This is a genomic window from Flagellimonas eckloniae (genome assembly GCF_001413955.1).
Taxonomy (GTDB): Bacteria; Bacteroidota; Bacteroidia; order Flavobacteriales; family Flavobacteriaceae; genus Flagellimonas; species Flagellimonas eckloniae.
Genome location: NZ_LCTZ01000002.1, coordinates 346,029 through 461,371, shown reverse-complemented (window position 1 = coordinate 461,371; position 115,343 = coordinate 346,029). Strand labels below are relative to the sequence as shown.

108 protein-coding genes (2 of these 108 cut by a window edge) are annotated in these 115,343 nt (G+C 37.5%); 71 read left to right on the top strand and 37 right to left on the bottom strand.

The window, feature by feature from the left end; genetic code table 11:
* The 4 genes from AAY42_RS01965 to AAY42_RS01950 all read right to left on the bottom strand — a co-directional run.
* Window positions 1–167, bottom strand: partial view of a transporter family protein gene (locus AAY42_RS01965; protein WP_055392330.1) — the beginning only. It extends 823 nt beyond the left edge of the window; only the first 167 of its 990 coding nucleotides appear in the window; it begins with the start codon at window positions 165–167; its stop codon lies beyond the left edge, outside the window.
* Window positions 154–1,203 (bottom strand): cytochrome-c peroxidase, encoded by a 1,050-nt coding sequence (locus AAY42_RS01960; protein WP_055392329.1) that lies wholly within the window; start codon window positions 1,201–1,203, stop codon window positions 154–156. The genes AAY42_RS01965 and AAY42_RS01960 overlap by 14 nt, the downstream gene beginning before the upstream one ends.
* A 54-nt stretch (window positions 1,204–1,257) precedes the next feature.
* Window positions 1,258–2,052 (bottom strand): MbnP family protein, encoded by a 795-nt coding sequence (locus AAY42_RS01955; protein ID WP_055392328.1) that lies wholly within the window; start codon window positions 2,050–2,052, stop codon window positions 1,258–1,260.
* 85 nt (window positions 2,053–2,137) lie between these two features.
* A complete protein-coding gene (locus AAY42_RS01950; RefSeq protein ID WP_139063613.1) occupies window positions 2,138–2,545 on the bottom strand; it encodes a hypothetical protein in 408 nt (135 codons plus the stop codon).
* Between the two features lie 162 nt (window positions 2,546–2,707).
* Here AAY42_RS01950 and AAY42_RS01945 point away from each other — a divergent pair, with 162 nt between their 5' ends.
* From AAY42_RS01945 to AAY42_RS01890, 13 genes are all read left to right on the top strand, one after another.
* Entirely contained in the window at window positions 2,708–3,037 is a 330-nt protein-coding gene (locus AAY42_RS01945) for an ArsR/SmtB family transcription factor (RefSeq protein ID WP_055392326.1), read from the top strand.
* Window positions 3,030–3,482 (top strand): SRPBCC domain-containing protein, encoded by a 453-nt coding sequence (locus AAY42_RS01940; protein WP_055392325.1) that lies wholly within the window; start codon window positions 3,030–3,032, stop codon window positions 3,480–3,482. Before AAY42_RS01945 ends, AAY42_RS01940 begins: the two co-directional genes overlap by 8 nt.
* A 50-nt stretch (window positions 3,483–3,532) precedes the next feature.
* Window positions 3,533–3,754, top strand: a complete 222-nt coding sequence (locus AAY42_RS17885) for a DUF6567 family protein (RefSeq protein ID WP_082433297.1) — start codon at window positions 3,533–3,535, stop codon at window positions 3,752–3,754.
* 213 nt (window positions 3,755–3,967) lie between these two features.
* Window positions 3,968–5,482 (top strand): NADP-dependent isocitrate dehydrogenase, encoded by a 1,515-nt coding sequence (locus AAY42_RS01935; protein WP_055392324.1) that lies wholly within the window; start codon window positions 3,968–3,970, stop codon window positions 5,480–5,482.
* Between the two features lie 330 nt (window positions 5,483–5,812).
* The gene (locus AAY42_RS01930; protein ID WP_055392323.1) at window positions 5,813–6,664 is read left to right on the top strand and encodes an ABC transporter ATP-binding protein; all 852 of its coding nucleotides are present in this window, start codon (window positions 5,813–5,815) and stop codon (window positions 6,662–6,664) included.
* Window positions 6,651–7,400 (top strand): hypothetical protein, encoded by a 750-nt coding sequence (locus tag AAY42_RS01925; RefSeq protein ID WP_055392322.1) that lies wholly within the window; start codon window positions 6,651–6,653, stop codon window positions 7,398–7,400. Before AAY42_RS01930 ends, AAY42_RS01925 begins: the two co-directional genes overlap by 14 nt.
* A 2-nt stretch (window positions 7,401–7,402) precedes the next feature.
* Window positions 7,403–7,771: a GntR family transcriptional regulator gene (locus tag AAY42_RS01920; protein WP_055392321.1), complete on the top strand. Its 369-nt coding sequence runs from the start codon at window positions 7,403–7,405 to the stop codon at window positions 7,769–7,771.
* Window positions 7,758–8,315: a GIN domain-containing protein gene (locus tag AAY42_RS01915; RefSeq protein ID WP_055392320.1), complete on the top strand. Its 558-nt coding sequence runs from the start codon at window positions 7,758–7,760 to the stop codon at window positions 8,313–8,315. Before AAY42_RS01920 ends, AAY42_RS01915 begins: the two co-directional genes overlap by 14 nt.
* Window positions 8,316–8,383: 68 nt before the next feature.
* A complete protein-coding gene (locus AAY42_RS01910) occupies window positions 8,384–8,833 on the top strand; it encodes a hypothetical protein (RefSeq protein WP_139063612.1) in 450 nt (149 codons plus the stop codon).
* A gap of 44 nt (window positions 8,834–8,877) precedes the next feature.
* Entirely contained in the window at window positions 8,878–9,126 is a 249-nt protein-coding gene (locus AAY42_RS01905; RefSeq protein WP_139063610.1) for a hypothetical protein, read from the top strand.
* 21 nt (window positions 9,127–9,147) lie between these two features.
* Complete coding sequence (locus tag AAY42_RS01900) at window positions 9,148–9,828, top strand: DUF4386 domain-containing protein (protein ID WP_055392317.1); 681 nt, start codon at window positions 9,148–9,150, stop codon at window positions 9,826–9,828.
* Window positions 9,829–9,873: 45 nt separating this feature from the next.
* On the top strand, window positions 9,874–10,707 hold the full coding sequence (locus AAY42_RS01895) for a DUF2306 domain-containing protein (protein WP_055392316.1): 834 nt from the start codon (window positions 9,874–9,876) through the stop codon (window positions 10,705–10,707).
* Window positions 10,708–10,860: 153 nt separating this feature from the next.
* The gene (locus AAY42_RS01890; RefSeq protein WP_055392315.1) at window positions 10,861–11,691 is read left to right on the top strand and encodes a hypothetical protein; all 831 of its coding nucleotides are present in this window, start codon (window positions 10,861–10,863) and stop codon (window positions 11,689–11,691) included.
* Between the two features lie 8 nt (window positions 11,692–11,699).
* Here the strand turns inward: AAY42_RS01890 and carB are convergent, their stop codons facing one another.
* Window positions 11,700–14,552 (bottom strand): carbamoyl-phosphate synthase large subunit, encoded by a 2,853-nt coding sequence (gene carB / locus AAY42_RS01885; RefSeq protein ID WP_055392314.1) that lies wholly within the window; start codon window positions 14,550–14,552, stop codon window positions 11,700–11,702.
* A 102-nt stretch (window positions 14,553–14,654) separates the two neighbouring features.
* Window positions 14,655–14,813 (bottom strand): 50S ribosomal protein L34, encoded by a 159-nt coding sequence (gene rpmH, locus AAY42_RS17880; RefSeq protein WP_082433296.1) that lies wholly within the window; start codon window positions 14,811–14,813, stop codon window positions 14,655–14,657.
* A gap of 156 nt (window positions 14,814–14,969) precedes the next feature.
* Between rpmH and AAY42_RS01880 the strand changes: the two genes are divergently transcribed.
* Both AAY42_RS01880 and AAY42_RS01875 read left to right on the top strand, forming a co-directional pair.
* Window positions 14,970–15,485, top strand: a complete 516-nt coding sequence (locus AAY42_RS01880; protein WP_055392313.1) for a hypothetical protein — start codon at window positions 14,970–14,972, stop codon at window positions 15,483–15,485.
* Window positions 15,486–15,711: 226 nt separating this feature from the next.
* A complete protein-coding gene (locus AAY42_RS01875) occupies window positions 15,712–16,947 on the top strand; it encodes a DUF1028 domain-containing protein (protein WP_055392312.1) in 1,236 nt (411 codons plus the stop codon).
* A 142-nt stretch (window positions 16,948–17,089) separates the two neighbouring features.
* Here the strand turns inward: AAY42_RS01875 and AAY42_RS01870 are convergent, their stop codons facing one another.
* Both AAY42_RS01870 and AAY42_RS01865 read right to left on the bottom strand, forming a co-directional pair.
* Entirely contained in the window at window positions 17,090–18,046 is a 957-nt protein-coding gene (locus AAY42_RS01870; protein WP_055392311.1) for a lytic transglycosylase domain-containing protein, read from the bottom strand.
* Window positions 18,047–18,077: 31 nt separating this feature from the next.
* The gene (locus AAY42_RS01865) at window positions 18,078–18,755 is read right to left on the bottom strand and encodes an alpha/beta hydrolase family protein (RefSeq protein WP_055392310.1); all 678 of its coding nucleotides are present in this window, start codon (window positions 18,753–18,755) and stop codon (window positions 18,078–18,080) included.
* A gap of 158 nt (window positions 18,756–18,913) precedes the next feature.
* On the opposite strand from AAY42_RS01865, the gene AAY42_RS01860 reads away from it, so the two are divergent.
* The gene (locus AAY42_RS01860) at window positions 18,914–19,207 is read left to right on the top strand and encodes a GNAT family N-acetyltransferase (RefSeq protein WP_055392309.1); all 294 of its coding nucleotides are present in this window, start codon (window positions 18,914–18,916) and stop codon (window positions 19,205–19,207) included.
* Window positions 19,208–19,254: 47 nt separating this feature from the next.
* On the opposite strand, the gene mtaB is transcribed toward AAY42_RS01860, so the two are convergent.
* The 4 genes from mtaB to AAY42_RS01840 form a co-directional block, all read right to left on the bottom strand.
* The gene (gene mtaB / locus AAY42_RS01855) at window positions 19,255–20,583 is read right to left on the bottom strand and encodes a tRNA (N(6)-L-threonylcarbamoyladenosine(37)-C(2))-methylthiotransferase MtaB (RefSeq protein WP_055392308.1); all 1,329 of its coding nucleotides are present in this window, start codon (window positions 20,581–20,583) and stop codon (window positions 19,255–19,257) included.
* 85 nt (window positions 20,584–20,668) lie between these two features.
* Window positions 20,669–21,454: an SDR family NAD(P)-dependent oxidoreductase gene (locus AAY42_RS01850; RefSeq protein ID WP_055392307.1), complete on the bottom strand. Its 786-nt coding sequence runs from the start codon at window positions 21,452–21,454 to the stop codon at window positions 20,669–20,671.
* Between the two features lie 11 nt (window positions 21,455–21,465).
* Window positions 21,466–21,927 carry an SRPBCC family protein gene (locus tag AAY42_RS01845; protein WP_055392306.1) on the bottom strand — a complete coding sequence of 154 codons (462 nt, stop codon included), beginning with the start codon at window positions 21,925–21,927 and terminating at the stop codon, window positions 21,466–21,468.
* Window positions 21,928–21,942: 15 nt separating this feature from the next.
* Window positions 21,943–22,239: a DUF1330 domain-containing protein gene (locus AAY42_RS01840; RefSeq protein WP_055392305.1), complete on the bottom strand. Its 297-nt coding sequence runs from the start codon at window positions 22,237–22,239 to the stop codon at window positions 21,943–21,945.
* A gap of 101 nt (window positions 22,240–22,340) precedes the next feature.
* Here AAY42_RS01840 and AAY42_RS01835 point away from each other — a divergent pair, with 101 nt between their 5' ends.
* A complete protein-coding gene (locus AAY42_RS01835; protein ID WP_055392304.1) occupies window positions 22,341–22,766 on the top strand; it encodes a winged helix-turn-helix transcriptional regulator in 426 nt (141 codons plus the stop codon).
* Between the two features lie 24 nt (window positions 22,767–22,790).
* On the opposite strand, the gene AAY42_RS01830 is transcribed toward AAY42_RS01835, so the two are convergent.
* Both AAY42_RS01830 and AAY42_RS01825 read right to left on the bottom strand, forming a co-directional pair.
* Window positions 22,791–23,966 carry a GlmU family protein gene (locus tag AAY42_RS01830; protein ID WP_055392303.1) on the bottom strand — a complete coding sequence of 392 codons (1,176 nt, stop codon included), beginning with the start codon at window positions 23,964–23,966 and terminating at the stop codon, window positions 22,791–22,793.
* An 81-nt stretch (window positions 23,967–24,047) separates the two neighbouring features.
* On the bottom strand, window positions 24,048–24,317 hold the full coding sequence (locus AAY42_RS01825; RefSeq protein WP_055392302.1) for a type B 50S ribosomal protein L31: 270 nt from the start codon (window positions 24,315–24,317) through the stop codon (window positions 24,048–24,050).
* Between the two features lie 164 nt (window positions 24,318–24,481).
* Between AAY42_RS01825 and AAY42_RS01820 the strand changes: the two genes are divergently transcribed.
* From AAY42_RS01820 to AAY42_RS01785, 8 genes are all read left to right on the top strand, one after another.
* A complete protein-coding gene (locus tag AAY42_RS01820; protein ID WP_055392301.1) occupies window positions 24,482–25,003 on the top strand; it encodes a DUF4199 domain-containing protein in 522 nt (173 codons plus the stop codon).
* A gap of 42 nt (window positions 25,004–25,045) precedes the next feature.
* Entirely contained in the window at window positions 25,046–25,993 is a 948-nt protein-coding gene (locus AAY42_RS01815; RefSeq protein WP_055392300.1) for a glycosyltransferase family 2 protein, read from the top strand.
* Window positions 25,994–26,050: 57 nt separating this feature from the next.
* Window positions 26,051–27,757 carry a phospho-sugar mutase gene (locus AAY42_RS01810; RefSeq protein ID WP_055392299.1) on the top strand — a complete coding sequence of 569 codons (1,707 nt, stop codon included), beginning with the start codon at window positions 26,051–26,053 and terminating at the stop codon, window positions 27,755–27,757.
* Window positions 27,758–27,761: 4 nt separating this feature from the next.
* A complete protein-coding gene (locus tag AAY42_RS01805) occupies window positions 27,762–29,588 on the top strand; it encodes an ABC transporter ATP-binding protein (protein ID WP_055392298.1) in 1,827 nt (608 codons plus the stop codon).
* 49 nt (window positions 29,589–29,637) lie between these two features.
* Complete coding sequence (locus AAY42_RS01800) at window positions 29,638–30,180, top strand: RNA polymerase sigma factor (RefSeq protein WP_055392297.1); 543 nt, start codon at window positions 29,638–29,640, stop codon at window positions 30,178–30,180.
* Between the two features lie 33 nt (window positions 30,181–30,213).
* Window positions 30,214–30,729: a hypothetical protein gene (locus AAY42_RS01795; RefSeq protein WP_055392296.1), complete on the top strand. Its 516-nt coding sequence runs from the start codon at window positions 30,214–30,216 to the stop codon at window positions 30,727–30,729.
* Window positions 30,722–31,162: a hypothetical protein gene (locus AAY42_RS01790; protein WP_055392295.1), complete on the top strand. Its 441-nt coding sequence runs from the start codon at window positions 30,722–30,724 to the stop codon at window positions 31,160–31,162. Before AAY42_RS01795 ends, AAY42_RS01790 begins: the two co-directional genes overlap by 8 nt.
* Before the next feature lie 112 nt (window positions 31,163–31,274).
* Window positions 31,275–31,625 (top strand): DUF6515 family protein, encoded by a 351-nt coding sequence (locus tag AAY42_RS01785; protein WP_055392294.1) that lies wholly within the window; start codon window positions 31,275–31,277, stop codon window positions 31,623–31,625.
* A 53-nt stretch (window positions 31,626–31,678) separates the two neighbouring features.
* On the opposite strand, the gene AAY42_RS01780 is transcribed toward AAY42_RS01785, so the two are convergent.
* Window positions 31,679–32,710, bottom strand: a complete 1,032-nt coding sequence (locus AAY42_RS01780; RefSeq protein WP_055392293.1) for a WD40/YVTN/BNR-like repeat-containing protein — start codon at window positions 32,708–32,710, stop codon at window positions 31,679–31,681.
* Window positions 32,711–32,781: 71 nt separating this feature from the next.
* On the opposite strand from AAY42_RS01780, the gene AAY42_RS01775 reads away from it, so the two are divergent.
* The 11 genes from AAY42_RS01775 to AAY42_RS01725 all read left to right on the top strand — a co-directional run bounded on the left by AAY42_RS01775 (window position 32,782) and on the right by AAY42_RS01725 (window position 48,780).
* Window positions 32,782–33,993 (top strand): RsmB/NOP family class I SAM-dependent RNA methyltransferase, encoded by a 1,212-nt coding sequence (locus AAY42_RS01775; RefSeq protein WP_055392292.1) that lies wholly within the window; start codon window positions 32,782–32,784, stop codon window positions 33,991–33,993.
* A 69-nt stretch (window positions 33,994–34,062) separates the two neighbouring features.
* Complete coding sequence (locus AAY42_RS01770) at window positions 34,063–34,971, top strand: helix-turn-helix domain-containing protein (RefSeq protein ID WP_055392291.1); 909 nt, start codon at window positions 34,063–34,065, stop codon at window positions 34,969–34,971.
* 90 nt (window positions 34,972–35,061) lie between these two features.
* Entirely contained in the window at window positions 35,062–35,823 is a 762-nt protein-coding gene (locus AAY42_RS01765) for an SDR family NAD(P)-dependent oxidoreductase (RefSeq protein ID WP_055392290.1), read from the top strand.
* A gap of 199 nt (window positions 35,824–36,022) precedes the next feature.
* Window positions 36,023–39,688 carry a phosphoribosylformylglycinamidine synthase gene (gene purL, locus AAY42_RS01760; RefSeq protein WP_055392289.1) on the top strand — a complete coding sequence of 1,222 codons (3,666 nt, stop codon included), beginning with the start codon at window positions 36,023–36,025 and terminating at the stop codon, window positions 39,686–39,688.
* A 5-nt stretch (window positions 39,689–39,693) separates the two neighbouring features.
* On the top strand, window positions 39,694–40,434 hold the full coding sequence (locus tag AAY42_RS01755; protein WP_055392288.1) for a hypothetical protein: 741 nt from the start codon (window positions 39,694–39,696) through the stop codon (window positions 40,432–40,434).
* A complete protein-coding gene (locus AAY42_RS01750; protein ID WP_055392287.1) occupies window positions 40,431–40,886 on the top strand; it encodes a GNAT family N-acetyltransferase in 456 nt (151 codons plus the stop codon). Before AAY42_RS01755 ends, AAY42_RS01750 begins: the two co-directional genes overlap by 4 nt.
* 91 nt (window positions 40,887–40,977) lie before the next feature.
* A complete protein-coding gene (locus AAY42_RS01745; RefSeq protein WP_055392286.1) occupies window positions 40,978–42,747 on the top strand; it encodes an AMP-dependent synthetase/ligase in 1,770 nt (589 codons plus the stop codon).
* 140 nt (window positions 42,748–42,887) lie between these two features.
* Window positions 42,888–43,337 (top strand): MarR family winged helix-turn-helix transcriptional regulator, encoded by a 450-nt coding sequence (locus AAY42_RS01740; RefSeq protein ID WP_055392285.1) that lies wholly within the window; start codon window positions 42,888–42,890, stop codon window positions 43,335–43,337.
* 12 nt (window positions 43,338–43,349) lie between these two features.
* Window positions 43,350–45,755, top strand: coding sequence for a 3-hydroxyacyl-CoA dehydrogenase/enoyl-CoA hydratase family protein (locus tag AAY42_RS01735; RefSeq protein WP_055392284.1), 2,406 nt, complete (start codon window positions 43,350–43,352; stop codon window positions 45,753–45,755).
* Window position 45,756: 1 nt separating this feature from the next.
* Entirely contained in the window at window positions 45,757–46,947 is a 1,191-nt protein-coding gene (locus AAY42_RS01730) for an acetyl-CoA C-acyltransferase (protein WP_055392283.1), read from the top strand.
* A gap of 21 nt (window positions 46,948–46,968) precedes the next feature.
* Window positions 46,969–48,780 (top strand): acyl-CoA dehydrogenase family protein, encoded by a 1,812-nt coding sequence (locus tag AAY42_RS01725; RefSeq protein ID WP_055392282.1) that lies wholly within the window; start codon window positions 46,969–46,971, stop codon window positions 48,778–48,780.
* Between the two features lie 75 nt (window positions 48,781–48,855).
* On the opposite strand, the gene AAY42_RS01720 is transcribed toward AAY42_RS01725, so the two are convergent.
* Together AAY42_RS01720 and AAY42_RS01715 are read right to left on the bottom strand one after the other, a co-directional pair.
* Window positions 48,856–50,109, bottom strand: a complete 1,254-nt coding sequence (locus AAY42_RS01720) for a hypothetical protein (RefSeq protein WP_055392281.1) — start codon at window positions 50,107–50,109, stop codon at window positions 48,856–48,858.
* Between the two features lie 39 nt (window positions 50,110–50,148).
* Window positions 50,149–51,948 (bottom strand): glycoside hydrolase family 15 protein, encoded by a 1,800-nt coding sequence (locus tag AAY42_RS01715; RefSeq protein ID WP_055392280.1) that lies wholly within the window; start codon window positions 51,946–51,948, stop codon window positions 50,149–50,151.
* Between the two features lie 100 nt (window positions 51,949–52,048).
* On the opposite strand from AAY42_RS01715, the gene AAY42_RS01710 reads away from it, so the two are divergent.
* From AAY42_RS01710 to AAY42_RS01695, 4 genes are read left to right on the top strand one after another with little or no spacing between them, the layout of a single operon-like run.
* Complete coding sequence (locus tag AAY42_RS01710) at window positions 52,049–54,259, top strand: bifunctional alpha,alpha-trehalose-phosphate synthase (UDP-forming)/trehalose-phosphatase (protein ID WP_055392279.1); 2,211 nt, start codon at window positions 52,049–52,051, stop codon at window positions 54,257–54,259.
* Window positions 54,256–55,443, top strand: coding sequence for a nuclear transport factor 2 family protein (locus AAY42_RS17875; protein ID WP_082433295.1), 1,188 nt, complete (start codon window positions 54,256–54,258; stop codon window positions 55,441–55,443). Before AAY42_RS01710 ends, AAY42_RS17875 begins: the two co-directional genes overlap by 4 nt.
* A 23-nt stretch (window positions 55,444–55,466) precedes the next feature.
* The gene (locus tag AAY42_RS01700; RefSeq protein WP_055392278.1) at window positions 55,467–56,807 is read left to right on the top strand and encodes a M28 family peptidase; all 1,341 of its coding nucleotides are present in this window, start codon (window positions 55,467–55,469) and stop codon (window positions 56,805–56,807) included.
* A gap of 37 nt (window positions 56,808–56,844) precedes the next feature.
* A complete protein-coding gene (locus tag AAY42_RS01695; RefSeq protein ID WP_055392277.1) occupies window positions 56,845–58,464 on the top strand; it encodes a M1 family metallopeptidase in 1,620 nt (539 codons plus the stop codon).
* Window positions 58,465–58,466: 2 nt separating this feature from the next.
* Here AAY42_RS01695 and AAY42_RS01690 read toward each other — a convergent pair whose 3' ends face one another.
* Complete coding sequence (locus tag AAY42_RS01690) at window positions 58,467–61,481, bottom strand: ThuA domain-containing protein (RefSeq protein WP_082433536.1); 3,015 nt, start codon at window positions 61,479–61,481, stop codon at window positions 58,467–58,469.
* Window positions 61,482–61,607: 126 nt separating this feature from the next.
* On the opposite strand from AAY42_RS01690, the gene AAY42_RS01685 reads away from it, so the two are divergent.
* The 9 genes from AAY42_RS01685 (at window position 61,608) to AAY42_RS01645 (ending at window position 74,186) form a co-directional block, all read left to right on the top strand.
* Window positions 61,608–62,189 carry a YdeI/OmpD-associated family protein gene (locus tag AAY42_RS01685; protein ID WP_055392275.1) on the top strand — a complete coding sequence of 194 codons (582 nt, stop codon included), beginning with the start codon at window positions 61,608–61,610 and terminating at the stop codon, window positions 62,187–62,189.
* Between the two features lie 75 nt (window positions 62,190–62,264).
* Window positions 62,265–65,555 (top strand): amidohydrolase family protein, encoded by a 3,291-nt coding sequence (locus tag AAY42_RS01680; protein ID WP_055392274.1) that lies wholly within the window; start codon window positions 62,265–62,267, stop codon window positions 65,553–65,555.
* Between the two features lie 32 nt (window positions 65,556–65,587).
* Window positions 65,588–68,812, top strand: coding sequence for a WD40/YVTN/BNR-like repeat-containing protein (locus tag AAY42_RS01675; protein ID WP_055392273.1), 3,225 nt, complete (start codon window positions 65,588–65,590; stop codon window positions 68,810–68,812).
* Window positions 68,812–69,540: a DUF2490 domain-containing protein gene (locus AAY42_RS01670; protein WP_055392272.1), complete on the top strand. Its 729-nt coding sequence runs from the start codon at window positions 68,812–68,814 to the stop codon at window positions 69,538–69,540. Before AAY42_RS01675 ends, AAY42_RS01670 begins: the two co-directional genes overlap by 1 nt.
* Window positions 69,541–69,593: 53 nt before the next feature.
* A complete protein-coding gene (locus tag AAY42_RS01665) occupies window positions 69,594–70,082 on the top strand; it encodes a YdeI/OmpD-associated family protein (RefSeq protein WP_055392271.1) in 489 nt (162 codons plus the stop codon).
* Window positions 70,083–70,137: 55 nt separating this feature from the next.
* Window positions 70,138–70,953 (top strand): hypothetical protein, encoded by an 816-nt coding sequence (locus tag AAY42_RS01660; protein ID WP_055392270.1) that lies wholly within the window; start codon window positions 70,138–70,140, stop codon window positions 70,951–70,953.
* A gap of 115 nt (window positions 70,954–71,068) precedes the next feature.
* Window positions 71,069–72,376, top strand: a complete 1,308-nt coding sequence (locus tag AAY42_RS01655; protein WP_055392269.1) for an MFS transporter — start codon at window positions 71,069–71,071, stop codon at window positions 72,374–72,376.
* 146 nt (window positions 72,377–72,522) lie between these two features.
* Window positions 72,523–73,800, top strand: coding sequence for an RNA polymerase sigma factor (locus AAY42_RS01650; protein ID WP_055392268.1), 1,278 nt, complete (start codon window positions 72,523–72,525; stop codon window positions 73,798–73,800).
* 29 nt (window positions 73,801–73,829) lie between these two features.
* Window positions 73,830–74,186, top strand: coding sequence for a YciI family protein (locus tag AAY42_RS01645; RefSeq protein ID WP_055392267.1), 357 nt, complete (start codon window positions 73,830–73,832; stop codon window positions 74,184–74,186).
* Between the two features lie 73 nt (window positions 74,187–74,259).
* On the opposite strand, the gene AAY42_RS01640 is transcribed toward AAY42_RS01645, so the two are convergent.
* Window positions 74,260–74,910, bottom strand: a complete 651-nt coding sequence (locus AAY42_RS01640; RefSeq protein ID WP_082433294.1) for an OmpW/AlkL family protein — start codon at window positions 74,908–74,910, stop codon at window positions 74,260–74,262.
* 137 nt (window positions 74,911–75,047) lie between these two features.
* Between AAY42_RS01640 and AAY42_RS01635 the strand changes: the two genes are divergently transcribed.
* Both AAY42_RS01635 and AAY42_RS01630 read left to right on the top strand, forming a co-directional pair.
* On the top strand, window positions 75,048–75,593 hold the full coding sequence (locus tag AAY42_RS01635) for a mechanosensitive ion channel family protein (protein WP_055392266.1): 546 nt from the start codon (window positions 75,048–75,050) through the stop codon (window positions 75,591–75,593).
* A gap of 125 nt (window positions 75,594–75,718) precedes the next feature.
* Window positions 75,719–76,909: an LETM1-related biofilm-associated protein gene (locus AAY42_RS01630; RefSeq protein WP_055392265.1), complete on the top strand. Its 1,191-nt coding sequence runs from the start codon at window positions 75,719–75,721 to the stop codon at window positions 76,907–76,909.
* Between the two features lie 90 nt (window positions 76,910–76,999).
* Here AAY42_RS01630 and AAY42_RS01625 read toward each other — a convergent pair whose 3' ends face one another.
* The 7 genes from AAY42_RS01625 to AAY42_RS01595 all read right to left on the bottom strand — a co-directional run bounded on the left by AAY42_RS01625 (window position 77,000) and on the right by AAY42_RS01595 (window position 81,122).
* Complete coding sequence (locus AAY42_RS01625) at window positions 77,000–77,755, bottom strand: LytR/AlgR family response regulator transcription factor (protein ID WP_055392264.1); 756 nt, start codon at window positions 77,753–77,755, stop codon at window positions 77,000–77,002.
* Window positions 77,756–77,771: 16 nt separating this feature from the next.
* Window positions 77,772–78,107 (bottom strand): 2TM domain-containing protein, encoded by a 336-nt coding sequence (locus tag AAY42_RS01620; protein ID WP_055392263.1) that lies wholly within the window; start codon window positions 78,105–78,107, stop codon window positions 77,772–77,774.
* 1 nt (window position 78,108) lies between these two features.
* A complete protein-coding gene (locus AAY42_RS01615; protein WP_245625575.1) occupies window positions 78,109–78,426 on the bottom strand; it encodes a 2TM domain-containing protein in 318 nt (105 codons plus the stop codon).
* The gene (locus AAY42_RS01610; protein ID WP_055392261.1) at window positions 78,417–78,719 is read right to left on the bottom strand and encodes a 2TM domain-containing protein; all 303 of its coding nucleotides are present in this window, start codon (window positions 78,717–78,719) and stop codon (window positions 78,417–78,419) included. The genes AAY42_RS01615 and AAY42_RS01610 overlap by 10 nt, the downstream gene beginning before the upstream one ends.
* Before the next feature lie 40 nt (window positions 78,720–78,759).
* Window positions 78,760–79,038 carry a 2TM domain-containing protein gene (locus tag AAY42_RS01605; RefSeq protein WP_055392260.1) on the bottom strand — a complete coding sequence of 93 codons (279 nt, stop codon included), beginning with the start codon at window positions 79,036–79,038 and terminating at the stop codon, window positions 78,760–78,762.
* A 135-nt stretch (window positions 79,039–79,173) separates the two neighbouring features.
* Window positions 79,174–80,496: a 2TM domain-containing protein gene (locus AAY42_RS01600; protein WP_055392259.1), complete on the bottom strand. Its 1,323-nt coding sequence runs from the start codon at window positions 80,494–80,496 to the stop codon at window positions 79,174–79,176.
* A gap of 2 nt (window positions 80,497–80,498) precedes the next feature.
* Window positions 80,499–81,122 (bottom strand): tetratricopeptide repeat protein, encoded by a 624-nt coding sequence (locus AAY42_RS01595; protein ID WP_055392258.1) that lies wholly within the window; start codon window positions 81,120–81,122, stop codon window positions 80,499–80,501.
* A 332-nt stretch (window positions 81,123–81,454) separates the two neighbouring features.
* Here AAY42_RS01595 and AAY42_RS01590 point away from each other — a divergent pair, with 332 nt between their 5' ends.
* From AAY42_RS01590 to AAY42_RS01555, 8 genes are all read left to right on the top strand, one after another.
* Window positions 81,455–83,854, top strand: a complete 2,400-nt coding sequence (locus tag AAY42_RS01590) for a TonB-dependent receptor (RefSeq protein WP_055392257.1) — start codon at window positions 81,455–81,457, stop codon at window positions 83,852–83,854.
* Between the two features lie 4 nt (window positions 83,855–83,858).
* Window positions 83,859–84,701 carry a DUF4249 domain-containing protein gene (locus AAY42_RS01585; RefSeq protein WP_055392256.1) on the top strand — a complete coding sequence of 281 codons (843 nt, stop codon included), beginning with the start codon at window positions 83,859–83,861 and terminating at the stop codon, window positions 84,699–84,701.
* Window positions 84,702–84,988: 287 nt separating this feature from the next.
* Window positions 84,989–86,305 carry a DUF418 domain-containing protein gene (locus AAY42_RS01580; RefSeq protein WP_055392255.1) on the top strand — a complete coding sequence of 439 codons (1,317 nt, stop codon included), beginning with the start codon at window positions 84,989–84,991 and terminating at the stop codon, window positions 86,303–86,305.
* A complete protein-coding gene (locus AAY42_RS01575) occupies window positions 86,302–87,321 on the top strand; it encodes a hypothetical protein (protein ID WP_055392254.1) in 1,020 nt (339 codons plus the stop codon). The genes AAY42_RS01580 and AAY42_RS01575 overlap by 4 nt, the downstream gene beginning before the upstream one ends.
* 11 nt (window positions 87,322–87,332) lie before the next feature.
* Window positions 87,333–88,373: a hypothetical protein gene (locus AAY42_RS01570; RefSeq protein WP_139063608.1), complete on the top strand. Its 1,041-nt coding sequence runs from the start codon at window positions 87,333–87,335 to the stop codon at window positions 88,371–88,373.
* A gap of 2 nt (window positions 88,374–88,375) precedes the next feature.
* A complete protein-coding gene (locus AAY42_RS01565) occupies window positions 88,376–89,791 on the top strand; it encodes an MBOAT family O-acyltransferase (protein WP_055392252.1) in 1,416 nt (471 codons plus the stop codon).
* 219 nt (window positions 89,792–90,010) lie between these two features.
* Complete coding sequence (locus AAY42_RS01560) at window positions 90,011–91,009, top strand: DUF3500 domain-containing protein (protein ID WP_055392251.1); 999 nt, start codon at window positions 90,011–90,013, stop codon at window positions 91,007–91,009.
* A gap of 46 nt (window positions 91,010–91,055) precedes the next feature.
* Window positions 91,056–91,667 (top strand): FMN-binding negative transcriptional regulator, encoded by a 612-nt coding sequence (locus AAY42_RS01555; RefSeq protein ID WP_055392250.1) that lies wholly within the window; start codon window positions 91,056–91,058, stop codon window positions 91,665–91,667.
* 4 nt (window positions 91,668–91,671) lie between these two features.
* On the opposite strand, the gene AAY42_RS01550 is transcribed toward AAY42_RS01555, so the two are convergent.
* The gene (locus AAY42_RS01550) at window positions 91,672–93,438 is read right to left on the bottom strand and encodes a PorP/SprF family type IX secretion system membrane protein (protein WP_055392249.1); all 1,767 of its coding nucleotides are present in this window, start codon (window positions 93,436–93,438) and stop codon (window positions 91,672–91,674) included.
* A gap of 310 nt (window positions 93,439–93,748) precedes the next feature.
* Between AAY42_RS01550 and AAY42_RS01545 the strand changes: the two genes are divergently transcribed.
* Entirely contained in the window at window positions 93,749–94,219 is a 471-nt protein-coding gene (locus AAY42_RS01545; RefSeq protein WP_055392248.1) for a GNAT family N-acetyltransferase, read from the top strand.
* Window positions 94,220–94,225: 6 nt separating this feature from the next.
* Here AAY42_RS01545 and AAY42_RS01540 read toward each other — a convergent pair whose 3' ends face one another.
* A complete protein-coding gene (locus AAY42_RS01540) occupies window positions 94,226–96,388 on the bottom strand; it encodes a TonB-dependent receptor (RefSeq protein WP_055392247.1) in 2,163 nt (720 codons plus the stop codon).
* 210 nt (window positions 96,389–96,598) lie between these two features.
* Between AAY42_RS01540 and AAY42_RS01535 the strand changes: the two genes are divergently transcribed.
* Together AAY42_RS01535 and AAY42_RS01530 are read left to right on the top strand one after the other, a co-directional pair.
* A complete protein-coding gene (locus tag AAY42_RS01535) occupies window positions 96,599–97,018 on the top strand; it encodes a DUF2141 domain-containing protein (protein WP_055392246.1) in 420 nt (139 codons plus the stop codon).
* A 151-nt stretch (window positions 97,019–97,169) separates the two neighbouring features.
* Window positions 97,170–98,111 (top strand): hydrogen peroxide-inducible genes activator, encoded by a 942-nt coding sequence (locus tag AAY42_RS01530; RefSeq protein WP_055392245.1) that lies wholly within the window; start codon window positions 97,170–97,172, stop codon window positions 98,109–98,111.
* 41 nt (window positions 98,112–98,152) lie between these two features.
* Here AAY42_RS01530 and AAY42_RS01525 read toward each other — a convergent pair whose 3' ends face one another.
* Window positions 98,153–98,404 (bottom strand): hypothetical protein, encoded by a 252-nt coding sequence (locus tag AAY42_RS01525; RefSeq protein WP_417935074.1) that lies wholly within the window; start codon window positions 98,402–98,404, stop codon window positions 98,153–98,155.
* A gap of 65 nt (window positions 98,405–98,469) precedes the next feature.
* Between AAY42_RS01525 and AAY42_RS01520 the strand changes: the two genes are divergently transcribed.
* Window positions 98,470–99,756, top strand: a complete 1,287-nt coding sequence (locus AAY42_RS01520) for a D-alanyl-D-alanine carboxypeptidase (RefSeq protein WP_055392244.1) — start codon at window positions 98,470–98,472, stop codon at window positions 99,754–99,756.
* Here AAY42_RS01520 and AAY42_RS01515 read toward each other — a convergent pair.
* The 5 genes from AAY42_RS01515 to AAY42_RS01495 all read right to left on the bottom strand — a co-directional run bounded on the left by AAY42_RS01515 (window position 99,753) and on the right by AAY42_RS01495 (window position 102,975).
* On the bottom strand, window positions 99,753–100,337 hold the full coding sequence (locus tag AAY42_RS01515; protein ID WP_055392243.1) for an NUDIX domain-containing protein: 585 nt from the start codon (window positions 100,335–100,337) through the stop codon (window positions 99,753–99,755). The genes AAY42_RS01520 and AAY42_RS01515 overlap by 4 nt on opposite strands.
* Before the next feature lie 8 nt (window positions 100,338–100,345).
* Complete coding sequence (locus AAY42_RS01510) at window positions 100,346–100,999, bottom strand: DUF2461 domain-containing protein (RefSeq protein ID WP_055392242.1); 654 nt, start codon at window positions 100,997–100,999, stop codon at window positions 100,346–100,348.
* Window positions 101,000–101,145: 146 nt separating this feature from the next.
* Entirely contained in the window at window positions 101,146–101,943 is a 798-nt protein-coding gene (locus tag AAY42_RS01505; protein ID WP_055392241.1) for a TIGR00266 family protein, read from the bottom strand.
* A 174-nt stretch (window positions 101,944–102,117) separates the two neighbouring features.
* Entirely contained in the window at window positions 102,118–102,447 is a 330-nt protein-coding gene (locus AAY42_RS01500; RefSeq protein ID WP_055392240.1) for a YegP family protein, read from the bottom strand.
* A 72-nt stretch (window positions 102,448–102,519) separates the two neighbouring features.
* The gene (locus tag AAY42_RS01495; protein WP_055392239.1) at window positions 102,520–102,975 is read right to left on the bottom strand and encodes a DUF4442 domain-containing protein; all 456 of its coding nucleotides are present in this window, start codon (window positions 102,973–102,975) and stop codon (window positions 102,520–102,522) included.
* A 170-nt stretch (window positions 102,976–103,145) separates the two neighbouring features.
* Between AAY42_RS01495 and AAY42_RS01490 the strand changes: the two genes are divergently transcribed.
* The 7 genes from AAY42_RS01490 to AAY42_RS01460 all read left to right on the top strand — a co-directional run bounded on the left by AAY42_RS01490 (window position 103,146) and on the right by AAY42_RS01460 (window position 109,399).
* Entirely contained in the window at window positions 103,146–103,628 is a 483-nt protein-coding gene (locus AAY42_RS01490) for a DUF4870 domain-containing protein (RefSeq protein ID WP_055397670.1), read from the top strand.
* Window positions 103,628–104,137: a YybH family protein gene (locus AAY42_RS01485; protein WP_055392238.1), complete on the top strand. Its 510-nt coding sequence runs from the start codon at window positions 103,628–103,630 to the stop codon at window positions 104,135–104,137. The genes AAY42_RS01490 and AAY42_RS01485 overlap by 1 nt, the downstream gene beginning before the upstream one ends.
* Window positions 104,138–104,313: 176 nt before the next feature.
* Entirely contained in the window at window positions 104,314–104,643 is a 330-nt protein-coding gene (locus tag AAY42_RS01480) for a PadR family transcriptional regulator (RefSeq protein ID WP_055392237.1), read from the top strand.
* Window positions 104,644–104,651: 8 nt separating this feature from the next.
* A complete protein-coding gene (locus AAY42_RS01475; RefSeq protein ID WP_055392236.1) occupies window positions 104,652–106,394 on the top strand; it encodes a PspC domain-containing protein in 1,743 nt (580 codons plus the stop codon).
* Between the two features lie 85 nt (window positions 106,395–106,479).
* Window positions 106,480–107,202, top strand: a complete 723-nt coding sequence (locus AAY42_RS01470; RefSeq protein ID WP_055392235.1) for a head GIN domain-containing protein — start codon at window positions 106,480–106,482, stop codon at window positions 107,200–107,202.
* A 134-nt stretch (window positions 107,203–107,336) separates the two neighbouring features.
* A complete protein-coding gene (locus tag AAY42_RS01465) occupies window positions 107,337–108,347 on the top strand; it encodes a dipeptide epimerase (protein ID WP_055392234.1) in 1,011 nt (336 codons plus the stop codon).
* Complete coding sequence (locus AAY42_RS01460) at window positions 108,347–109,399, top strand: aminotransferase class I/II-fold pyridoxal phosphate-dependent enzyme (protein WP_055392233.1); 1,053 nt, start codon at window positions 108,347–108,349, stop codon at window positions 109,397–109,399. The genes AAY42_RS01465 and AAY42_RS01460 overlap by 1 nt, the downstream gene beginning before the upstream one ends.
* Before the next feature lie 12 nt (window positions 109,400–109,411).
* Here the strand turns inward: AAY42_RS01460 and AAY42_RS01455 are convergent, their stop codons facing one another.
* Entirely contained in the window at window positions 109,412–110,899 is a 1,488-nt protein-coding gene (locus AAY42_RS01455) for a SusD/RagB family nutrient-binding outer membrane lipoprotein (RefSeq protein ID WP_055392232.1), read from the bottom strand.
* A 12-nt stretch (window positions 110,900–110,911) separates the two neighbouring features.
* Window positions 110,912–114,067, bottom strand: a complete 3,156-nt coding sequence (locus tag AAY42_RS01450) for a SusC/RagA family TonB-linked outer membrane protein (RefSeq protein ID WP_055397668.1) — start codon at window positions 114,065–114,067, stop codon at window positions 110,912–110,914.
* A gap of 367 nt (window positions 114,068–114,434) precedes the next feature.
* On the opposite strand from AAY42_RS01450, the gene AAY42_RS01445 reads away from it, so the two are divergent.
* Entirely contained in the window at window positions 114,435–114,881 is a 447-nt protein-coding gene (locus AAY42_RS01445; RefSeq protein ID WP_055392231.1) for a hypothetical protein, read from the top strand.
* A 69-nt stretch (window positions 114,882–114,950) separates the two neighbouring features.
* Here AAY42_RS01445 and trxB read toward each other — a convergent pair whose 3' ends face one another.
* Window positions 114,951–115,343 carry the 3' portion of a thioredoxin-disulfide reductase gene (gene trxB, locus AAY42_RS01440; RefSeq protein ID WP_055392230.1) on the bottom strand. Its footprint extends 582 nt past the window's final position, so 393 of the gene's 975 nt are visible here — the last part of the coding sequence; its start codon lies off the right edge, out of view; it ends in the stop codon at window positions 114,951–114,953.

Sequence of the window (115,343 nt, the reverse complement as noted above, 5' to 3'; positions counted from 1 at the left end):
GTTCCAAACCCAAAATTTCCATTATTAGTAGCACATCCGCATAAATCACAGTAGGGTTTTATGCTTTTTTCATGCCATGTATCACAATGGTTTATGACTTTTGCAAAAGCTATCTGAGCAAAAAGAATCAGTAAAAGTGAAAATATGTATTGTTTAAAATTCTGCAAAACGTGTATCGTTTAAAAATTCATCATCTGTAAGCGTTTTTAAAAAGGCTATCAATTGTCCTTTTTCTTCATCGGTAAGTGAAATGCCAAAACTTGAGTCACTTCGTAGTAAACTTTCATCAACATTTCCATTGTCAACCATACCATCGTTATAAAAATCCAGAACCGCTTCCAAGGAAGCAAAACGACCATCGTGCATATATGGAAAGCTTTTTTCCACATTTCGTAAACTTGGCACTTTAAATTTGTAGAGGTCATCTGGGTTTTCTAAAACATTAAATCTGCCTTTATCATCCAATTTTGGGTTTATGGGCAAACCTGTGTTCCGATAGCTCTGGTCCGTAAATAAATCTGTTGCATGGCATGATGCACACTTGGCTTTAAAGATACTTTGCCCTTCAAGTTCAGTGTCCGTGAATTCTATGCCTTCTTCTTTTCTTACATATTTATCATACTTTGAATTTGAGGAAACCATCATGAGCATGAATTGTGAAAGTGCTTTGAGTATATTTTCACTGTTAATCTCGCCATCATCAAACGCTAGTGGAAATTGTTCTTGATAGTAACTATCCGCTTTAAGTTTATCAACTATGCTGGATAGCGTCTCCCCCATTTCCAAATCACTGGTAATGGGAATGATTGGTTGTAAATCCAAATGTGATGCAGCACCGTCCCACATAAACTCAGAAAAATATGCCAAGTTTTGTATAGGCTGCGAGTTCCTAAACCCAATTCCACCATTTACACCATGACTCAACGTATGACCGTGATGGGTAAAAGCAAATGCTTGCTCATGGCAAAATGCACAGGGTATACTGTTATTTGCTGAAAGCTTGCCATCATAGAACAATTTTTTACCTAATTCAAAACCCTGCTCGGTAACAGGATTATTGCTGAGAGTGTATTTAATCTCCGGAAAATTTTCCGGATGTTTCACTGTTAGGTTTATAGGTACATATTCATTTTCAGGACTGTCATTGTTACAACTCCAGAAAAAAATAGTGCACACAAAAACCAATACGATTTTTTTGTCCATTGAATAAAAAGAATGTTGTGCCGCAGTAAATACTGCGGCACAAGGTTTATGTATCTAATTATTGTGCACGTGATGAACCTCGAACATTCCCATAACATTATCGGCAATAATCGGAGTAGTAGTCTCATCCGTATGAACTTGACTATAACCTTCTGAAAAGGTAACTGATGTTTGCCCATCAAAAACCAATGAGATATCTGCTTTGATATGTACTTCTGGTTCAGCCATTTCCCTTACCAATACCGTATTGGGTAAATCCAAGCTTACTTCACGGTAATTGTCAAGACTGGTCCCTACACTACCCATATGTATATTGAGTGCCTCATCGGTTACTGAATTATCTGAATAGACCCCGTCTAATCGTATAAAGCGAAAACCTGTGGCCCATGACCATAACATTTCTTCATCCTGTGCCGTTTGCAAAAAATCGCCTTGGCCTTCTGCACCTAGCCCATAACGTTCTTGATCTATGCCAACACCAAAGGATATTTTGGTATAATCTGCCGCAGGAATGCCTTCTAAGGTAATCCAGATTTCTCCAGCATTGTTTGCATCGGCTTCGTTCACAATAAAGACATTATCATCTGTTGGATACATGAAAGTTGTACCGTCTGCATCAGTTAATTCAATATTGCTGATAATATATTTTAGTGTTTCCAGTTGATAGGACTCATTAGCAGATTTGCTATAGTTTACACCAAAAATGAAATCTTGGTCTTCAACTCCATTATCAAATTTTATGACTAGGTTCCCAAATTGTCCATCAAGCGACTCCATATCGTCGTCATTAGAACAAGACATAATAGTATTGCATAGCAGTATCGCTATGAAAAATTTAAATAATTTCATTAGAATATTTATATATGCGAGTAAGGGCCAGCTCTAGCCCAAAGCTTCGCGTTATTATTATTTTTATAGATTTTTAAATTGTTATTTAGCAGTAAGCCAAATATTTGGAGAACTCGGAAGAAATTATTGGAGGTCTATCCTTTTCACTATCAAAAAGTAATTGATAGTGGTTGAAATAGTAGTGGTTTTTATCAGTTGATAAAGATTCTTTTTTTCTGAAGACGAAATCTTGAATCACAACAAAAAATACGGGAGTGATGCTTTGTTCAATAACAACTCCTTTTTCCTTTGATTCCTTTTGTTGTGATTGCTTCTTTAATTGCTTGGCCAAGTAACACTTACCATCACATTGCAATTTAGGCCGCTCTTTATTGATACAGAGAACTTCCTTTATATAATCATTGTTCACACAATAGTCTATCCATACAGAAGCAATCATCATTGGTTGTGCGTGGAAACATATTAGAAGTAATATGGCTATTGTGCGATTCAATTGTTGAATTTTCACAAAGGTAGAAGGTCGCGGAATCAATACCAACTAAATCTAAAATAGAAAGGCGTTATTTTTTAGCAGAAAAAACTGCGTTATAACATCAAAATATTTGCGTAACCGAATGATTACATTATATTTGTAACCATTCAGTTACACAATAAAATGCGAAGAGATGTTTTTCAGGCCATTGCCGATCCCGTACGAAGGGATATCATTCAGCTTCTATCAAAAGAAGCACTTACAGTAAACACTGTTGCTGAAAAATTTGATGTTAGCCGACCAGCCATTTCGAAGCATTTAAAAATTCTGGAAGAATGTGGTATAGTCACCTTTAATCAAAAAGGAAGGGAACGCTACTGTATTATTCAACCCAAAAACCTTATCCCAGCTTTTTTATGGATTGATCAATATAAAAATCTATGGGAAGAAAAGCTGGATTCTTTTGAAAATTACCTAACCCAATTACAGAACAAAAACAAAAAAAATGAGTGAAGTAAACAACCCTAAAAACAGAACATTAACCCTTGAACGTACTTTTGATGCTCCCATTGCATTGGTTTGGGAAGCCTGGACACAATCAGAGCATATTGCGCAATGGTGGGGGCCAAAAGGAATGGAGACCAAAGTTTTGGAACATGATTTTAAAGTTGGTGGAAATTGGAAGTACTCCATGCGGATGCCAGATGGCAATGAATTTATTTCTGAAGGCCGCTATATTGAGATTGTGGAGCATGAAAAAATTATTTCAACGGCGGACTTTAAACCCATGACTGAAGGTGTTGAAATACAGGCGATTTTTAAGGCAGATGGCGAAAAAACCCATTTTACCTTTAATTGCGTTCATGAAACTGAGGAATATTGCAAACAACAAGAACAAATGGGCTTCTACAACGGCTGGGGTTCTGTTTTTGAACGATTAAATGAGTTTTTATCCTAAATACTTAAACCTTAGTTACTGGTTTTAGTCTTAAGTGAAAACTTAATATCATGAAATCACATATTGTTTTACTTTTTAGTATCGCGCTTTTAAGCCTTTCATCCTGTGCTACACGCACCAGGGTTGTGACAACCAACAATTCAAATGTTACCGTTGTCAAGACGAGACCTGCCAACTACAAAATATTGAGGGTCAAGGGGAAGCGTTACTACTTTTGGAACGGAAATCACTATAGAAAAACTAGACGTGGCTATGTTGTTGTTAGAATTTAGTCCAATTTCCCATAAGCAGTAGTTGAAGATGATTGGTGTTTTCATCAATATCAATAGTTTTCTTTTTTTAGTATAGAAAACTTGGACTAATTGTTCAAGCTTCTATGCTTTTTTATTTATCATAAAAAAAATTAATATTTATCATATTAAATATAAATAAAACTTTATGAGTTCAATTTCAGACCTTTGATAAACTTAAAAATTTCAAAGCGTATGGAAAGTATCCCTGTTTTAGAATCAGAAAAGAATTCGGTTTTAACCAAGACAACCAAAATTGCCGTAGCCCATGGTGATGGTATAGGCCCGGAGATTATGAAGGCCACTTTAAATATCATGAAAGCGGCTGGTGCCAAGATAGAAACTGAATCCATGGAAATTGGAGAGCAGGTGTATTTGTCAGGTAATAGTTCAGGCATTACCGAAGCAGCTTGGGATGCTATTTCACGAAACAAGGTTATTTTAAAAGCTCCTATAACTACCCCCCAAGGTAAAGGTTATAAAAGCCTCAATGTTACCCTAAGAAAATCATTGGGCCTATTTGCCAACGTAAGACCTGTCAATGCCTTGCATCCTTTTGTAAAGACCAACTTTCCTACTATGGATATTGTGGTCATTAGAGAGAATGAAGAAGACCTATATGCCGGTATTGAACACAGACAAACAGAAGATGTTGTACAATGCCTTAAACTAATTACCAGGCCAGGCTGTGAGAAAATTGTGCGTTACGCTTTTGAGTATGCCAGGGCTTACAATAGAAAAAAAGTAACCTGCATGGTAAAGGATAACATCATGAAATTAACTGATGGCCTATTTCATACCGTTTTTAAAGAGATCGCTTTGGAGTACCCCGAAATTGAGAGCAACTCACAAATTATTGATATAGGTTCCGCAAAAATTGCTGCTTCACCAGAAGATTTCGATGTAATTGTCACCTCAAATCTGTATGGGGACATTATTTCTGATATTGTTGCTGAAATTGGAGGCTCTGTTGGTATGGCGGGTTCTGCCAACATTGGAAGGAATATTGCAATGTTCGAGGCAATTCATGGATCAGCACCCGATATTTCAGGGCAAAGAATTGCTAATCCTTCAGGATTATTAAATGCGGCAGTTATGATGTTGGCCCATATCGGTCAAGCAGAAGTGGCCGACAACATCAAGAATGCATGGTTGGCAACTCTGGAAGATGGTATTCATACCGCTGATGTCTACCAAAAGTCAATAAGCACTAAAAAGGTAGGCACCGAGGAATTTGCTGAGGCTATTATTGAACGTTTAGGCACCACTCCCAAAAAACTACCTATAAGCTCGTTATCCAAAGGTTCAGGAACAATTACAATTCCAGAATACAAAAGACAAGAATCTACCAAGGAATTAGTTGGTGTTGATGTTTTTATAGATTGGAAAGGAAATGACCCACAAGTTATCGGAAATGGTTTGGAGCAAATAAAGTCACATAACTTGAAACTCAAAATGATTACCAATAGAGGCGTTAAAGTTTTTCCAAGTGGGTTAAAAGAAACGTATTGCACCGACCATTGGAGGTGCCGTTTTGTAGCAAATGCCGCTAACATCAAAACCAAGGAACCCAAATACGAAAATGTTGAATACGAACAAGTAATTGCCTTATTATCAAAACTTCATCAAAATAGTTTTAATGTAATCAAGACAGAAAATCTATACGAGTTCAATGGTAAAAGAGGATTTTCCTTGGGCCAAGGAGAGTAAGTTTTACTGTATTGGCTGGAGAAGAATATCCATTTTATCTTTAATTGCGTTCATGAAATGGAGGAATTTTACAGATAACAGGAACAAATGGGGTGCTACAATGGCTATGGTTCTGTTTTTGACAAACTAAAATAATTTCTTCAATATTAACTGAACTTATTGAGGTCCAAATAGTACAAAAGCCCCTAAATATGGGGCTTTACCTTTTTATATTAATTTATCTCAAGCATTGGTTCCACTAGTTCTTACCAAAGCATTTCTGAAAAAATATTTGCGGATTTAATATTTTTAAATATATTTGTAGTGTTCTAGTTATCTAATACACTATAAATGTTAACTGTTAAACATTTAAATTTTAATTATCCGAATAGCCGGTTTGTGCTAAAATCTATTAACTTGGATTTTACCGCGGGAAACATCTACGGCCTTTTTGGAAAAAATGGGGAAGGCAAAAGCACTTTACTAAAGATTATGACCGGATTGCTATTCCCAAAAAATGGGAATTGCCTGCTTGAGGGAAATGAGATGCGAAAAAGAGAAGTGCAATCTCTTCAGCACATATTTTTGGTCCCAGAGGATTTTGAGTTGCCTGCAATATCGATTCTATCATTTGAAAAGGTTCAATCATGCTTTTATCCTCAATTTTCAAAAGAGCAATTTTATGAGCTTATAAAAGAGTTTCAGCTCTCTCCTACCGATGTCATTTCAAAACTTTCATTTGGGCAAAAGAAAAAAGTGCTCATAGCTTTTGGTATCGCTACCAACACTAAGTTATTGTTAATGGACGAGCCTACCAATGGCTTAGACATTCCATCCAAAAGTCAATTTAGAAAGGTAATGGCTTCAATAGCTAATGAAAACAAGTGCATTGTTATTTCCACCCATCAAGTCCGAGATTTGCACAGTCTAATAAACCATGTGATGATCTTGGATAATGCCCAAGTAGCTTTTGACCAGCCTTTGGATAAAGTCTCTGATGGTCTATGGTTTGGAAAACCATCAACAAATGATTCTACCGAACCAATCTATTCGGAATCTTCTTTTGGAGGAAAGGCAATCTTGCCTCGTTTAGATAAAAATGAAACTGAAGTAGATCTAGAATTGCTGTTCAATGGAGTCTTAAGTACTCCTGGTAAAATAAATGCAATTTTGAACCAAACACAGAACGATGAAAGAGTTTAGTTTGCTAAGAATCGGTCATTTCATTCGTCGTGACATTACTATCCACAAAGGAACATTTGTCACAGGACTGCTTGTAGGCATTGTTTTGATTTTCCTATTCTCTATTTTCAATATGATTTGGGATAAACAATTGTCTCAGGATGAGTTTTTCGGCATATTCCGATTGGTTTACATCCCCATGGGTGTACTATTCACATTCTCTATTTTTAAAGAGTTTAATGACCCTAAAGCAAATCAGTTATACCTATCCATTCCAATTTCAATTCAAGAAAGACTTGCTTCAAAGTGGTTTACCACTGTAGTTTTATATACCCTGGTGTACACGATTCTCGCTATAATCACAGGGATATTGGCACTATTATTTGGAGCGGTGGTCCTTAATGCTGATTTTAATATCTCCTCACTTTTTTCAATAGAATATTGGAACGTACTAAAAGTCTATTTTTTGGTACAACCATTTTTTTTAATAGGTGCTATCTCATTCAGAAAAAATAGAATTGGCAAGACCATGCTGGCCCTTGGAATTTTGGTACTTGTATTTACACTATTTAATTTTCTTCTATTTGGAATATTCAATCATAATTATGGTTTGTTTTCAGGTGATGCCGTAGTGTCGGAAGCATTTGATAAAACAGCAGCAGATTTTTCAGCTTTGGGAAGATGGTTTTATGGTTTGCTCCTTGGCCCGGTGATGCTCATTGTGGCTTATTTTAAAATGAAGGAAAAGGAGGTTTAAGAATGGAATTTGACAATAGCAAACCTATTTATTTACAGATTGTGGACTTTTTCTACGAAAATATCCTTGTAAAACGATGGGCAGATGAAGAACGAATACCTTCTGTGCGTGAAGTTGCCATGATGGTCGAAGTAAACCCAAACACCGCTATACGAGCTTTTAACCATTTACAAGATCTTGGGGTGATCTATAACAAAAGGGGTATTGGATATTTTGTTGCAAGCGATGGTTATATAAAGGTGCTGAATATAAAACGTAAGGAGTTTATGGAGCAAATGTTACCTGATGTTTTTAAAAAATTGAATCTATTGGATATCTCTTTTGATGAATTAAAGAACGCATACAACCAACAAAAAAATGAAGAAAAGTAATCTAATCTTGTTAGGCGCACTGGGTACAGCCCTCTTTTTTTCACTAGTATTTCAAGTGGCTGTGCATAGCAATATAAAAAAAGGAAAAGCCAACGAAATTCCGGTAAAAATCACATCAGAGTTTAGAACCGTATCCTATTTTGACGCAATAAAGGCTGCAAATCGAGTAAAAATAGTTTTCAATCAAAATGATACCGTGAAAGTAGTTGTGAAAGCGCCCAATAATGTTATCGATTCTGTAAGCACCAAGGTGGTCGATAAAAAATTGGTGGTAAGCACGTCCAAAAAATTAAAGAAAACAGATAGTGTCCTCTTACATATAGATGCTCCAATGCTTACCAAAATTGACTTGAGCGACAATTCACATTTTGAAACCAGTGGGCAAATTTCAGGGGAGCGTCTAAATCTAGAATTTAAGGATAAGAGTTCGGGAAACCTGAATCTGTCCTACGATTTTGTAAGGTATATCAACAACACCGAAGGCACTGTCAATCTACAAGGAGAAATCAAAAAAATTGATTTTGTCTCAAATAAAAAACAATAATCAAAAAACGAGCATTACTTAGTTAATCATCAATCATCAATCAATCATCAATCAAAAAACGGACAATCATGAAATCAACCGAAAACAAGAACGTATATCAAACACCGCAAAAACCTCCTAAATTTAGGTTGGTATTAATGCGTGGGCTCTATTTGCTGACCTTTATCGGGCTAGCTTTTGAAGCCTGGGAGTATTTATTGTATCCTAAAGAGCCCATCGACTATATTACTGGTATTACTTTTAGTTTTTGGGCAACCTATGCCACTTTAATGGGATTGGGTGTAAGATATCCCATAAAAATGTTGCCTTTGCTTTTTTTGCAATTGGCATACAAAGCCACTTGGGCATTAACGGTCTATTTTCCTATGGAATCAGCTGAAATTATTACTCCAGAAGCAGAATCGTTCTACCGGATTTGTATTACTGCTGTTATCATTGATATCGTGGTAATTCCATGGGAATATGTTTTCAAAAACTATATCAGAACCTTTTTCCAATTTAAGAGATTCCCTATCTGATATCTGAATAGTACATCTACATAATTAATCAAAAACGAACAAACATGAGATATAACCGAACCAAGGACCGAAACCGGTCACGTATAGGACTAATTCCAATTGTTGGTATGGTCTCAATTATATCATTTCTCATTTTCAATCATAATCAACGCCAGGCCAAACAAGCCGAACGTGTTTATAATGACACCATACAGGCGTTTGAGTTATTAGTCATCAACATGGATAAAGGAAAAGCCGCAATAGCGTACCTAAGCTTATTTGATGACTGTATGGAGAAAATTTACAATCATTAAATAATCATCAATCGAAAAATCATGGAAAAAAATCAAAAAATCGGTAGAATCATTGGCTTTTTATTGCTTCTCATCATGTTAATGGGAATCCCCTCAGTAATGTTTAGAGGCTTATCGACTTCATTTCCCAATTCACCAAATTTTTTATCGCAAATCTTTGAGAATACAATGGAAATGCGCATTTCCATACTTCTAGATGTACTTGCAAGTACATTATGGATTGTGGCCGCAACACTATTATTCCCAATGATAAAAAAATTCAACCATAGATTGGCTTTGGGTTTCTTTGGAATTTGGATGATCTATTTTGCCATAATCATCTTCAGTAATATTAGCCATTTATCCCTACTGTCACTCAGTCAGGCATTTGTAGAGGCCGAAGTTCCCAATACGGAATATTTTGCCCTTGCGGGCTCAATGAAAATCGAAGATTACTTTTGGGCGCACTTTTTTAGCATCATGTTCTATGCTTCGGCAGCTTTTATGTTTTATTATTTTTTATTTAGAAGCAAACTTGTTCCTAAAATATTATCCGCATGGGGCATGATTGCCATCTCCTTGGTGTTTGTTGCTTGCTGGCTTAACATCTTTGACGTAAAAGTCAGTTTTTATTTTTTTAGTCAAAATGGGCTTCATATGATCATTTTAATGGGATGGCTCATCGCAAAAGGCTTCTCTGCACCCAAGATTCAAACCAAATAACCTTGAAAAATCATCAATCATCAATTAATCAAAAAACGAACAGTCATGATTTCTAATTCAAAAACAACAACCCCTACCCTTTCCAATAGGCATTGGTCTAAGTCATTGTTAAATTTTTCAGTGCAATTCTGGTTTATTATTGCTGTATTAGGCCAATGGATCTTTGCTTTTTATGTTGCAGCATTTTACGGAGGAGCTGTTATGGAAGGTGATTTTATGCGATGGAACCGAGTGTTGCCGCATGGATATGTGGAAGGTCAGACAATGGGCAACCTTGCTGTTGCCATACATCTTTTATTTGCCGTAATTGTAATGGCTGGTGGCCCAATTCAATTTGTTCCACAGTTACGAAAGTTCGCACCGAAATTTCATAGATGGAATGGAAGGTTCTATTTAGGCGCTGCAGTATTGATAAGTTTAAGTGGGGTTTACATGGTTATTACTAAAGGAACCATATCTGGTCTTGTTGGCGATATCAGCGTATGTTTAAATGGGGTTTTAATTTTGGTATTTGCTTATTTGACGGTCACAAATGCTATTAAACGTAGGTTTGATGCACACAGAAAATGGGCACTTCGCTTGTTTTTAGTTATGGCAGGTGTTTGGTTTTTTAGGGTTGGTTTAATGTTTTGGTTATTTATAAATAAAGGCCCTGTTGGTTTTGACCCTGAAACATTTCGTGGGCCCTTTCTAGTATTTCTTGGATTTGGTCAATACCTGATTCCCTTAGCGATTGTGGAACTCTATTTTCTGGCACAACGTCAAAAACAAATGGGCATTAAAATATTTGCAGCAATAACCTTATTGATTTTTACCGCTATTACAGCCTTGGGCACTTTTGCAGCTACAATGGGTATGTGGTTACCAAGAATTAGCTAGTTTAAGCAAAGAACACGGTTACATTGAGCCCATTTCAATGGATTGTAGAGGTATTTCTAAAAAAGAACGTCCCTTCAGGTTTTCTAGAGCTTTTCGATAAATGGTATACTTGGTTCTTTCTTATTTCGTTATATATCAGAAATTTACCTACTTATGAAAAGGATAGCCTATTTATCTATTTCCATTATTCTGTTTTTGGTACTTGCTTGTTCTGAGGATTCTTTGGAGCCTTTTTTAGCTGATGAAGATACCAATGAAGAATCCCAAGAAGATACAAACCCTGATCCAGAAGACCCTTCTGACAACTCTTTTGTAACTGATAGTTTTGATGGCACTGGACCCTTGGTTGATTTTGTGATAAACAATGAAGCTGCTTTACCAGAAGTAACACGAGAAAATGGCAGATATAGAGCTGAACTAACAGATAATAGTGACAACAAAACCCTTCATTTTAATGATGACCAAGGAAGATTGGACGCCAAATTGGTCACCTTTCCTTTTGAGTTCATTGCTAGAAACATAGGTATCGGTACTCTTGATGATTCACAGACAGCACCCACGCCATCTGGCTCCCTCTATATATTTTCTGGGGTTCAGGTTCATGTAGAAGATTTGGACTCTTTCAACTCTGCACATGTAGTTGTGGGGCATAGGGGAAATACCCATTTTACAATTGAAGGCAAAAACACTGTTAACGGTGACTCATCCGTAAATGATATAGGTGCCAATACTGTTCCTAATGGAAGGGCAGATATCAGGATTGTGGGTAATGAAGACCAAACCATTACAGTTTACTGGCAAGTTCCAAATCTGGATTATGAAACAACCGATGACAATTGGACAGCCTACAACGAAACTGGGAATCTACCAGGTATAGCACCAACTTTTGGTAACAATGTATATGTTGGACTAATAACCTATGCCTTTGGTACAAATGGTGTTCCTTTTGTAGGCACTTGTGATGCCATCCAAGTATCAGAATAAAATTGACTTTACTTGCTCAAATACATTTTTCTCCGAGAGTATAAATTGTAGAATTCATCATCTTTTAAACTATCAATAAATAGAATGCTTTCTCCTGTACTCTTCATTTCAGGTCCCAGATTTTTATTTACGTTAGGGAACTTGTTGAATGAGAAAACCGGCTGTTTTATGGCGTAACCATCCAACTTTGGTTTAAAGTCAAAGTCCTTGATCTTCTTTTCACCCAACATCACCTTGGTTGCAAAGTTTACGTAAGGTTCTCCGTATGCCTTTGCAATAAAAGGTACCGTACGCGAAGCTCTTGGGTTGGCTTCAATGATATAAACCATATCATCCTTTACCGCAAACTGGATATTTATCAACCCAACAGTATTTAAGGAGAGTGCTATTTTATGTGTATGGTCCTTGATTTGTTGCATTACAAACTCTCCTAGATTAAATGGAGGTAAGGTAGCATTGGAATCTCCTGAATGGATTCCGCACGGTTCAATATGCTCCATAATTCCGATGATATAGACATCTTCCCCATCACAAATGGCATCCGCTTCAGCCTCAATGGCACCATCCAAATAATGATCTAGCAATAGTTTGTTATTTGGAATTTTCCGAAGTAAATCAACAACATGGGCCTCCAATTCTTCTTTGTTGATGACAATCTTCATGCCTTGACCTCCCAAAACATAGGACGGTCTCACCAAAAGAGGAAAATTCAGTTCATCAGCCAGGTCCAGAGCTTCATCCGCGGTTTCGGCAACTCCAAATCTTGGATAAGGTATGCCATTATCCTTGAGCAATGTTGAAAAACTCCCCCTATCCTCGGCCAAATCCAAGGATTCAAAACTGGTACCTATAATATTAATGCCCCATTTATCCAATTTTTCAGCTAGCTTCAAGGCTGTCTGACCACCTAATTGAACAATAACCCCCTCAGGTTTTTCATGAAGGATAATATCGTAGATATGTTCCCAGAAAACAGGTTCAAAATAGAGTTTGTCCGCTGTGTCAAAATCCGTTGAAACCGTCTCAGGATTACAATTGATCATTATAGTTTCGTATCCACACTCGGCAGCTGCCAAAACACCGTGCACACAGCAATAATCAAATTCTATCCCCTGACCTATTCTGTTGGGACCAGATCCCAATACCACTATTTTCTTCTTATCGGTTACCTCACTATCATTGGCAACGAAGCGTTTGCCATCGGTAGTTTCAATTTCTTCTTCAAAGGTTGAATAATAATATGGAGTCATTGCCTTAAACTCCGCAGCACAGGTATCCACCAATTTGTACACTCTGTTGATTCCCGAATACGTACGTTTGGTATGTACTTCACTTTCATAACAGTCCAACATATGGGCTATCTGCCTGTCCGCAAACCCTTTTTGTTTGGCTTCCAACATGAGCTCTCTTGGCAGGCTTTCAATGGTATATTTTGAAATCTCCAATTCCAAAAAGTGTAGTTCTTCATATTGTTTTAAGAACCACATATCAATTTTGGTAATTTCATGGATTCGGCTTAATGGAATCCCCAATTGAATGGCATCGTAAATGACAAAAACCCTGTCCCAACTAGGAACTTTTAATTTTTGGATGATAGTTTCGTAATCCGTATAGCCTTTTCCATCGGCTCCAAGTCCGTTACGTTTGATTTCCAAAGACTGTGTGGCTTTGTGCAAGGCTTCTTGAAAAGAACGTCCAATGCCCATCACTTCGCCTACAGATTTCATCTGGAGTCCCAGGGTTCTATCTGAACCTTCAAACTTGTCAAAATTCCATCTTGGGATTTTTACGATTACGTAATCCAAGGTAGGCTCAAATAATGCCGAAGTGGATTTGGTGATTTGATTATCAAGTTCGTCCAAAGAATAACCAATTGCCAACTTTGCGGCAATCTTTGCAATAGGATATCCCGTTGCTTTTGATGCCAAGGCAGAAGAACGCGAAACCCTTGGGTTTATTTCTATGGCAATAATCTCCTCCTCTTCATCTGGACTCACTGCAAATTGAACGTTACAACCTCCTGCAAAATCACCAATACTGCGCATCATATGGATGGCCATATCCCGCATGCGTTGATATGTGCGGTCTGAAAGTGTCATTGTGGGGGCAACAGTTATGGAATCCCCTGTATGAATACCCATGGGATCCATGTTTTCAATGGCACAGATAATCACTACGTTGTCGTTTTTATCTCGAAGCAATTCCAATTCGTATTCCTTCCAGCCCATTAAGGCCTTGTCTATCATTACTTCGTGGATTGGAGATACTTCCAACCCATGGCTTAACAAGCCATCAAACTTTTCTGGGTCATGCACAATGGAAGCCCCTGCGCCTCCCAATGTAAACGATGCCCTGATTACCAATGGAAATCCAAATTCCTGAGCAATTTCTTTTCCCTTTAAAAAGGAAGTGGCAGTAGCTTGAGGCGCCATCCCCACTCCTATTTTAAGCATGAGTTCCCTAAATTTCTCCCTATCCTCGGTAATATTGATAGCATCGATATCAACACCAATGATCTCAACATCAAAATCTTCCCAAATTCCCTTTTCATCAGCCTCTATACAAAGGTTCAAGGCGGTTTGCCCTCCCATTGTTGGCAAAACAGCATCTATATTGGGATGATTCTTTAAAATCTCAATAATCGATTTTGTGGTAAGTGGTTTAAGATAGATATGGTCCGCCATAACGGGGTCCGTCATAATGGTGGCAGGATTACTATTGATTAGGATAGTTTCTATTCCATCTTCGCGAAGGGAACGAAGTGCTTGGGAACCAGAATAATCAAACTCACATGCCTGGCCGATTATAATAGGGCCAGAACCAATAATCAAAATGGATTTAAGATCGTCTCTTTTTGGCATTCTAAATAGGGTTACTCGTTTACAAATTTTTCAAAATTAGGTCAAAAAAAAGGTGCTAAACTTGAAAAAGTAGCACCTTTATTAAAAAGTTATTTACAGTCATTATTTCTTATGACGTGGTTCTGATGAAACTGTTAGTTTTTTTCTTCCCTTTGCTCTCCTTCTCGCAAGAACCTTTCTGCCATTGGCAGTAGCCATGCGCTCTCTAAAACCATGTTTGTTCCTTCTTTTCCTTTTGGACGGCTGATATGTTCTTTTCATTTCTAACGGATTATAAAAAAAGTCGTAAAGACCTTCTGAAATTCTGGGCGCAAATATACGAAGAGTTTTTACTTTGACAAGTACTAAAAGAAAATATTTAAATTAGTTTTTACTACTTTTGCCTCCTCTCAATTTAAGTTAAAATCACAACAGAATATGTTCAACAAAAATATAAAACTCATCATCGCTGGCCTTATCATCTCTTACGGCATTTATCAATTTATTGAGGGGTACATTGGCAACGGTATAGCCCTGATTTTGCTTTCAACGGTTTTTATTTTTCTGTATTTTAGAAATGAGCTTATTTTAATGGCCTTCCTTCGTATGCGCAAACAGGATATGGAGGGAACCCAAAAGTGGTTGAGCAAAATCAAGAACCCTGAATCTGCTTTAATAAAAAAGCAACAGGGATACTATAATTACCTGCACGGAATTATTTTCTCCCAAAAAAACCTCACCCAAGCGGAAAAATATTTTAAAAAAGCCTTGAAATTGGGATTGACCATGGATTATGATTTGGCCATGGCCAAATTAAGCCTTGCAGGCATCTCCATGCAAAAGCGCAGAAAGCGTGAGGCTACCCAATTGTTACAGGAAGCCAAGAAACTGGACAAAAACAATATGCTCACGGATCAAATAAAAATGATGCAACAGCAGATGAAGAAGATATAAGTCTTTAAGTTACTAACATCATCCGTATTATATTTGTTCATCTATATTATCAATAAAATTGAAGGACACACCCTTTGATTTAACCTAAATTTTTACGATTAAATTCCCGAACTTCACGTATCAGTCGTTAAATAATCATTATAGACGATTTTCAGCTTAACGTTAGCAATAATGCTAAAAAAATTATCATTCATCAATATTAACCAATCAAAAAACAATCAATCAAATGAAAAATCACAAAACGCTATTATCAATCATTTTATTCATTTCTGCTTTTGCAACCTATGGACAAAATTTACCTAGTCTTTTAACTGAGAAGAACATTAATTCGACTTTTTCAATTCTTGCTTATGATGAAGATGCCCAAGAATGGGGAATTGCAGTAGCAACAAACAATATTTATGTTGGAAACTCGACAATTTACATTGAACCTGAGGTTGGTGCTTTTTCGGTAATTGCAGAAACAGAACCTAAATATGGCGTTAATGGACTTGAAAAACTTAAAGAAGGAAAATCAATTGAGCAGGCAATCGTAGAAACAAAAGACGAAGATGATGAAAATAATTATCGCCAAATTTCTGGAATTGACGCAAAAGGTAATGTTTTCGCATTTACAGGTAAATCCTTAAAATACTGGAATGGCAAAGCAGCACAAATCTTAGGAAGAAACTATGTGGTAATTGGTAACCAACTTGCAAATGAAGTCCTCTCTGAAATGTCGAAATCTTTTGAGAAATCGGAAGGAACATTGGCTGAACGACTTTTGAAAAGCTTAATCGCAGGACAAAATGCAGGTGGACAAATATCTGGTAAGCAATCTGCCGCTGTTGTCGTAAAAGGTTCAAATAACGAATGGTACAATCAAATTGACCTTAGAGTTGACAACTCAAAAGAACCCATAAAAGAACTGAAGACACTAATGGACTATCATTATGGTAGAATCCGTCTAAATCAAGCACTTTTTGCACATCGTGGAGGAAATTCAGAAAGGGCTAAACAAAAATTGACAGAGGCGGAATCTATGCTGAATGGATGGACTGGAATGTACTCAAAAATCGCTGGTGCGAATATCGCGATGGGAAATGAAACAAAAGCAATCAAATGGATAAAAAAAGGACTTGACGAAAATCCTAATTGGTCAGTAAATATTCCTGCGTTTTATTTTCTTCGTAATAATCCAGAAATGAAATCAAGAATCCAATCCGATTCTTTTAGTGTGACTGACTGGGAAATTGCTATGGGAATGCTTAGTAATCTCGGCCAAGAGTTAGAAGTAATTAAAGAAATAAAAGGACTTTTTAAGAAGAAAATTGAATCTTCTTATTTGAACTTCCTACTTGGTAGAAGTTATTTTTATGAAAAAGAACAAGAAAAAGCTATTAAATACTTGGAAACCGCATTGAGAATGGACAGCGATAATATTGAAGCTGAAAACTTATTAAACAGTATAAGAGCAAAATAACAGAAAAGCACTATTGCTAACAATGGCTATGATTGGTACGGGAAATAAAAGTGCACTTTTATTTCCATTTAAGTGATTAGCCGAGACCGATACGTGAACCTAAAAATATTATATTTCCAAAACAAAATTGGGATAAAAAAACTTACTTGCCTTCACTCGTACTTCTATAATATCCTTTGTTTGGGATTTCAATAACATATTTTTTACGGGAACTGTTGTTCAGGTGTGGCTCACGCAACCAAGGGTTGTGTCTTTTTAAAACCTTGTAGTTAATCTCATATTCATGGGCAAAATCGGTCCAACTTGCAATCGCCGTATCCACTTCCACAGAAAAAGTGGGCACTGCGTTGTAGAAATCTTCTTTTTCAACAGCAAAACCATATTTATCCGGATTGGAAATGATTTCTTTTATAGCCATAATCCTAAAAATATATCGTCCTGTTTCCTGTCCTAATAATAAATCGTAGTAATCATCAACCTTTTGGATATCCATATATTTTTGAATGCCTGCGGGTCCTGCATTGTAAGCAGCAGCGGTCAAGGTCCAACTGCCGAAACGGTTTTTCCATTTTTTAATGTAATCGCAGGCCACTTGGGTTGCCTTTTCCACGTGATAGCGTTCATCCACATTGGCATTCACCTCAAGCCCATACTCTTTCCCTGTGGCTTTCATTATTTGCCAGAATCCTGTGGCACCTGCAGGTGAAACCACATTTTGCAATCCGCTTTCAGCTACGGCCAAATATTTAAAATCATCCGGAATGCCATTTTTTGCCAAAATCGGCTCTATAATAGGGAAATATTTATTGGCTCGCTTCATTAACAATAATGCATTGGATTGCCAATAGGTGTTCACCAAAAATTCACGATCTACACGTTCCAATATTTCTGGATCTTCCAAAGGAACTGCTTCATCAGCAAAATTTAAATCACTTGGGATTTCAATTGCACTAATTTGATAGCCATCTGCCACATTCTTATCCACAACCTCTTGCTTTATTTCCTCCTTGGCAGCTGAATCGGCCTGTATGGCAAAGACAAGACTTCCTATTACAACAACCAATCCAATTACTGCCAAGATATTTTTTATGTGCTTCATGCTATCCAAATATTAATGTTAGATAAAGATACTATATAGAACTGCCTTCTTCTAAAATAATTGCAGGTAGGTTTTCATTAAACCATCTTGCCCTGTGTATTATCATGGTATGCGTACCATTTTTAACTGGGATGCAGCCTTTAATATTCGATATGGGAAACACTGGGTCCGATTCACCGTGAATATGAACTAGATTGTTTGGAGGATGTTTTTGTTGCCAGTTGACAATGTTGTCTATGGCCCAATCCATATAATGCTTATCCCGAACGGAAAGGTATTTTTCATACAATTCAAGTCGCTTTGTCACTGTTTCTCCAAAAGCATATTTTGCTAATAGCTCTACATTGTTTACAAGGCCGGTAGGGAGTAGTTTATGTGCTTTGGTGTACTTTGCAAACAGCATTTTTTTTGGCAGTTCTGTGTGGCTCTTTACACAAGAAACGCCTATTATCTTTTTTGTTTTTATATACTTGGCCATCTCCTGTACTAGCATTCCTCCGAATGATACTCCCAATAATACTGGGTTTTCATGAGAGAGATTACTGCACATTTTTTGGGCATATTCAGAAAATGTCATTCCCTTTTCAGGGGTAACCCATTCCAATTTATGCATTATAAAGGTGTTGCTATCCAGCTTTATACCATCAAATATGGAAGGATTGGCAGCCATCCCGGGCATAAGGTATATATGAATTTTATTATCGGGCATTTCCTACCTAATATCGATTAGGCTAGGAAATTAGCAATTTTTTGACTAATTTTGTGTCCCTTTTGCGCAAAGCCCCACTTATTTTTATGTGCAACTAGAACCTAGAATACAATTACCGCTTCGGTAATTACTTATGAGTTAATTTAAAACGATACTATATGACAGAAATGGAAATTAATGACAATAGTTTCTTGCGCCAATTTGAAACCAAGGTTGATGGGCATTTAGCTAAAATTGAATACTCCTCCCAAGAGCGTAAGGTATTTTTAACCAAACTAGTAATACCTGAAGAAATTACCCAAGAGGGCTTCAAAGAAACTTTTATTAAAGCCGTTTTGAATGAAATCCAAGAAAAAAATCTAAGAGTTGTTCCTACTAGCCCTCATATAGCAGGTTTTTTAAGAAAGAACAGACAATATAAAGAGATGCTTCCGGTAGGCATACGCATCTAACCACAAGATGTCAAATTATAAAGAACCTCTCAATACGGGAGGTTTTTTTATACCAAGATTTTAGCTGGCAAAAACTGTATCCGCACCAAACCATCTTCATCAATTTCAGTAAGCTCCACTTCGTGCAGGGTATTTATCAACTCAGGGTTCCACGGATACTTTACTTTTATGTAGTTTTCAGTGAAGCCATGAATATAGCCCGATTTGTTTTCACCCTCAAAAAGCACTGTTCGTTTAGTACCAATTTGAGTTTCGTAAAAAGCTCTTCTCTTTTTTGCTGAAAGTCCTCGTAACATTTTACTGCGCTTACTACGAACACTTTTAGGAACAACATTTTCCATCTCAGCTGCCACAGTATTATCCCTTTCCGAATACGTAAAGACATGTAAATACGAAATGTCCAGTTCGTTCAGAAAATGATAGGTTTCCAGAAAGTGCTCATCGGTTTCACCTGGAAAACCAACAATCACATCCACCCCTATACAGGCATGGGGCATAGTTTGTTTTATCCTGTTTACCCTATCCACATATAAATTGGATAAATACCTACGGCGCATCAATTTTAGGATATGGTCGCTACCACTCTGTAACGGAATATGAAAATGCGGGACAAAGCTATTGCTCTGGGAAACAAAATCAATGGTCTCATTTTTTAAGAGATTGGGCTCTATGGATGAAATTCGTAACCGGTGAATCCCCTCTACCCTATCCAAGGCTTTCACCAAGTCCAAAAAAGTATGTTCATGCCTTTTGTTTCCAAACTCTCCCTTGCCATAATCTCCAATATTTACTCCCGTCAAAACAATTTCTTTGATGCCTTGAGCAGAAATTTCTGCGGCATTCTTGAGCACATTTTCTAAAGTATCACTTCGTGATATGCCTCGCGCCAAAGGAATGGTGCAATAGGTGCATTTATAATCACATCCGTCCTGAACCTTTAAAAAGGCTCTTGTCCTTTCACCAATGGCATAACTACCCACATAAAAATCCGCATCCTCAATTTCACAGGAATGTACTTCACCCCTATCATTTTTAGTCAGGTCGTTGAGGTAATCCGTGATTTTAAATTTTTCAGTTGCTCCCAAGACCAAATCCACACCATCCACTGCAGCCAGCTCTTCAGGCTTTAGCTGTGCATAACAACCTACGGCCGCTACAAACGCCTCTGGATTGGTATTCTGTGCCTGTTTTACAATGGTCTTAAAGCGCTTATCTGCATTCTCCGTAACAGAACAGGTATTGATCACATAAATATCTGCATGTTCGGAAAAATCCACACGTTTAAATCCTTCCCCTGTAAAACTTCTGGCAATAGTGGAAGTTTCGGAGAAGTTAAGCTTGCAACCTAATGTATAAAAAGCAACTTTTTTGCTCATGGCAAACCCCTGATTTTAAAGGCTGCAAAGTTACTAAATTGATTTGATTTTTATTTGTTGGCAAAAGAAACATCCTATTATTCAACTACTCTAAAATGTGCCCCACAGATTGGTTTATTACGGTACCGGTCATGTAACTTGCCAATTCAGATGCTGCTAAAACTACTACGTTTGCTGTATTTTCTGTGGAAGGAAGTTTTTTCATCGCAGTTTTGTTTTCTACTATGAATTGTTGCATTTCATCTCTGCTTATTCCCATATTTAACCCCATTGTGGTAAACGTATAATCAATTGTTGGGGAATCTGGCATTGCCTCTGTTCGTACCCCAATTACCCTTACACCTTCTGGCCCCCACTCATTTGCCAAACTTTTCAACAAACCTTCGGTAGCTGCATGAGATGCAGTTAAAGCAGGACTCCAAGGGGAACCTACCTTAGCTAAGGTAGATGTGATGAATATAATAACTCCTTGTCCCTGCTTGGACATAATTGAGTAAGCAGCTTTAGCCGTGAGAAACTGGCAAGCCGTAGTAGATTTCAAAGGTATCATAAATTGTTCCAAGGATACTTCCATTGCAGGTTTTCCATGATTATATTCTGCAGGATTTGAAGCACTTAAATTAATCACGATATCAACATTTACATTCTCCTTTTTAAACCAGTCAAAATATTCCAAAACGGCAGCTTCATCCAGCGTATCCAACTTTCGTACCTGGCCTAATGCTGATTCTTCCGCAATGCCATTTACATTAATATCAGACATATAAATAGTGGCTCCTTGCATTTTCAATGCTTTTGATACTTGCACCCCTAAAGCTCCCTTAGCACCAAAAACAAGTGCATTCTTGTTCGTCAGTAATTGATTATTCATATAATTAAGTTTTAATTTTGAATATTTACTAGATTCGGATTTCCGGTTCCCGTTTCCAAATAGTGTTTAAGGCTGTTGGTTATGAAATGGGTCCAGCCGGCATCGCAAATTTCATAACAATTGAGATCTGGAGTTAGCCCTTTGTGTACAAATGAAAGTTGTGTCCTATTGTCTTTTAATTGTTTAAAAACAAATTGTATCTCACTATTCAACCATTCTTCTTTTATACCTTTGAGCCCTGAAAACGAATGATTTGCATAAATGCACTTCCACGTGACATGATTAAACTCCTCCAGTTCTGAAATCACAAACCGCCATTCCGTATTCTCTTCAAAAAAAATGGAAAACTCACTTCCAATTTCATTTGCCATCTCATTATCTACATTTCCCCACCACTTATTCACTTCGGTTGTTATTGCGTTAAAGGCTTTTTCTTTCGATGTTTTAATGTCAATTATTTTTTTAAAATCCATATTAAATAGTATTAATTATTTTTTAATGTATTCTGGAGCTAGACATATCCAGCCCTGTGTGGTATTTTCATATAGTTTTTTATAGTTCCCATACTCCTTAGAAGTATGGAATTCGTAAGCATTATCCACAGATTTGAACTCCATAACCAATACAACTTCTAAGGGTGAGCCAAATAAAGTTTTAGCTTTTGGTGTTGCCACTAAGAATTTTCCATTAAACTTTTCTAGTATTTTGTTTATTGCTTTTACAGGTGGGATGTAATTCTTATTATCCGTTACGGTATAGTTTTCAATCAGATAGCCTCTATTCATTAGTGTGAATTTTCACGTATATTTGACCAGTTGCAAAAAACAACTTTTCAAATATATTAAACTAATTTTATTTTGCAACTAGTTTTAATGTAAAACTTAATATGAAAGAGTTAAAATCATCATGCCCCATAAATCAATATCTAGAAGTGTTTGGGGATAAATGGACCTTGTTGATTATAAGGGATATTATGTTTGATGGGAAGCGATACTTTAATGAAATACGGGAGTCTGATGAAAAAATTGCCAGTAATATTTTAACGGACAGACTTAATAAACTGGAAGAATCAGGAATTGTTATTAAAACAAAAGACGCCAAGCACAAACAAAAAAATATTTACACCTTGACCCAAACTGGTATTAACTTAATGCCAATTATGATAGCAATGTCTTTATGGAGTTTAAATCATAGAAAAGTTTCTGAAAAAGATAGAGCTCATGTCTCGGAACTTGTAAAAGGAGGTAAAGAGTTACAGGATAAAATGAGTGCGGTCCTCTTAAAGGAGTATGAAGCTATTTCCAAAAAATAGACTAAAGGTCTACTTAAAACACCTTTAATAATTTCGCCACTTTTTGGTCATCTCAAATACATAATCCAAAATACGGGCTTCTTTTTCATCAAAACCAATTCCCCTTCTTTTCATCATTTCTGTAGCTACTTCAAATGCTTTTTTAGGCAGAAACCTGGTAAAGCCAGATGCTCCGCCCCAACTATAACTAGGAATAAAATTCCTGGGATAACCGCTTCCAAAAATATTGGCACTTACTCCTACAACTGTTCCCGTATTGAACATGGTATTGATTCCACACTTGCTATGGTCACCCATCATTAACCCACAGAACTGAAGTCCGGTCTTTGCAAAACCTTCGGTTTGGTAACTCCATAAACGCACCTCTGCATAATTGTTCTTCATGTTGGATGTATTGGTGTCAGCGCCTATATTGCACCACTCACCCAAGACAGAATTGCCCAAAAATCCTTCATGTCCTTTATTGGAAAAACCAAACAGGACTGAATTATTAACCTCTCCCCCTAATCTGCAATGTGGACCTGCGGTAGTTGGACCATAGATTTTTGCTCCCATTTTTATAATGGCGTTGTTGCAAAGCGCGAAGCCACCTCGTATGGTGCAACTTTCCATAACCTCAGCATCTTTCCCTATATATATAGGTCCTGTTGATGCATTCAAGATGCAAAATTCCACTTTAGCCCCCTCCTCAAGGAAAATATTTTCAGGGTTCACCACCTGATTGGTGCTGGAAATTGCTTGGCTCTTTCTTCCTTTAGTGATTAAGTCAAAATCTGCCTGAATTGCCTCTCCGTTTTTAGAAAATATATCCCAAGCATTTTTAATCGTGAGACCGTCAAAAGAAAAATCAATTGATTTGTAATTTGAAGCCTCAAATTGTTCATGGACATCCTTGGTTATATAAGTAATATATTCTTCCCCATCCATTAAAGCTTCACCATTTTTCAAGTCTTTAATTGCCTGAATTAAATTGGGAGTGGGCATATAACCTGCATTGATTACAACATTTTCAGAAGCAGTGAACAATGGGAACTTCTCCGATAGATAATCCTCAGTTTTAAAACTTATGGAAGTATTAAGGTGCTTTTCCCATTTTTCCCGAATGGTCAAGATTCCTATTCTAATGTCTGCTACCGGTCTTGTGAATGTAAAAGGAAGTAACGATTCTCTTTGTGGTCCGTCAGAAAGAATATAGCTCATGGTTGTAGTTTAGAATGTTGTAAAAATAAAAAACGCCCCTGACAATAATCAGAGGCGTCCAATATTATTAAAAGAAATCGCTTATTCTTCGCTTTTTTCCTCTTTGCTGAACTTCTTGTATTTGTTTTTGAACTTATCAATTCTACCCGCAGTATCCACCAACTTGGTTTTACCAGTGTAATATGGATGTGATGTTCTTGATATCTCCAACTTTATCAAAGGATACTCAACACCATCAACAGTGATATTTTCTTTTGCTTCAGCAGTAGACTTTGTAATAAACACATCGTCATTGGACATATCTTTGAAAGCTACCAATCTATAATTCTCTGGGTGTATACCTTTTCTCATCGTCTTAAAACTTAAATCTCAGATTTTTCGAGGTGCAAATTTAATAATTTCTTTTATTAGTGCAACCAAAAAGGAGTAAAAAAGAAAAAATCTACCTTAGCATGTAACAAAACATATAAGTTATTCACTAACAAGCAACAATCAACACATAAATTTATAAAAACATGGAAGAAAATCAACCAAAAACTGGGAAGTTCTCCTTACAATTTGGCCTAATAGCTGGATTGGTAGGCATTGTATTTGGCATAATGCTATACACTATGGATATGCATTATGAAAGAGGTTTTGCAATTCAGGCAGTTCAATTTGGAATTTTGGCCGTATTTGTGGTCATAGCCTTGGTTCAATACAAAAAAGCAAATGGCGGCTTCATCAAACTGGGGCAAGCTATTAAAATTGGGGCTGGGGTTGGCTTAATTGCAGCAGTTCTTGGCACAATTTATTTCCTGGTACTTTCAAATGTAATTGAGCCTGATTATATGGATAATATGATGGAAATAGAAAAAGCAAAGACGTTTGCAGCTAATCCAAAAATCACTCAAGAACAATGGGATCAGGGAGTGGCATTCCAAAAAAAGTTGTTCCCGGTATTCTTGGCCTTCGGATTGGTAATCAGTGCACTTTTCGGTCTAATTGTTGGACTTATTACAGGACTTATCATTAAAAAGGAGGAGACTTCCTACTAAGGCAAAAAATGCTATTTTTGAAAGGAATTCCACAAACAGACAATGCAGATTTCTATTGTAATTCCTTTACTTAACGAACAAGAATCGCTTATAGAACTTCATGATTGGATTGCAGGTGTCATGCAATCCAATCATTTTGTTTATGAGATTATTTTTATTGATGATGGCAGTACCGATGCATCATGGCGGACCATCACCGAATTATCAACAAAAAATAACAATGTCAAGGGAATCCGATTTTTAAAGAATTTTGGAAAATCCCAAGCCTTACATGCTGGGTTTAAAGCCGCCCAAGGTGAGGTTGTCATTACCATGGACGCTGATTTACAGGACAATCCGGAAGAAATTCCCGGATTGTATAAATTGATTAAAGAAGATGGAAATCATATTGTTTCCGGTTGGAAAAAGAAACGATACGATTCCATTATTACAAAGAACATCCCTTCCAAACTATTCAATTGGGCAGCCCGAAGAACATCTGGAGTAAAATTACATGATTTCAACTGTGGCCTCAAAGCTTTCAAGAACGAAGTGGTCAAAAACATAGAAGTTTCGGGAGATATGCATCGGTATATTCCAGTTCTAGCAAAAAATGCAGGTTTTTCCAAAATCACAGAAAAGGTGGTTCAGCATCAAGCTAGAAAATACGGAAGTACCAAATTTGGAGCAGAACGTTTCATCAATGGCTTCCTGGATTTGATCACCATCTGGTTTGTTTCCAAATTTGGACGCCAACCCATGCACTTATTTGGGGCTCTTGGAGTTCTTATGTTCATAATTGGTTTTGCATTTTCACTATATCTGGGCATTGACAAGCTGTACCTAAACCCAACTGGCAGGTTAATTACGGAAAGACCCGAATTTTACATAGCCCTTACCGCCATGCTTCTTGGAACACAACTTTTTTTGGCTGGATTCTTAGGGGAAATAATGGTCCGCTCCAGAAAAAATGATACCCGCTACACCATCTCCAATAAAATAAACGTTTAAGTAGAGTCAAACACAGATTCTTTGTAATTTTAACACGCAAAATATTAAGCTATATTCATGGATTCCATTCTCTCAACCGCACAGACTTGGTTAACCGATTTTTTTGATTCAGAAACCAAAAAAGAAATTCAACATCTTATAGAAAATGACACAGAAGAACTAAAAGAACGCTTCTACAAAGATTTAGAATTTGGAACCGGGGGAATGCGCGGTGTAATGGGTGTTGGAACCAATAGGATAAATAAATATACTCTAGGTAAAAATACGCAAGGTCTCGGAAACTATCTTAAAAGATCATATCCCACAGAAGAAATAAAGGTGGTTATCGCCTATGACTGTAGACACAACTCTGATACTTTGGCGCGCACCGTTTCTGAAGTATTGTCTGCTAATGGAATTAAGGTCTTTTTATTTTCAGAATTGCGTACGACGCCTGAACTTTCATTTGCCGTCAAACATTTAAACTGTCATGCAGGGATTGTATTAACTGCTTCCCACAATCCACCTGAGTATAATGGGTATAAAGTATATTGGACAGATGGCGGGCAAATTGTACCACCGCAAGATCGTGAGATTATAGCAGAGATCAATTCGTTGTCTTTTGAGGATATAAACTTTAAGGCCAATAAAAATCTTATTGAATTAATTGACAAGGAAGTTGATGAAGCATTTTTTGAAGCTTCGGTAAGCAACGGAAGTTTTGATGCAAAGGATAAGGACAATTTTAAAATTGTTTTCACTTCCCTACATGGAACATCGATAACGGCTATTCCAGAAGTTTTAAAACGTGCTGGTTATAAAAATGTGACCATTATTGAAGAACAGGCAAAGCCTGATGGTGCATTTCCCACTGTGAAATCCCCAAACCCTGAAGAACCGGAAGCTTTGGCAATGGCCATTAAAAAAGCAGAGGAAATCGGTGCAGATATGGTGGTGGGTACAGATCCTGATAGTGATAGATTAGGCATCGCAGTAAGAAATTTGGAAGGAAAAATAGAATTGCTCAACGGAAATCAGACCATGGTATTGATGACCAAGTTCCTTTTGGATAAATACAAAGAAAACGGATTTAAAGGCAATGAATTTATTGCAACTACAATAGTTTCCACACCAATGATGGAGCAAATGGCCAAATCCTATGGTGTTGAATTTAAAACTGCTTTGACCGGATTCAAATGGATTGGAAAAATGATCAAGGATTTTCCTGAATCGACTTTTATTGGAGGTGGAGAAGAAAGTTTTGGTTATATGGTAGGCGACTTTGTCCGTGATAAAGATGCCGTTACCTCTACCCTATTGGCCTGTGAAATTGCAGCAAATGCAAAAGCAAACGGAAGCTCTTTTTATCAGGATTTAATTGACGCTTACGTTGACTTTGGATTTTATAAGGAGAAGTTGATTTCTTTAACCAAGAAAGGAATCAGCGGTGCAGAGGAAATAAAACAAATGTTGATTGACTTTAAGGAAAATCCTGTGGAATCTGTCCAGGGCTCCAAAGTTATATGGATAGAGGATTACAACACCTCAACCGCCAAGAATGCACAAACTGGTGAAGAAAAAGCAATTGACCTGCCCAAATCCAACGTATTGATCTATGAAACTGAAGATGGCACACGCATAGCTGCAAGGCCAAGCGGTACAGAACCAAAAGTCAAATTTTACATCAGTACAAATACCACATTGGAAAAATCAGAGGATTATAAATCCGTAAATTTGCAGTTGGAAACCAAAATTGATGGTATCCTCTCAGAACTGAATTTATAGGTGAATGAACTACTTTAAAAAGATTCTCCAATTTGCGATACCCTATCGCAGGTATGGTTTTTTGAATATTTTTTTTAATATACTTTACGCACTTTTCAGCGCGCTATCTTTTGCAGCGCTAATTCCAATGTTGGACGTTCTGTTTAAACCGGAACAGAAAATTTTGGTAGAGCCTGTATACAATGGTTTCGCTAATCTCAAGGACTACTTACAGGATTATATTAACTATCGAGTAACAGAGTATTCAGGGGATGATGATATGAAAGGGTTGATTTTGGTCATTGGGCTGGTATTGATTCTGTTCCTGTTGAAAAACGCTTTCAACTATTTTGCAATGTACTTTATCACCTTTCTTAGAAATGGTGTCCTAAAGGACATTCGAAATAAAATGTATCAAAAAATAGTGGATTTGCCCATTTCCTATTTTTCGGAAAAAAGAAAAGGAGATGTCATTGCCAGGATAACTTCTGATGTACTGGAAATTCAACATTCGTTTTTATCTGTGCTCGAATTGGTAGTTCGGGAACCGTTGACCATCCTGTTCACAATCTTGATCATGTTTGGTATAAGCGCCAAGCTTACCATCTTTGTTTTTGTTTTTATCCCAATTGCTGGGATGATTATTTCAAGAATTGGAAAATCTCTCAAAAAACAATCGGACAAAGTACAAAAAGAACAAGGTGAGTTCCTTTCCATTGTTGAGGAAACACTTAGCGGTTTGCGTGTTATCAAGGCTTTTAATGCGGAATCAAAATTCTACAACACCTTTAAAAAATCTACAAATCGGTTTTTTAAATTTTCAAATTCATTATTGAACAGACAGAACTTGGCTTCCCCAACAGGTGAATTTTTAGGAATCTTGGTAATAGGGGTCTTATTATGGTTTGGAGGCAAAATGGTACTGGTAGACAAAACGCTTGACCCTTCTTCTTTTATTGCTTATATGGGATTGGCCTATAACATTCTTACCCCGGCCAAAGCAATAAGCAAAGCCTCATATGGTGTACGCAAGGGAAATGCCGCTGCGGAACGGGTTCTTGAGGTGCTAGAATCTGAAAACCCAATTTCCGATAGCAAAAATGCTGTTGAAAAAACCGATTTGAACAAAGATATCCTTATTGACAACGTCTCTTTTAAATATGAGGACGACTATATTTTGAAGGATTTCAACCTCAAGGTAAAAAAAGGACATACCGTAGCCTTGGTTGGGCAATCCGGAAGTGGAAAAAGTACAATTGCCAATTTGGTCACCCGTTTCTATGATGTAAACATGGGCGAAATTCTGATTGATGGCATCAATATAAAAGACATTTCAAAAAAGTCACTTCGGGATTTAATGGGATTGGTGACCCAGGATTCCATCTTATTCAATGATACGGTCAAAAACAATATCGGCTTAGGAAAAGAAAACGCTTCACACGATGAGATTATAGAAGCGGCCAAGGTAGCCAATGCCCATGATTTTATTGTGGAGCTGTCAAATGGTTACGATACCAATATAGGCGATAGCGGAAATAAACTCAGTGGTGGCCAAAAACAGCGGCTTTCCATTGCAAGAGCAGTGCTCAAAAACCCGCCCATCATGATTTTGGACGAAGCAACCTCCGCCTTGGATACCGAAAGTGAACGTTTGGTGCAGGATGCCTTGGAAAAAATGATGCGGAACAGAACCTCTATTGTTATCGCACATAGACTTTCCACAATCCAAAATGCAGATTCAATCGTGGTGCTCAACAAAGGAATAATTGTAGAACAAGGTACCCATGAGGAATTGATGCTATCCAAAAAAGGGTATAAAAAATTGGTTGAAATGCAGTCTTTGAATGCATAGTTAAACCTTTTCATAAATATAGAGTCATAGCACCAAATTGTAGAGACAATTGATCGCTGAGGAAGCCCTAGTCAAAGAACTAAAACAAAAGGATAGCCAAGCAAAGGCCTTTGAAGTGTTGGTGAACACTTACAAAGAACGCCTATATTGGCATATACGAAGAATTGTTTTGGATCATGATGATGCGGATGATGTGCTTCAAAATACGTTCATTAAAGTGTATAAAAATATTGAGGGCTTTAAGGGAGACAGTAAGTTATATTCATGGATGTACCGTATTGCCACAAATGAGGCGTTGACTTTTTTGAAACAAAAATCGAAGAAGGCGGAAATAAGTGACCAGGAATTAAAAACGGCAATGGTTGAAAATTTGCAGTCCGATGTTTATTTTGAAGGAGGTGAGATTCAAATGAAATTACAACAGGCTCTTGCCACCTTGCCCGAAAAACAAAAGTTGGTATTTAACATGAAGTATTTTCAAGAAATGAAATACGATGAAATATCAGAAGTTTTGGAAACCTCGGTTGGGGGATTAAAAGCTTCATACCATCTAGCAGTAAAAAAAATAGAAGCGTATCTTAAGAGTGATTAAACCTTTTAGTAGTTTAATTGTCAAACAAATAGGATGAAAAAGAATCACAAAAATAAATTCAAAACCCCAGAAGGCTATTTCGATAGTTTTAATGAACGCCTTATGGAAAAAATCGCCAAGGAAGAGTCCATAATTCCTAAGGCAGATGGTTTTGGTGTACCAGATGATTATTTTAAAAACCTAAATGATAATATCATCTCTAAACTGGATGAAAAAGAACCTAAGGTCATTCCATTAAAATCATATAAAAAATTCTATTACATAGCTGCATCAATTGCTGCAATAGCTATCTTAACATTGGCTATAAATTGGAACGATCAACCGCAACTTGGTTTTGAAGATTTGGCAAGTGCCGAAATAGATGCTTATTTTGATACAACAGATATGAAATTGAGCAGCTATGAAATTGCAGAAGTGGTTTCCATTGATGAGTTGGAATTAAATGATGTTTTGGAAAATAGTTTGGAGGATGAACATATACTGGATTATTTGGATGAAAATATCAATGATATTGAAGAATTAGATTTAGAAAACGACTATTATGAATAAAACACTACTTATATTATTCACACTGTTGTTGGGCTCCAATTGGATTTATGCCCAACGCCCTTCAGGGGAACGTATAAAGACCCTCAAGGTAGCTTATATCACAGAGAGAATAAACCTTACCAGTAAGGAAGCACAATCGTTCTGGCCTATCTATAATGATTTCGAAGAAAAAAAACAGGTACTAAGAAGAAAAGAACGAGTTGAACTAAGGGCACAAATAGAATCAATAGGAAATCTATCCAGTGAAGAATCATCTTCGCTTTTAGATAAACATCTTGCCATACAAAAAGAAAAATATAATTTGGAACAGAACTTTATTTCAAAAATAAAAAACGTCATAACTCATAAAAAAACCTTGCTGCTTTTAAAAGCGGAGGAAGATTTTAAAAAAAGACTGATACAGCAGTATAGAAAGCACCGAGAGAATAAATAAAGTCTAAAATCAGACAAAAAAATTAGAAAAGGAGCCAACTGGCTCCTTTTTTTGATTAAACCTTTTCCTAAAACAAGAGTCATAGATACAGAAATCCATTAAATCAGTTGTAATGAAAAATATAAAACTTGTCCTTTTGACTATAGCACTAGTAGGTGGTCTTTTGATTGCCAATGCACAAAAAACAGTTGTTCGCGTATATCCAAAACATGGAACAGTGGTAAAGACGATTACCAAACCCAAAGTTGTGGTACACAACAATGTAAACTTTTATTTTTCTGATGGAGTTTGGTACAGGGCCAAAGGCAAAACCTATGTAGTAGCCGCCGCACCAAGAGGCATTACTGTACGAAAGTTACCAAGAGCCCGAAAAGTAGTGGTTGTAAATGGTAGAAAGTTATATAAATATAGAGGTGTTTGGTATAAAAAGACCGGAAGAAATTACGTTGTAGTTAACGTTTAGTTGGTTTGGTTATTTGTTCGTAAGGAGCGGCGATTTCTATCGTCGCTCTTTCTTTATTTGAATACCAATTTCGCAATCTTGTTTTTCCCTGCTGCGTAGGCTGTGGAACTATTTAAAAACCGAATGGTGTAAAATCCTTCTTCACTAAGTGATTCCCAGTTATGTCCACCATCTTTGGAATATGAAACTCCCGTAAATCCAACAGCAACCATATCTTTTCCTCCCGATTTGGGTATAAACTGTACGCAACTTTTATATCCTGGTTCTTGCCCTTCCGCAATGAGTTCCCATGTTTTCCCACCATCAACGGTGATAATCTTATTCGATTTCTTTACATCCGTGACCTTAAAAGAACCTCCTATCCCATAACCCAAATTCCCATTGTAAAAGTCAATGGAATAGATTCCTTGAAAAAGTTCCGTCATTAGTATTGGAGTTTTAATTGCAGCCCAAGTTTTGCCTCTATCTTCAGAAAATAACGTGTACTCAATAGAGGTCATGATCCAACATTTGTCCCCAACTATTTCAATATTTGTATTGCTTGCTGCATAAGCCCCAACAGATTCTTCTAAGTTCGGCAAGGAGTCACAGGGAATTTTCATCCAATTCTTTCCCCCATCCCTTGTAATGATAATGGATAGACATCCATCAGCCCCATCACCAATGGCAATACCTTCCCTATCGTTCCAAAACTTCATGGAATCATAAAAAACACCTTCTCCTTCCTCGCTATAAACCAATTCCATTTTCCCTTTCTCACCAGTTTTATACAGCAATGCAGGAGAAGCCACGGAAAGCATAAAAAAGTCATTTTTGGTATGTGCTATAGCTCTAAACTCGGGAAGAATACTGTCAAATTTTTGCACATTGGCTCTAACAGTATTTGTTCTAACATCAATAGAACCGTATACCCCATTGTTTCCTGCAAAGGCTAAAGTATTGTCATCTAAAAACTCAATGGCCCTAATACTAACTGAGTCACTGAATACTGTAGCTATTTCTACTTCAGAATAATTGAATGACTTATTTTTTGAGGAACACCCTAGTGCTACCAATACCACAATAATTACTATTTTTTTTACCATCCTATAAGGTTCATTCAAATTTAATTGGAATCCATGGTAAAACAATACCTTTGCAATCCTTAATTTTCAGGATGCGACTACACAGAAACTTGGTCTTTGCCGTTATAGATGCCCTTGGCATGATTTTCAATGAAAATGAATATGCCGATAAGGTAATTGAAAAAGTACTGCGTTATGATAAGCGCTGGGGTGCACGGGACCGGGGATTTATTGCCGAGACCACTTACGATATTGTTCGTTGGAAACGTTTGTATGCTGAAATTGCCGAAGTAAATGCTCCTTACTCCCGTCAAAACTTATTTAGACTGTTCACGGTCTGGTGTGTATTACGTGGGATTCAGCTCCCAGATTGGAAACAATTGGAAGAAACCCCTGAAAGACGGATCAAAGGACGTTTTGATGAGCTTTCTAAAATCAGAAAGCTTCGGGAATCAGTACCTGATTGGATGGATGAATTAGGTGAAAAAGCATTGGGAAATGACTTATGGACCAAGGAGATTGCCGCTTTAAATACGCAGGCCGAAGTAATCCTTAGGACCAATACCTTAAAAACCACCAAGGAGAAACTACGGGCGCTTTTAAAGACCGAGGAAATTGAAACAGAAACCGTTTCTGGAGTAAAAGATGCTTTGAAATTGGTAGTGCGAAAAAACGTTTTTGTAACCCAAGCTTTTAAAGATGGGCTTTTTGAAGTTCAAGATGCTTCCTCACAACTAGTGGCCCCATTCTTAGAAGTAGAGCCCGGGCAGCGCGTAGTCGATGCCTGCGCAGGAGCTGGTGGGAAAACCTTGCATCTGGCCTCTTTAATGGAAAACAAAGGACAATTGATTGCCTTGGATATTTATGAAAGTAAGCTTAAAAAACTTAAGGTTAGAACAAGGCGAAATGGAGTTCATAATGTAGAAACAAGGGCTATTGAATCTACTAAAGTGATAAAAAAACTATACAATTCCGTTGATCGCTTATTGTTGGACGCTCCCTGTTCCGGGCTTGGTGTGCTTCGTCGTAATCCCGATTCAAAATGGAAATTGCAGCCGGAGTTTATTGAAAAAATAAAAGGTGTTCAACACGATATTTTACGTAGCTATTCCAAAATGGTAAAACCCGGAGGTAAAATGGTATATGCCACCTGTTCCATACTTCCCGAAGAAAATTCGGAGCAAGTTCAATCTTTTTTGACTTCTGAAGAAGGGAAGGGTTTTGAGTTCATAAAAGAGCAGAAAATTTTTGCATCAGAACATGGCTTTGATGGGTTTTATATGGCGCTTTTAAGTAAAAGCTAAAAGCTTCGTCTCAACAGTTAATTTCACAAATCATATTTATCAATTGTTTGATTTATATAACTTTGTTATATGAACAAAAGGGTTTCCATTGAAGAATTTTATGAATCGAGTCACAAATTTGTGCCCGAAAGCGTAAAATCTGGCATCGGACATTTTAACGTGTTCAAACTAGATGAATTTGCCGGACCCAAACCAAAGGCGATGCCATTTAATCGCAGGGACTATTTTAAAATAAGTTTGGTCAAAGGAAAGAGCAGGGTACATTATGCCGACAAGATTGTAAATGTGCAAAAACAAGTCATTGTGTTTTCCAATCCTCAAATACCCTACAATTGGGAAATGATAGATGAGCAACTAAGAGGCTATTTTTGTGTGTTTACCGATGCATTTTTCCATCAATTTGGGAATCTTACCCAATATCCAGTTTTTCAGCCTAACGGTAACCCCGTTTTTCAATTAACCGATGAACAGTTGGAAACCATTTCATCCATTTTTCAACGGATGTTTACCGAAATTGATTCGGATTATGCCTACAAATATGATGTGCTTCGCAATTTAGTTTTCGAATTGATTCATACCGCCCTAAAATTGCAACCCGCTGATTTAAATATGAATCTGCATTCCAATGCTTCAGAAAGAATTTCAGGCTTATTTATGGAGTTGTTAGAGCGGCAATTCCCCATAGAAAGTCCTATGCAACGCATGCAATTACGTTCAGCTTCAGACTTTGCCACACAATTAAGTATGCATGTCAATCATCTTAATCGAGCCCTAAAAGCAAGCATGCAGAAAAGCACATCAAATCTTATTACCGAACGTGTTGTGCAAGAGGCTAAAATTTTGGTACGACACACCAACTGGAACATTTCAGAAATTGCAAACACTCTTGGATTTGAAGAGACCGCTCACTTTTCAAATTTCTTTAAAAAACATGCGAACCACTCCCCTGCTTCATATCGGAAATTAGAAAATATTTGATTTTTACAACAATTGACTTCTTCATTACAAACATGGTGATGATTTGGTCAGGACCTTTGCTGTATTCAATAATCATAAACATAAAATACTATGAATACTAGAAAAATTGCATTGGTAACAGGTGGTAGCCGGGGATTAGGCAAGGACATGGCCATCAATATTGCAAAAAGAGGTTTGGATGTTGTCGTTACTTATTATTCCAATAAGGAAGCTGCAGAAAATACGGTAAGTGAAATCCAAGCCTTTGGAGCAAAAGGAATAGCCATACAATTGGATACTAGAAAGGTTGCTACCTTCAAAACTTTCAAAAACGAACTTGCCAGTGAGTTGCAATCACATTGGAAAACTTCCAAAATTGATTTCTTGATAAATAACGCAGGCTTTGGGCATCACAGTTCTGTGGCTGATACTACGGAAGAAATTTTTGATGATTTGGTTAACGTACATTTAAAAGGCGTGTATTTTTTGACGCAAACCTTGTTGAATTGTCTACATGATGGCGGTGGAATTGTAAACATATCCAGTGGACTGGCCCGATTTTCCTTTCCAGGATACTCGGCATATGCCAGCATGAAAGGAGCAGTGGAAGTATACACGCGCTATTTGGCAAAAGAGTTTGGTGAACGCCAAATACGGGCGAATACGGTAGCGCCAGGTGCCATAAACACTGATTTTAACAAAGACCGCTTTCAAGAAACCCCTCAAGTGGTTGATATTATTGCAGGAATGACATCTTTGAGTCGCGTGGGTGAAAGCGATGACATTGGCAGCGTCGTGGCCTTTTTATGTTCTGATGATGCCAAATGGATAAGTGGTCAACGTATTGAGGTTTCTGGTGGTATGTTGGTATAAGAATAAAGCAAAAGTGATAAAAAGCCCTATCTGGGGCTTTTTTTTGTGTGGAAAAGTGATTTAATGCATTTATCATGACAGCAATGAAGATGAAAATCTATCAACACATTCCGTTAACAACTCGCCTTTTCTATGCATCAAAATTCAAGGTAAACTTGTAAATTTGTACTTTCTTAATCCGTTCAAGAACTAGGCTGATATGATTCATTTCTTTGGGGACGAGGCAACTAAAATATTTGCCGTCCAGACTACTCAAGAAATCACACCAAAAGACACAGAAAAATTAACATGGTTATTTGGCAACCAACCAAAAATAAATACGGCGTCACTCGACGCCTTTTTTGTTGGTCCGCGTGCAGCAATGATTACTCCATGGAGCACAAATGCTACCGAGATTACCCAAAATATGGGTATTGAAGGGATTTTGAGAATTGAGGAGTTTAAAGCCGTTGACAAAGATTTTGTCTCTTTTGATCCAATGTTGTTTCAAAAATATTCAGGTTTGGACCAGAGTATTTACACCATTGATGTAATTCCTGAAACAATTTTGGAAATTGATGATATCACTTCATACAACAAAAAAGAAGGTCTGGCGCTGAGCAATGATGAAGTGGAATACCTTGAAAAACTATCGGGGAAATTAGGTCGAAAACTAACAGATTCTGAAGTCTTTGGTTTTAGTCAAGTAAATTCGGAGCATTGTCGGCATAAAATATTTAATGGCACTTTTGTAATTGATGGACAAGAAATGCCAACATCACTTTTCAAACTCATCAAAAAAACTTCTGAGGCCAATCCCAATGGAATTGTTTCGGCCTATAAAGACAATGTGGCCTTTGTAAAAGGACCAAAAGTGGTGCAGTTCGCCCCAAAAAGTGCTGACAAACCAGATTTTTACGAAGAAACAGTGTTTGATTCCGTACTTTCCTTAAAGGCGGAGACGCACAATTTTCCTACAACTGTAGAACCATTCAATGGAGCTGCTACAGGTTCAGGAGGCGAAATTCGGGATCGCCTTGCCGGTGGAAAGGGTTCTTTACCCTTGGCGGGCACCGCGGTGTACATGACCGCCTATTCCAGATTAGAGGAAAATCGACAATGGGAAAAAGCAATGGCCGCACGCCCTTGGTTATATCAAACGCCAATGGATATCCTAATCAAAGCCTCAAATGGAGCATCAGATTTTGGCAACAAATTTGGCCAACCACTTATTGCGGGCTCCGTGCTGACCTTTGAACATGAAGAGCATGGCCGGAAGCTCGGTTTTGATAAAGTCATTATGCAGGCAGGCGGTATTGGTTATGGCAAAATAGATCAAGCCCTGAAGGACGAACCCAAAAAAGGTGACAAAATCGTCATTCTGGGTGGTGACAATTATCGCATTGGTATGGGTGGCGCTGCCGTTTCCAGCGCAGATACGGGAGAATTTGAATCTGCTATAGAACTGAACGCCGTTCAACGTTCCAATCCTGAAATGCAGAAAAGAGCTGCCAACGCAATCCGCGGAATGGTGGAAAGCCGAGATAATGCAATTGTTTCCATTCATGATCATGGTGCAGGAGGGCATTTAAATTGTCTTTCAGAATTAGTAGAAGAAACAGGAGGACATATTGATTTGGATAAACTTCCTGTTGGAGATCCTACCCTATCTGCCAAAGAAATCATTGGCAATGAAAGCCAAGAGCGTATGGGACTGGTGATTGGCGAAAAGGATACCGCATTATTGCATCGAATTGCGAATCGCGAGCGCTCGCCAATGTATGAAGTTGGAAAGGTAACCGGCGACCATCGCTTTACCTTTAAATCATCTTCCAAAGGTGACAAACCAATGGATTTAGAGCTTTCCGATATGTTCGGAAGTTCACCTAAAACCATTATGGAAGATTCCAAAATCGACACGCAATATAAAAATCCAGAATATTCATTAGAATATTTTCATGATTATCTAGAACAAGTCTTACAACTAGAGGCAGTGGCCTGCAAAGACTGGTTAACGAATAAAGTGGACCGCTGTGTAGGTGGCCGAGTGGCAAAACAACAATGTGTTGGGCCATTACAACTCCCACTAAACAATTGTGGGGTTATGGCTCTTGATTTTAAGGGCAAAGAAGGGATAGCCACGAGCATTGGACATTCCCCTATTTCCGGACTTATTGATCCCGTTGCAGGCAGCAGAAATAGCATTGGCGAAGCTTTGACCAATCTGGTTTGGTCACCCTTAAAGGACGGATTGGAATCTGTTTCACTTTCAGCCAATTGGATGTGGCCTTGCCGTAATCCTGGAGAGGATGCGCGTTTGTACGAAGCGGTAAAAGCTATTTCTGAATTTTCGATTGATTTGGGAATCAATGTTCCCACAGGAAAGGATTCGCTTTCCATGAAACAGAAATACAAAAATGAAGAGGTAATTGCGCCAGGAACTGTGGTAATTTCGGCTGCCGGAAATTGCAACGACATCACCAAAATAATTGAACCTGTATTTCAAAAAGATGGTGGGGACATTTATTATATCAATCTATCCAAAGACAATTTCAAATTAGGAGGATCTTCTTTTGGGCAAATAACCAATACCGTAGGTGACAGCGCTCCAACAATTAAAGATGCAAACCATTTTAAAACAGCTTTTGATACAATACAACAGCTAATTTCGACAGGAAATATTGTGGCGGGTCACGATATTGGTTCGGGAGGGCTGATAACTACCCTACTGGAAATGTGCTTTGCTGACACTGATTTAGGGGCAGAATTGGATTTAACCCCTTTAATGGAAGTGGACACCATCAAAGTATTGTTTGCTGAAAATATTGGTTTGGTAATTCAAACAAAAGATGAAAACGCCGCTAAAATCATACAACAATCTGGAGTTGAAATCCATAGTATTGGAAAAGTAATCTCGGAAGGGCAACTAAAGCTAAAAAACCAAGGTATTGAAATTGGGCTGAATGTTGCTTCACTTCGAGATACCTGGTTTAAGACATCGTACTTGTTGGATGATAAACAGACTGCACAAGGTTTGGCCAAAGACCGATACGATAACTATAAAAATCAATCATTAAACTATAGTTTTCCACAAAATTTTGAGGGCTCATTACCGTCTCGATCGCAACCAGAAAACAATAGACCGAAAGCTGCTATTCTGAGGGAAAAAGGAAGTAATTCTGAACGTGAAATGGCAAATGCCATGTATTTGGCAGGTTTTGATGTAAAGGATGTTCATATGACCGATCTTATTTCTGGGCGTGAAACTTTAGAAGATATTCAGTTTTTGGGCGCCGTGGGTGGTTTCTCCAATTCTGATGTACTAGGAAGCGCTAAAGGCTGGGCGGGAGCTATTAAATACAATGAACGTGCAAATAAGGTCATCAATGATTTTTTTGCCAGACCTGATACACTTTCTATTGGAATCTGTAATGGTTGCCAGTTGTTTATGGAATTGGATTTGATAAATCCAGACCATAAAACCCATGGTAGGCTGACTTATAATGATTCTGGTAAACATGAGAGTAATTTTACTTCAGTAAAGGTTCAGAAAAACAATTCCGTCATGTTATCCTCTTTGGAAGGAACTACTTTAGGGGTTTGGATATCACATGGCGAAGGTAAGTTCAGTTTACCTCACACGGAGAACCAGTATGATATTGTTGCAAAATATGGATATGAAAGTTATCCTGCTAATCCAAACGGCAGTGATTTCAATACAGCAATGCTCTGTGATAAGACAGGACGCCACTTGGTGACCATGCCCCATATTGAACGTTCTATCTTTCCTTGGAACTGGGCATATTATCCAAAGGATAAGCAAAATGACAAAGTTTCCCCATGGTTGGAAGCTTTTGTGAATGCAAGAAAGTGGATTGAAAAATAATTGTAATGAGTTTAAAATTGACTTTTCGTATTCTAACATTTTCCATTTGTTTTCTATTTCAGAACTATTCATTAGCCCAACATTTGGAAAAGTGGTATCTGGACGAAAACAATATCAAAATCAGTGAAACAACATATCAAAGAAAACTAGACTCAGATATTTATATAACTGAGATATTAGGGAATAAAGACACCCTAATTTATCGGCTACAGTTGAAGGAGCTTTTGGGAGTATTAGAAGAGAAAAAGCGAACGCAGCTGTTTCAAATCCTAGCACAACGCAATGGTGTTGACACCACTAAAACTATCTTTATTCGTTATACGGACACCTTATATTCAAAAGAGGTTTTAAAGGGTCGAAAACAAAAAATACCCCTCAAAAACGGGCATACATCCTACTCCAACGATTATGAACAATTCATTAGAAATAGTAAATCATGGGTGAAAAGAAAAAACAAAAAATTGGTTACTTACAATTTCTATTCCCACAATCAGAATTCTAATGATGAATTTGATGGGACGCAATGGCACAAAGACCCACTTTCCCTTATCAAAAAGATGTTTAGTTCATTCAACAGCAATTATGGTTTTTTTCTAGCCATTCATCCTGATGGGCGTTATTGGGTTAGTAACTCTTGTCTAACCAATAACTTGGATAAAAAAATGGTGGATGACAAAGCTTGGAATCAACATTACGCAAGTTATCAAGGGAAATACCTTCAATTGAATCCCATTCAGAGAAAATGAAAATCCGAAAAGCTAAAAAAGAAGATGTTCAATTCATTGTGGAGATGCTAGCCAATGATAAATTGGGCAAACTTCGTGAGGATTATAAATTGCCACTACCCGAAAAATATTGTAGAGCTTTTGAAAATATAGACAATGACCCTAATCAAGAACTGGTAGTAATTGAAAATGAGTCAGGAGAAGTTATTGGAACATTACAACTAAGCTTTATTCAGTATTTAACCTATCAAGGCGGTATTAGAGCCCAGATTGAAGCAGTGCGCATCCATGAATCGTATCGTGGAAAGGGTATTGGAAAAAAACTTTTTGAATGGGCAATCACTCGGGCAAAAGAAAAAGGTGCTCATGTTCTTCAACTCACAACGGATAAAAAACGCCCAGAAGCTTTTGATTTTTATATTAAGCTTGGTTTTAAAGCTTCTCATGAGGGAATGAAATTACATTTTCTATAAGATTATCGATCATTTAAGGTGTTTTTTAAATAACCCATTTTAAAATCCCGCTTCCTTTCCTTATTTTGCAATTACTTTACAGAAACTTACTATGCAAAAAGTTACCAGATTATTTGATATCCCAAAGTATCAATTGGAAAAATTCCCTCTAGAAAACGCATTGGTTACCAAGTACAATGGCAAATGGGTTGGCACTTCCTCAAAAGAATATGTGGACAAGTCCAATGCCCTGAGTCGTGGTCTTTTACGATTAGGGGTCAAACCAAATGATAAGATAGCCGTCATTTCAATGACCAATAGAACTGAATGGAATATCTGTGATATTGGCATTCTTCAAGTAGGGGCCCAAAACGTACCTATTTATCCCACTATTTCTGAAAATGACTACGAGTACATTTTAAACCATTCCGAAGCTAAATATTGTTTTGTTTCGTGTCAAGAAGTGTTGGATAAGGTGCTCTCCATTAGTGGAAAGTTAAAAAAGCTGAAAGACATATATTCTTTTGATGAACTTTCCAACTGTACCAATTGGTCGGCGGTTTTAGAAAAGGGGAAGGATGCTTCAAACCAAGATGATGTAGAAAAAAGAAAGGAAAACGTTCAACCTGAAGATTTAGCAACATTGATTTATACTTCTGGTACTACAGGAAGACCCAAAGGTGTAATGCTCTCACACAACAACATAGTCTCAAATACCCTTTCCGCGCAAACAAGACTACCACTAGAACCCGGAGAAAAGATTTTAAGTTTTCTTCCTATCTGCCATATTTTTGAGCGTACCTTTTCCTATGTCGCACAATACCTCTGCCTAGAAATTCATTTTGCAGAAGGGTTGGATAAAATAAGTGATAATGTTAAAGAAGTAAAGCCTGCTTTCATGACCGTTGTACCGAGATTGGCGGAAAAAGTGTATGATGCAATCATTGCAAAGGGAGCTGCGCTTACTGGTGTGAAAAAGAAACTTTTCTTTTGGGCGGTTGAACTTGGGTTCAAATTTGAACCGTATGGAAAGAATGGATGGCTATATGAAAAGAAATTGGCCCTGGCACGTAAGCTAATTTTTAGTAAATGGAAAGAAGGTCTTGGTGGTAACTTAAAGTTTATGGCCTCTGGTAGTGCTGCTCTACAACCAAGGCTTGGCCATATTTTTGGAGCCGCTGGAATGCCCATAATGGAATGCTACGGCCTTACCGAAACTTCTCCAGGTATTTCTGTAACGGAACTGGATAACAAAGGTTGGAAAATCGGCAAAGTAGGTAGGATGATGGATGGTGTTGAAGTAAAGATTGCTGAGGATGGAGAAATTTTGTGTAAAGGTCCCAATGTAATGATGGGTTATTACAAAGACCCAGAAAAAACGGCCGAGGTTATCAAAGACAATTATTTTCATACTGGGGATATAGGCGAAATTGATTCAGACGGGTTCTTACAGATTACAGATCGTAAAAAAGAAATGTTCAAGACCTCTGGAGGTAAATATGTAGCGCCACAACTACTTGAAAACAAGTTTAAAGAATCCCGTTTCATTGAGCAGGTCATGGTAGTAGGTGAAGGTGAGAAAATGCCAGCAGCCTTGATTCAACCGAATTTTGATTTCTTATATAAATGGGCTGAACGACATAATATTGTCCCAGGTGAAAATTCAGATATTATTTTAAATGACAAGGTGATTTCCAGAATACAGGAAGAAGTGGATTTGGCCAATGAAGATTTTGCCAAATGGGAAAAGGTAAAACAATTTAGGCTTACACCCGATGTATGGAGCATTGATGATGGTCACATGACTCCAACAATGAAGTTGAGAAGAAAAATAATAAAAGAAAAGTATCTCGATTTATACAATAACATCTATGGCCGCTAGTGCCTAATGTGTATAGCTTTCCGCAAAAAAAATAAGCCAGCTTGTTGAGTTGGCTTTTCTATTTTAAGAAGTATAATTTATTCAAATTTATTATGCATGCATAATAAATTTTAGTATATTTGATGCACCAAACCTCTTATATGAAAGATTTGACAATTGATTATGCCCTCAGAGCTACATGGCAAGCGGTAATCAAAATGTATAATGAAGAAGCGAAGGGTTATGGACTAACAATGGCCATAGGATTTACACTACTAAGTATTGATCCAAAAAAAGGGACACCAAGTACAGCACTAGGTCCAAAAATGGGAATGGAAGCTACAAGTCTCTCAAGGATTCTAAAAAGTATTGAAGAAAGAGGATACATCCAAAGAAAACCAAACCCAAAAGATGGAAGAGGAGTACTTATACATCTAACCGCTTTAGGGTTGGAAAAAAGGAAGGACTCCAAAGATGTGGTATTGCGTTTTAATGAGGTGGTAAGAGAAAATGTTTCAGATGAAGACCTCCAGGGGTTTTTTAAAACAACTGAGGTCATCAACAAACTTATTTTGGAGAAAAAAATATATATCAAAACAACTACTAATTAATTTAAACTTTTAATGAAAAGGCATATCAACAAAGTTGCCGTTATTGGTTCTGGTATTATGGGTAGTGGTATTGCCTGCCACTTTGCCAATATTGGGGTCGAGGTCTTGTTACTGGACATAGTTCCAAGAGAACTTAACGATAAGGAAAAGGCCAAAGGGCTTTCCCTTGAAAACAAGATTGTCCGAAATAGATTGGTCAATGACTCCTTATCGGCAGCATTAAAGTCCAAACCCTCCCCTATTTATCACCAAAAATTTGCCAGTAGAATTACGACGGGAAATCTTGAAGATGATATATCTAAAGTCAATGAAGTAGATTGGATTATTGAGGTTGTTGTTGAACGATTGGATATTAAGAAAAAGGTTTTTGAAAGCCTTGAAAAATACCGCAAACCAGGCACTTTAATTACCTCCAATACCTCCGGTATTCCTATAAAATTCATGAGTGAAGGAAGAAGTGGTGACTTTAAAGAGCATTTCTGCGGAACACACTTTTTTAACCCTGCCAGATACTTAAAACTTTTTGAAATTATTCCAGGTCCTGAGACATCACCAGAAGTACTGGATTTTTTAAATGGATATGGAGAGCAATTTTTAGGTAAGACTTCAGTAGTAGCAAAAGATACTCCTGCTTTTATTGGCAACAGAATAGGGATTTTTAGCATTCAAAGTCTATTCCATGCCGTTAAGGATTTGGGCATGACAGTGGAAGAAGTTGACAAACTAACTGGTCCGGTTATCGGTAGACCAAAATCCGCAACCTTCCGTACAGTTGATGTCGTTGGTTTGGATACCTTGGTTCATGTTGCCAATGGAATTCATGAAAATTGTAAAGTAGACGAACGCCTTGAACTGTTTAAACTACCAGGTTTCATCAACACCATGATGAAAAACAAATGGTTGGGGAGCAAATCAGGACAAGGGTTTTACAAAAAGGTAAAGGACGATAAGGGTAAAAGTGAAATTCTCACTTTGGACTTGGATTCAATGGACTATCGCTCTAAAAAAAGTGCAAAGTTTGCAACTTTAGAGTTGACCAAGACCATTGATAAGGTTGTTGACCGTTTTTCAGTTTTGACTTCAGGAAAAGATAAAGCCGGAGAATTTTATAGAAAAAGTTTTGGAGCCTTATTTGCCTACGTTTCGCATCGTATTCCTGAAATAACGGATGAGCTTTATAAGATTGATGATGCAATGAAAGCTGGTTTTGGATGGGAACATGGACCATTCCAAATTTGGGATGCAGTGGGGCTGGATAAAGGCTTGGAATTTATTAAAGCTGAAGGTTTAGAAGCTGCTTCTTGGGTTAATGAAATGAAAGAGTCCGGTATTGACACCTTTTATTCTGTCAAAGATGGTGCTACCCATTTTTATGATATCCCCAAAAAGAAGATGGAAAAAGTTCCAGGACAAGATGCATTCATCATTCTGGATAATATTAGAAAATCCAATGAAGTCTATAAAAATAGTGGCGTTGTTGTAGAGGATTTAGGTGATGGAATTTTAAATGTGGAATTTCAATCCAAAATGAACACCATAGGTGGTGATGTCTTGGCTGGACTCAACAAAGCCATAGATCTTGCTGAAAAAGATTTTCAAGGATTGGTTGTTGGCAATCAAGCCGCAAACTTCTCAGTTGGAGCCAATATTGGAATGATTTTTATGATGGCAGTTGAGCAAGAATATGACGAGCTGAACATGGCCATCAAAATGTTCCAAGATACCATGATGCGCATGCGATATTCATCAATTCCAACCATTTCTGCACCTCATGGAATGTGCCTGGGAGGTGGATGTGAGCTTTCGCTACATGCAGATAAAGTAGTCGCGGCAGCTGAAACTTATATTGGTTTAGTAGAGTTTGGTGTTGGCGTAATACCTGGTGGTGGAGGTTCCAAGGAAATGGCATTGCGGGCATCTGATACTTTCAGAAAAAATGATGTTGAATTAAATGTACTCCAAGAGTACTTTTTGACTATTGGAATGGCAAAAGTGTCAACCTCAGCGTATGAAGCTTTCGATTTAGGAATCCTTCAAAAAGGAAAAGATGTAGTCGTCGTAAACAAAGACCGACAAATTGCTACAGCCAAAGCACATGCCAAATTAATGGCAGAAGCTGGGTATACGCAACCATCCAAAAGAAAAGATGTAAAGGTTCTTGGAAAACAGGCATTGGGAATGTTTTTGGTCGGTACAGATTCTATGGAAGCTGGACATTACATCTCGGAGCACGATAAGAAAATAGCCAACAAATTGGCCTATGTAATGGCAGGTGGCGACTTATCGGAGGCTAGTTATGTTTCTGAGCAATACCTTTTAGATATTGAGCGTGAAGCATTTCTTTCACTTTGTACCGAAAGAAAAACACTGGAAAGGATTCAGCATATGTTGAAAACTGGCAAACCTTTAAGAAATTAGAATGAAAACAGCATATATCGTAAAAGCATATAGAACAGCGGTTGGTAAAGCACCCAAAGGGTTGTTTCGGTTCAAAAGACCGGATGAGTTGGCAGCGGAAACCATTGAGCACATGATGAATGAATTGCCCGGCCTAGATAAAAAAAGAATTGATGATGTCATTGTGGGCAATGCAATGCCAGAAGCGGAACAAGGCCTAAATATGGCCCGTTTAATCTCACTAATGGGGCTTAATGTTGATGATGTTCCTGGCGTTACCGTTAATAGATATTGCGCATCTGGATTGGAAACTATCGGAATTGCTACAGCAAAGATTCAGTCAGGTATGGCAGACTGTATTATTGCAGGTGGGGCTGAAAGCATGAGCTATATTCCTATGGGAGGTTATAAACCTACTCCAGATTATGCAACCGCAAAAGAAGGTAATGAGGATTATTACTGGGGAATGGGTTTGACTGCCGAAGCCGTAGCCCAACAATTCAAGGTTTCTAGGGAAGATCAAGATGTATTTGCCTACAGTTCTCACATGAAAGCGTTAAAAGCGCAAGAAGAAAATCGTTTTCAAAATCAAATTGTTCCTATTGATGTAGAACACACATTTGTAAACGAAGCCGGTAAAAAAGAAACAAAAACATATACCGTAAATAAGGATGAAGGACCAAGAAAAGGCACTAACATTCCAACACTTAATAAACTTCGTCCTGTATTTGCCGCAGGCGGAAGTGTAACAGCCGGAAATTCTTCCCAGATGAGTGATGGAGCAGCCTTTGTAATGGTAATGAGTGAGGAAATGGTGAAAGAATTGAACTTAGAACCCATTGCACGCTTGGTGAATTATGCTGCAGCAGGGGTTGAACCAAGAATCATGGGAATTGGACCTGTAAAAGCGATTCCAAAAGCATTGAAACAAGCTGGAATGAAGCAGGACGATATTGAACTAATAGAATTGAATGAGGCATTTGCATCACAATCTTTAGCGGTCATGCGCAAATTGGACTTAAACCAAGAAATTGTAAATGTAAATGGTGGAGCAATTGCATTGGGGCATCCCCTGGGTTGCACGGGCGCCAAACTTTCCGTGCAACTATTTGATGAGATGCGCAAACGCAATATGCAAGGGAAATATGGAATGGTAACCATGTGCGTAGGAACAGGACAGGGCGCAGCGGGTATCTATGAATTTTTGAATTAGAATGAATTAAATAGTAATGCTATGAGTACTGAAACCCTAAATAAAGAAATTCTAAGAGGTGGTCAATTTTTGGTGAAAGAGACCAATTGTGAAGATGTTTTCACCCTGGAAGACTTGAACGAAGAACAGAAAATGATGCGTGAAAGTACCAAAGAGTTCGTAGATAGAGAACTTTGGGCGCATTGGGAACGTTTTGAGAAAAAAGACTATGCCTACACCGAGGAAACCATGCGAAAAGCAGGTGAACTTGGCTTGTTAAGCGTGGCGGTTCCCGAGGCTTATGGCGGAATGGGAATGGGTTTTGTTTCCACAATGTTGGTTTGCGATTATATTTCGGGTGCCACAGGTTCGTTCAGTACTGCATTTGGCGCCCATACAGGTATTGGTACAATGCCAATCACACTTTATGGAACTGAAGAACAAAAACAAAAGTATGTTCCTAAACTAGCTTCAGGTGAGTGGTTTGGCGCGTATTGTCTAACAGAGCCCGGTGCTGGTTCAGATGCTAACTCAGGAAAAACAAAAGCAGTTATTTCTGAAGATGGGAAACATTATAGCATTACAGGACAAAAAATGTGGATTTCCAATGCTGGATTTTGCAGTCTGTTCATTGTTTTTGCAAGAATCGAAGATGATAAAAACATCACAGGTTTTATTGTTGAAAATGACCCTGCCAATGGAATTACCTTAGGTGATGAAGAAAAGAAATTGGGGATTCATGCCTCCTCTACCCGTCAAGTATTTTTCAACGAGACAAAAGTTCCTGTGGAAAACATGCTTTCTGAAAGGGGTAATGGGTTTAAAATTGCCATGAACGCCCTTAATGTTGGTAGAATTAAATTGGCGGCAGCATGTTTAGAGGCACAACGAAGAGTAGCTACAGAAGCTATCAAATATGCAAATGAACGTATTCAGTTTAAAACACCTATCATAAATTTTGGTGCTATTAAGGCTAAAATCGCAGACATGGTCACCAATGCATATGTGGATGAATCTGCCTGTTATCGCGCAGCCAAAAATATTGAAGATAGAATTGCGATACGTGAAGCAGATGGCAATTCGCATCAAGAAGCAGAACTTAAAGGAGTTGAGGAATATGCCATAGAATGTTCTATTTTAAAAGTTGCCGTTTCCGAGCATGTACAGGAAACAACGGATGAAGGCATTCAAATCTTTGGAGGAATGGGCTTTAGTGCAGATACACCAATGGAGTCTGCATGGAGAGATGCCCGTATATCTAGAATTTATGAGGGTACCAACGAAATAAATAGAATGTTGGCTGTAGGAATGTTGGTAAAGAAGGCTATGAAAGGTCATGTGGATTTATTAGGTCCGGCAACCGCCGTTGGAGAAGAACTCATGGGAATTCCATCTTTTGATACTCCTGATTTTTCAGAGCTTTTTGCTGAAGAAAAAGACTTAGTGGCCAGATTAAAAAAGGTTTTCTTGATGATAGCCGGAAGCGCAGTTCAAAAATATGGCCCAAGTTTAGAAGAGCATCAAATGTTATTGATGTCTGCCTCAGATATTTTAATTCAAGTATATTTGTCGGAATCCGCTATCTTGCGAACGGAGAAAAATGTCAAAAAGTTTGGCGAAGATTCCCAAACTTCTCAAATTGCAATGTCTAGACTATATTTGTACAGAGCAGTGGACATCATCAACCAGAAAGGAAAGGAAGCCATTGTTTCTTTTGCAGAGGGCGATGAACAACGAATGATGTTAATGGGACTAAAACGTTTTACGAAATATACAAATCAACCCAATGTCGTGGCACTCCGCACCCAAATTGCGGACAAGGTTGCAGCGGATAATGGGTATAACTTTGACTAATTCAAATAATGCTGAAACAAAGCTGATTTGGAAACCGCTCCTTTAGGAGCGGTTTTTTTATGTTATTAAGTTATTTTACCAGAAAGAATATCCAAGTGATATCGATTTTCCTGAAACTTCATCATTAGGAAAAGCTGGTATGTTGGGACTTATAATATTTTGCGGTGATCTCCCACTAAACCTGACGTACAATCTTTTATTATAACTATATCCAAAACCATAAAACCCTCCATTTCCGTTATCCAAGGGTGAGGATCTTTGTTGTTCCGAAAATGTTGGCTCTCTCCCCAAAATTGTCAAGGTCGTCATCTGTTCCAGTTGGGTATTTGAGAATGGAATTAATGCAAAACCTCCATCTAGAAAAATAGCGCTTTTGGGACCAATATTAATATAGAATCTAAGTCCTATTTCCGCTTCCAATATTTTGTAATTTGCTTTCAAATCTGTTTCCGTTACAGATATTTCACTCTGGGACATCCCTTGGAATTCATTTTCTGCGGCAAAATAGTTTACTGCCAACAATCCAGAAACATTTGTAATACCAAACAATCTGGGAAAAAGCTCTAGCTCCAATCCGAACTTGGGCAAACTTTGGTCAGGATATGTGACAGGTGCGTTCTGGCTTCCCTTGGCAAAAGTATTGTTCTGAATACCAGCCCATGCTTTCAAATTGACAAAAAAGGGTTCAGACTGGTCAAAAGTATTTTTAAAAACCACATGATTGTTGTCTCCCGAGCATGTATTTAGGTATTCGAAATACTTAATCAAGGAATTTCTGGAGTATTTAATTTCCTGAACAATAGGAGCGTTACCACATTCAAACTCCTTTATCAATTGTTTTTTAAATGTATTGTTACCTGAAAGGTTGCTCACTCCATTGGTTTCCTTTTCAAAAACAAGAGGTTTAATTTCTGTACCGGTCTTGCTGAATAAAAACAAATCTCCACTTCCATCTGTAAATAGGTATAGGGAGGCAAGACCTTTTACGAGACATTGAACGAAAACTTTTTCTGCAACGGGCTCAGTTAACCCTGACTCACCTCGCTTCAAGTCAGAATTTGACTTAAAATTATCTTTTCTCATTCTTTTGAACCTAACACTTTCGCCAATTTGAAATTCTTGGCAACTATAGGCATCCAATGATTTCACCTCTTCCATTTCATCGAGTTTATAAAAAAACTCTTTAGGTGTACGGGTCCAGTTTTCGTTTTTAATAAGGCATTCAAAAATTTTACCAAAATTGTCTATAAAATAACCTGGTTCAAAATCTTTTTGGGCTAAAACAACGGTGGAGATAAGCATAAAAACTGCAGTTAGTTGGATTTTCATTCAAAAATATAATGTTACAACAGATGGATTTATGGGTCTTTAACTTATGGTTTCCAAAATCTTCTCCTCACTCTTCTTTTTTGAAAAATTGATGGCGCATTCAATCAAAGCCAAATGTGAGTAAGCCTGTGGGAAGTTACCCAACAAACGCTTTGTTTTAAAGTCAATATCCTCGCTAAACAATCCTAAATGGTTGCTATAACTTAACAATCGTTCAAAATGTGCCAATGCTTTTTCTTCTTCCCCTATTTTAAATAGGCTGTTAATAAACCAGAATGTACAGATTGTAAAAGATGATGATGGCAATCCAAAGTCATCCTCGTTTTTGTATCGATAAAGTAATCCGTCATTGCTCAAATCATCCTCAATTGCCCTGACCGTACTGACAAATTTAGGATCCTTTGCATGAATAAAACCGTAGGATTCCATCAACAATACAGAGGCATCCAAATGATGAGATCCATACGATTGTACAAATGCATTTACCTCGCTGTTCCATGCATTTTCATGAATATCTTCTTTCATTTCCTGTTCAAGAGCGGTCCATTTCTGTATTTTTCGGTCTTTACCAAAAATCTTGGCCACCTTTATGGCTCGATCTATAGCAACCCAACACAATACTTTGGAAAAGGTAAAATGACGATCCTCTCCCCTAAATTCCCAGATTCCTTTGTCGGGTTCTCTCCAGTGTTTGCTTACAATCCAAACAATACCCTTGGTAATACTCCATAGGTCTTCACCATTTTCAATGTCATTGCTAAACTTAGCCAACTGCTCATAAATAACATCCATTAGAATGCCATAAATATCGTTCTGCTTCTGTTTATAGGCGGCATTCCCTATTCGGACAGGTTTTGAGCCTCGGTAACCTTCCAAATGGTCTAAAGTCTTTTCGGTAAGATTTTTTTCCTTGTTGATGCCATACATAATCTGGAGTTTTTCATCCTTATCGGGCATCAAATCAATAATAAACTGTAAATACCTCCTGGCAGAGTTTTTGTGTCCCAATTCTGATACTACCTTTATCACCATTGAAGCATCCCTGATCCAACAGAAACGATAATCCCAATTACGTACTTCCCCTATAGTTTCGGGTAAGGATGTGGTAGCAGCAGCAAGTACTGCACCGGTCTTGTCATAAGTCAACATCTTTAGCGTAATGGCACTCCTGATGATTTCTTTGTTGAATTGTTTATAATCAGGGGTTCTATCTACCCAATCCAGCCAATAAATCTTTGTGCGTTCCAACTCCAAAGACATTTTTTCCGTGGTCGGCTTTAAAATCTTTTCGTTGTAACAAATCAAAAAATAGCCATCTTCCTTCAATTCTATTTCTCCACCCTCCAACACCATCTCTTTATTGAAATTGGTATAGAGAAAAAGCGTGTCGAACTTTTTCTTGCTGGTAAGACTGACTATGAAATTGGTCTTGGCGTGATTGGTCGTTTTACCCTGGGCATACTCAAGCTTGGGGTCATAGTGCACACTAAATTTAGGTGTCCCTGAAATATGCTTTACATAACGGACAATTTCTGGTGGCGCATTATATTTTCCATTGAGCTTGTGGTATCTGGGCATGAAGTCATGAACCTCAAAGGTATTTTCCCCATCAGAGTACCTGGTTACAAGTATTGCTGTATTTCTAAAATATTTTTGATGAATCTCATAATTGTACTTTGTCCTTATTTCAAAGCTCCCTCCATTTTTATCATCAAGTAGTTTTGCAAAGACAGAAGTAGAATCAAATTGGGGTAAGCAACACCAGTCCAAAGAACCAGTATCAGAAATTATTGCAGCGCTTCTGCAGTTTCCAATTATTCCGTAATTTAGGTTGTCCATAGTAAGGATTAATATTTCTGTTGGTTATTGTAGGCTTTTACCTTATTATAAATCGATAAAATAGGAATTTTATTACAAACTTGCCCTAAAATCACCTTTAATGAGTAAAACTATAATTATTTCCAATAGACTCCCAGTACAATTACAAATAAGTGATGGCGGCCTAACAGCAATACCTAGTGTTGGTGGTTTGGCAACAGGTATGAAATCCGTACATAGTGGAGGCGAAAGTCTCTGGATTGGATGGTCTGGACTAACGGATGAAGAAACTCCCCCTGAGCTTGAAGCTGACATTGACAAAGCCTTGGAACAACACGCCTGTGCAAAAGTCAATCTTACCGAAAAAGAAATGGAAGGGTTCTATTTTGGATTTAGCAATAGAACAGTCTGGCCGCTATTCCATTATTTTTTGGAGTACTCAGAATTTGAATTGGAATTTTGGAACACCTATAAAGCGGTAAACCAAAAATTCGCCGATGCCATCATTGAAAAATCCAATGAAGGCGATACCATATGGGTACATGACTACCAGTTAATGTTGGTACCACAAATGGTCCGGGAAAAACGCCCAAATACCTCAATAGGTTTCTTTTTGCACATTCCTTTTCCTTCATACGAGATCTTTAGAACCTTACCTTGGCGTGAAGAAGTTTTGGAAGGTCTGCTAGGCTCTGATTTGATTGGTTTTCACACCTACGATTATGAACGGCATTTTTTAAGTTCTGTGCGGAGGTTGCTAGGTTTAGAAGTTAGCTTCAATGATATTTATCTGGACAATCGGGTAATCAAGGTGGATTCTTTCCCTATGGGAATTGATTACAAAAAATTTAAGGACGCTGCCATAGCCCACGAACAAATAACCAAAGAAAATAGAACCGATTTTCAAAAAAAATTAGATAGTCATAAGGCATCGGCTCCAGATACCAAACTTATTTTGTCCATAGATAGATTGGACTATAGTAAGGGTATTGCCAAACGCATCAACGCTTTTGAATACTTTTTGAATAAGTATCCTGAATACAAGGAAAAAGTTCGATTAATTATATTGGCCGTTCCCTCCCGTTCCAATGTTCCTCAATATAAATTGCTTAAAAAAGAGATTGATGAATTAGTTGGACGCATAAACGGAGAACTTTCTAGCGTAAATTGGACACCAATCTGGTATTTCTATAGATCATTGCCTTTTGAAAATCTTATTGACCTATATACTTCAAGTGATATTGCTTGGCTTACACCGCTTCGCGATGGAATGAATCTGGTGGCAAAAGAATATGTAGCTACACGTACTGATAAAACCGGTGTTTTGATTTTAAGTGAAATGGCTGGGTCTGCCAATGAAATGAATGAGGCATTGCTAATTAATCCCAACAATTTTGAGCAACAGGCTGATACGTTAAAAAGGGCGATTACTATGCCCAAAGAAGAACAGATGGCAAGAAATATGTTTCTTCAAAATAGACTTGAACGCTATAATGTAGAAGTATGGGCCAATGAATTTATGGGCGCGCTCAACCGGAAAAGTGAGGACAATTATACCTTCGTATCCCAAAAAATGTCTAACACCATTTTGAATGAAATCACTGAAGAGTATTCAAAATCAAAAAAAAGACTTCTGTTTTTAGACTATGATGGTACTCTTGTTGGGTTCGACAAAGACCCACAGAAGGCTTCGCCCGATGAAGAATTGTACGAGATTTTGGACAAGCTGCATCAACAAGAAGATACCACCTTGTTTTTAATCAGCGGACGGGATAAACAGACCTTCTCCAGATGGTTTTTACCCAAACATTACAATATGATTGTGGAACACGGTGTCTGGATTTCGAGAAAAGGGGAGGAATTTAAATTATTGGAGAACGTGAAAGGTGATTGGATGGAAAAAATACGACCCGTATTGGAATCTTTTGTGGATAGAACGCCCGGCTCATTTATAGAAGAAAAGAACTATTCAATGGCATGGCATTACAGAAATACGGATCCAGACTTTGGTCAAAAAAGAGCTACGGAACTAAATACAGTGTTGACCAGTTTAATTGGCAATGATGATATTAGTGTACTAAATGGAAACAAAGTGATGGAAGTAAAAAGCAGTAATGTAAATAAAGGCAGGGCTTCTGTGCGAATGTTGGGCGAAGATCAATACGATTTTGTCTTTGCTATTGGAGATGATTGGACTGATGAATTTATGTTTCAGGAACTTCCTGATTCTGCGGTAACAGTTAAAGTTGGACTTAAGAAGACCCAAGCCAAATATCACGTTGAAAACACTAAACGCGTGAGGGATTTACTCAAACAATTTACAGAACAATGAATTTCAGATTAGTATCAGCCTTATTTCTTCTTACTGCCGTAGCTGTAAAAGGACAGATAAATACAGAGGTTTATCTTTTCGATTTAAAAATGGAACTTGGTAATCCTGTTCTGTCAAACCCAAAGAACATATCAAATAATGAAGGGTATGACAATCAACCCTCTTTCTTAAACAACAATACAGTGCTGTTTTCCTCAACCCGAGACGATCAGACGGATATTTTACGGTTCAATATAGAAGCAGGGAGCACAAGTTCATGGATTTCCAATACCCCAACAGGTAGCGAGTACTCCCCATTAAAGATTCCAAATAAGGATGCAATATCTGCCATTCGCCTAGATTTGGATGGATTGCAACGATTGTATCAATATGACATAAATACGGGCGAATCGGTTCCAATTGTAGAAGATTTAAAAGTAGGATACCATGTCTGGTACACTGATTCCATTTTGGTTTCATCTGTTTTGATAGACAACAGAATGGATTTGGTGGTTAGTAACCTAAAAGACAATTCCAATAGGACAATTAAAAAAAATGTAGGCCGTAGTCTGTGGAAAATTCCCAGTTCAGATTTGGTGAGTTTTATCAGCAAAGAGAAAAAAGTATGGGAGATAATGTCCTTGAACCCCAGTACCGGGACCATAAAAAAAATAGCCAACACGTATAAAAATGCAGAAGACATATGCTGGTTGGATAAGAACACTATCCTCACAGGAGCAGGAAAATCCATAATGAAGTTTGATGTTGCAATGGACGTTGAATGGCAAGTTGTAATGAAGTTCAAACAAGAGGAAATTAACAATATCTCTCGCATGGCCATCAACCCAAGTGGAAATCGATTAGCTTTTGTGGCAGAAGAATCGCCTGTAAACATTGTTCAAAAACAGCTTGATGCTTATAATAAAAGAGATATTGATGCATTTATGGAAACCTATTCTGAAACCATTAAGCTTTTTGATTACCCTAACAAATTAATTTCAGAGGGTAAGAAAGCTATGAAAGAAAATTACAGTTCTTTCTTTGAAAATGTGCCCAATCTTCATTGTGAAATAAAAAAAAGGATAGTAATCGGAAATAAAGTCATAGATGAAGAATACATTACAGCCAATGATATGAATTTTAGTGCCGTGGCTATTTATGAAGTAGAAAATGGCAAGATTGCCAAAGTAACCTTTCTTCGATAAATTTAATTAATCTCCAATATAATATGTCTTACTTCAATAAAACACTATTAGTTCTTTCTTTGGGTATTGCTTCAACCTGCTTCTCGCAATCAGATTCTCGTTTATACGATGTTATAAGTGCAGTTTCGGCAGAGCGGATAGAAAAAGATATTACGACGCTTGCCAATTTCGGAACTAGACATACACTAAGTGATACGCTTTCACAAACACGTGGGATTGGTGCCGCAAGACGTTGGATAAAAACAGAGTTTGAAAAGATTTCCACCGCTTGCAATGACTGTCTGGAGGTTTTTTATCAAAAAGATTTAGTTAAAAAGGGAGAAGGACAACGGATTGTGAAGGATGTTTGGGTTGTTAATGTCGTAGCCATTAAAAGAGGTTCCAAATATCCAAACAGGTTCATAATTATGAGTGGTGATATAGATTCCAGAGTAAGTGACCCCAATGATTTTTCCTCTGATTCTCCAGGTGCCAACGACAATGCCAGTGGAATGGCAGGAACTATTGAAGCCGCACGTGTACTTTCCAAATATGACTTTGAAAGCAGTATAATTTTTGTTGGACTTTCTGGGGAAGAGCAAGGTTTATATGGGGGAAAGGGACTTGCACAGCATGCTAAGGAAAAGGGATGGAATATTGTTGGTATCTTGAATAACGACATGATTGGAAACATCACTGGGGTGAGTGGAGTTGTTAGTAACCGTGATTTTAGAATTTTTTCTGAGCCTGTGCCACCAACAGAAACTGAACAACAACGCCGTGCAAGGCGTTTCTATGGTGGAGAGGTAGATGGAATTTCCAGGCAATTGGCGCGATATGTTTATAAGACCACTAAAACTTATATGCCTGAAATGAACCCTATGATGATTTATCGTTTAGATCGATTTGGACGAGGTGGACACCACAGACCATTCAATGATGCCGGTTTTGCCGGTATCCGGATTATGGAGTCCCATGAAAATTACACACAACAACATCAAGATATTCGTGTGGAAGATGGCATTGCTTACGGTGATGTATTGGAACATGTGAATTTTGAATATGCAAAAAAGTTAACGGCCGTAAATGCTATAAACTTGGCTTCCATTGCTTGGGGCCCTCCTGCTCCAACAACAGTAGAAATTGGTGGTATTGTTGAACCTTCCGCAAAACTAAAGTGGAGCAAAGTTGAAGGCGCCGTGGGATATAAAATCTATTGGAGAGACACCACCTCCCCTACTTGGGACAATTTTAAATATGTTGGGAACGTAAACGAATCCACATTAGATGGCATAGTAATTGACAATTATTTCTTTGGAGTTTCGGCTGTGGGTAAGGATGGCCATGAAAGTCCAGTTGTATTTCCAAATAAAGTATTTAGATAGTAAATCAAAATAAGTTTAAAAAGTTTTAAGTCAACATATGAAAATACGTTTTGCAACCGTCCTTTTTTTAGTTACCCTATTTTTTTCCAATGCCCAAAATTTCACCAAACAAGACACTTTAAGGGGAAGTATTACTCCTGAACGTGCTTGGTGGGATGTTAACTATTACAACCTGAACATTAAGGTGCAACCTGAAAAAGAGTTTATTGCTGGTTATAACATCATCAGGTATAAAGTTTTGGAAGAATCAGATATTATTCAAATTGATTTACAAAAACCTCTAAAAATAGATGCAGTATCGCAGGACAATATAGACCTTGATTACACTTCATACGGTTCGGCTCATTTCATCCATTTAAAGAAAAAACAAGTTCCGGGGGAGTATAACGAATTGTATGTACAATATTCTGGAAATCCTAAAAAAGCTATAAGAGCCCCATGGGATGGTGGTTTTTCCTGGAAAAAAGATGATAATAGTAAACCTTTTGTAGCCACCTCTTGCCAAGGTTTGGGTGCAAGTGTTTGGTGGCCCAACAAAGATCATATGTATGACGAGGTCGATAGTATGCGTATTGCCATTGATGTTCCAAAGGATTTAGTTGCTGTTTCAAATGGCCGATTAAGGGAAGAATATCTTTATGATTTTGGAGGCTATAAATTGTATGACTGGTTTGTATCCAATCCCATAAATAACTATGGGGTAAATGTGAACATTGGGGACTACGTAAATTTTGGAGAAAAATATGAAGGTGAAAAGGGAACCTTAGATTTAGATTATTATGTCTTGCATGATAATCTGGAAAAAGCGAAAAAACAGTTTAAACAAACCCCATTAATGTTGGAAGCTTTTGAGCATTGGTTTGGGCCTTATCCTTTTTATGAAGATAGCTTTAAATTAGTAGAAGTCCCCTATTTGGGTATGGAACACCAAAGCTCGGTTACCTATGGTAACAAATACCAAAATGGGTATTTGGGCAAAGACCTCTCCGGGACAGGATGGGGCTTAAAGTTTGATTTTATAATCATTCACGAAGCGGGGCATGAGTGGTTTGCCAATAATATAACCTATAAGGACATTGCGGACATGTGGATTCATGAAGGATTCACCGCTTACTCAGAAAACCTGTATTTAGATTATCATTTTGGTACAAAAGCTGCTTCAGAATACGTAATAGGAACACGCGCAAACATTCAAAATGACCGCCCCATTATAGGTACTTACAATGTGAACAATAAAGGTTCTGGAGATATGTATTACAAAGGAGCCAATATGCTTCACACCTTGCGACAACTCATCGAGGATGATGAGTTATGGAGACAAGTTCTTAGAGGATTAAATGCCGAGTTTTACCACCAAACGGTTACTACAGAACAGATTGAAAATTACATCAGCAAAAAAACAAAGAAAGACCTATCCGCTTTTTTCAACCAATATTTGCGTACTACCCTAATTCCTAAATTGGAGTACAAACTAGACGATACTACCATCACCTACAGATACGTGGATATCGTTGAAGATTTTGATATGCCCGTCCGAGTTTTTACTGGAGAAACCGAAAAATGGCTTTTCCCAAGCAAAGAATGGAAGACGGAAACCTTACAAAACCAGAATGTTGTTTTTGATGAAAACTTTTACATTGAGCACCAAAAACTATAATATTATTCTTTTCGCTTTAGTTTTACAGAATTAAAGGCTGTGAGTGGCTGGGAATCGCCTTCACCATTGTCGGTGTAACTTGCCGTCAATACCATAACTTTATCTCCCTGCTCCGGTTTTGGAGTAATTGTTCCCGAAGTAGGTAACGACTTGCGTTTCTTTTTACCCGTATCCGTCAAGGATTGTATGTACCTAACAATCTGAATTGCCTCACTTTGGGTAACATCTGGGTGTGCCGGCATTACCACTTCGCCCCAAATTCCGCCTCCACCAAGAATTATCTTATTTCTAAGATAGGTACTTGCCCGTGGCGTAGTTTTATGCTTAAGGGATACATCTAAATACGATGGTCCAATTGAAGCTTCCTTCTCTTTATGGCAGGTTTTACAATCCAAATTCTGTGTCAAGGCTTTTCCTGATACCACAGATGATATTTGTTGATGCCCTACCGACATTCCAACTTCATCAAGGCTTTCCAAATAATCGACCGCAACAAAAATATTGGAAGCATCAATGGTGTCAGCACCGTCTGGGTCCGTAACCTTGATAGTATATGAAATGGATTTTCCTTCAGTAAAGGTGGAATCTGAATTATTGAGTACAATAGCAATTTCTGGTTTTGAATTCCCGGCATTAACAGCAATATTTTCGCTTTCTTTTTCAGCCCCGTTCGCATCTTTTGCCGTAACTGATAATTTAAATTGTCCCGATTTTTGGTACGTGTAGGACGTTTTTGGGGTCGTTGTTTCCTGGGTTTCCCCGTTTCCAAAATCCCAGATATAGGCTATAGCGTCTTTTTCCTTGTCATAAACTGCAACCTCGGCAGAAATTGTAAGCGGAAGTTTTCCTGAGGTTTTATCCACAGTTAAGCTATCAATCACAGGTGGGCGATTTCCACCGTTATATTCTACATAACTCAACCCAGAATCATGGTTTTGCGAAAACCATCCAGAACCATATTCCAAAAGATACAGACGCCCGTCAGGCCCCATTTCCATATCAATTAAATTGTTCACTTTTATGTCTGACCCAAACGGTTCCATTTTATTAAAGCTACCGTCCTCAAAAAGTGTAACTGCCTTCATCCATCCACGAATCCAATCGTAGATAATCACTTTTTCATCGTAGTAGCCAGGTAGACTCACACTTTTATCATACATATCGGCATAATACGTAGGTCCCGCCATGGCATTCCTGCCTCCTGTTGCCACCTGTGGGAAATATTTGGTTTCTACATAGGGATAAAAGGCATAAGCCGGCATCGCTGGAGGCAATTCGGTTAGTCCTGTATTGTTCCTTGAATTATTTATCGGTTTTTCTGGGTCAAATGCCTCTCCGCTTTCACCGGTTTCATAGTCATAGGCTACATATGGTTTGTTGTCCCCGATAAATAATGGCCATCCAAAATTTCCTGCTTTCCGTGCTTGATTCATTTCATCATACCCGCGAGGACCTCTGAGTTTCAAATCGTCTTTTCTGGCATCTGGACCAACATCCCCCCAATACACATACCCTTTTTTAGGGTCAACCGAAATACGGTAGGGGTTACGATGTCCCATGGTATAAATCTCAGGTCTTGTTTTTTCCATACCTACAGGAAATAAATTCCCCTCGGGAATATCATAACTTCCATCTTCATTGACCTTTATTCGAATAATTTTACCACGTAAATCATTGGTGTTGGCGGAAGATCTTCGCGCATCATATTGCTCGTGGCCTGGAATGTCATTTAAAGGTCCGTACCCCTTACTTACGAATTCAACACCTCTTTCATTAAATGGCGTAGTGTTGTCGCCTGTGGATAAATACAACAATTTATCAGGGCCGAAGGCTATAGATCCTCCTGTATGACAACATATCTCCCGTTGGCTGTCCACGTCAAGAATCACTTGTTCGGATTCCAAATCGAAAACATTATCCTTGAACTTAAAACGTGATAATCTGTTTACCCATTTATCACCAGTTGGCGCGTAAAAGGCATACACCCAATGGTTGGTCTCATAATCTGGGGCTTTTTGCAATCCCATTAAACCTTCTTCGGCATTTACCCCTTCAGCTTCCAATACTTTATGATAAACATCCAAAAGTGCAACTTGACTTACTTTACCTGTTTCGGCAGAATAATGCATTATCTCTCCCCTTCGTTGTGCTATCAGGACATCATTATTGGGCAATATTGTCATTTCCGTTGGCTCATAAAACGTTCCGGTGAGCAATGGCTTTTTAGAAAACCTATCCATATCGGGCGGAATCTGGGTTGTAGCTTTACCATAATCCAAAACCAAATTTTCTCCAATTGCATATTGTATCCCCCCCAGCAAGTGCTTTAAAAACAATTCCTCGGAAAAGCTCTCATCGGTGTGCCCTGCAGCTGTATAAAAAGCTCTTCCACCATCATATTCATGGTACCAGCTCATAGGATGAAAATCCCCCATAGTACCGCCTTCATATGTGCTCTCATCGACAGTGACAAGAACATTTACATTGGTGTTGAACTTATCAAAATTGTACAGTTCGTCTGTTCGAGTCCAAATCGAATCAGTGAAAAAATTGGTTGCTCCAAAGTTTTTATCCTTAATTACAAAATTGGACTCCGGCGTTCCACTTGGATGACTTTGAAAATATCCCCCCACTAACTTGCCGTACCAGCCCCAATCGTATTCGGTATCCATTGCTGCATGGATTCCTACAAATCCTCCACCGGATTGTATGTAGCGTTCAAAAGCCGCTTCCTGTTGATAATCCAATACATTTCCTGTTGTGCTCAAAAAAACAATTGCTGAATAGTTTTTTAGGTTTTCATCCGTGAACAAATCCCCATTAGTTGTTGTATCGACACTAAAATTATTTTCCGCACCCAATTTTTTAATTGCATCAATTCCTGTTGGAATAGATTTGTGTTTATATCCCATAGTCTTGGAAAAAATCAAAATCTTTGGATTACCATCCCTTTTCTTATTACAACTATTAAAAATAAAACCCATAACAATCAGGGAAGCGACTAAAACTTTTTTCATGAATTGATAACTTAGTAAAGAATTATTAGAACTGCTAAAATACATTTCGTGTTTACTTATTCTTTCAAAAGTCAGATATTTTATGATAAAAATTTATAACATAGCGCTCTTTTACTATCACTTTTGATGAAAAATATTCAAGAATACTATTTTAAGGATGATTCTTTATGGCGTAAGTGGCTTCATGAAAATCATAAGCTATCCAAAGGCATATATCTAATTTTTTATAAAGTAAACCATGAAATGGAAAGCATGCGTTGGGAAGAGGCGGTCAAAGTAGCACTATGCTATGGATGGATAGACAGTACTGTGAAAAGTCTTGGAAATGGTAGGCGCAGACAATATTTCTGTCCCAGAAAGCCAAAAAGTGTTTGGAGCAAGGTTAATAAAGACCATATCAAAAATTTAATGGTTCATGGCCTAATGCACGAAAGTGGATTAGAGAGTATAGAAATTGCTAAAAAGAATGACTCTTGGACAGCATTGGACGATGTGGAAAATGGTATTGTTCCAAATGATTTGCAATGTGCATTTGATAAAAATCACCTGGCCTTTGAAAATTTTCAAAATTTCACCAAGAGTCAACGCAAAAGCTATTTGTATTGGCTTAATCAAGCAAAACGGAAAGAAACAAGACTAAAACGAATTGTTGAGATTGTGGAATCGAGTTTGAAAAACATTAAATACCGAAACCCTGGGAGCAGATAATTGCGTTAACAACACGTTAAGAATTTCGACTGCTCTTTTTGGTATCTTTAACCGACTAATTCAACTGACTCAAAAATGAAAAAATTACTCACCCTTGTGGTGCTTTTCGCATCAATTCCCCTATTCGCGCAAGAGAAAGAAAAAAAAGAAGATAAAAAATGGGATGTATCCAACCCAGAAGGGCAATTTAATTACAAAGAGCACGAATTCACTACAAATGAAGGTACTTGGATGAATCTTGATGTAAGTCCAGATGGGAAAAATATCGTTTTTGACCTTCTTGGAGATATTTACATCATGCCTATTTCTGGTGGAAATGCAAAAACACTTAGATCAGGAATCCCTTTTGAAGTACAACCACGTTTTAGTCCAGATGGAACAAAAATAGCTTTTACCAGTGATGCCGGTGGCGGGGACAATATCTGGCTAATGGATGTTGATGGTTCAAATGCCAAACAAGTTTCAGAAGAAAAATTTAGACTACTCAACAATCCATACTGGATGCCCGACGGTAACTACCTTGTGGCAAGAAAACATTTTACCTCACAACGCTCATTGGGGGCCGGTGAAATCTGGCAGTATCATATTTCTGGGGGTTCAGGCCTACAACTGACCAAACGTAAGAATGACCAACAGGATGTAAACGAACCTTGTATATCCCCAGATGGAAGATATCTGTATTATAGTGAGGATGTATATCCTGGAGGCTTTTTTCAATACAACAAAGACCCTAATAAACAGATCTATGCCATAAAACGGTATGACTTTCAGACAGGCAAAACCAATACGGTAACGGGCGGCCCTGGAGGGGCGGCCAGACCTCAACTATCAAGAGACGGTAAAATGCTTGCTTTTGTAAAAAGAGTACGTACCAAAACCGTTCTATATCTACACGATTTACAAACCGGTGAGGAGTGGCCAATTTTTGATGAACTCAATAAAGATCAGCAGGAAGCATGGGCGATTTTTGGGGTGTATCCAAATTTTAGTTGGATGCCGAACAATGAGGAAATTGTATTCTGGAACAAGGGAAAAATTTACCGAATAGCTATAAACACCCAGGAAGTAACCAATATTCCCTTTACAGTTGATGCCAATATCAAAATTGCAGAAACCCTTAGGGTTGATTCTCCTGTGGCACCAGATCAATTTACCGCCAAAGTAATTCGCCATGCGGTTACCTCTCCAGATGAAAAAACTCTTGTATTTAATGCATTAGGGCATTTATGGTCTAAAAAATTACCCAACGGAAAACCCAAAAGGTTGACAAACGATTCCAATTTTGAATTTGAACCAGCATTTTCACCAGATGGAAAAACTATTGCATACGTTACCTGGAATGATGAAGATCTGGGAGCCATACATAAAATTGCCCTGACAGGAGGCGCATCAAAAAAAATAACTACCGCAAAAGGTATTTATAGAACCCCTTCTTTCAGTCCAGATGGAACTATGATTACGTTTAGAAAAGAACCTGGAAATAATGACCAAGGAAGAAGCTTTTCCAAAAAAACGGGTGTCTATATAATGAATCCCGACGGATCCAATCAAAAGTTGATTTCTGAAGAAGGTGAATATCCTATGTTTTCAAAAGATGGCAAACGTATTTTTTATCAAACCGGAGGCACTTATTTTGGTCAATTAACGAAACACTTAAAATCAATTGACCTCAATGGTAAAGATGAAAAAACACATGTGAAGTCAAAGTATGCCAATCGGTTAGTGCCTAGTCCCGACAACCAATGGATTGCATTTACAAATCTGCACAAGGCCTATATAGCACCTTTGGTTCTTAATGGAAAAGAAATCGATTTGGACAATAAAACAAAGTCTGTTCCCGTATCGCAGATTTCGAAGGATGCAGGAATCAATCTAAATTGGTCCAAGGACAGTAAAAAAATCTTTTGGACTTTGGGGGATGAATATTTTGCAAATGCAATTAAGGACAGATACACTTTCCTTCCTGATTCTCCTGAAAAAGTGGCAAAATTAGATAGTGTAGGCACCAAAATTGGATTGATATCCAAAACAGATAAACCTTCTGGACGAATTGCATTCACCAATGCCCGAATTATTACCATGGAAGGAGACGAAGTAATTGAACAGGGCACTTTGATTGTAAATGAAAACCGGATTGAGTATCTAGGTAAATCCAATGAAATAAATGTTCCAAAAAATGCCAAGATTTTTGACGTTTCTGGAAAGACTATAATGCCGGGGATCGTAGACGCGCATGCACATATTGGGGGTTTTAGGTACGGACTCACCACACAAAAACATTGGCAGCTTTATGCAAATTTGGCTTTTGGAGTCACTACCTCACATGATCCATCTGCCAACACTGAATCCATATTTGCGATGTCTGAATTAATTAAAAACGGAGATATGATTGGTCCACGTTTATATTCAACCGGCATCATTCTTTATGGTGCAGATGGGGACTTTAAAGCTGAAATCAATAGCCTGGATGATGCAAGATCAGCAATCCGTAGAACTAAAGCTTTTGGGGCAAAATCGGTAAAAAGTTACAACCAGCCCCGACGTGATCAGCGGCAACAGGTAATGCGAGCTGCACGCGAATTGGGAATAAATGTTGTTCCTGAAGGAGGTTCGACCTTTTATCATAACATGTCCATGATAATGGATGGCCATACCGGAATAGAACATAACATCCCTGTGGCCCCTGTTTACAAAGATGTCACGGAACTATGGAAAACAAGTAACTCAGGGTACACGCCTACCCTAATTGTGAACTATGGCGGCATGAATGGAGAATATTGGTTTTATCAAAAGGATAAGGTGTGGGAAAACGAAAAACTCTTAAAATATACCCCAAGAGGTTTGGTGGATTCACGATCAAGATATCGGACCATGATACCTGATGAAGAATATGAAAACGGCCATATTTTGGTATCCAAAACGGCTACAGCCCTGACTAATCAAGGTGTAAAAGTTAATTTAGGTGCGCATGGGCAGTTGCAAGGCCTTGGTGCACATTGGGAACTCTGGTTGCTTCATCAAGGTGGATTGACCAATATGCAAGCCTTAAAAGCGGCAACCATTAATGGAGCGGAATATATTGGTGCCGGGTCTGATATCGGTTCACTGAAAGTGGGCAAACTGGCGGATTTAATTGTATTGGACAAGAACCCCTTAGAAGATATTCGCAATACTGAAACCGTGAAATATACCATGGTCAATGGCAGACTTTATGATACGGATTCCCTAAACGAAATAGGAAATACGGAAAGTGACCGTGGCAAGTTTTGGTGGGAAAACAATAAATACAATGCAGCTTTCCCTTGGCATGAAGAAGCACAAAGTTTTACAAGGCCAGGCTGCGGTTGCCATATTGGTCATAATTAAATAATTATACTTTTGAATTGAAAAGAATCAGCATGAAAAAAATACTTACCCTTGCGATGCTTTTTGCATCAACCATACTATTTTGCCAAGAATTTTCCATGGACCTTATTCAGGATATGAAGCCAAGAAACATAGGTCCAGGTGGAATGAGTGGGCGTGTTACCGCTATAGATGTTGTAACCACCAATCCAGATGTAATGTACGTTGGAACCGCTTCAGGTGGAGTGTGGAAATCAACTTCAGGTGGAATTAAATGGAGTTCCATTTTTGATAAGGAGGTTACTGCCTCGGTCGGTGCAATTGCAATTCAACAATCAAACCCATCAGTTGTTTGGGTGGGTACTGGTGAAGGAAATCCAAGAAATAGTTTAAATGGAGGGTACGGAATTTACAAATCGTTGGATGGAGGTAAATCCTGGAAATCCATGGGATTGGAAAAAACCAGACATATCCACCGTGTAATTATCGACCCTACCGACCCGAATGTGGTCTATGTTGGTGCGATAGGTTCTCCATGGGGTGTTCATGCTGAACGTGGAGTGTATAAAACCACAGATGGAGGCGAAACATGGAAAAAGATTCTGTATGTAAACGATAAAACTGGGGTAGCCGATTTGGTCATGGACCCAACCAATCCAAATAAGCTCATTGCCGCCATGTGGGAACATAAACGAGACCCATGGTTTTTTAAATCTGGAGGGGAAGGTAGTGGACTTTATATGACCCATGATGGAGGAGATAACTGGAAAGAATTGACAGATGAAGATGGATTACCCAAAGGAGAACTGGGTCGGATTGGTATTGCCATTGCCAAAAACAAACCCAATATTGTTTACGCTTTGGTAGAAGCAAAAAAGAATGCGCTGTACAAATCCGAAGATGGCGGTTTTAAATGGAAGAAAATCAATGACAAAAATGATATTGGTAATCGGCCATTCTATTACTCAGATATTTTTGTTGACCCAGAGAATGAGAATCGTGTCTATTCTGTTTTTACCTATGTAAATTCTTCAGAGGACGGTGGAAAAAATTTCTCCCAATTGATGCCTGCCTATGGGGTTGATAATGGTGTACATCCAGATCATCACAGTTGGTGGATTCATCCTGAAAACGGGCAATTTATGATTGATGGCAATGATGGGGGAATGAATATTACCAAAGATGGTGGTAAAACATGGCGGTTTATCGGCAATCTGCCTGTAGCCCAGTTTTATCACATAAATATTGATAATGAATATCCCTATAATGTATATGGCGGCATGCAAGATAATGGTTCATGGCGAGGCCCTGCCTATGCTTGGAGAGCTCAGGGTATCCGCAATAGCTACTGGCAAGAAATTGCTTTTGGGGATGGTTTTGATGTTGTTCCTGATTTGGATGACAACCAATTTGGGTATGCCATGAGTCAACAGGGTTATGTATCCAGATATGATTGGAAAACAGGAAATAATTATACAGTTAGACCTACACCTCCAGATGCAAAAACCAAATTGCGATTTAACTGGAATGCAGGAATAGGCCAAGACCCTTTTGATAATAGTACGGTATATTTTGGAAGTCAGTTTGTGCATAAATCAACTGACAAGGGCCTGACATGGGAAATAATTTCACCTGACATGACCACCAATGACAAGGAAAAACAAAAACAAAGTGAGAGTGGTGGACTCACCATGGATGCCACTGGTGCAGAAAACCATTGTACCATTTTGGTTATTGAGCCTTCTCCTGTTGAAAAAGATATGCTTTGGGTAGGAACGGATGATGGAAAAGTACATTATACGCAAAATGGAGGCGCCAGCTGGACAGAGGTAACTTCCAATATAAAAGGACTCCCGACAGGAAGTTGGATTCCCCAAATTAAAGCTTCCAAAAAGAACAAAGGAGAAGCTTTATTGATTGCCAATGATTACAGAAGGTTCAATTATACACCCTACGCATATCGAACCAAAGATTATGGTAAAACATGGACTCGAATTGTTGATGCAAGCGATGTGGAAAGCTATACCCTTTCCATAGTTGAGGACTCTGAAAATTCTAATTTGATGTTTTTGGGTACTGATGATGGGCTTTACGTTTCTTTTGATGCTGGGAATAAATGGCAAAAGTGGACTGAAGGTTTTCCAACTGTTTCAGTCAAAGATTTAGTAATCCACCCTAGAGAACATGATTTGGTCATTGGTACTTTTGGACGGGCCGCTTGGGTTTTAGATGATATCCGCCCCTTAAGAGCTCTTGCCAATAAGAATACCATCCTTCAAAAGGATATTAAACTTTTTAATAGTCCCACAGCATATTTGGCCGCTTATCAACAAGCAACGGGAAGCCGATTTGGGGGAGATGCCCTATACAATGGAGAAAACCGCAAATACGGTGCAATGATCACCTATTACTTAAAGGACGGCAAGAAAAAAGAAGAACCCAAAAATGATGATGAAAAGGACAAAGAAGAAAAAGACACTGAATCCGCACCTAAAAAAGAAGAGCTAACAGGAGTACAAAAGAAAGATTCTATTCAATTTGACTTTTTTGATGGAAACAGGTTGATTCGAACCCTGAAATATAAAACTCCAGAAAAATCTGGATTTCATAGAATCTATTGGTCACTTGATGAAAAAGGACCTGATAGACCCTCTAGAAAGATTAGTACGTCTAAAAAGGAACCAAGTGGAATTGAGGTCAAACCTGGTACATATAAGGTAAAAGTTAGTCATGGTATGGTTTCGGACTCTACATCCATTAAGGTAGAAACCGACCCAAGGATAACTGTTTCAAAAGCTGCCACTACTGAGGTTTACAATACTGGAAAAAAATTGGAAGGATATACGCAAATGGCAGCAGATGCAGTAAAACAATTGATAGAAAGCAAGAATTTGGCAAATAAATTCCAAAAGGAGATGAAAGATTTGGACGAAGAAAAATATAAAGACCAAATAAAGGCTTCAAAAGATATCGTAAAACAAATTGATTCTGTTGTGGCGCAATATATAGGCAAAGAAGATAAACGCCAGGGTATTACCCGTAATCCTGAACTAACGGTTACCCAGCGTATCAACACCGCAAGTTGGTATGTTGGTAGTCGAAAAACCGGACTGACCAAAACTGAAAATGATTTGATTAAATTCGCCGAAGATGATTTAAAAACGGCTATTGACAAGACCAACAGCTTTTTTCAAGAAAAGTGGACACCTTATCGAGCATCTGTTGAATCCTTGGATTTATCCCCGTTTAAAGAGACAGAAACATTTAGCATAGACTAATGAGAAAGGTTTTAGGTTTTTTGCTGTTGTTTTTTGCACTAGCTCAAATGAGTGCACAGCAAACTGGTGAAAACGAGTTAGGAGCATGGTACATGTATTTTGGAACCAATAAAATTTCGAAACGTTTCAGTCTGCATACTGAGGCTCAGTTTCGCTATTATGAAACCACCTCAAACTTTAATCAACTGCTCCTACGAACCGGATTGAACTATCATATCAATCCCAATGCTATAGCAACTTTGGGGTATGGTTTCATCGAAACAGATGGCATATTCCAAGATAGTCCAAGTGAGGCGAACTCCAAGGAAAATCGAATATTTCAACAATTTATCTTAAAGAACAAAGTTTGGGAGTTTCTCTTTGAACATCGTTATCGCTTGGAACAGCGTTTCATTGAGGCAAGAGATATCACAAGTGACCCAGAAATAGACCTTTCAAGAACAGAGCACCGTGCACGTTATCGTATACAAATGACTTTACCATTGACCAATACCTTTTTCTTGAATTTTTATGATGAGTTGTTCATCAACCTACAAGATGATCTTTTTGGACAAAATCGTTTGTATGGAGCTCTGGGAATCAATATTACCGAAAATAGCAGCATTCAATTTGGATATCTTCGAAACCAGTTTGCCAATGCAGTTTTTGATCGTTTGCAAATAGGGTTCTTCTACAATCCTGACCTAAGAAGTGTGTTTAAAAAGAAAAAGGTCCAAAAAAGTGATTAATCTGAAATCGTAAATAGTTCTTTTTATAGAACTGTCTTATTTTTAGTTTCCTAATGAGTCTAAAAAGCAAAGTTTTTGAAGTCGCGGTACAGGGAACCCATAACTTGGCCATTCCCGATGATATTGTCTTGCCTTTTCTGGAAAAAGGCTTCAAAAGAGTCCAGGTGGAAGCCAGTTTTGAAGATAAAAGCATTACATTCCATGCAGCCCTTCAGAAGAGACATGGCAGCCATTTTATGATGTTTAGCAAAAACCACCAAAAAGCACTGGGAATTTTTCCCAATGACTATTTTCAACTTCAGTTTTTTGAAGACACTTCAAAATATGGAGTAGAGGTGCCAGAGGAATTTAATGCAGTACTTTATAGTGATCTGGATGCCCATAGAATTTTTGAATCCTTCACTGCTGGAAAAAAACGGGGAATTATATACATGATTTCCAGGTACAAGAATTCCCAAACCCGAATAGACAAATCCATTTTGCTCTGTGAAAATCTAAAAAAAGGCATTCGGGAAAATAAAGATTTGTTAAAACCATTATAGTTTGACATCACCTTCATTATTCACTAACTTTAACCAAAACCTAAAGACACTTACAATGAAAAAAATACAAGCGTTGACAATGGGACTTTTTTTGGTCGCCACCTTCAGTTGCAAACAGGTTAAAAAAGAAGCCAAAGATGGTATGGAGGATGCCACAAAAGAATTGGAATCGGAAGTGGAAAAGACAACCATTACCTTAAGTAAACTTGAAGGTTCACCAGCTTATTCAGATGCAGAATTAGTATTAGAGAGTCCTGCAAATACCAAGATTGACAATAGTGGTGAAATCGATTTCGAATTTGCGGTAAACAACTATGAATTAGGAGCACAGACTGGTGGCCCTAATGCAGATAAATTGGCTAACTCGGGAAAAGGTCAACACATTCACTTTATTCTGAATAATCAACCCTATTCCGCCCATTATGAGCCCACTTTCAAAAAGGAAATTCCTGATGGAGTACATCATTTAGTGGCTTTTTTGAGCCGTTCGTACCACGAATCAGTAAAAAATGAAAATTCGGTAGTCGTTAAAAAAATGGAAATCGGTTCCAACCCCCAAGACTCCTTAGGATTGAGTATGGATGCCCCTACCTTGATTTATAGTCGCCCCAAAGGTGAATATTCCGGAAAGGACACCGAAAATCTATTGTTGGACTTTTTCGTCTTAAACACAACACTCTCAGAAGACGGCAACAAAGTACGAGCTACTATAAATGGTGAAGAATTTACTATAACAGAATGGGCACCCCATATTATAAAAGGATTGCCAATGGGTAAGGTAACAATTGATTTGGAGCTTATTGATAGTGATGGTAATTTAATTGAAGGTCCATTCAATAAAGTTAATAGAAGTGTAATGCTAAAACCTTGACTTAATTACAGAAGAAAATCAAAATTGAAAAAACCACCTAATGGTGGTTTTTTTTTATTCTTAACAATGAGTGAAAAGCTCCAAAAAAACCTACTTTCGAGCTTGAAAATAGACTATGCCCAAAAACCGCAGTTTTATTCTTTTTGAACCAGCCAAAAGCCCCATTTTTTATGGGTACATTATCATGGTCATCGGCACAATTGGTGTGTTTTGCAGCGTGCCTGGCCAAACCATTGGGGTTTCGGTATTCACAGATCCCGTAAAAGATGCCTTGGGCCTTAGTAGGAACCAATTTAGCAATGCCTATATGATTGGCACCATTGTAAGTTCATTGGTAATCGGTAGGGCTGGAGTTTGGTTTGATCGATATGGGGCACGCTATGTTGCCTTTTTTGCCATTCAGGTATTGGCAATTACAGTGCTTTTATGCTCTTTTTCAGCACAAATGAGTGAGTCCATTAAAACTTTGCTGGCACAAGATACTTGGTTAATCCCTTTTTTGTTAATGACCACTTTGTTCTTCCTACTTCGCTTTTCGGGGCAGGGAGTTTTGACCATGGCTTCCCGTAATGTAATCATGATTTGGTTTGATAAGAATCGTGGTAAGGTAAACATGTTTAGTAGTGTGGCCATATCTTTTGGATTCTCCTCGGCACCCCTATGGATAAATACTTTGATAGATTATGGAGGTTGGGAAAATGCATGGCGCTATATGGCATTTGGATTATTGTTTTGTAGCATCTTAATCTATTTTCTATACAAGAACAAGCCCGAAGAATATGGATTGCTTCCTGATGGTCAAAAAGTCGTAAGCCAAGATGAGGCGGATGTTAAAATGCCTATTTATAAGCAGTTTACGCTCAAGGAAGCAATGGTAACCCGTGTTTTTTGGATGTATGGTCTAATGTTGGCCTTCAGTAGTTTTTTTAGTACCGGACTTTCTTTTCATGTGGTCTCCATTTTTGCCAGCCAAGGTTTTCCCAAAGAGGACGCCATATCCATTTTTTTGCCAGGTTCCGTTGTGGCGATTTGTGTTTCAACACTATTTAACTATCTCAGTGATTCCCTACCATTAAAATCATACTTATTCTTAATGTTATTTGGTGGTTTATTGGCAGCTATTGGATTTTTATCCTTGGCCAGTCCAGTAGGTATCCCATTATTGATAGCAGGTTTCGGTATAATGTCCGGGTTTTATGCTGTATTGAATGCAATAGCTTGGCCCCGCTTTTTTGGCAGGGATAACCTTGGTGCCATCACTGGGAAAATAATGAGTTTTTTAATTCTGGCCAGCGCCCTTGCGCCACCAGTTTTTAGTCTGTGTTTTTCTACTTTTGATTCCTACAGTCTGGTAGGCTATCTTGGCCTGGCTTTCCTAACGTTCTTGCTAATCGGAAGCATAAAAGCCAATAATCCACAATAAAATTAATTGCCATAAGCCAATTATTCCTGAAGAAAATTCTCTACTTTGATAAGAATCAGTTTAATGGAAGATACTCCTCATATTTATCCATAATAATTGTATTTTGAATTTTTGAATGTAAGCGGTTTATCAATATTTGGTTTAAAATGAACAATCCCAACTTTACGACAAGCAATGAGCTTACCTCCCACTTTTTTAGAAATGAGTATGGCAAGTTGGTCTCCGTTATTACAGGCTATTTAGGGAATGCCCATGTTGAAACTGCTGAGGACATTGTACAGGAGACTTTACTAAAGGCAACGGAGCATTGGGAAATGAAGGGGATTCCTGAAAACCCTAAGGCTTGGTTATATACAACAGCTAAAAATTTGACTTTAAATGTACTAAAGCGAAAAAAATATCAAAGAGATTATGAATCCCAAGCCAATCAAAAACCAGAAATGGACGAGACTGGTTTCTTTTCTGATGAATTGATTGAAGACAGCCAGTTAAAAATGATGTTTTCCTGTTGCCATCCCTCTATCTCTGAAAACTCACAGATAGCACTTATCCTAAAGATATTGTCTGGTTTCAGTATTTCTGAGATTGCAAACGCCTTTTTTTCAAATGAGGAAACCATAAATAAGCGACTTGTTAGAGGAAGACTGCAACTGAGAAAAATTAAAATTGATCTCTCCCAAAAATTTGATACAGATAAACGGTTGGAAGCCGTTCTAAAGACAATTTACCTCTTATTCAATGAGGGTTATTTTCCAGCAAACAAAAATCAGGTTATCCGTTTTGATCTTTGTTTGGAAGCCATCAGGCTTGCACGCTTACTTGAAGAAAGTACCGTTGTTGGCAATAAAACTGATTGTAGTGCTCTTTTAGCCCTTATGTACTTCAATGTATCTAGATTTGCTTCCCGCGTATCTGATGTGGGTGAAATCATCGATTTAAAGGAGCAAGATCGCTCAAAATGGGATTCTCAATTAATTCAAACGGGAATGTGGTATTTGGATAAAATCACCTCGACCAAAACAATAACCAAATACAATATTCTAGCTACCATTTCTGCCCATCATTGTATTGCCGAAACCTATAATAAAACAAATTGGGAACAAATTTTGTCCTTGTATGATCAACTTATAGTATTGGAAGATTCCCCAATTACACAATTAAACAGAAGTATTGTATTAGCTGAAGTAAAAGGAACGCAAGTGGCTATTTCTACTCTGGAAACATTGGGAGAGGAATCAGATATCGACAATTATTTTCTATATCACTTTACCCTTGCAGAACTTCATAAGACGAACAAAGCCTTCGCAAAAGCACGATTTGCCTACAATCAGGCTTTACATTTGGCCAAAAATCCAAGAGATAAAGAACTTTTGAGAAAAAAATTGGATGAGCTTGTCCTGATTTCACCATCTCAGTTGTCTTAGGGTCAAATTATAATCTTAAATAAAAAATTATGAGAGAATTTCTATTATTAATTCGAAGTGAAGAGGAACCCAAAGCCAATTTATCTCCAGAACAAATGCAGCAGCATATTGAAAAAATTGGAGGGTATTTAAAAAAACTTACGGAAGAAGGTAGAATGAAATCTGCCCAACCCTTGGAAATGAAAGGAACAATGCTATCCTACAAAAACGGGCAAATTGTTGACGGACCTTACAATGAAACCAAGGAGATTATCTCTGGATATTACCATCTCCTGGCAAAAGATTTGGATGAAGCAATAGCCATTGCAAAACAAGACCCAAGATTTGATGAAGGAATTTGGCGGATGGAGGTTAGACCCATAAAACATGTTGAAGGCATTAACTAAGAACAAATAATACTAAAAACGGCTTGAGTTTCCATCAAGCCGTTTTCTTTATCATAACTTAAAGCTGGTATTTTTATAGTTTTACCCCTACTCCAAATCCAAAAATCCATGGGTTAATGTCAACATCCGCACCGACTGTAGCCCCAAGAGCTGTAGTAGCATCAATGGTTGCATCCGTTCCCATAAACATCTTCTTTATATCAACATTCAAAAACCAGGTATCATTTAACATGTAGTCAAACCCTCCTTGAAAAGCAAATCCCAAAGCCGTATCGTAATCAACATTATCAGCAACAGGGCCTTCATCAACTCCATAAAACAAGGTCAAATTCAATCCTGCTCCCAAATAAGGTACCAAGTTGCCTCCTGTAAAATGATATTGACCTGTTAAAGTTGGTGGAAGCAACCATACATGTCCCAAATCTATATCACCAGCCGAAGTTCCAACTGCCTCGACATCGTGTTTTGTTGTGGCCAAAATCAATTCCAACGACCAATTCTCATCAAAAAAATAAGAAATATCCAGTTCAGGTACAACTGCTGTGGAAATTGACGCGTCGCCACCAATAGCTTCAATATCAGCACTCTCATCAGGTGTTACTACGATTCCGCGTAGTCTAAACTGCCATTTACTACCATCAGTATCTGTACCTGAGCTTTGTGCATGGGACAAATTTGTAGATCCTACTACAATCATCAACAAAAAAACAATTACCTTCTTCATACGTGTATGTGTTTTAAATTTGACCAAAATTACCTACCCCTATTTTTAGAGCATATGACCTTTATCATTGTATAAAATTTATATGCAGGAAAAGAGAATTAGGTATTTTGCAGTATCATAAATCAACACCCTTTGTTATGTTAGATGTAATATCATATAAAAATGAAATTATAATTACCGTTGTCTTATTGGCCCTCCTAATCGGCATTAACACGATTACAAAAAAAGCTATTAGAAGATTTGGGAGAACCAGCGCCATTGACATGAACAGTAGAAAAATTATCTTCTACTTGAGTAATCTACTGTTTTATGGAATAGCCATAATTGGAATTACATTGATTTGGGGCGTAAATCTACAAGAGTTTTCCATTTTTATTTCTTCCGTATTGGCAATTGTGGGTATTGGGTTTGTGGCCCAATGGTCTATTCTCTCCAACTTAACCGCTAGTGTCATCCTATTTTTTGGTCATCCACTACGACTGGGCGATAGGGTAAGGGTTTTGGACAAGGATTTTGACTGGACGGGTAAAGTAGAGGACATTAGTGGGTTTTATCTTTTTATGCGCACGGATGATGGTCGTAGAATATCCATCCCAACAAATCTGGTGATTCAAAAGGGAATTGAAATCCTACATAAGGAAAATAATTCCATTGAAAATGGGGGGCCTAAAATCAAAGAATAGAAGGTTTCTTGATGATTGTTTGACATCCAAAAAACAAAAACCCATGCTTTATTGAATTTTGTATGCAAGCAAAGTCGAATAAAGTCCTATAAATTATGTTATTTTGAACGGTAAACATTAACCTAATGAATCCCTCATCATCCGGATGGATCAATAAGTTTGGACATCTGGTCAAAAAAGAATCCATTCACTTTCCGAACTTTGATAGTTTATATCAAGAACTTAAAAGAAACGGATTTATTTATGGGATTCATCTTGATATTTGTTCTTTTATTGATGTTGAACATGAACTCACTGAGGATGAAATAGCTAAGATAAATTTACTTACTGCCCTCTACTTCACTTTTACACTTGAAAAAGGCGAAACGGATTTTGACCTTTTTGTAAACACTGTTTTTAACTATTATCAGTCCCTTGATGTTGCCAAAATATCGTTCTTGAATAAAATTTTGAGCGGTAAACAGACCGAATCCCAGCTTGAAAAACTCTTGGATTCCAGAATTTATCTTGGTGGAACTGCATTCAATAGAGCTTTTGGGAACAGCCTTACCAACTCATTGTTATATGTTGATATTCTGATTTTTCAAATTTATCTACAGGGTTCCCCAAATATTATGAGACATGCACAGCTATTGGAATATGTAACCATCAACATTGCCTATCATGCACTAAACTCTAAGGAAACAAAAAAGGCAGATGATAAGTTGATTCAACTTTTAGACTCTTCCCTTACCTATGTGGATCCGGATAAGGCAAATTTTGATGGTACCTATAGGGATTTATTAAAGTATAATTTCTCCAAATATGCCAAGGACTATTTTTTGGATATGGCGTGTTTGACCATATGGGAAGATAAGTCTTTAGACTATACAGAATCGGAATATATTTTTGGACTTGGAAGTGACTTGGAAAAGTCAAAAAATGAAGTGGAATCGGTGCTGAAATATACCACAGAATTCTTTCAAAAAAACAGTTCAAAAGTTGCCTACTTAAATGACAAAAATTTAGCCTTTCAATTCTATGAAGGAATGCTAAAAAACGTTAGTAAATTAATTTTAAGAAATAGTAAAAGGCTTAAAAAAGAGCTCACCGAAAGTAAAGAACTTGTATCTCTTTTATCAAAATCCGCAGCTAAGGAACTAAACCCTGAAGAGAAGAAAAAAGTTCAAAAACAATTGTTGGACATTTTTAAGACTATTCCTTCCTTGGCCATTTTCATGTTACCCGGAGGAGCTGTTCTATTACCAATTTTTATAAAATTAATTCCTAAATTGTTACCCTCAGCATTTGATGACAATCGAATTGAAGAAAACTAGATGATTTTTCTCAAAAACTTAACTATAAGAAAAATTTATTGTTATTTTTAAATATGTTTAATTATTTGTTAATCATATTATTAATATACATTATTCTAACCATAACTTAAAGTCTTTTACTCGCTCTCTACTAACAATGATTTCTTGTTCGCTAAAGTGATTTAACTTAATTTGAAGCCTAGAATTTGTGTATGAGATGATATCTTTTATGTGAATGATATTTATGTAAAACTTCCTGCTTACCCTAAAGAACTTTTTTGGCGACAGCTCCCCTTCCAAGTTCTCCAGTGTGGTATCCAACAAATAGTTTCTTCCATCTGAAGTTGCTGCGTAGGTACCCTTGTTCTCACTATAAAAACATTCTACCTCATCAGCATTGATGATTTTTAAATGTTGCCCTACCTTAACCGTAAATCGTTTTTTATACTCTCGTTCCAGAGGGTTGACAAGCAACTTTTTTATGTCGTTAAAATCAACAGATATTTTTTGTTTTTCAGGTTTAAAATCCCGGTACTTTTTCACTGCACTTTCAAGCTCTTCATCATCAATGGGTTTTAACAAATAATCGATGCTATTTAGCTTGAAAGCCTGGAGTGCATATTCATCAAAAGCGGTAGTAAAAATGATAGCGCTTTTTACTTCGATACTATCAAATATTTCAAAGGAGAGACCATCCGATAATTGAATGTCAAGAAAAATTAAATCAGGATGTGTGTTGTTAGTGAACCACTCAATTGATTCTTCAACGGAATGAAGCATTGTGGAAACCTCAACATCCAGTTCCAAAAGCAATCTACTTAATCTTCTTGCGGCTGGCTTTTCATCTTCTATGATGATTACGTTCATTTCTACAGTTTAAAAATTAGTAATGTCCAGAGATATCATTCTCTTCTTTTTCCAAAAATTTCTGAATCTGCCCTTTTTCCCATTTTTCCACTAAAGGATGGCTAAAGACCTTTGTAGCGTGGACAATTAAAAATATTCCCCAAATTATGGGTGTAGACAACATATTCCAACTTATCCAAGCTGTTAGGTCAACATTTTCCCCAATGTTATTTTCAAAAAGACCAAAAAAATAGGCCTTAATTCCTAAAAGGATGAAGTTAACTAATATGTAGATTGATAGGTGCGTGTAAAACTTTTTTAGTTGAGACACTCTTTTTTTAGCCCTTTCCACACTTGTCGTTGCTTTTTCCATCCTATTTGAATTTATCCATTTCCTTTTTATCCTCTTCTATATATTTCTGTATTTGTTTTTTCTCCCAATCCTTACCAAAAAAGGGGTTAAAACCAAAGGTTTTGGTTGCGTGGAACGCTAAACCTATTCCCCAGCCAAAAAGAGTCACAAAATGCGGCCACTTCCAGAAATCATCAGTGTTTAAATAAATATTAACGAGTATGAACACATTTACAATTATATAGACCGTGAGATGTACATAAAAACCCTTTAGTTCATCTACCTTCTTTTTAGCCCTCTTCAATTTTTCGTTGTTGAAATCTTCCATTGTTATGTCCATTTTTGCGTTTTCTCATCTTCATCCATCAGCTGTTTGATCTTACGCTGTTCCCAACTTTTACCAAAGAAAGGGTTAAGGTCAAAGGTACTTACGGCATGAAAAAATATTCCTATGCCCCAGCCAAATGCAGCCCATAAAAACCACATATAGCTAAATCCGTTAACCAAATAATTGATTAAGGCCAATATGCTAATTACGAACACATACGTACTAAGGTTTGCATAAAACTTCTTTAGTTTTGCCACCTTTTCCTTGGCCCTAAGGTATTTGGTTTCTTTATTTGAATTTTCCATTTTTTAATCTCTTGGTTGTCTCTTTAAATATACAGATATGTTAGATTCGGTCAGACTCCATATATTCTCTTATTTTTTGTTCTTCCCAGTTTTTACCTAAAATAGGGTTATACCCGATAGTGCAAAACCAATGGCCAATTAAACCTATTCCCCAGCCAAGGGCAGGGAAAACGACCCAAGGGAAACTTGTTGTTCTAAAGTTTAAATAGGCCAAAATCGGAATAACAATACAATAAGCCGCTAAATTTGAATAAAATGACTTGAGTGCTGCTACTCTTTCCTTTGCTCTCTTATATCGAAGTTCACCATTATTTTCCATCCTGTGTTTTTTAGTGATTATTAATTATGGTTCAAACTTCGGGAGAAAACGGTGTTTCCCAAAAAGTAGATTCGCGAACTGTTGTTTTTAAGGGATGAATTGTGAAAGCCCGCCAGAATTTAGATTTTGTGTGTACTAAAATTCCTCACTATCCATAAATTCCTGGATTTTTCGTTGTTCCCAACGTTTGCCCCACAATGGGTTGCGTCCATAAGCTTCAAGACCATGGGCAAGAATACCAAAACCCCAAAACAAGGTTGGAAAGAACGCCCAGAGAAAGTCAGTGGTTCTTAAATTGAGCCACCACAAAAATGGAATTACAATACAATAGGCCATTAAATTGCTATAAAAGCCCTTGATCGCTTCTACTTTTTCTTTTGCCTTTATGTAACGTTTCTCCCCAATATGACTTTCCTGGGTCTCTATCACAGAAATTTGGGCCGTTAGCATAGGCAGTGCTACACTAAATTCTTTTACAGTCTTATTAATGTCTACCTCTCTGTCCGTTAAAATGGCATAGCGCTGTTTAATATTCTGTAGCCCCACCCCACTGCTCTTTTTTACTACTTGCTTTTCTTGCAAGTTATTGCTAACAACTAATGCCCCCTTCTTTTCAATAACTTTTATATGTAATGGTCTAGTAGGAGTTACCACATTGTGTTTTACCGCATTCTCCAAAAGCAGTTGCAGAGAAAGTGGAACGATCATAGCTTCAGGATTACTGGATTTTTCTGGAATCTCAAAAACAATGCTATCCTCAAATCGCATTTTTAACAATCGTACATAGGTTCTGGCAAAATTTAGTTCTTCATCCACTGTAACCAAATCTTTATTTTTCTGTTCCAATACATATCGATATACTTTGGATAAAGAAGTGGTGAATTTTTGTGCTTGGTGGGGATCTTCCTCAATCAGACTGGTTAATACGTTTAAACTATTGAATAAAAAATGTGGGTCTAATTGATTTTTTAATGCATCAAAACGTGCCGAAGCCGATCCTGCAATAATTTTTTGTTTTTTGACCTCCTTCTTTTGAAGTGCCCTGTAAAAATAAAAGGCATGTGTGAAAAGAGAAGCAATAACAGTAATAACAATGGCTATTATATATGACTCAAGTGTCTCCTGCTCAAGAAATTCACCAATAGAAAGTCCTACATAATAAAAATGAACCAAATATCTTAATACCCCAAAGGTTATGATGGTTAAGAAAAGAGAACCTATAGCACCTATCCACAAACGTTTTTTAGGGTCTTTCTCCCAAGAATAACGGATGTTCATCCCATCATAGTAATAAGAATTGACAGCCGTCAATCCAAACGAAAAAATAAAACTGATAATTATATCTCTAGTGATGCTATCATAAGAGTAATCGCCATCCCCAAAAATAAAAATGCTTAGGATGGCGACAAATATGGTAATCAGTAAGGATACTTTTATAACCTTTAAAAAGTTCTTCATATTTAAGACTTACATTGCTCGAGCACTTGTTCTGCCCTATCCTTTCCCCATGAAGGATAAAATGGTGTTTCATTGCTAAAATTAGCAAAAAGTTCTAAGGCTCTTTCCACATCTTTACAATAAGGGGCGGTATCCTTCCCAAAATATCGTGCACTTCCCATATCCCATTCCGCTTTAGAAAAAACAACTCTAGGGTTTTCTGGGGCAATTTCCAGAGCTTGCTGATATAACTGTACATTCTTTCCAGATAATGTCATTCCATAGGTTGCACCATCAAAAGAAATCCAAGCGGTGTTTATCATGGCTTCTAAAACTAAAATTTCAGGGTTATCAGGTGAAATTGCCTTGGCCAATTCCACAAATTCCCTTGCCTTTTCCAATTGCTTAGATAATTTTTCAAAATCCTTTTCTCCAAAGGAGTAAATGGTATTGATTTGAGCCACATAATAATGAGGAAGCCAATTATCCTGCTCCGCCATGGCAATACGTTCAAAAAGGTTGGCAGCTTCAATAGGCTTTTGATCGCCCCATAGGTGGAAAGCCTTGTCCATTCCTTTAGTATACTGATCCTGAGCGGTTAATGTTCCGATTACTAATAAGATTAAAATTTTGGCCAATGTTTGCATAACTGTTTGTTTTGATTGTTATTGAAGCAAAATTGAGTCAGAACTAAGATTTTCACCAGAAAGAATTACCGAACCGTACTTTTTTATGGATGGACTGTAATTATGATCACTTCAGTTTATTTTAAAAAAAATTACTACTCAGTCTCATCTCTTTTTACTACAATTCGCACACTATCAATTTTTTAAATTTCATTTTTTTATAAAATGAAGTCCTTTCATTTCTTCAGAAAAAAATTTCTTTTCTGTTTGATGCAACCTTTCCAAATACCACATGTCATTAAAACAAATAAATCAACAAAAGGTTTGAACATAATCATTAAATCAAAAAACGAATGAAGAAAAAAAAGGATAGGTATGCACCAATACAATTATTGATTGGCCTGTGTATTCTATTGGGTTCAACGGTAATCCAAGCACAAAACAGTTTTACCATTAGTGGAAATATAACCGACAAAATGAACGGGGAAACACTTTTTGGAACTTCCATCTTTTTAAAGGGAACAACCATTGGCGCAGTAACCAACGAATATGGATTCTATTCCATTACGGCACCCAAAGGTTCCTATACCATGATTGTCTCACACATGGGCTACAAGGAAATAACAATGGAGGTGGTTTTAGACCAAAACCAAAAAATAGATGTGGAAATTCAAGAGTTTTCAACGCAATTGGATGAAGTAGAGGTAACAGCGGAAGAACCGGAACGTGCCATTTTAAGAAAGCCCGAAATGAGTGTTTCCAAATTGAACATAAAAACGGTCAAGCAAATGCCCGTTGTATTGGGCGAAGTGGATATTATAAAATCCTTACAGATTTTACCCGGAGTAACCAACAATGGTGAAGGGTCCAGTGGTTTTCATGTGCGGGGAGGTGCTGTTGATCAGAACTTAGTCCTATTGGATGAGGCCATCATTTACAATACATCACATATGTTGGGATTCTTTTCGGTCTTTAATGCAGATGCAGTAAAAGATCTTAAACTGTACAAGGGTGGTATTCCAGCAAAGTTTGGTGGTCGTGTTTCATCGGTATTGGACGTACGACAAAAAGACGGAAACAACAAAAACTTTGCACTAACAGGTGGAGTTGGGGTAATATCTAGCAGGCTTGCTGCGGAAGGACCAATGTTCAATGAAAGAGGATCCTTTTTAGTTGCAGGTAGAGGTTCTTATGCACATTTGTTCCTAAAATTGGCAGGAGAAAAAAACAGTGTTAGTTTTTACGATCTTAACCTAAAGACCAACTATAGTTTCAATGAAAACAACAAGCTATACATATCTGGGTATTTTGGGAGAGATGTTTTTGATTTTGATGGGTCGTTCAGTAGTAGTTATGGTAACGCATCAGGTAATTTAAGATGGAATCATATTTTTAATGATAGATTATTCTCAAACCTGTCCTTGATTTATAGCAAGTATGATTATGAGCTGGGCATTACCGATTTTGAGTTTGACTGGATTTCATCCATCAAAAATTACAATGCTAAGTACGATTTAAAATATTATTTCAGTGATGCTTTTAAATTAGACTTTGGAATAAGCACCATAAAATATGAGTTTGATCCAGGACAAATTAAACCTACAGGGCCAAATTCCGCAATCAATGAATTACAATTAGACAAAAAAAGAGCTCTAGAGAGTGCCGCATATATTAATGCCGAACATAAATTAACAGATAACTTAACGGCACAATACGGCGTTCGGTTCAGTCATTTCAATCGCATGGGCGGACAACCTATATCAGAATACGCCAATGACCAACCTTTGGTCTACAACAACACTTTGCAATTTTATCAAAGAACCGATCCAATTGGCGAAACCAATTATGACAAAGGTGAGAGTATTAAAACGTTTAGCAACTTTGAACCCCGTTTATCCTTGGCTTATCAACTCAACGATTACTCCTCTGTTAAGTTAGGTTACTCAAGGGCGGCACAATACATTCATTTGCTATCCAACACCTCATCTGTTACTCCGCTTGATGTTTGGACACCAAGTGGAGAATATATAGAACCTCAACTATCTGACCAATATGCTCTGGGCTATTTTAGAAATTTTAAGGACAAAATATATTCTTTGGAAGCCGAAGTGTATTACAAAACTGTAGACAATCGCATTGACTATGTTGATGGCTCTGACTTAATCGGAAATAACACCATTGAAACAGAAGTCCTAAATGGCGAATCAAGAGCTTATGGTTTGGAACTGTTGTTCCGTAAAAATGAAGGGCCCTTTACCGGCTGGGTATCCTATACCCTATCCAAATCAGAACAAAGAACACCTGGGGGCATTGCAGATGGACCTGGTATAAACAATGGCGAGTGGTATAACACTCCTTTTGATAGAACTCACGATATTTCCGTGACCGGAGCATACCAACTCAACAATAAATGGAGTTTTGGTGCGAATGCTATTTTTCAAACGGGCAGACCGGTGACCTACCCCAATGGGCAGTACGAATATGAAGGCATTTCCATTGCCAGTTATTCAGATCGCAATGCCGATAGATTGCCGGCTTATTACCGTTTAGATGTTTCCGCCACTTATAAACCTAACAGAAGACCCGACAAAAAATGGAAAGGTGAATGGGTATTTGGTATTTACAATGTATTGAATAGAAAAAATGCCGCAGCCATATCATTTGGCCAAAATTTTGAAACTGGAGCCAACGAAGCTACCCGGACCGCCATTTTTGGAATCGTTCCTTCCTTGACATATAATTTTAAATTCTAAATTGATGAAATCCATATATAAAATACTATTTTCTGCTTTGTTGTTGATTTGCACATCATGTACTGATGTCATTGACGTTGATGTGCCCGAAGGACCAATTAAATTGGTGATCGAAGCTTCTCTTGACTGGGAAAAAGGAACAGCTGGCAATGAGCAAACTATCAAATTGAGTACGTCTACACCTTTTTTTGATAAAGATGGAAATACTTCCGTAACTGGAGCTGTAGTACAGGTAACCAATGATAATGATGGTACTGTATTTATTTTTGAAGATCAAAATGATGGCACCTATGATACTTCATCATTCATTCCAATTATTGGAAATTCGTATTCCCTAGAGGTAATTTATGATGGTGATCAATATGCCGCCACTGAAACCTTATTTTCAGTATCCGACATTTCTTCAATTACCCAATCCACTGAAGATGGAGATGATGAAGTTCTTGAGGTAAATGTCTCCTTCCAGGACCCTGCTGGTGTAGAAAACTACTATTTCTTACGTTTTCAAAGTAGGAATGACTTACTTCCTGAACTCTTCTATATCAAAGACGAGTTCATTGATGGAAACGAAGCTCCTTTTTACTATGAAAAAATAGAGGACGAAGAAGAAAACATAGAAGAGTTTAAACCTGGTGATATTGTTGATATTGCTCTGTTGGGCATCTCTGAAGACTATTATAACTACCTACAGCTTTTAGTTGAACAATTTGAAGGTGCAGGAGACCCATTTAGTCCCACCCCTGTTGCTCTTGTTGGAAACTGCATTAATTTGACCGATCCAGATAATGCGCCCTACGGTTATTTCAGGGTAACCCAAAAAGTACAAGACAGTTATACGTTTGAATAGTTTTTTGATTGGTTGCTTAATCCCAAAACCTAAAAAAGGTTTTGGGATTTTTTATTATTCTGCATTTGAGAAAGTTTCATCAGACCTATTGGTTTTGTGGATAAGTTCATTTGATTATCCGTTTAAATAATACGTTACCAGTTTTTTACTATATTCGAGAACTGAGATATTTACTATACCTCCCCCACTCTTTCTCAGTTTGTTCCCCTCTTGGATAGATCAGTACTTGTCATTATGTGGTTGATTATGATGTTTGACATGAAACAAATCAGTTAAATAGTAATTAAATGAATACAACCAACCAACAATCACTTCAACCAACACAAAAAAAAGATAGAATCAATTCCTTGGACGTAATCCGGGGAATTGCGCTTTTAGGAATATTGCTCATGAACATTAATGGTATAGGGCTTCCTTTTGCTTATGGTGATCCAACCATTGCAGGAGGATCAGAAGGGCTCAACCTAAAGGTTTGGATCATGAACAATATGCTTTTTGAAGGAACCATGCGGGGACTTTTTACCATATTGTTTGGAGCCAGTATTATTTTATTGACCTCTCGATTAGAAAAAAGCGGTGCAGGTATTAAGACTGCTGATATTTATTACCGAAGACTGCTATGGTTATTGCTATTTGGTATTTTTCATGCTTATGTACTGTTATGGTTTGGAGAAATCCTTTATCCCTACGCACTATTTGGGCTCATGCTATTTCCTTTTAGAAATTCAAAAGTCAAGACATTGTTAATCTGTGGTATTGTATTGGTTTCCATTGGTGTTTTATGGGATGTGGCCGACCATAGAAAAACACTAAAGACGCAAAAAGAAGGCTTGGTTGCAGAGGCTTTAAAAAAAGAAGGGGATTCCCTTTCCAAAGATCAGCAAGCTGCATTTGACAAGTGGGAAAAGAAAAAAGAAAAAAAGACTGCTGAAGAGGTAACGGAACAAATTAAAAAAATGAATGAGGGATATTGGTCCATTATGAAGACCAATGCCAAAATGAACCAGTTCATGCAAACCTATGTTACCTATCGCTATTGGCCTTGGGACCTCTTAAGTTTCATGTTTATTGGTATGGCATTTTTTAAACTCCGGATTTTTCATGGAGAAAAAAACTATCTGTTTTACCTCATCATGATGGTCACGGGATATTTGATTGGGTTGTCTATAAATTATTATGAAACTAGTATAGATGTAAACTCAAATTTTGATGTTGTAGCAATGTCAAAATCAGGACAAACGTATCATATTGGACGTTTGTTCACCACTCTTGGTCATATTGGCCTTTTTATGTTGTTCATAAAATCCGGTTTCCTTAATTTTCTTCAAAAAGCACTAGCAGCCGTAGGTAAAATGGCATTGAGCAATTATCTAATACACAGCATTATAACTGCTTTTGTATTTTTAGGTTTCGGATTTGCGCTGTATGGAAAACTTCAGCGTTACGAACTTTATTATGTTGTAGGTGCCATTTGGCTTTTCCAATTGATTTTCAGCCCTATTTGGTTAAAATACTTTCAGTATGGACCTGCAGAATGGCTTTGGCGGTCCTTAACCTACAAAAAGAAACAACCACTAAGAATTAAACCAAAAACAACCAGATGAATTTAAAACAATCACTTCTCATTGCTTTATTTTTAGGTGTAATTGGACTTGTTGGATGGGAATTTTTTTTGCGTTCCCAGGGGTTCTCACGATCAATTGATGATAATGATGCCCTTTGGGCACTTGAACGCTCTAAAGTTGATGATCTATCCAAAGAAGACATTGTTCTTATTGGATCTTCCAGAGTGCATTTTGATATACAACTGGATGAATGGAAAAAAATAATTGGAAAGAAACCTATTCAATTGTCAGCTGGTGGCTGCTCCCCTTTACCTGTTTTTCATGATATAGTCAATACCTCCTCCTTTAATGGCACCATTCTAGTTGGGGTAACACCTGGCCTCTTTTTTTCAACTACATATCCTGAAGCTCCGCCTTGGGCTTGGCCACAGGCTAGAATAGACTATTTTCATGATAGAACCTTCGCCCAACGCATAAATCATAAGTTATCCATTCCACTTCAAAATTCGCTTGCTTTTATAAGTGAAGTTGAAGGGGTAGATGGTCTCAATCTAAAAGAATTATTGGGAAAAGTAAAAATTGGCAATCGCGTTTTTGACCCAATGCCTCCATTCCATTCCTTTGAAACCATAAGACTGGACAGAAATGTACGCATGAAAAAACGGATGGAAACTGATACAGCCTTTGCAAATACCGTGAAAAAAGTTTGGCAATTTTTTATGTCCGGGGAAGGACCGCCTCCAGATAAAAAAGCAACAATGGCTTTTTTTCTTGAAGATTTAAAAAAATTTAAGGAAAAAGGTGGAAACGTTATTTTGCTACGTTGTCCATCAACAGGCTATCTACGGGATTTTGAAACTAAGATTACTCCCAGAAACGAGTTTTGGGATGAATTGGTTGAAAAAGCCAATGTCAGAGCCTATCACTTTGAAGATTATCCACAGTTACAAAATCTAACCCTCCCAGAATGGTCCCATCTAACAGCAGATGATGCAGATTACTTTACCAGGGAGTTCATCAAGATTATGAAAACAGATGGTATGTTCACTAACTAATAATGACAAAGATGAAGCTGAAACAATCATTGTTAATTGCCATTCTACTCAGTATAATAAGTCTGGCTGCTTGGGAGATACATTGGCGTTCAAAACCAGATTATTACAGAGCAAATCTAGAAGACGATAGATATCTCTGGGCTCAGCACAAAGCCAAAGTAGCATCAGCTACTGAGAACGACGTTGTTATCATTGGCTCGTCAAGAACTGGATTTGATTTTAACACACATGTTTGGGAAGAAGTACAAGGTAGTAAACCCATAAACTTATCTACAAACGGTAAACCTCCCCTACCATTCCTTGAAGATATTGTTGAAAATACCGATTTTAATGGAACACTGATTCTTGGAGTTACACCGCTTCTTTGTTTCTCACCAGGGGTGGAACAACGAAATTTAGAGGCCAAAATGTGGGTGGAACATTACCACAATCAAACCTATGCCCAAAAACTGGGTTTTTGGGTTTCAAAACCTTTAGAACGAAATTTGGTAATGCTGACCTCATCAGAGCTGAAGTTTTACAATGACCTTGATTTAAAAGCACTGATAAACACTATCTCGATTGGCGAAAGGATTCCACCTGCACCTAAGTTCCTGAATTTTGGCTACAATGATGAAGATAGAAATTTAATCATGTTCTCTTCAATGGTAACCAAACCTGAATTTGCAGAAAAAGTCCAAAATGTTTGGAATTCTTTCTTACCATATATCCCAGATTATGAGGTCATCAAAGATGTGGTGCCCACAATAATTGAAAAATATCAAGAGCCAGCAAAAAAATTCAAGGCCCGTGGAGGGAAAATTATTTTGGTAAGGCATAAGGCTGAAAATGAGTGGAATATGCACACCAAAAGAATCCTTCCTAAAAATAAGGTTTGGGACAAATTTGTTGAACTTCTGGATTGTCCAGCATATCATTTTGAAGATTACGGATTTATGTCAAAACATACATTGCCAGATTGGTCCCATATGAATGCCGAAGATGCAAAAACGTATACCGCCGATTTGGTAAACCAACTAATTAAAGATAAACACTTACAAAAAACCAACTAAATATGTTATTCAATTCATTAGGATTTATTGTCTTTTTGACAGTTGTATTAGCACTGTATTATGCTCCTCTTTTTAACTGGACAGGAAAAAAAACAATGCTGTTATTGGCCAGTTATGTCTTTTATGGGTTATGGAATCCGCCATTAATTCTGCTTCTATGGATTTCAACCATGGTAGACTGGACAGCAGGAAACCAATTGGCCAAAGAAGAACGACAAAATATTAGAAAATTATGGCTCTTGCTAAGCATGGTTGTAAATCTTGGGTTCTTGGCCTTTTTTAAATACGGGGATTTTTTACTGGAAAACTTTGTTACAGCGGCAAATAGCATTGGGTGGGATTTCCAAGCACAGCCTATGGATATTATTCTGCCCATGGGAATTTCGTTTTACACCTTCCAGACCATGTCCTATACAATTGACATTTATAAGAAGAAAATAGACCCCGCCAAGACCTTTTTAGATTTTGCGTTGTATGTAACCTTCTTTCCGCAACTAGTGGCGGGTCCAATTGTAAGGGCAAAAGATCTTATTTCACAATTTTACGAATCCAAAAAAGCCACTGCGCAACAATTTATCTGGGGTTTGTTTTTATTGACTATTGGATTATTTCAAAAAGTAGTGCTGGCAGATACGTTGCTGTCTGGAACTTCCGATACAGTTTTTGGCTCGAAGAACATTCTTCATGGAATGGATGCTTGGTCGGGCACACTTGCATTTTCAGGTCAAATCTTTTTTGATTTTGCCGGATATTCTACCTGTGCCATTGGCATTGCATTGATGTTGGGAATTGTTCTTCCTGATAACTTTATGTTTCCCTACGCTTCTATTGGTTTCAGAGATCTATGGAAACGTTGGCATATTTCCCTCTCTAGCTGGTTACGAGATTATTTATATATTCCTTTGGGTGGAAATAGACACGGGATTACCCGCATGTATGTTGCCTTAATGCTCACCATGTTATTGGGTGGTCTTTGGCATGGAGCTGCATGGACCTTTGTTGTTTGGGGCGCTTTGCATGGCATCTACCTGGTAGGTGAACGTTTGCTCAAAAAAGTAATACCCATCAAAATAAATGCTTGGAATGGGATTCTATTTGCCTTGTTAACCTACACTTTGGTAAATTTCACATGGGTATTTTTCAGGGCAAGAGAATTTTCCACAGCTAAAAACATGGTTACATCAATGCTGTTTCTGAATGATGAGGGTGAAAAAATTCTCGGGTCTTTTGATATTATCAAGGTATTTACTGTGGTTGCCCTTCTTTTTATCTGCCATTGGTTCATGCGCAACACCAACATGAAAGAAGTAAGCAAAAAAATACACCCGTGGGCATTGGGCATAGTTTGGGCTGTAATGTTTATACTTATCTGTATTGCACAAGGTAGTGGGGAGCAATTTATTTATTTTCAGTTTTAGCATTAAAAGTTTGTGCCTATATATTTGATAATCAATCAAAAGTGAATTGGGAAGCGTCTATTTGATTTGGGTTGGCATTGTACTCTTTCTGTACCCCATTTGTAACAAATACATGATTTACAAACTCAACAATAAGGGAAAGTGGTGGTTAAGCTATTTATAGCTAAACCGTATCTTGCAATGATTTTTTTCACTGACTTACCATTTTAATAACTACTTATGAAAAAGTATATTCTATGGTTATTTTGCATCATTGTCTTCCCATCCTTTGGGCAGTCAGATTCAGACCCTGTAGTGGCTTTTTTAAAATCGCTCAATGTTGCGCAACTCGAAAAAACCCAATTCCCTTTTGAAACTGAAACACGTCAAAACTGGCATTTTTTACCTGCATCCATGTGGGAAAGACCTGGTATTCAAATTGGAAAATTAAATAGTTCCCAATCCAAATTATTCCATACGATGCTAAAAAGCCATTTAAGTCTTTCGGGCTATGAAAAAACCATCAGGATTATAGATCTTGAAAACGTTCTTGCGGAACTTAGCGGAAATACCCACATGCGCGATTCTAAAAAATATCATGTTGCGATCTATGGCTACCCAAAAAAAGATGCAGTTTGGGGATGGTCTTTTGAAGGGCACCATATTTCCTTAAACTTTACTGTTGTTGACGATAAAGTTTCCTATACTCCTCGTTTTTTTGGAGCGAGTCCGGCAATCATAAAATCCGGTACTAGAAAAGGTGAGCGCACTTTGGCAACGGAACAGGATTTAGCACTGGAACTAATCAACCAGCTAAATGAAGTTCAAAAAGCAAAAGCTATTTTTAGGGAAAAGGCCTTTAGAGATAATGTTTCAAGTAACTTTTCAACAGTTACACCTCTTGAAACCGTTGGAATTTCTGTATCGGAATTAACGGATAATCAACAACAAATGATTTCTGAACTTATTTTTGAATACCTATCCGCAATGCCAGAAGAATTGGCAAAGATGCGCATGGAGAACTTAAAAAAAGAAGAGTTTGGGAATATCCACTTTGGATGGGCTGGAGAAACCGAAATAGGTAAACCCCATTATTACCGCATTCAAGGAAAAACGTTTTTGGTTGAATTTGATAATACCCAGGAAAATGCAAATCATATTCATTCTGTTTGGCGTGATTTTGATGGAGACTTTGGAAGGGATCTGATCAAGGAACATTATAAAAACTCACATCATTAAATTCTACTGAAAACTAATTGAACCCTTTTCGTCAAAATTTGAATAGATGTATATCCCACATTACTACAAAAATGAAAATCTAGCTGAAATCAAAGATTTCTTGATCAATAACAGCTTTGGCATTTTGGTTAATCAAACAGATGGAAGACCTTATGCTACACATATTCCTTTGGAGTTAGATAGGAATGAACAAGGAAAAGATGTTCTTGTAGGGCATATTGCCAAGGCGAATCCGCAATGGAAGGCATTTAGTGACATAACCGAAGTCTTGTGTATTTTCAACGGTCCCCATGCATATGTATCATCTTCATGGTACAAGGAAGAGGAAGTTCCCACTTGGAACTATATTGCGGTGCATGTTTATGGAAAATTAAGTGTTCTCAATGAAAAAGATACCATGAAATCTCTTCACAAATTGGTGCACAAATATGAAAAGGATTCTAAAAACCCTATTTCTCTTGATGATATGTCTCCAAAAACTCTAAGACAAGTGAAAGGAGTTGTTGGTTTTCAAGTTGAAATCACAGAAATTCAAGCAGCATACAAACTCTCTCAAACACGTACAGAAGACCATCCAAAAATTACTTCCGAGCTTCATGAAAAAGAAGATGCCGGAAGTAAAGCTATTGCTAAAAAGATGATTGAACGTAAATCCTGATTACTTATTCATTGTCCATAAACTTGGTGTCCGCCCAATTTGAATACCTTGGATTGTCTACATGCATAATCCAAATTTCATCACTGTACTTGCCTTCCATCTTAGAACGATATGCCTGGTAAGCCAGTTCATTTTCCTGATACATTGCCAAATAAACATAATTAAGGCCATTGTCAGGGTTTTTAAAATACTTGGCATTCAATCCCTTAGCTTTAAGTTGAGCCATAAAACTTTTCAAGTACCGCTCATTTTTAAAGACATTGGCCACAATGTAGTGCCCTTTTCCTACTCCATCTAGATTTATGAACTTTTCAATAGGTTTAAAAGCACCTCCGGAGAACGAGCCCTTTTTATTTTTAGATTCCTGATCTGTTTTGGAACTTGAGTTTTCCGCTAACTGTGTAGTTTCCAAAGATCTTGCTATGGAATCCAAATCCTTGTGTTTGGCCAAATATAATTTTTGCGCAGCCTCCTCAATGTCTGGGCGTTTGTTATCGGTCTTGCGCTCTACCATTCGCATCACCATTTCAAACCGCTTTTCCATATCGCGCTGTCTATTTTCCTCTAACGAATCCATTTTAAAAATCAACTCATTGATTACGGCATAGTTGTCATCCTGTTGAGCTTTCAATAGTTTGACTTGTTCTTCCCAAAAAGCGAGGTCTTCTTTATTTGTTGGACGAAGGGTTGTCTCCGCATCTAGTTTGTTTTTGGGAGTTTTCTTATGCTTTTTTGTGTCTGCCACAAAAGTTCCTTCAATAGGTTCTCTAGTGGAATCATCCGTTGACGCAATACTGTTTCTTGAAAGTATGGGAACAAACGAAAAAGCTATGGAAACCTCATGGGTAACACCAAGATTTGTTAAATTGTTATTGATATTCTTCTCAAAATTATAGCCAAAGGAAAGTCTCCTATTTAAATTGAAACCGGTACCTGCTGAAGCACCATAAAATTGGTCATATCCTCCCTGAATCCATCCCAGCTTTGGTAAATCAAGAATAAGACCACCTCCAAAAATAGGGTCCTGAGCTCCTTCAAACCTAGCTCTGGCCAAAGGCAATAAACGTCCATCTTCAAAAATACCTGCTCCATTTTTAAACTCATGGGCAAATTGAATATGTCCAGAAAAGGTCTTCTCATTAAAATCAGTCAAAGATTTTCCCGACCTCATGTTATAGTCCACCAAGTTTTGTGCAAAAACGCCAAAATCAAACTTTCCAAGGGAAAGATTAAGCCCTGGTTGGAAGGAAATAATGGAATTTTGTGAAGCATCGTTCAGCAAAGGATCTTCATCCACGGTAATTGCCCTATCAGGATCAAAACTGCTGACATAATAAGGAATATTTACCCCAAAACTGAGGTTGCTTTTTTGGCCCAATTGAATACCGTGGGAATAATTTGCCATTACCCCCAGATTGGAAATCACGCCTTCCTGTTGATTATAAAGACTTACTCCAAGTCCAATACGATCATTAATACGACCACTATAGCTCAGAAAGTAGTTTTGATTATTGTCGTTAAAATCAGCTCCTTGACTTCTATGAAAAAGGTTAACATAGGATTTATCTTCTCGAACTGCTGAAAAAGTAGGATTTATCAAAAACCTATTGAACTTTAATAGATTTTGGAATGGTACGTCATAGCTTACGTATGGATTACTTTCTTGCGCGCCAATTTTACTAAAAAAAATGCAGCATACAAGTAGCGAAAAAAACCATTTAAAACGAAACGCAATGATATACTTGGAAAATAGGGGTAGTTTTACTTCCATAGCGAAATGGTGTTTGTAGGTTAAAGAGCCTGCTGGTAACAGGTAAATATTTTCTGTTTGGTCTCATTAGCAAGATTTGGGATACTTGTAAGAGTTTTACTATTAACTTTTATATAATATTACATTTTTTATCGGTAAATAACCAATTTAATCGTTAAAAACCGTATTTACTAGTTATCAAACGTGATTATGTGAAAAAAATTGGATGTTCTCGCCTGAAATTTAGTGACTTACTTCTTTTAAATTCCCGAAAGCTTTTATCGTTTTCAATGTATTTTTGTACAATCTACGACTATTATGTATTAAAAATATGAGTGAAAACCTAAGAATAGTGGCGTACACTGAAACTTATAAAGATGCTTTTAAAACACTTAATGAAGAGTGGATTCTCAAGTATTTTAAGATTGAGGAAATGGACCGTATTGCTCTCAATAATCCAAAGAAATACATTCTTGACAAAGGGGGCTATATTGCTGTTGCCCTATTGGATGATGAACCTGTTGGTGTATGTGCTTTAATACATTGCGATTATCCTGGATTTGACTATGAAATGGCTAAAATGGGGGTATCACCCAAGGTACAAGGGAGGGGCATAGGAAAACTGCTAGCCGAGCATATTATTGCAAAAGCGAGATTCCAAGGAGCAAAAAGACTATATCTTGAAAGTAATAAAGTATTAAAACCAGCTATTAGTTTGTATCGTAAATTAGGGTTCGTACAAATTCATGGGGCCAAGTCTCCTTATGAGCGCAGCGATATTCAAATGGAACTTCTTTTATAAAGTAATCTACAGATTATCAAGTTGATTGCTTTTTCCATCTGAACTAATGGTCCAAAAGAAGCCTACAAAAAAGAAACTATCTGCTGGAGGAGTAATTGCGCGTCTATCAAAAACTCCATTCATATTTGGAGTATCCGCATATTGATAATCGCTAACATTATTGAACCCCAACACATTACTAACTGAAAAGAAAAGGATTTTTTGTTGATCTATTAAATAGGCCCAATTAAGGCTTAAACTATTAAATGACCTTGTTGTTTCAGCTAAAAATTCTTCGGTATTTGGATTGTCATATGGCCTTCCTGAACCATATGAATAGGATACGCCTATTTGGGAACGCAATTCATCAACCCAGTATTTGGTCACTAAGGAAAGGTTATGTTTTGGAGCAAAATTGGGCGTAGCACTTTCCAAATAATTTCTATAGTCCCTTTTTGTATCCAAATATGAGTAGGAAACCCAATAATCCAAATTCTTAATACTCTTGTTGTCTCGCCAAAAAAGATCAAGACCAGCAGCATATCCGTCACCGGAATTTGAATAGATAGAATTAAACTGGGGCAAATCTGTATCAAACTTCACCAAATTGTCATAATCTTTGTAATATGTCTCCGCCCTAAATGTTTTTCCATCTCCAACATATTGATAATTCAGGATGTAATGTGATGTTTTTTCAGAAAGCAGTGGTTGCCCAAACTTTGCCACTTCTGATAATGGGTTTTGGTAAAAATCACCATATGCCAAGGAAAACTGACCTTTTTCGCCCGGCTTGTATGCCAATGAAACTCTAGGCGAAATAGTAAAATCATCCAATAAGGAACTATTTTCTCCTCTGACTCCTAATTTCACGGCAAAATGATTACTAAAAAAAATATCTGCTTCTAAAAACCCTGCAAACAATCGATCTTCGTAATTACTGGTAAAGGATTCATCCATAGCATCCGTAAAGGTCTCATCAAAATTGGTTACAAAAACCTCTGATCCAAAGTTTAGGTTAAACCTACTGCTAAAATTTTTTCTCGCTTTAATTTTTATATGTGACGCAGCCTCTTTGTCATCAACAGCTCCTTCCTCCAATCCTATGTTGTTGGTATCCCATGAAATCGCAGCACCAGAAGTAAGAGTCCAATCATTCTCAAAAAAGTATTTGTATGATGAGTTGAAATATAGATTGTTGTTCTTTAATTGAAATCCGACCAAATCATCGAAATTGATATCCTCTTGCTCTATATCCAAATTTGCATAGTTGAAACCAGTGTACAACTTAAACATACTTCTATCCCCCTTGCTTCTGAAAACAGCTTCTCCAGCCAAGGATTCATAGGGACTATTCCATTTTACACCTTGATCAGAAGGTATTAAAGCTTCATAAGGTGCAAGATTTATGTAGGATGTATTTATGCTCAAAGATTGATCTCCCCATATTTTGGTATGGCTCAATCCCGCGCCAACCGACATTATTGAAATGTCCGTTTTTTCTTGGTTTGGAACATCTGTAGTATTCAGTAACAGCACACTAGATAGCGCTTGGCCATATTCTGCTGAATACCCTCCGGTGCTAAACGTAATTCCTTTAAAAAGAAATGGGGAAAATCGACCTCTTGTTGGCGTATTGTTTGCAGTAGCATTAAATGGTTGAAAAACGCGGAGTCCATCTATAAATACCTGGGTTTCTTCTGCAGATCCTCCGCGGACAAAAAGTCTGCCATCTTCATTTACCGATGTAGTTCCAGGCAGCGTTTGCAGTGCTCCAACAAAGTCACCAACAGCACCAGCCGTTGTTACAATATCCAGAGGTTTTAGCACTGATACTTTGGAGTTATCGCCAGCTTCAAAAGTCCCGGCCGTTAGAGTAACTCCAGTCAAGGTATTTATGGATTCCAATAAATTGATTTTAAGATTTTTGAAATAGGTGACATCACCAACCTCATAATGCGCATCATAGGACAGCATGGAAATCACCAAGGTTTGCGTGCCCGTTTCGGAGGTTTCAAAATTGAATGTACCACTTTCATCGGTAGAAGCTCCATCATAGGTTCCTTCCAAATATACATTGGCCCCTACAATGGGAATATTTTTAGTATCGGTTACAATACCTGAAATTGTTGTTTGTGCCAACAAAATGCTGAAGTTAAAAAAAGTGATTACTAAAAGAATGTGGTTTTTCATGACTGTTTGTTATTTGATGCCGCAAAAATGATGTGCTCACTTTCACCAAACCAATCAGAAACACTCAACTGTGGAATTTTCAGGATGAATTGTGATGCTTTTTTTGAATTACAGTTCAGTCTTAAAAAACAACATTTCAGTAGATTGAAATTTTAAAGCAAACTGCTTTGAAGGAAATTTGGTCCATCACTAACAACAAAAACATTCATTATGAAAACTTTGACACTAACACTAACTTTTCTTCTTGTTAGCTTTTTAAGCATCGCCCAAGAAACAACAGGTATTAACATTAAGGTCTCCATTACCAATGTTGCCAGCAATGAAGGCAAGGTAATGGTTGGCCTGCATACAGCTGACACATTTATGAAGGGCCCAGGAATGCGGAATTTGGAAAGTAAAATTGAGAATGGAACCGTTTCCTTCACTTTTAAGGACGTAACACCAGGAACTTATGCGGTAATGGCTTTGCATGATACCAATGAAAATGGTAGAATGGATTTTGAGGCAAATGGAATGCCTAAAGAAAGTTATGGACTATCTGGCAATGATATGTCTTTTGGACCTCCTTCTTTTTCCACTGCGCAATTTGAAGCTAATGAAGAAGATTTAGAATTTGAAATCAGGTTCTAGACAACACCAGTTCATCAATCAAATAAAGAGGCTTGCTGTTTGCAAGCCTCTTTCATTTTGTATTAATATATCAACAAGGAACATCTTTCTTTAAATCATCATAAATTAAATTGATAGTTTTTCATATTTTTATATTGCTAATTTATAATGAATGACCATAACGCAATTACAGTACGTTTTAGCTGTTGCTGAATATAAAAATTTCACCCTTGCTGCTGAAAAGAGTTTTGTTACCCAGCCTACGTTGAGCATGCAGGTGCAAAAACTTGAGGATGAACTCGACGTTTTAATATTTGATCGAAGTAAAAAACCCATTTCAATAACAGAGGTAGGTAAAAAAATAGTTGCGCAGGCTAAAAATATAGTTGCCGAAGCAGAGCGCATTAAGGACATTGTTGACCAAGACAAGGGATTTATAGGAGGGGATTACACCATAGGAATCATCCCTACCGTAATGCCAACACTATTGCCAATGTTCCTTAATACTTTTATTAAGAAATACCCCAAGGTGAACCTGATCATAAAGGAACAGCCAACTGATACATTGATTCGGAATTTATTGGACGGTCATTTGGATGCTGGAATAGCGGCTACTCCTTTAGAAATTGAGTTTATTAAAGAGCGTCCTCTTTATTACGAGCCGTTTGTGGGGTATGTTCCAAAAAACCACCGCTTATCCTCCAAAGAACTTTTGACCACTGAAGATTTAGATGTGAATGATATCCTTTTATTGCAGGATGGACATTGTTTTAGAGATGGCGTCATCAATCTATGTAAATCTCCAAAGAACCAACACGAAGAGCAGTTTAAAATTGAAAGTGGAAGTTTTGAAACCTTGGTAAGTTTATCGGATGAAGGAATGGGCATGACATTATTACCTTATTTGAATACTTTAGAGCTTGATCAGAAAAAAAAGTCGTCCTTAAGGCAATTTAAAAACCCCTCCCCTGCACGGGAAATAAGTTTAATATATCATAAGAGTGAACTTAAAATTCAAATTACGGAGGCTCTGAAGGAAGTAATTTCAGGAGTTGTGCGAGGTGCCATTGCCTTTCAAGACGTAAAAATAATTAGTCCCTTAGGAAAAAATTAAGCCTTTTAAAAATAAAAAAGCCGCTTTTCGCGGCTCTTATTTTATGCTTTTATTAATAGTAATGTAGGATGTAATTCTGGTTTATCTAAAATAAAATACTCTAACCAGATTTTGAGTTCTTCGATTTCACTTGGTAATAACCTTGAAACAGCTTTTTTTAATTCTTTTGCGAATAGCTTAGCATCAAAACTTACTTTTTGCAAGACAGTTTTGGTGTAATCTAACATTGCTCTAGGCATAGAAAATTGATTAATTGGATTAAAAGGTTGAGCAACTAATTTAAGAAAAATCATGCTTAAATACGTCAAAAAGCGGTTAAAAATTAAATAAATTCGTGTTAAATTCTATAAACAGTAAAATGTACCTTCCATACAATCAGCGTCTTAAGTATTTGACTATTATTACCTTAACAAGCTTTTTCCTTCTTTTAGGCTGCTCTTCTTCCCGAGTTACCAAATACAGCACTCTATTGCAAAATGAACCCTTGAACAATTCTTTTCATGGGCTGGTTGTTTTGGACACTGAAAGAGATGAAGTGATTTACAATACCAACGGTGATAGATATTTTACTCCAGCGAGTAATTTAAAAATTGTGACCTTTTTCACCGGATTGGTATTGTTGCCGAAAAACATTCCTTCACTTAAATATCATGTTCAGAACGATACTCTTTTTGCCGAAGGAACGGGAGATCCATCTGCCCTACATCCATATTTTGAAGATAGTACCGCGATAAATTTTCTAAACTCCTTCAAGAATGTAAGCTTGTATCTAAAAAATTCCGCCGAAGATAAATATGGACCTGGATGGGCATGGGAAGATTACGATACCTATTTTTCCCCAGAGAAAAGTACATTCCCGCTTTATGGAAATGTGGTCACTATTTCCAAGCCAGATAGTTTAAACGTGTCTCCATCTTTTTTTAAGGAAAATGTCATTCTAATAGAAGAATCTAAACAAAGAGATGAATTCATAAATCATTTCTTTATTTCACCTTCAGAAAAAGATACTTTGGAAGTACCTTTTATTACCAGTGATCTACTTACAAAACACTTATTGGAAAACAACCTAAAAAAGAATATATCCTTAATTGATAGTTTTCCTGCAGGAGATAAAAAGATTCTCTATGGAATTGAAACTGATTCCATTTACAAACTCATGTTGCACAAAAGCGATAATTTTTTAGCAGAGCAATTGCTAATGGCAGCCTCCTCCATGCTTTCGGATACGCTGAGCACCAAAACTGTCATAACTCATATGCTGGAAAATGATTTAGCTGATTTGGAACACCAACCCAGATGGGTGGATGGTTCAGGCCTTTCGCGCTACAATTTGTTCACTCCAAAATCCTTTGTGCAAATACTCCAAAAAATATATACCAAGGTTCCGGGAAAAAGATTGTTTCAACTTTTTCCTTCCTGGGGTGCTTTAGGAACAATTACAAAATGGGAAAATCCGAATACCAAGCCCTATATTTTTGCTAAATCGGGTTATGTTGGGAATAATTACAACCTTAGCGGCTACCTTAAAACCAAATCAGGAAAATTGTTGATTTTCAGTTTTATGAACAACCATTTTACCATTCCAACTTCGCAAATACGTCTGGAGATTGCAACAGTCTTAAAAGATCTTCACGAAAATTATTAGTTGATTAAACGCTGTATTTGTGCATATTGCAATAGCATAATAGTTTTTGCATCCTTGATTTCTCCGCTTGCTACCATTTGCAAAGCTTTTGCAAAGGTCATTTCCAAAACTTCAATGTTCTCGGTTTCGTCTTCTGCACCTCCGCCTGCACTTACTTTCATATCGTCTTCATATTGACCAACAAAAAAGTAAAGTACTTCAGTAACGGAACCAGGTGACATATACGATTCAAAAACTTTTTCAACATCCGAAATCTTATACCCGGTTTCTTCTTCAACTTCCATAATAATGGTCTGTTCTGCATTTCCTTTTTCCAAAATCCCTGCACAAGCTTCAATCATCATCCCGTCTTCATTACCATTTAAATAAGTGGGCATTCTAAATTGTCTTGTAAGGATTACGGTGCCCTTCTCCTTGTTATATAATAGGATAACAGCTCCGTTTCCTCGATCATAGGCTTCGCGTACCTGAGTTTCCCATTTTCCATCTTCGCGTTGATATTCAAAAGTGACCTTGTTCAAGGAATACCAGTTATCAGATAGCAATTCCTTTTTTATATTCTTGACGTTTCCGTACTTCATAATGTGGATTAAACTGTTGCAGCGTTGTTCAAATATCGGAGGAAAGGCAGCATTTCCATATAAACTTCTTTAATTTTTTCTTTGAAATTCTCTTTTAAAACCTCTTTCTTATCCAATTGAAGTTCCACTGCAAAGGTTTTATTTCGAAGCAGTTCAATATGTGGATGATCATTCGTGAAGCCCTTTGGGGCACTGATCAACCTTTCATCTTCATAAAGTCCACCAAACAACTTTTTAAAAGAGGGCTTTTCTATGATTTCGAGCAGTTCTTCCCCATTATAATCTATTCCTTCACGGATGCTTCGCAATGTTTTTGAATCTGGACGCCAAAATCCACCAGCCAATAAGCATTGCTTTACCCCTACTTCAATATAAAAGTCGGCCGAATTTGGGGCTTTGTCCAATCCCGCGCCAAAATGGTCTTTATAAATGGGTTTATGTGGATGGAACATTAGATTGTTATTGATTCGGTTGATACCTTTTTTTCCTGGCGTTGGATAATATGCATCATCCAATTGTGCCATGGTCAGGTCCAAATCGTCCAACCATAGAATGAAATCATTCCGAAGGGATTTGTACCACTTTCGGTTGTTATCCATCCATTCTTTGGTATTGTTTTGTTGTAATTCAGTAAGAAACGTAAATAGGTCTTGGAAGTTCATTTGTTTTTTGCGATCACTAAAATTAATGAACCATATTCAATCAGAAAACTAATCTGTTCTGATTATATATCTAAAGAATAGTTCTCGACTGCGCTCGAACTGACAGTTAATTACTGATTACTGCCAACTATCAACCAACAACTACATTAGAACCGATTATCTCCCATAGCAATATCACCCAAAGTTCCTAGAATACTACCTTCTCCTTTATCCTTTCCACCTCTTGGTATGGATGCCAATACCCTACCGGCAAGTCTGCTAAAGGGCAATGACTGCACATACACGGTTCCTGGGCCTCTAAGTGTGGCAAAGAATAAACCTTCACCTCCAAAAACAGTGTTTTTAATGCCTCCAACAAATTCTATATCATAATCCACAGTATGGGAGAAACCTACAATACAACCGGTATCCACTTTTAAGACCTCCCCAGCTGCCAATTCTTTCTTGGCCATGGTACCACCCGCATGAACAAAAGCCATTCCATCACCTTCCAATTTTTGCATGATAAAGCCTTCCCCACCAAAAAGGCCACGTCCTAAACGTTTTGAGAATTCAACCCCAACGGAAACCCCTTTGGCAGCACATAAAAAAGCATCTTTCTGGCAGATGAACTTCCCACCTTTTTCCGAAAGGTCTATGGGCAGTATTTTACCTGGGTATGGTGAAGCGAAGCTTGCTTTCTTTTTACCCTGTCCTACGTTTAAAAAAGCGGTCATAAAAAGACTCTCCCCTGTCAATAATCGCTTACCTGCTGAAAATAACTTACCCAAAACCCCAGAGTCCTGTCCTGAGCCATCTCCAAAAATGGTGTCCATCTTTATATCGGTGTCCATCATCATAAAACTGCCTGCCTCTGCAACAACAGCTTCTTGGGGGTCAAGCTCTATTTCTACATATTGCATTTCCTCTCCGTAAATTTCATAGTCTATTTCGTGTGCGTTCATTTTTTGATTTTTTATATTGCTATGTATTAGTTGACATCTTTAGAGTTTTGTTACAAATTTCAACCTTAACAATTTTGTTTTACTGAAGTAATTTTAAGGAATAAAAAAAGCGACCCATTTAGGTCGCCTTTTATTCTATTGTACTAATCCCATATAAAGAGACAAGTGATTTTCTTACGAATTATCATCTACTGCAGCATCTGGCGCATTTTTCTTAACAGACGCAATTCCGTTTTCCATGGCAGCAGTTGAGTTATACATCTCGCTTTTACCTATTACTTGACCATTGGTAGCATTTAACGTAAAGAATGGACTTCCATCTTTAGCAGTTTTGCGTTCAAATTGAGCATCTGTCTGAGAATTTGTTCGTACAGATTCAATACCATTTTTGCAACCGTCCTTACTGGCATACGACTGGCTGGTCAAAATTACTTGACCATTACCTGCTTTAAGGTTGAACATTGTTTTACCAGTACTAGTGGATTTAATTTCAAATTTTCCCATGTGTGTTTAGTATTCAATTAATTACTGTTGGATGAATTTACAAAAAAATGTAATAATCCAAAATACCAAAATTCAGGCCTTAAGTTTTATGGTCCACTCAAAATTAAAAGTTGAGACCACTACACCATCTTTGTTTGTCCCAACGGATTTCATCCAAATGGTCTGTCCTTCTCCTGTTTCAATTGTTTTTTTTATGGCATCTTCAATCAAATGACCATCTTCACAGGTAAACGTAATTTTTCCTGTCGCCTTTTTTGAAAAATTGGCGTTGTTGTTGAGAACCAACATGGAAATTTTTCTTCCACTATCTTTTATTTGATTGATGACCATGGCACCGGTACTAAGCTCTGCTGCCATACCCTGAACTGCCCAAAACATACTCTTAAAAGGATTTTGGTTTATCCACCGATGCTTCACGGTAGTTACTGTTTTTTTATCATCTATATATTTAACTCGTACGCCGCACCACCATGCAGATGGAAGGGTAAAGAATGTAAATGTGTTGAATTTACTAGCTTTTGAAGCCATAGTACATATTTAGGTTTGCTAAAAATAAGGAAAATAGTAGGGATATCAATTTGTTAAATATATGTTAATATTTAGTACTTTGTTTTGCATAGTACCATCTTTTGGATATATATTTGCATGGTAAGCTAATAGGTAAACTAAATTTGTTATTCAATATCAATCAAAAAATCATGGCAGCCACTTTAACCAAACACGAACGAAATCTCTCAGCAATCATACATGCTTCAACGTTTTCCAAGTACTTTATACCCTTTGGGAATTTTATTCTCCCATTGATTTTATGGACAGCAAACAAAAAAGAGCACAAGTTTGTGGATTACAATGGTAAGCAAGCACTTAACTTTCAAATAAGCATGTTGTTGTATTCAATTGTAGCCGGATTGATAAGCATTCCTTTTTTTATTCACGGTTTACCAGATTTATTTGATGGAGGCTTTTTTGGTTTTCATGGGTTGAGAAACTTAAATGACATAAACATACATTTTGATAGCGACGATTTTAGATTTGGCCGGTTTTTTTGGCCCGCGGGAATTACTGGCTTAATTCAAGTAGCCTTAGTTGTCATAAATATTGTTTACACCATTTTGGCTACTATACGAACCAATGAAGGAGAGACTTTTAAATATCCATTCACCATTAAATTCATTAAATAATGAAAGTCATTAACAACATAATCACTGTATTGGCAATAAGCATGACGTCTTTGATGAGTGCTCAAATGTCTCAGGATTCTGAGTTGTACATGACTCTGAAGAAAAAGGACAGCACATTGTTTGATGCTGCTTTTAATCAATGTGATGTTGACACCATGGAATCATTGTTTACCGAAGATTTTGAGTTTTACCATGATAAAGGAGGAGTTACAATAGGGAGAGATAATTTTTTGGCACCCAACAGAGAAAATTGTGCTAAAATTGACAAGAACAAGCCACAACAGGCAAAAAGAATCTTAGTGTCAGGTAGTTTAGAAGTCTACCCCTTATATAAAAAGGGAGAATTGTACGGTGCCATTCAACATGGAATTCATTCATTCGAATTTTTAAATGAAAAGAAGGAATACCAAAAAGGTGATCTTGCCAAATTCACACATGTATGGGTGTTGGAAGATGGACATTGGAAAATTAAAAGAGAACTGAGTTACGATCATCAATTACAAAAATAATTGCCTATGCTAAACGTAGTATATGCAAAAATAGATAAGGAGTTTATTAATCAATCAAAAAACGAAAAATCATCAATCAATCATCAATCAAAAAAAGTTCTCGCTCCCTCTTCTCATCAGAGAGGGACAGCGCGGGAACAAAAAACGAACAGTTAATTTATTAGAACCATGACATTATGAATATAGAAAATACAAAAGCACAAATGCGCAAAGGGGTTCTAGAATATTGCATTCTTTCTATCTTACGGGATAAGGATAAATATGCATCAGAAATTCTAGGAGCTTTAAAAGACGCTAAGATGCTAGTAGTGGAAGGTACCATTTATCCTCTGCTAACGAGGTTAAAAAATGCAGGATTGCTCAACTATCGTTGGGAAGAATCCACTTCGGGACCACCACGAAAATATTATGCGCTTACCGAAACAGGCCGTTTGTTCCTGAAAGAACTCAACGGCACCTGGGATGAACTAAGAAGTGCCGTTAATCTGGTAACCAACACAAAATAAAGACAAAAATGAACAAGACAGTAAATATAAATCTCGCAAATACACTCTTTCACATAGATGATGAGGCGTATAACAAACTTAGGCGGTATCTAGAATCCATAAAACGATCATTCTCGGGTACGGCCGGAAGCGATGAGATCATCGCTGACATTGAAGCCAGGGTGGCAGAACTCTTTTTGGAAAAAATGGAAAATGACAGACAGGTCATTACCCAAAAAGAAGTGGATGAGGTAATCAATATCATGGGGCAGCCCGAAGATTATATGGTTGATGAGGATATTTTTGAGGATGAACCTCGAAAAGCTTCGGATAAAACAACACGGAAGACTAAAAAATTGTATCGGGATATTGACCAAAAGTACATTGGAGGGGTCTGTTCCGGTTTGGAATACTATTTAGGGTTTGATGCCCTTTGGATCAGACTTATTTTTATTTTATTGGCCGTATTTACCGGTTTTGGACTAATAGCCTATATCCTCCTTTGGATTTTGGTTCCCGAAGCCGCCACTACCTCCCAAAAATTGGACATGACGGGGGAGCCCATCAACATCAGCAATATAGAACGCAAAGTTAAAGAGGGGTTTGATGATGTTGCAGATAAAGTAAAAAGCGTTGACTATGAAAAAGTTGGCGACAAGGTCAAAAGCGGCTCCAAGACCTTTTTCGATACCATAGGGGATATTATTATGTTCTTTTTTAAGATAATAGGCAAGTTTATTGGGATTTTACTGATCATAATAGGTGCCTCCACACTAATTGGATTGTTCGTTGGTGCATTCACCTTGGGAATTTTTGATGCCATACACCTTCCGGGAGTAGACTTCTATGAAATTGTGAACACCACCGGAGCCCCGGTTTGGATTGTATCCATATTGTTATTTTTTGCCGTGGGAATACCTTTCTTCTTCCTACTCTATTTAGGCCTGAAGATTCTGGTGAATAATTTAAAATCCATAGGGAACATTGCCAAATTCTCATTACTTGGTCTGTGGCTTATCTCCATAGGAACATTATTTGCCCTTGGTATTCGTCAAGCAGCGGAATTCGCCCATGTTGGTAGTGTAAATACCCAAAGTGAAATTGTACTGGAAAATCCAACGGATACCTTGTTGATAAAAATCAAAGATTCTGAATTTGAGTATAGCATGAATAATGCCCATTTTGGACGTATGACATTTTCTTATGATGAAAACGACAACCGAATTTTAATTTCAGATGATGTTGATTTAAAAATACGAAGAGCTGAGGATGGGCAGATGAAAATCAACATTCGAAAAGATTCCCATGGAAGTTCCAATTTAGCTGGGAGAGAACGGGCAAAAGAAATAAATTATGGCTTTCAGCAATTGGGAAATGAAATAGTCTTTGATAAATACTTAACAACGGATAGCTCCAACAAAGCTAGAAACCAAGAAGTTACTTCTACCCTATTTGTTCCTACAGGAATGATATTGAAATTTGGGGAATCAACAAAAGGCCATATTGGAAGAGGGATAAAAAATGACCAAGATTACTATAGAAGCAGTATAATCGGCTACACTTGGATAATGGGAAATGATGGCGAATTAAAATGTCAGGACTGTCCTCCAGAGCGTGAGCTTCTAGAAGATGACGATGAAGATGAGGGAGGAAAAATAATAATAGACGAAAACGGTATCGATATTGATGTCAAAGACAACAACGATTCCTTTAAAATGAAGATTGATGAGGATGGCATTGAAATTAAAGCGGGTGAAAAAAAAGACAACTGAGTAAGCCTATTCAACAATTGGGTAAATAATAAAATGTATAATAATCAATAAACACGAATTTTAATCAATCATAAAAACAACAATCATGACAACACTAGCAAGAATCGCAATCGCAGTATTAATGGCACTCTTTGCCTCCTCCTGTAATTTTGACATCAGTTTTGGAGATGGAAAAAAAGGAAATGGAGAAGTAGTAGAGGAAACCAGAAACATAACGGAAGAATTTACAGTAGTATCCGCATCTGAAGGTTTGGATGTATTTGTAATCCAGGATAAGGAATTCAAAATTTCCGTTGAAGCCGATGAAAACATCATCGATTTAATCGGAACCGACATCAAAGATGGAAAGCTTAAAATCCACGCCATCGAAAATATTGGTAGAGCAACAAAAAAAGTTTACGTATCGCTTCCACATGTTACTGGTTTAAGAAGCTCAAGTGGCGCAGACCTTATTGCACAAAACGTTATCGAAGCTGAAAAAATAGAGTTGGATGCCAGTAGTGGGTCCGATTTACATGTGGAATTGGTTGCCTCTGAAGTTTCTGCCGATGCGAGTAGCGGTGCCGATATTAAAGTATCCGGTAAAAGTGATATGCTTTATGCCGATGCCAGCAGTGGAGCAGATATTAGGGCCCGTGAACTATTGACCAAAAAGTGCAGTGCTGATGCAAGTAGTGGCTCAGATATTTCTGTAAACGTATCTGAATCCTTAGTGGCGGATGCTAGTAGCGGAGCGGATATTTCATACACTGGAGATGCCAGCGTACAGCAGAAAAAATCGGTGTCCGGCAGCGTACACAAGTATTAAGAATCTATTCACCAATAATTTTGAATACTACATTCAAAAGAAGTTAAAAATTAAGCCCTGATTTCTGTATAAGAATCAGGGTTTTTGTTTTATAGTACAAGGGGTTTATTTATCTTAGTATAAACCTATTTTCTATGCAAATTAGCGTAAAAAAATATACCCTTGCACTAAAGCATACTTTTAGTATTTCAAGGGAGTCACACGATTTTCAAAACTCGTTGATCGTTGGAATTTCGTTGCATGGGAAAACCGGATATGGAGAAGCCACTTCAAATCCGTATTATCAGATTACGGTGGAAAGTATGATTGCGGAAATTACCGCCATTCAGAATGAGATTGAATCCTTTGATTTTGCCACTCCAGAAGTTTTTCATCAATTTTTAGTAGAAAAAGGCTTGACAAATTTCGCCATCTGTGCTTTAGATCTTGCCGCACATGATCTCCATGGAAAATTGCAAGATAAACCACTCCATACCTTGTGGGGTACAGATATTTCAACCTATCCTACAACCAATTATACCATAGGTATTGCTTCTATTGAAAAAATGGTTGACAAAATGAAGGAAACACCTTGGCCCATTTATAAAATTAAGCTGGGAACCAATGATGATGTAGCCATTGTGCGAGAATTACGAAAACACACCAACGCTATTTTTAGGATAGATGCAAACTGTGCATGGACCGCGGAGGAGACAATCCATAATGCTCCCTTGCTAAAAGATTTAGGGGTAGAGTTTTTAGAGCAACCCTTAAAAGCTGACGATTGGAGCGGTATGGAACAGGTAATGCATCACAGTGTTTTGCCTGTAATTGCGGATGAGAGTTGTATTGTTGAAACTGACGTGGAAAAATGTGGTTTGCATTTTAATGGCATCAATATAAAATTGACCAAATGTGGAGGTCTTACCCCCGCCCTACGTATGATAAAAAAGGGAAAAGAAATGGGATTAAAAATTATGGTTGGTTGTATGACCGAGTCCACTGTGGGTATTTCTGCCATTGCCCAATTGTTACCACAACTGGACTATGTAGATATGGACGGGGCCATGCTACTTAAAGAAGATATCGCAAATGGGGTCGTTATAAAAAATAATGGGGAAGTTTTGTTTCCTTCTATATCAGGTAGCGGTGTAACGCTCAACTAATGGCAGTTTTCATAGATTCTTTTCCAGGAAGAACCATTCGGAAAGATGGCAAGGAATATCTTTATTTTGGAGGTACGGGCTATTTAGGGCTTCAGCTGGACACTGAATTTCAGAACGTATTCATCAAAAATCTAAAAAAATATGGCACTAATTATGGTGCTTCACGAAAATCGAACATTCAACTAAGCATCTTTGAAGAGGTTGAGGAACATTTGTCCGAAACAGTAGGTTGTGAAGCTTGTATCACATTGTCCTCAGGGTTTTTAGCGGGTCAGCTTATCGCAAAATCTTTCAGCTCTGATGAGTACCAAGTTTTCTATGCTCCCAACACCCATTCAGCACTTTATCATTCTGAAGCAAAACCATTTGAAACGTTCGCTGAGCTAAATTTTGAGTTAAGAAAACAATTGACATCGGAAAGCAAAAAAGTTCCAGCGGTTTTTTTAGATACCATTGATTTTTCTGGACAGAATTATCCTGAATTTGAAGAATTACGTTCTCTCCCTTTAGATAATAGTATTGTTGTTGCTGATGATTCCCATGGTCTGGGTATTGTTGGTCATAATGGAGGTGGAGCTTATTCGAAATTAAAAAATCTACGAACAAAAGAATTGATTGTCTGTGGTTCACTGGGAAAGGGCTTTGGCGTACAGGCGGGGGCTGTTTTTGGCTCTCAACAAAGAATTGAAACACTTAAAAAAACTGATTTTTATGGTGGCGCAAGTCCAGCTTCGCCTGCGGGATTGGCAACACTTATGAATTCCAAAGAAATCTATAGACAAAAAAGGGGGATTTTGAGTAGTAATATTGGGTTGTTCGTTGGCAATTTGCCCAATATTGAAAAGTTTGACTTTGTGGCCGAGCATCCCACATTTAGTTTTTCCAATGAACCTTTGGTAAAACATTTGGAGCGAAAGAAGATTATTGTGACCAATTTCAGATATCCCAGTGAAGCCTCAAGTTTAAAGAGTAGAATTGTGTTAAGTGCATCCCATAAAAAAGAGGATATCCAATACCTAACTCAATATTTGAATACCCTCTCCGAAAATTAACCACTGTTTTTTCTATCTATCCCACCATACCGGAACTATAGGAGATTGCTTATTTGCGTTCACGTTATCTGGATTACGTGTTTCTTCTGTATTTGGATACTGGGCTCTTACCAACCACTCTCCAGGGAACTGTCCTTCCACGCTATCTATCGGTAATGCCAAACCAAGGAAAACATCTGCTGAAAAATCATACCTTCTAAAATCTACAAACGTTTCTGGGTTCAAAAAGTTTGCAATGTACTTTTCCTTCATAATATGGTTCAACATCAAACTTGCTTCACCAACTGCTATTCCAGTATCCGCTATATAGTCGGCACCATCTGCCCCCAATTTTTCCATATTAGCAGTAATACCCGTCAAATATGCATTGTAAGCAGCAGAGTTTGACCCCACGCTAGTTTCATTTCCACCATTTACCAAAAATTCAGCTTCAGCTTGAATAAACATAGCTTCGGCATAGGAAATAATAACTATTGGAGAATCCAATTTGGTATAGAAGCCACTATCAGCGAAATCTGTATTGGCATCTTCCCCATCCGAGGAAAGACCAGCAGCTCCAATATCATATCCACGGAATGGATCGGATGGGTCTGCATCCGAATCAAGATCAGCATACAACGGAAGTCTTGGATCTATTTCCAAAGCTCCTGCAAACGGATAAAAAGTGCCATTCATATAGCTTACCAATTGATCACAAATCTTATCATGTGGATTTCCTGTGTTTGGTGCAAGTACCTGTCTAGCGTGCCATGGATTCAAATTCCGTTCATCATAAAATATTTGCAAGTCATCATCATTAGATTCAAACCCATTTTGTATGTAGGTCAATGCCGCTGCTGCCGCTGACACCCCATCTACTTCAGTTAAATGAAGTGCATATCTTGCTTTTAAGGTATAGGCAGCTCGTAACCATTTATCAATATCCCCTCTATAAGCAATATCACTTGTAGATGTTGGGGAAAATTCGGAACCATTATCAGTTCCCAATTCTGCGATAGCCTCATCAAGTAATACATTTAGGGAAGCATATATGCTTTCTTGATCATCAAATATCGGTTTTAGGTTTTCCGACCCTTGGGACGCCTCACTAAAAGGAATGTTCTCATAACTATCTGTAGCAATTCCAAGGTTAGCCGCAATCAAGACTTTTGCAACACCACTGAAGTGGTTGGAATTGGTTTCTTCCGCTTTCGCAATAATTGTATTTAGGTTTGGAAGGGCTTCCAAATAAATATTACTCCATGTACTTTCTAGTGATGACGGCCCCTCCGAACCACCTCCTTGAAACGTAAAGTACTGGGTATAATTCCCAAAAACACGTTCAGCAAAATACTGTGCTTGCACTGTGTGATATATGGCAGGTCCCAATAAATCATTCATGGAAACCTGATCTTCTGTCGCTGATCCGGTTGGCGTATTTACATCGAAATAGTCATCACCACACCCAAAAAAACCGAGTGTAATACATACTACAATTATTTTTCTTATACTATTTTTCATCGATTTCATATTTTAAAATTGAAGACTAAGACCAAAAGAATAGCTCTGCGTCAATGGTGTTGTCAATCCTGTAAAACCATAGATGTTACTTCCTGCACTAAACTGGTTTCCTTCAGGATCAAACCCATCAAAAGGAGTCCATAGAATTATGTTATTGGCACTGGCATTGATGGAAGCTGCCGAAATACCCATATTCTTAATAAACGTAGCCGGGAAATTATAGGTTAAACCAACGGTTCTTAACTTTAACCATGATGCATCTTGCAACAGAATTTCTGAAGCAGAATTATAGTTGTCGAAATCCCTGTAAAATCCATTTGCAGTTATTAAGAGTTCTTGATCGTTTGCAACAAACCCTCCGTTACCATCTGACATAACTCCTTCCAAAACCTTAAGTTCATCCCTAAATTCGGTAATGGCCAAGTTTCCGTTACGAATGTTGTTTCTAAGCGCCCTGTCATATACATCACCACCGGACTTATATTCCAACAAGAAGTTAAGTGCAAGATTCTTGAAAGTAAAACTGTTTGTCATGGATACGGTATAATCAGGAAATGCATTTCCAACTTTAACCATTTCATTATCTCCTTCATAATAGAAGCCTTCATTTTCAGAACCCGTAATTATCCATTTTCCATCGTCACCAACAATTCGCTGTCCATCAGGCGCTGTTTGGAATACCCACCCGTAAAGAGAGCCCAACTCATCACCTACCTTGGCTTTATTGGTAATACGGTCGTCAAAAAACACAATTTCATCCAAATCATCCGGTATTGCGGTGACTTCACTTGCAAAAGTTGAAAAGTTAAATATGGTTTCCCAAGTAAAATTCTCGCTTCTCACAAGCTTGGCACTCAACAGCATCTCATGACCCCATGTCTCATAGTCCCCAGCATTTCTAATAACTGAAGACAATCCAGATGAATATGCCGTACCTACAGGGAATATTTGGTCTTTTACTCTGGTTTTATAGTACGAGTAATCCACCCGTATTCTGTTATCCCAGAACCTTAAATCTGCTCCAATCTCAAATGTATTGTTTCGTTCTGGAATCAAATCCACATCGCCAAGTTGCTTGCTTGCCCTAAACCCGCCTGCACCGCCAAAAGGAAATGCTGGATCTTTAATAAAGTATTGACCCACTTGACCAAAATTAGGTCCTTTACCTACTTGAGCCCAATTGGTTCTTAATTTACCAAAAGTGAAAAACTTTTGTTCTGGATCTATTAAATCATTAAATAAATAGGATAAACTAACCGATGGATAAAAGAAAGATCTGTTTTTGGGAGGCATAACCGATATCCAATCATTCCTGCCGGTTACGGAAAGGAATAACTTGTCTTTGTATTCAAATCGTAAATCCCCAAACACACCCATGTTTCGTAATCTGGTAATGGTCTTATCCCCAAATAAATTAAGAGTATTGCTTATTTCGTTTATTCCAGGAATATTCAATCCTTCTCCTCTTAAATACGAATAATCAGTTTTTATATCAGACAATTGATGACCCACGGTTAAAGAGGTTGTGAAATCCTCCGAGACATCTTTGGTGAATGTTGCAAGAAAGTTAGATTCCAATCCAGTGAAATTGATGTTCTCGTTGGTAACGAAACCACCCACCTGGGTTCCTACATCTAAATCTGGTGGAACAAATCGGTTACGGATATCTGCATAGTTATCGATTTGAGCGGAATAGGTAATGTTTGCCCACTCTGCTGGTTGATAATTCAACGTAATGTTTCCAACCCATCTATCGACATTATCCTTTAAATTACTGACCTCAGAAAAATAACGTGGATTGTCAATAATTCCATCCGAGTAGTTTTTCTGTGTGCCATCGGGTAATAGGTAATCATTTATATCAAAAGTTGGCGCCCAAAAGGAAAGTGAACTAAAAATAGATTTATCACCTCCATTTCCACGCGTACCACCAGAATTGGAATAGGTTATTGATGAATTAATATTAAACTTATCATTAACCTGATACCCTGCTTTAAACCTGATATTGGTTTTCTTGTAATCTGTATTTGGCAGAATACCTTCATCGGAACTATTACCAATAGATAAAAAGTAATCCATTTTATCAGTAGCTCCGCTTAAATTAAAGTTTATCTGGGTATTGACCCCTGTTCTAAAAAGATTGTGTGGATCGTTGAACTTATCATTGCTCAAATCTATGACGGTACCATCATCCAAAGTAAAGGAATCATCTGTGTAAGGAACTCCCCATGAATAAAAAGAAAAGCCTCTATATCTAGTATACCCATCTGGGCTACTAGGGTCTTCAATTGCAGGAATCTTATCTGTTCTGTGACCTTCCCTATATGTTTTTTGGAGGGTAGGCACTTTACGTACTTCCCTAAAAGTGGTTGAAGCTGTTATTCCAACAGAAACCCGTCCTTGTTTTCCTCGCTTAGTGGTAATTACAATCGCGCCGTTGGAAGCGCGTATTCCATATAATGCGGTAGCAGCAGCTCCTTTTAGAACATTAAAACTTTCAATATCTTCAGGGTTTATATCCCCTGCCCTGTTTGAGAAGGAAAATTGTTCGGAGCTTCCCGTTGCATTTGATCCAGCGCTGGGCAGAACGGTTCCCGTGAATGTATCATTGTTAAGGGCTATTCCATCCACAATAATAAGCGGTTGATTATCTCTCCCTGGGTTTACGGAAGTTACACCTCTAATCAGAATATCCACTCCACCACCTGCGGAACCAGAGGTTCTTGTGATTTGTACACCGGCCACTCTTCCTTGTAGCGATTCAAATGGATTTACCTGACCTGCAAGGTTCAACTCATCTGCATCTACCTTTTGAACTGCATAACCTAAAGTCTTGGTTTCCTTTTCCAAACCAAAAGCCGTTACCACTACTTCGTCTAAAGCTTGTGAATCCTCAATCATAACAACATTGAGAGTATTTTCAGACCCCATAGTGATATCCTTGGTTTTCATTCCCAAATATGAAAAACGCAAAACATCTCCTTGTGATGCGTCAATGGAAAAATTACCATCAAAGTCCGTAATAGTACCTCTATTAGTATCTACGACAACAATTGACACCCCGGGTAATGGAGAATCAAATTCGTCTACCACCTTACCTGAGATTTTTTGACCGTAGGTAAGTGATACGATAAAAAGAGTTAATAATGTAAGAATTGCTTTACCCATAGTTTGATTTTTAGTTATATCGGTTAAAAGTGAAAAAAAAATGTTAGTAATCAAACATTTACATGGTAAAATGTTGCATTTTGTTGCAATATTTTTCTAAAATCACTATTTAATAGCATTATTTCATAGGAATTAGCAATAAAACCTATCAATATTTGCAAAATATTGCAGGTTTGTATTTAATCTTCAAATTTGATAACAACAAACGCCATTTTTAAATCTCAACTATAAAAGGGTATTTTTTTGGATAAATCGTATTCTAGTCCAATTTTGGAAACGTGAATTTTTTTACCCTACAAATGTGTTTTTGGACATAATTATTTGTAAATTAAAGGGTTAAACATTTTTAACCCTAAAATTTACAGATATGAAAAAAATACTTGGATTGGTTTTGCTCATGTTGATTTTGATTTCTGCCACAAAATTTGCATCACCAAAACCTGAAGCAATGCATTCGATTGAGGGAACATGGGAACTTTATAGTTTCTACAGTTATGATGGTCAAGATATATCTGATACTATTGAAAAATCGGAAGGATACAGACAAGTTAAAATGTATTCTAAAGGGAAAATTATGTGGACCAGATATGTGCCGGACAATCCAAATGGAAGATTTGGTTATGGATCTTATAAAATAACCGAAAACTCTTTAACTGAAGTTATTGAATATGGCGATGATTTTATGATGAAGGCTTTGGACACTATGCGAAATTTTACTTTTGAACTTATTCTAAAAGAGAATACCTTTAGTCAAATTACATTGGATGAAGAAGGGCATAGAACCTCTTCTGAAAATTATAGACGTATCGATTAAAGTTTTAAATTTATATTCAATTAAAAAGGCACCTGAGAGGTGCCTTTTTTACTCGTTTAAACTACACAACTAGGAAGCTGCCACCGCTTCTTTGCTCTCAACTGAAGCTAAATAACGCTCTGCATCCAAAGCTGCCATACAGCCCGTACCGGCAGCAGTAACTGCCTGTCTATACTCTTTATCTTGAACATCTCCACTTGCAAAAACCCCAGGTTTGTTGGTCTTTGTAGATTTTCCTTCGGTAATCACATACCCCGTTTCATCCATATCCAATTGACCTTTAAAGATATCCGTATTGGGCTTGTGTCCAATTGCGATGAAAAGTCCGGTAATGGCAATATCTTCTTTTTCGCCTGTTTGATTGTTCACCATTCGTAGTCCTTCGACTACTTGTTCCCCCAATACTTCATCAACCTCTGTATTGTATTTAATTTCAATGTTTTCAAGGCTATTTACCCTGTG

Coding starts and splice junctions, on each gene's coding strand:
- AAY42_RS01520 (WP_055392244.1), top strand. CDS start 98,470: ATGTACCTTCCATACAATCAGCGTCTTAAGTATTTGACTATTATTACC.
- AAY42_RS01565 (WP_055392252.1), top strand. CDS start 88,376: ATGTTATTCAATTCATTAGGATTTATTGTCTTTTTGACAGTTGTATTA.
- AAY42_RS01615 (WP_245625575.1), bottom strand. CDS start 78,426: ATGGACATAACAATGGAAGATTTCAACAACGAAAAATTGAAGAGGGCT.
- AAY42_RS01765 (WP_055392290.1), top strand. CDS start 35,062: ATGAATACTAGAAAAATTGCATTGGTAACAGGTGGTAGCCGGGGATTA.
- AAY42_RS01890 (WP_055392315.1), top strand. CDS start 10,861: ATGAAAAGGATAGCCTATTTATCTATTTCCATTATTCTGTTTTTGGTA.
- AAY42_RS01640 (WP_082433294.1), bottom strand. CDS start 74,910: ATGAAGAAGGTAATTGTTTTTTTGTTGATGATTGTAGTAGGATCTACA.
- AAY42_RS01570 (WP_139063608.1), top strand. CDS start 87,333: ATGAAGCTGAAACAATCATTGTTAATTGCCATTCTACTCAGTATAATA.
- AAY42_RS01840 (WP_055392305.1), bottom strand. CDS start 22,239: ATGAATAGAGGCTATCTGATTGAAAACTATACCGTAACGGATAATAAG.
- AAY42_RS01730 (WP_055392283.1), top strand. CDS start 45,757: ATGAAAACAGCATATATCGTAAAAGCATATAGAACAGCGGTTGGTAAA.
- AAY42_RS01725 (WP_055392282.1), top strand. CDS start 46,969: ATGAGTACTGAAACCCTAAATAAAGAAATTCTAAGAGGTGGTCAATTT.
- AAY42_RS01805 (WP_055392298.1), top strand. CDS start 27,762: ATGAACTACTTTAAAAAGATTCTCCAATTTGCGATACCCTATCGCAGG.
- AAY42_RS01845 (WP_055392306.1), bottom strand. CDS start 21,927: ATGGATTTTAAAAAAATAATTGACATTAAAACATCGAAAGAAAAAGCC.
- AAY42_RS01505 (WP_055392241.1), bottom strand. CDS start 101,943: ATGAACGCACACGAAATAGACTATGAAATTTACGGAGAGGAAATGCAA.
- AAY42_RS01695 (WP_055392277.1), top strand. CDS start 56,845: ATGAAAATACGTTTTGCAACCGTCCTTTTTTTAGTTACCCTATTTTTT.
- AAY42_RS01445 (WP_055392231.1), top strand. CDS start 114,435: ATGAAAAAAATACTTGGATTGGTTTTGCTCATGTTGATTTTGATTTCT.
- AAY42_RS01665 (WP_055392271.1), top strand. CDS start 69,594: ATGAGTCTAAAAAGCAAAGTTTTTGAAGTCGCGGTACAGGGAACCCAT.
- AAY42_RS01830 (WP_055392303.1), bottom strand. CDS start 23,966: ATGAGCTATATTCTTTCTGACGGACCACAAAGAGAATCGTTACTTCCT.
- AAY42_RS01960 (WP_055392329.1), bottom strand. CDS start 1,203: ATGGACAAAAAAATCGTATTGGTTTTTGTGTGCACTATTTTTTTCTGG.
- AAY42_RS01660 (WP_055392270.1), top strand. CDS start 70,138: ATGAAAAAAATACAAGCGTTGACAATGGGACTTTTTTTGGTCGCCACC.
- AAY42_RS01755 (WP_055392288.1), top strand. CDS start 39,694: ATGAGTTTAAAATTGACTTTTCGTATTCTAACATTTTCCATTTGTTTT.
- AAY42_RS01930 (WP_055392323.1), top strand. CDS start 5,813: ATGTTAACTGTTAAACATTTAAATTTTAATTATCCGAATAGCCGGTTT.
- AAY42_RS01720 (WP_055392281.1), bottom strand. CDS start 50,109: ATGAAAATCCAACTAACTGCAGTTTTTATGCTTATCTCCACCGTTGTT.
- AAY42_RS17875 (WP_082433295.1), top strand. CDS start 54,256: ATGAATTTCAGATTAGTATCAGCCTTATTTCTTCTTACTGCCGTAGCT.
- AAY42_RS01555 (WP_055392250.1), top strand. CDS start 91,056: ATGTATATCCCACATTACTACAAAAATGAAAATCTAGCTGAAATCAAA.
- AAY42_RS01510 (WP_055392242.1), bottom strand. CDS start 100,999: ATGAACTTCCAAGACCTATTTACGTTTCTTACTGAATTACAACAAAAC.
- AAY42_RS01455 (WP_055392232.1), bottom strand. CDS start 110,899: ATGAAAAATAGTATAAGAAAAATAATTGTAGTATGTATTACACTCGGT.
- AAY42_RS01620 (WP_055392263.1), bottom strand. CDS start 78,107: ATGGAAAAAGCAACGACAAGTGTGGAAAGGGCTAAAAAAAGAGTGTCT.
- AAY42_RS01460 (WP_055392233.1), top strand. CDS start 108,347: ATGGCAGTTTTCATAGATTCTTTTCCAGGAAGAACCATTCGGAAAGAT.
- AAY42_RS01910 (WP_139063612.1), top strand. CDS start 8,384: ATGAAATCAACCGAAAACAAGAACGTATATCAAACACCGCAAAAACCT.
- AAY42_RS01650 (WP_055392268.1), top strand. CDS start 72,523: ATGAACAATCCCAACTTTACGACAAGCAATGAGCTTACCTCCCACTTT.
- AAY42_RS01500 (WP_055392240.1), bottom strand. CDS start 102,447: ATGGGAAAATTTGAAATTAAATCCACTAGTACTGGTAAAACAATGTTC.
- AAY42_RS01770 (WP_055392291.1), top strand. CDS start 34,063: ATGAACAAAAGGGTTTCCATTGAAGAATTTTATGAATCGAGTCACAAA.
- AAY42_RS01470 (WP_055392235.1), top strand. CDS start 106,480: ATGACAACACTAGCAAGAATCGCAATCGCAGTATTAATGGCACTCTTT.
- AAY42_RS01710 (WP_055392279.1), top strand. CDS start 52,049: ATGAGTAAAACTATAATTATTTCCAATAGACTCCCAGTACAATTACAA.
- AAY42_RS01795 (WP_055392296.1), top strand. CDS start 30,214: ATGAAAAAGAATCACAAAAATAAATTCAAAACCCCAGAAGGCTATTTC.
- AAY42_RS01585 (WP_055392256.1), top strand. CDS start 83,859: ATGAAATCCATATATAAAATACTATTTTCTGCTTTGTTGTTGATTTGC.
- AAY42_RS01450 (WP_055397668.1), bottom strand. CDS start 114,067: ATGGGTAAAGCAATTCTTACATTATTAACTCTTTTTATCGTATCACTT.
- AAY42_RS01580 (WP_055392255.1), top strand. CDS start 84,989: ATGAATACAACCAACCAACAATCACTTCAACCAACACAAAAAAAAGAT.
- AAY42_RS01935 (WP_055392324.1), top strand. CDS start 3,968: ATGGAAAGTATCCCTGTTTTAGAATCAGAAAAGAATTCGGTTTTAACC.
- AAY42_RS01610 (WP_055392261.1), bottom strand. CDS start 78,719: ATGGAAAATTCAAATAAAGAAACCAAATACCTTAGGGCCAAGGAAAAG.
- AAY42_RS01700 (WP_055392278.1), top strand. CDS start 55,467: ATGTCTTACTTCAATAAAACACTATTAGTTCTTTCTTTGGGTATTGCT.
- AAY42_RS01480 (WP_055392237.1), top strand. CDS start 104,314: ATGAATATAGAAAATACAAAAGCACAAATGCGCAAAGGGGTTCTAGAA.
- mtaB (WP_055392308.1), bottom strand. CDS start 20,583: ATGAGCAAAAAAGTTGCTTTTTATACATTAGGTTGCAAGCTTAACTTC.
- purL (WP_055392289.1), top strand. CDS start 36,023: ATGATTCATTTCTTTGGGGACGAGGCAACTAAAATATTTGCCGTCCAG.
- AAY42_RS01740 (WP_055392285.1), top strand. CDS start 42,888: ATGAAAGATTTGACAATTGATTATGCCCTCAGAGCTACATGGCAAGCG.
- AAY42_RS01915 (WP_055392320.1), top strand. CDS start 7,758: ATGAAGAAAAGTAATCTAATCTTGTTAGGCGCACTGGGTACAGCCCTC.
- AAY42_RS01550 (WP_055392249.1), bottom strand. CDS start 93,438: ATGGAAGTAAAACTACCCCTATTTTCCAAGTATATCATTGCGTTTCGT.
- AAY42_RS01475 (WP_055392236.1), top strand. CDS start 104,652: ATGAACAAGACAGTAAATATAAATCTCGCAAATACACTCTTTCACATA.
- AAY42_RS01920 (WP_055392321.1), top strand. CDS start 7,403: ATGGAATTTGACAATAGCAAACCTATTTATTTACAGATTGTGGACTTT.
- AAY42_RS01485 (WP_055392238.1), top strand. CDS start 103,628: ATGAAAGTCATTAACAACATAATCACTGTATTGGCAATAAGCATGACG.
- AAY42_RS01670 (WP_055392272.1), top strand. CDS start 68,812: ATGAGAAAGGTTTTAGGTTTTTTGCTGTTGTTTTTTGCACTAGCTCAA.
- AAY42_RS01575 (WP_055392254.1), top strand. CDS start 86,302: ATGAATTTAAAACAATCACTTCTCATTGCTTTATTTTTAGGTGTAATT.
- AAY42_RS01490 (WP_055397670.1), top strand. CDS start 103,146: ATGGCAGCCACTTTAACCAAACACGAACGAAATCTCTCAGCAATCATA.
- AAY42_RS01875 (WP_055392312.1), top strand. CDS start 15,712: ATGAAAAATCACAAAACGCTATTATCAATCATTTTATTCATTTCTGCT.
- AAY42_RS01955 (WP_055392328.1), bottom strand. CDS start 2,052: ATGAAATTATTTAAATTTTTCATAGCGATACTGCTATGCAATACTATT.
- AAY42_RS01860 (WP_055392309.1), top strand. CDS start 18,914: ATGACAGAAATGGAAATTAATGACAATAGTTTCTTGCGCCAATTTGAA.
- rpmH (WP_082433296.1), bottom strand. CDS start 14,813: ATGAAAAGAACATATCAGCCGTCCAAAAGGAAAAGAAGGAACAAACAT.
- AAY42_RS01530 (WP_055392245.1), top strand. CDS start 97,170: ATGACCATAACGCAATTACAGTACGTTTTAGCTGTTGCTGAATATAAA.
- AAY42_RS01605 (WP_055392260.1), bottom strand. CDS start 79,038: ATGGAAAATAATGGTGAACTTCGATATAAGAGAGCAAAGGAAAGAGTA.
- AAY42_RS01540 (WP_055392247.1), bottom strand. CDS start 96,388: ATGAAAAACCACATTCTTTTAGTAATCACTTTTTTTAACTTCAGCATT.
- AAY42_RS01750 (WP_055392287.1), top strand. CDS start 40,431: ATGAAAATCCGAAAAGCTAAAAAAGAAGATGTTCAATTCATTGTGGAG.
- AAY42_RS01690 (WP_082433536.1), bottom strand. CDS start 61,481: ATGAAAAAAGTTTTAGTCGCTTCCCTGATTGTTATGGGTTTTATTTTT.
- AAY42_RS01790 (WP_055392295.1), top strand. CDS start 30,722: ATGAATAAAACACTACTTATATTATTCACACTGTTGTTGGGCTCCAAT.
- AAY42_RS01515 (WP_055392243.1), bottom strand. CDS start 100,337: ATGAAGTACGGAAACGTCAAGAATATAAAAAAGGAATTGCTATCTGAT.
- AAY42_RS01835 (WP_055392304.1), top strand. CDS start 22,341: ATGAAAGAGTTAAAATCATCATGCCCCATAAATCAATATCTAGAAGTG.
- AAY42_RS01815 (WP_055392300.1), top strand. CDS start 25,046: ATGCAGATTTCTATTGTAATTCCTTTACTTAACGAACAAGAATCGCTT.
- carB (WP_055392314.1), bottom strand. CDS start 14,552: ATGCCAAAAAGAGACGATCTTAAATCCATTTTGATTATTGGTTCTGGC.
- AAY42_RS01645 (WP_055392267.1), top strand. CDS start 73,830: ATGAGAGAATTTCTATTATTAATTCGAAGTGAAGAGGAACCCAAAGCC.
- AAY42_RS01715 (WP_055392280.1), bottom strand. CDS start 51,948: ATGGACAACCTAAATTACGGAATAATTGGAAACTGCAGAAGCGCTGCA.
- AAY42_RS01655 (WP_055392269.1), top strand. CDS start 71,069: ATGCCCAAAAACCGCAGTTTTATTCTTTTTGAACCAGCCAAAAGCCCC.
- AAY42_RS01945 (WP_055392326.1), top strand. CDS start 2,708: ATGCGAAGAGATGTTTTTCAGGCCATTGCCGATCCCGTACGAAGGGAT.
- AAY42_RS01590 (WP_055392257.1), top strand. CDS start 81,455: ATGAAGAAAAAAAAGGATAGGTATGCACCAATACAATTATTGATTGGC.
- AAY42_RS01785 (WP_055392294.1), top strand. CDS start 31,275: ATGAAAAATATAAAACTTGTCCTTTTGACTATAGCACTAGTAGGTGGT.
- AAY42_RS01780 (WP_055392293.1), bottom strand. CDS start 32,710: ATGGTAAAAAAAATAGTAATTATTGTGGTATTGGTAGCACTAGGGTGT.
- AAY42_RS01940 (WP_055392325.1), top strand. CDS start 3,030: ATGAGTGAAGTAAACAACCCTAAAAACAGAACATTAACCCTTGAACGT.
- AAY42_RS01495 (WP_055392239.1), bottom strand. CDS start 102,975: ATGGCTTCAAAAGCTAGTAAATTCAACACATTTACATTCTTTACCCTT.
- AAY42_RS01625 (WP_055392264.1), bottom strand. CDS start 77,755: ATGAACGTAATCATCATAGAAGATGAAAAGCCAGCCGCAAGAAGATTA.
- AAY42_RS01865 (WP_055392310.1), bottom strand. CDS start 18,755: ATGCCCGATAATAAAATTCATATATACCTTATGCCCGGGATGGCTGCC.
- AAY42_RS01820 (WP_055392301.1), top strand. CDS start 24,482: ATGGAAGAAAATCAACCAAAAACTGGGAAGTTCTCCTTACAATTTGGC.
- AAY42_RS17885 (WP_082433297.1), top strand. CDS start 3,533: ATGAAATCACATATTGTTTTACTTTTTAGTATCGCGCTTTTAAGCCTT.
- AAY42_RS01680 (WP_055392274.1), top strand. CDS start 62,265: ATGAAAAAATTACTCACCCTTGTGGTGCTTTTCGCATCAATTCCCCTA.
- AAY42_RS01635 (WP_055392266.1), top strand. CDS start 75,048: ATGTTAGATGTAATATCATATAAAAATGAAATTATAATTACCGTTGTC.
- AAY42_RS01675 (WP_055392273.1), top strand. CDS start 65,588: ATGAAAAAAATACTTACCCTTGCGATGCTTTTTGCATCAACCATACTA.
- AAY42_RS01560 (WP_055392251.1), top strand. CDS start 90,011: ATGAAAAAGTATATTCTATGGTTATTTTGCATCATTGTCTTCCCATCC.
- AAY42_RS01870 (WP_055392311.1), bottom strand. CDS start 18,046: ATGAAGCACATAAAAAATATCTTGGCAGTAATTGGATTGGTTGTTGTA.
- AAY42_RS01895 (WP_055392316.1), top strand. CDS start 9,874: ATGATTTCTAATTCAAAAACAACAACCCCTACCCTTTCCAATAGGCAT.
- AAY42_RS01735 (WP_055392284.1), top strand. CDS start 43,350: ATGAAAAGGCATATCAACAAAGTTGCCGTTATTGGTTCTGGTATTATG.
- AAY42_RS01465 (WP_055392234.1), top strand. CDS start 107,337: ATGCAAATTAGCGTAAAAAAATATACCCTTGCACTAAAGCATACTTTT.
- AAY42_RS01775 (WP_055392292.1), top strand. CDS start 32,782: ATGCGACTACACAGAAACTTGGTCTTTGCCGTTATAGATGCCCTTGGC.
- AAY42_RS01900 (WP_055392317.1), top strand. CDS start 9,148: ATGGAAAAAAATCAAAAAATCGGTAGAATCATTGGCTTTTTATTGCTT.
- AAY42_RS01600 (WP_055392259.1), bottom strand. CDS start 80,496: ATGAAGAACTTTTTAAAGGTTATAAAAGTATCCTTACTGATTACCATA.
- AAY42_RS01810 (WP_055392299.1), top strand. CDS start 26,051: ATGGATTCCATTCTCTCAACCGCACAGACTTGGTTAACCGATTTTTTT.
- AAY42_RS01850 (WP_055392307.1), bottom strand. CDS start 21,454: ATGAATAATCAATTACTGACGAACAAGAATGCACTTGTTTTTGGTGCT.
- AAY42_RS01905 (WP_139063610.1), top strand. CDS start 8,878: ATGAGATATAACCGAACCAAGGACCGAAACCGGTCACGTATAGGACTA.
- AAY42_RS01925 (WP_055392322.1), top strand. CDS start 6,651: ATGAAAGAGTTTAGTTTGCTAAGAATCGGTCATTTCATTCGTCGTGAC.
- AAY42_RS01595 (WP_055392258.1), bottom strand. CDS start 81,122: ATGCAAACATTGGCCAAAATTTTAATCTTATTAGTAATCGGAACATTA.
- AAY42_RS01745 (WP_055392286.1), top strand. CDS start 40,978: ATGCAAAAAGTTACCAGATTATTTGATATCCCAAAGTATCAATTGGAA.
- AAY42_RS01545 (WP_055392248.1), top strand. CDS start 93,749: ATGAGTGAAAACCTAAGAATAGTGGCGTACACTGAAACTTATAAAGAT.
- AAY42_RS01630 (WP_055392265.1), top strand. CDS start 75,719: ATGAATCCCTCATCATCCGGATGGATCAATAAGTTTGGACATCTGGTC.
- AAY42_RS01525 (WP_417935074.1), bottom strand. CDS start 98,404: ATGATTTTTCTTAAATTAGTTGCTCAACCTTTTAATCCAATTAATCAA.
- AAY42_RS01880 (WP_055392313.1), top strand. CDS start 14,970: ATGTTCAACAAAAATATAAAACTCATCATCGCTGGCCTTATCATCTCT.
- AAY42_RS01535 (WP_055392246.1), top strand. CDS start 96,599: ATGAAAACTTTGACACTAACACTAACTTTTCTTCTTGTTAGCTTTTTA.
- AAY42_RS01825 (WP_055392302.1), bottom strand. CDS start 24,317: ATGAGAAAAGGTATACACCCAGAGAATTATAGATTGGTAGCTTTCAAA.
- AAY42_RS01685 (WP_055392275.1), top strand. CDS start 61,608: ATGAAAAATATTCAAGAATACTATTTTAAGGATGATTCTTTATGGCGT.